General features: G+C 53.0%; 93 protein-coding genes and 6 pseudogenes (2 of these 99 running past the window's edge). 69 read left to right on the top strand and 30 right to left on the bottom strand.

The genetic code is table 11. The features are described 5' to 3' along the window. Positions 1–174, bottom strand: partial view of a PA2817 family protein gene (locus KHO07_RS21360; protein ID WP_007972361.1) — the 5' end (the start) only. Its footprint begins 234 nt before the window's first position; 174 of the gene's 408 nt are visible here — the first part of the coding sequence; its start codon is at positions 172–174; the stop codon falls past the left edge of the window. Positions 175–257: 83 nt separating this feature from the next. Next, positions 258–2,705, bottom strand: a complete 2,448-nt coding sequence (locus tag KHO07_RS21355; protein ID WP_212625465.1) for an acyl-CoA dehydrogenase — start codon at positions 2,703–2,705, stop codon at positions 258–260. A gap of 248 nt (positions 2,706–2,953) precedes the next feature. Here KHO07_RS21355 and KHO07_RS21350 point away from each other — a divergent pair, with 248 nt between their 5' ends. The 4 genes from KHO07_RS21350 (at position 2,954) to KHO07_RS21335 (ending at position 6,121) form a co-directional block, all read left to right on the top strand. Beyond that, the gene (locus KHO07_RS21350) at positions 2,954–3,613 is read left to right on the top strand and encodes a transglutaminase family protein (protein WP_212625464.1); all 660 of its coding nucleotides are present in this window, start codon (positions 2,954–2,956) and stop codon (positions 3,611–3,613) included. A 43-nt stretch (positions 3,614–3,656) separates the two neighbouring features. Then, positions 3,657–4,280 (top strand): glutathione S-transferase, encoded by a 624-nt coding sequence (locus KHO07_RS21345; protein ID WP_150732319.1) that lies wholly within the window; start codon positions 3,657–3,659, stop codon positions 4,278–4,280. 132 nt (positions 4,281–4,412) lie between these two features. Continuing rightward, entirely contained in the window at positions 4,413–5,345 is a 933-nt protein-coding gene (locus KHO07_RS21340) for an ABC transporter ATP-binding protein (protein WP_150732320.1), read from the top strand. Beyond that, entirely contained in the window at positions 5,342–6,121 is a 780-nt protein-coding gene (locus KHO07_RS21335; protein WP_075947433.1) for an ABC transporter permease, read from the top strand. The genes KHO07_RS21340 and KHO07_RS21335 overlap by 4 nt, the downstream gene beginning before the upstream one ends. A 772-nt stretch (positions 6,122–6,893) precedes the next feature. On the opposite strand, the gene KHO07_RS21330 is transcribed toward KHO07_RS21335, so the two are convergent. Beyond that, complete coding sequence (locus KHO07_RS21330; protein ID WP_212625463.1) at positions 6,894–7,409, bottom strand: DUF2062 domain-containing protein; 516 nt, start codon at positions 7,407–7,409, stop codon at positions 6,894–6,896. Positions 7,410–7,545: 136 nt separating this feature from the next. Between KHO07_RS21330 and KHO07_RS21325 the strand changes: the two genes are divergently transcribed. The 13 genes and pseudogenes from KHO07_RS21325 (at position 7,546) to KHO07_RS21265 (ending at position 20,374) form a co-directional block, all read left to right on the top strand. Next, positions 7,546–9,780, top strand: a complete 2,235-nt coding sequence (locus tag KHO07_RS21325) for a DNA internalization-related competence protein ComEC/Rec2 (protein WP_212625462.1) — start codon at positions 7,546–7,548, stop codon at positions 9,778–9,780. Positions 9,781–9,878: 98 nt separating this feature from the next. Further along, positions 9,879–10,514 carry a MotA/TolQ/ExbB proton channel family protein gene (locus KHO07_RS21320; protein WP_162279041.1) on the top strand — a complete coding sequence of 212 codons (636 nt, stop codon included), beginning with the start codon at positions 9,879–9,881 and terminating at the stop codon, positions 10,512–10,514. After that, on the top strand, positions 10,511–10,939 hold the full coding sequence (locus KHO07_RS21315) for a biopolymer transporter ExbD (protein WP_212625461.1): 429 nt from the start codon (positions 10,511–10,513) through the stop codon (positions 10,937–10,939). Before KHO07_RS21320 ends, KHO07_RS21315 begins: the two co-directional genes overlap by 4 nt. Beyond that, positions 10,939–11,949, top strand: a complete 1,011-nt coding sequence (gene lpxK, locus KHO07_RS21310) for a tetraacyldisaccharide 4'-kinase (protein WP_150732323.1) — start codon at positions 10,939–10,941, stop codon at positions 11,947–11,949. The genes KHO07_RS21315 and lpxK overlap by 1 nt, the downstream gene beginning before the upstream one ends. Before the next feature lie 25 nt (positions 11,950–11,974). Next, positions 11,975–12,160 (top strand): Trm112 family protein, encoded by a 186-nt coding sequence (locus KHO07_RS21305; RefSeq protein ID WP_007945752.1) that lies wholly within the window; start codon positions 11,975–11,977, stop codon positions 12,158–12,160. Beyond that, positions 12,157–12,921 (top strand): 3-deoxy-manno-octulosonate cytidylyltransferase, encoded by a 765-nt coding sequence (kdsB, locus tag KHO07_RS21300; RefSeq protein ID WP_150732324.1) that lies wholly within the window; start codon positions 12,157–12,159, stop codon positions 12,919–12,921. Before KHO07_RS21305 ends, kdsB begins: the two co-directional genes overlap by 4 nt. Then, positions 12,921–13,385, top strand: a complete 465-nt coding sequence (locus tag KHO07_RS21295) for a low molecular weight protein-tyrosine-phosphatase (protein ID WP_150732325.1) — start codon at positions 12,921–12,923, stop codon at positions 13,383–13,385. Before kdsB ends, KHO07_RS21295 begins: the two co-directional genes overlap by 1 nt. Then, the gene (murB, locus tag KHO07_RS21290) at positions 13,382–14,401 is read left to right on the top strand and encodes a UDP-N-acetylmuramate dehydrogenase (protein WP_212625460.1); all 1,020 of its coding nucleotides are present in this window, start codon (positions 13,382–13,384) and stop codon (positions 14,399–14,401) included. Before KHO07_RS21295 ends, murB begins: the two co-directional genes overlap by 4 nt. A gap of 190 nt (positions 14,402–14,591) precedes the next feature. Further along, a pseudogene (locus tag KHO07_RS21285) lies at positions 14,592–15,842 on the top strand (IS3 family transposase). A gap of 176 nt (positions 15,843–16,018) precedes the next feature. Then, positions 16,019–16,489 (top strand): (2Fe-2S)-binding protein, encoded by a 471-nt coding sequence (locus KHO07_RS21280; protein ID WP_150732327.1) that lies wholly within the window; start codon positions 16,019–16,021, stop codon positions 16,487–16,489. Then, positions 16,486–18,804: a xanthine dehydrogenase family protein molybdopterin-binding subunit gene (locus tag KHO07_RS21275; protein ID WP_212625459.1), complete on the top strand. Its 2,319-nt coding sequence runs from the start codon at positions 16,486–16,488 to the stop codon at positions 18,802–18,804. Before KHO07_RS21280 ends, KHO07_RS21275 begins: the two co-directional genes overlap by 4 nt. Next, positions 18,804–19,787: an XdhC family protein gene (locus tag KHO07_RS21270; protein WP_212625458.1), complete on the top strand. Its 984-nt coding sequence runs from the start codon at positions 18,804–18,806 to the stop codon at positions 19,785–19,787. The genes KHO07_RS21275 and KHO07_RS21270 overlap by 1 nt, the downstream gene beginning before the upstream one ends. Beyond that, on the top strand, positions 19,784–20,374 hold the full coding sequence (locus KHO07_RS21265) for a nucleotidyltransferase family protein (protein ID WP_212625457.1): 591 nt from the start codon (positions 19,784–19,786) through the stop codon (positions 20,372–20,374). Before KHO07_RS21270 ends, KHO07_RS21265 begins: the two co-directional genes overlap by 4 nt. Before the next feature lie 91 nt (positions 20,375–20,465). On the opposite strand, the gene rne is transcribed toward KHO07_RS21265, so the two are convergent. After that, positions 20,466–23,672 (bottom strand): ribonuclease E, encoded by a 3,207-nt coding sequence (rne, locus tag KHO07_RS21260; protein ID WP_212625456.1) that lies wholly within the window; start codon positions 23,670–23,672, stop codon positions 20,466–20,468. A gap of 700 nt (positions 23,673–24,372) precedes the next feature. Here rne and rluC point away from each other — a divergent pair. The 3 genes from rluC to KHO07_RS21245 are packed head-to-tail and all read left to right on the top strand — an operon-like array spanning position 24,373 to position 26,998. Then, the gene (rluC, locus tag KHO07_RS21255; protein WP_150732332.1) at positions 24,373–25,335 is read left to right on the top strand and encodes a 23S rRNA pseudouridine(955/2504/2580) synthase RluC; all 963 of its coding nucleotides are present in this window, start codon (positions 24,373–24,375) and stop codon (positions 25,333–25,335) included. Further along, positions 25,322–25,984 (top strand): HAD-IA family hydrolase, encoded by a 663-nt coding sequence (locus tag KHO07_RS21250; protein WP_150732333.1) that lies wholly within the window; start codon positions 25,322–25,324, stop codon positions 25,982–25,984. The genes rluC and KHO07_RS21250 overlap by 14 nt, the downstream gene beginning before the upstream one ends. A gap of 24 nt (positions 25,985–26,008) precedes the next feature. After that, positions 26,009–26,998 (top strand): S49 family peptidase, encoded by a 990-nt coding sequence (locus KHO07_RS21245; RefSeq protein ID WP_150732334.1) that lies wholly within the window; start codon positions 26,009–26,011, stop codon positions 26,996–26,998. Positions 26,999–27,149: 151 nt separating this feature from the next. On the opposite strand, the gene KHO07_RS21240 is transcribed toward KHO07_RS21245, so the two are convergent. Next, positions 27,150–27,728 carry a nucleoside triphosphate pyrophosphatase gene (locus KHO07_RS21240; protein ID WP_212625455.1) on the bottom strand — a complete coding sequence of 193 codons (579 nt, stop codon included), beginning with the start codon at positions 27,726–27,728 and terminating at the stop codon, positions 27,150–27,152. A gap of 105 nt (positions 27,729–27,833) precedes the next feature. Between KHO07_RS21240 and KHO07_RS21235 the strand changes: the two genes are divergently transcribed. The 10 genes and pseudogenes from KHO07_RS21235 to tmk all read left to right on the top strand — a co-directional run. Continuing rightward, positions 27,834–28,361 carry a YceD family protein gene (locus tag KHO07_RS21235; RefSeq protein ID WP_007942001.1) on the top strand — a complete coding sequence of 176 codons (528 nt, stop codon included), beginning with the start codon at positions 27,834–27,836 and terminating at the stop codon, positions 28,359–28,361. A gap of 13 nt (positions 28,362–28,374) precedes the next feature. Continuing rightward, positions 28,375–28,557, top strand: a complete 183-nt coding sequence (gene rpmF, locus KHO07_RS21230; RefSeq protein ID WP_003179396.1) for a 50S ribosomal protein L32 — start codon at positions 28,375–28,377, stop codon at positions 28,555–28,557. A 4-nt stretch (positions 28,558–28,561) separates the two neighbouring features. Continuing rightward, positions 28,562–29,572, top strand: a complete 1,011-nt coding sequence (plsX, locus tag KHO07_RS21225) for a phosphate acyltransferase PlsX (protein ID WP_150732336.1) — start codon at positions 28,562–28,564, stop codon at positions 29,570–29,572. A gap of 127 nt (positions 29,573–29,699) precedes the next feature. After that, entirely contained in the window at positions 29,700–30,638 is a 939-nt protein-coding gene (gene fabD, locus KHO07_RS21220) for an ACP S-malonyltransferase (protein ID WP_212625454.1), read from the top strand. Between the two features lie 16 nt (positions 30,639–30,654). Then, on the top strand, positions 30,655–31,398 hold the full coding sequence (gene fabG, locus KHO07_RS21215) for a 3-oxoacyl-ACP reductase FabG (protein ID WP_007942004.1): 744 nt from the start codon (positions 30,655–30,657) through the stop codon (positions 31,396–31,398). A 191-nt stretch (positions 31,399–31,589) separates the two neighbouring features. Beyond that, a complete protein-coding gene (acpP, locus tag KHO07_RS21210) occupies positions 31,590–31,826 on the top strand; it encodes an acyl carrier protein (RefSeq protein ID WP_003175607.1) in 237 nt (78 codons plus the stop codon). A 108-nt stretch (positions 31,827–31,934) separates the two neighbouring features. Next, the gene (gene fabF, locus KHO07_RS21205; RefSeq protein ID WP_212625453.1) at positions 31,935–33,179 is read left to right on the top strand and encodes a beta-ketoacyl-ACP synthase II; all 1,245 of its coding nucleotides are present in this window, start codon (positions 31,935–31,937) and stop codon (positions 33,177–33,179) included. Next, the gene (gene pabC / locus KHO07_RS21200) at positions 33,179–33,994 is read left to right on the top strand and encodes an aminodeoxychorismate lyase (protein ID WP_150732339.1); all 816 of its coding nucleotides are present in this window, start codon (positions 33,179–33,181) and stop codon (positions 33,992–33,994) included. The genes fabF and pabC overlap by 1 nt, the downstream gene beginning before the upstream one ends. A gap of 3 nt (positions 33,995–33,997) precedes the next feature. Further along, positions 33,998–35,218 carry an endolytic transglycosylase MltG gene (gene mltG / locus KHO07_RS21195; protein WP_212625452.1) on the top strand — a complete coding sequence of 407 codons (1,221 nt, stop codon included), beginning with the start codon at positions 33,998–34,000 and terminating at the stop codon, positions 35,216–35,218. Positions 35,219–35,237: 19 nt separating this feature from the next. Continuing rightward, positions 35,238–35,534 (top strand): annotated as a pseudogene (gene tmk, locus KHO07_RS21190) (dTMP kinase); the annotation flags it as partial. Positions 35,535–36,419: 885 nt separating this feature from the next. On the opposite strand, the gene KHO07_RS21185 reads toward tmk, so the two are convergent. Then, the gene (locus tag KHO07_RS21185) at positions 36,420–36,887 is read right to left on the bottom strand and encodes a helix-turn-helix transcriptional regulator (protein WP_212625451.1); all 468 of its coding nucleotides are present in this window, start codon (positions 36,885–36,887) and stop codon (positions 36,420–36,422) included. Positions 36,888–37,229: 342 nt separating this feature from the next. Between KHO07_RS21185 and KHO07_RS21180 the strand changes: the two genes are divergently transcribed. From KHO07_RS21180 to KHO07_RS21160, 5 genes are all read left to right on the top strand, one after another. After that, the gene (locus KHO07_RS21180) at positions 37,230–37,484 is read left to right on the top strand and encodes a hypothetical protein (protein WP_212625450.1); all 255 of its coding nucleotides are present in this window, start codon (positions 37,230–37,232) and stop codon (positions 37,482–37,484) included. A 42-nt stretch (positions 37,485–37,526) separates the two neighbouring features. Then, a complete protein-coding gene (locus tag KHO07_RS21175) occupies positions 37,527–37,949 on the top strand; it encodes a hypothetical protein (RefSeq protein ID WP_053154046.1) in 423 nt (140 codons plus the stop codon). A gap of 106 nt (positions 37,950–38,055) precedes the next feature. Continuing rightward, positions 38,056–38,784, top strand: coding sequence for a metallophosphoesterase family protein (locus KHO07_RS21170; protein WP_212625449.1), 729 nt, complete (start codon positions 38,056–38,058; stop codon positions 38,782–38,784). Positions 38,785–38,892: 108 nt separating this feature from the next. Then, complete coding sequence (locus KHO07_RS21165; RefSeq protein WP_212625448.1) at positions 38,893–39,297, top strand: hypothetical protein; 405 nt, start codon at positions 38,893–38,895, stop codon at positions 39,295–39,297. Positions 39,298–39,346: 49 nt separating this feature from the next. Further along, positions 39,347–39,703, top strand: coding sequence for a hypothetical protein (locus tag KHO07_RS21160; protein WP_244858242.1), 357 nt, complete (start codon positions 39,347–39,349; stop codon positions 39,701–39,703). Positions 39,704–40,064: 361 nt separating this feature from the next. Here KHO07_RS21160 and KHO07_RS21155 read toward each other — a convergent pair whose 3' ends face one another. Beyond that, positions 40,065–40,364: a hypothetical protein gene (locus KHO07_RS21155; RefSeq protein ID WP_212625447.1), complete on the bottom strand. Its 300-nt coding sequence runs from the start codon at positions 40,362–40,364 to the stop codon at positions 40,065–40,067. Positions 40,365–40,631: 267 nt separating this feature from the next. Between KHO07_RS21155 and KHO07_RS21150 the strand changes: the two genes are divergently transcribed. Then, positions 40,632–40,862 carry a hypothetical protein gene (locus tag KHO07_RS21150; protein ID WP_244858241.1) on the top strand — a complete coding sequence of 77 codons (231 nt, stop codon included), beginning with the start codon at positions 40,632–40,634 and terminating at the stop codon, positions 40,860–40,862. A gap of 351 nt (positions 40,863–41,213) precedes the next feature. Here the strand turns inward: KHO07_RS21150 and KHO07_RS21145 are convergent. After that, positions 41,214–41,819: pseudogene (locus KHO07_RS21145) on the bottom strand (NAD(P)H-dependent oxidoreductase). 92 nt (positions 41,820–41,911) lie between these two features. Here KHO07_RS21145 and KHO07_RS21140 point away from each other — a divergent pair. The 5 genes from KHO07_RS21140 to KHO07_RS21115 all read left to right on the top strand — a co-directional run bounded on the left by KHO07_RS21140 (position 41,912) and on the right by KHO07_RS21115 (position 47,132). Next, positions 41,912–42,544, top strand: coding sequence for a TetR/AcrR family transcriptional regulator (locus tag KHO07_RS21140; protein WP_212625445.1), 633 nt, complete (start codon positions 41,912–41,914; stop codon positions 42,542–42,544). 688 nt (positions 42,545–43,232) lie between these two features. Continuing rightward, a complete protein-coding gene (locus KHO07_RS21130; RefSeq protein ID WP_212625444.1) occupies positions 43,233–43,598 on the top strand; it encodes a histone-like nucleoid-structuring protein, MvaT/MvaU family in 366 nt (121 codons plus the stop codon). A 690-nt stretch (positions 43,599–44,288) separates the two neighbouring features. Then, a complete protein-coding gene (locus KHO07_RS21125; protein WP_212625443.1) occupies positions 44,289–45,725 on the top strand; it encodes a catalase in 1,437 nt (478 codons plus the stop codon). Between the two features lie 376 nt (positions 45,726–46,101). After that, positions 46,102–46,365 (top strand): DUF2790 domain-containing protein, encoded by a 264-nt coding sequence (locus tag KHO07_RS21120; RefSeq protein ID WP_212625442.1) that lies wholly within the window; start codon positions 46,102–46,104, stop codon positions 46,363–46,365. A 518-nt stretch (positions 46,366–46,883) separates the two neighbouring features. Further along, positions 46,884–47,132 (top strand): hypothetical protein, encoded by a 249-nt coding sequence (locus KHO07_RS21115; RefSeq protein WP_212627672.1) that lies wholly within the window; start codon positions 46,884–46,886, stop codon positions 47,130–47,132. 1,803 nt (positions 47,133–48,935) lie between these two features. Here the strand turns inward: KHO07_RS21115 and KHO07_RS21110 are convergent. The 13 genes from KHO07_RS21110 to KHO07_RS21050 all read right to left on the bottom strand — a co-directional run bounded on the left by KHO07_RS21110 (position 48,936) and on the right by KHO07_RS21050 (position 68,447). Continuing rightward, on the bottom strand, positions 48,936–49,253 hold the full coding sequence (locus KHO07_RS21110; protein ID WP_212625441.1) for a DUF2790 domain-containing protein: 318 nt from the start codon (positions 49,251–49,253) through the stop codon (positions 48,936–48,938). A 497-nt stretch (positions 49,254–49,750) separates the two neighbouring features. Continuing rightward, complete coding sequence (cydB, locus tag KHO07_RS21105; protein WP_212625440.1) at positions 49,751–50,731, bottom strand: cytochrome d ubiquinol oxidase subunit II; 981 nt, start codon at positions 50,729–50,731, stop codon at positions 49,751–49,753. A gap of 19 nt (positions 50,732–50,750) precedes the next feature. Then, complete coding sequence (locus KHO07_RS21100) at positions 50,751–52,139, bottom strand: cytochrome ubiquinol oxidase subunit I (protein WP_212625439.1); 1,389 nt, start codon at positions 52,137–52,139, stop codon at positions 50,751–50,753. A gap of 34 nt (positions 52,140–52,173) precedes the next feature. After that, the gene (alsS, locus tag KHO07_RS21095) at positions 52,174–53,847 is read right to left on the bottom strand and encodes an acetolactate synthase AlsS (RefSeq protein ID WP_212625438.1); all 1,674 of its coding nucleotides are present in this window, start codon (positions 53,845–53,847) and stop codon (positions 52,174–52,176) included. A 10-nt stretch (positions 53,848–53,857) separates the two neighbouring features. Next, positions 53,858–54,691: an acetolactate decarboxylase gene (budA, locus tag KHO07_RS21090; protein ID WP_212625437.1), complete on the bottom strand. Its 834-nt coding sequence runs from the start codon at positions 54,689–54,691 to the stop codon at positions 53,858–53,860. A gap of 85 nt (positions 54,692–54,776) precedes the next feature. Beyond that, positions 54,777–56,573, bottom strand: a complete 1,797-nt coding sequence (gene dld, locus KHO07_RS21085; RefSeq protein WP_212625436.1) for a D-lactate dehydrogenase — start codon at positions 56,571–56,573, stop codon at positions 54,777–54,779. A 434-nt stretch (positions 56,574–57,007) separates the two neighbouring features. Next, entirely contained in the window at positions 57,008–57,805 is a 798-nt protein-coding gene (locus tag KHO07_RS29400) for a methyl-accepting chemotaxis protein (protein WP_212625435.1), read from the bottom strand. Positions 57,806–57,816: 11 nt separating this feature from the next. Next, positions 57,817–58,248 carry a hypothetical protein gene (locus KHO07_RS21075; protein WP_212625434.1) on the bottom strand — a complete coding sequence of 144 codons (432 nt, stop codon included), beginning with the start codon at positions 58,246–58,248 and terminating at the stop codon, positions 57,817–57,819. A 131-nt stretch (positions 58,249–58,379) separates the two neighbouring features. Further along, complete coding sequence (gene hmpA / locus KHO07_RS21070) at positions 58,380–59,573, bottom strand: NO-inducible flavohemoprotein (RefSeq protein ID WP_212625433.1); 1,194 nt, start codon at positions 59,571–59,573, stop codon at positions 58,380–58,382. Continuing rightward, on the bottom strand, positions 59,560–60,102 hold the full coding sequence (locus KHO07_RS21065) for a DNA starvation/stationary phase protection protein (protein WP_212625432.1): 543 nt from the start codon (positions 60,100–60,102) through the stop codon (positions 59,560–59,562). The genes hmpA and KHO07_RS21065 overlap by 14 nt, the downstream gene beginning before the upstream one ends. A 23-nt stretch (positions 60,103–60,125) precedes the next feature. Beyond that, positions 60,126–61,337: an HlyD family secretion protein gene (locus tag KHO07_RS21060; protein ID WP_212625431.1), complete on the bottom strand. Its 1,212-nt coding sequence runs from the start codon at positions 61,335–61,337 to the stop codon at positions 60,126–60,128. Beyond that, a complete protein-coding gene (locus tag KHO07_RS21055) occupies positions 61,334–62,971 on the bottom strand; it encodes an MFS transporter (protein WP_212625430.1) in 1,638 nt (545 codons plus the stop codon). Before KHO07_RS21055 ends, KHO07_RS21060 begins: the two co-directional genes overlap by 4 nt. 391 nt (positions 62,972–63,362) lie before the next feature. Further along, positions 63,363–68,447, bottom strand: coding sequence for an ATP-binding sensor histidine kinase (locus tag KHO07_RS21050; protein WP_212625429.1), 5,085 nt, complete (start codon positions 68,445–68,447; stop codon positions 63,363–63,365). 249 nt (positions 68,448–68,696) lie between these two features. Here KHO07_RS21050 and KHO07_RS21045 point away from each other — a divergent pair, with 249 nt between their 5' ends. After that, on the top strand, positions 68,697–69,716 hold the full coding sequence (locus KHO07_RS21045) for a response regulator (RefSeq protein ID WP_212625428.1): 1,020 nt from the start codon (positions 68,697–68,699) through the stop codon (positions 69,714–69,716). Between the two features lie 408 nt (positions 69,717–70,124). After that, the gene (locus KHO07_RS21040) at positions 70,125–70,943 is read left to right on the top strand and encodes an alpha/beta hydrolase (protein ID WP_212625427.1); all 819 of its coding nucleotides are present in this window, start codon (positions 70,125–70,127) and stop codon (positions 70,941–70,943) included. Positions 70,944–72,511: 1,568 nt separating this feature from the next. Here KHO07_RS21040 and KHO07_RS21035 read toward each other — a convergent pair. Both KHO07_RS21035 and KHO07_RS21030 read right to left on the bottom strand, forming a co-directional pair. Then, positions 72,512–73,036 (bottom strand): AraC family transcriptional regulator, encoded by a 525-nt coding sequence (locus KHO07_RS21035; RefSeq protein ID WP_244858240.1) that lies wholly within the window; start codon positions 73,034–73,036, stop codon positions 72,512–72,514. 144 nt (positions 73,037–73,180) lie between these two features. Continuing rightward, positions 73,181–73,534 (bottom strand): response regulator, encoded by a 354-nt coding sequence (locus tag KHO07_RS21030; RefSeq protein WP_244858239.1) that lies wholly within the window; start codon positions 73,532–73,534, stop codon positions 73,181–73,183. Between the two features lie 872 nt (positions 73,535–74,406). Between KHO07_RS21030 and KHO07_RS21025 the strand changes: the two genes are divergently transcribed. Together KHO07_RS21025 and KHO07_RS21020 are read left to right on the top strand one after the other, a co-directional pair. After that, a complete protein-coding gene (locus KHO07_RS21025; RefSeq protein WP_212625426.1) occupies positions 74,407–75,384 on the top strand; it encodes an MBL fold metallo-hydrolase in 978 nt (325 codons plus the stop codon). Positions 75,385–75,580: 196 nt separating this feature from the next. Then, on the top strand, positions 75,581–76,861 hold the full coding sequence (locus KHO07_RS21020; protein ID WP_212625425.1) for a chloride channel protein: 1,281 nt from the start codon (positions 75,581–75,583) through the stop codon (positions 76,859–76,861). Between the two features lie 1,146 nt (positions 76,862–78,007). Here KHO07_RS21020 and KHO07_RS29275 read toward each other — a convergent pair. After that, entirely contained in the window at positions 78,008–78,148 is a 141-nt protein-coding gene (locus KHO07_RS29275) for a hypothetical protein (protein ID WP_244858316.1), read from the bottom strand. Between the two features lie 557 nt (positions 78,149–78,705). Between KHO07_RS29275 and KHO07_RS21010 the strand changes: the two genes are divergently transcribed. The 7 genes from KHO07_RS21010 (at position 78,706) to KHO07_RS20980 (ending at position 87,378) form a co-directional block, all read left to right on the top strand. Next, the gene (locus KHO07_RS21010) at positions 78,706–79,608 is read left to right on the top strand and encodes a LysR family transcriptional regulator (protein ID WP_212625424.1); all 903 of its coding nucleotides are present in this window, start codon (positions 78,706–78,708) and stop codon (positions 79,606–79,608) included. 840 nt (positions 79,609–80,448) lie between these two features. Then, positions 80,449–81,174 carry a gluconate 2-dehydrogenase subunit 3 family protein gene (locus tag KHO07_RS21005; RefSeq protein WP_212625423.1) on the top strand — a complete coding sequence of 242 codons (726 nt, stop codon included), beginning with the start codon at positions 80,449–80,451 and terminating at the stop codon, positions 81,172–81,174. Positions 81,175–81,177: 3 nt separating this feature from the next. Beyond that, a complete protein-coding gene (locus KHO07_RS21000) occupies positions 81,178–82,950 on the top strand; it encodes a GMC family oxidoreductase (RefSeq protein ID WP_244858238.1) in 1,773 nt (590 codons plus the stop codon). Positions 82,951–82,963: 13 nt separating this feature from the next. Further along, positions 82,964–84,277, top strand: a complete 1,314-nt coding sequence (locus KHO07_RS20995) for a cytochrome c (protein ID WP_212625422.1) — start codon at positions 82,964–82,966, stop codon at positions 84,275–84,277. A gap of 183 nt (positions 84,278–84,460) precedes the next feature. Then, a complete protein-coding gene (locus tag KHO07_RS20990) occupies positions 84,461–85,324 on the top strand; it encodes an alpha/beta hydrolase (RefSeq protein ID WP_212625421.1) in 864 nt (287 codons plus the stop codon). 53 nt (positions 85,325–85,377) lie between these two features. Then, positions 85,378–86,223, top strand: a complete 846-nt coding sequence (locus KHO07_RS20985; RefSeq protein ID WP_212625420.1) for a fumarylacetoacetate hydrolase family protein — start codon at positions 85,378–85,380, stop codon at positions 86,221–86,223. A 222-nt stretch (positions 86,224–86,445) separates the two neighbouring features. Then, entirely contained in the window at positions 86,446–87,378 is a 933-nt protein-coding gene (locus KHO07_RS20980; protein ID WP_212625419.1) for an AEC family transporter, read from the top strand. 104 nt (positions 87,379–87,482) lie between these two features. On the opposite strand, the gene KHO07_RS20975 is transcribed toward KHO07_RS20980, so the two are convergent. Then, positions 87,483–88,007, bottom strand: a complete 525-nt coding sequence (locus KHO07_RS20975; RefSeq protein ID WP_212625418.1) for an AraC family transcriptional regulator — start codon at positions 88,005–88,007, stop codon at positions 87,483–87,485. 882 nt (positions 88,008–88,889) lie between these two features. Between KHO07_RS20975 and KHO07_RS20970 the strand changes: the two genes are divergently transcribed. From KHO07_RS20970 to KHO07_RS20955, 4 genes are all read left to right on the top strand, one after another. Further along, a complete protein-coding gene (locus KHO07_RS20970; RefSeq protein ID WP_212625417.1) occupies positions 88,890–89,975 on the top strand; it encodes a catalase family peroxidase in 1,086 nt (361 codons plus the stop codon). Then, positions 89,972–90,517, top strand: coding sequence for a cytochrome b (locus KHO07_RS20965; protein WP_212625416.1), 546 nt, complete (start codon positions 89,972–89,974; stop codon positions 90,515–90,517). The genes KHO07_RS20970 and KHO07_RS20965 overlap by 4 nt, the downstream gene beginning before the upstream one ends. Positions 90,518–91,170: 653 nt before the next feature. Further along, positions 91,171–93,369, top strand: coding sequence for a TonB-dependent siderophore receptor (locus KHO07_RS20960; protein ID WP_212625415.1), 2,199 nt, complete (start codon positions 91,171–91,173; stop codon positions 93,367–93,369). A gap of 384 nt (positions 93,370–93,753) precedes the next feature. Next, positions 93,754–98,865 carry an ATP-binding protein gene (locus KHO07_RS20955; RefSeq protein ID WP_244858315.1) on the top strand — a complete coding sequence of 1,704 codons (5,112 nt, stop codon included), beginning with the start codon at positions 93,754–93,756 and terminating at the stop codon, positions 98,863–98,865. A gap of 28 nt (positions 98,866–98,893) precedes the next feature. On the opposite strand, the gene KHO07_RS20950 is transcribed toward KHO07_RS20955, so the two are convergent. Beyond that, the gene (locus tag KHO07_RS20950; protein WP_212625413.1) at positions 98,894–99,070 is read right to left on the bottom strand and encodes a hypothetical protein; all 177 of its coding nucleotides are present in this window, start codon (positions 99,068–99,070) and stop codon (positions 98,894–98,896) included. Between the two features lie 218 nt (positions 99,071–99,288). Between KHO07_RS20950 and KHO07_RS20945 the strand changes: the two genes are divergently transcribed. The 4 genes from KHO07_RS20945 to KHO07_RS20930 all read left to right on the top strand — a co-directional run bounded on the left by KHO07_RS20945 (position 99,289) and on the right by KHO07_RS20930 (position 104,502). After that, complete coding sequence (locus KHO07_RS20945; protein ID WP_212625412.1) at positions 99,289–99,801, top strand: hypothetical protein; 513 nt, start codon at positions 99,289–99,291, stop codon at positions 99,799–99,801. A gap of 1,075 nt (positions 99,802–100,876) precedes the next feature. After that, positions 100,877–101,803 carry a LysR substrate-binding domain-containing protein gene (locus KHO07_RS20940; RefSeq protein ID WP_212625411.1) on the top strand — a complete coding sequence of 309 codons (927 nt, stop codon included), beginning with the start codon at positions 100,877–100,879 and terminating at the stop codon, positions 101,801–101,803. A gap of 387 nt (positions 101,804–102,190) precedes the next feature. Further along, a complete protein-coding gene (locus KHO07_RS20935; protein ID WP_212625410.1) occupies positions 102,191–103,084 on the top strand; it encodes a glyoxalase in 894 nt (297 codons plus the stop codon). Positions 103,085–103,095: 11 nt separating this feature from the next. Beyond that, complete coding sequence (locus KHO07_RS20930) at positions 103,096–104,502, top strand: alginate export family protein (RefSeq protein ID WP_212625409.1); 1,407 nt, start codon at positions 103,096–103,098, stop codon at positions 104,500–104,502. Between the two features lie 177 nt (positions 104,503–104,679). On the opposite strand, the gene KHO07_RS20925 is transcribed toward KHO07_RS20930, so the two are convergent. Together KHO07_RS20925 and KHO07_RS20920 are read right to left on the bottom strand one after the other, a co-directional pair. After that, entirely contained in the window at positions 104,680–105,174 is a 495-nt protein-coding gene (locus KHO07_RS20925; RefSeq protein WP_212625408.1) for a Rid family hydrolase, read from the bottom strand. Between the two features lie 253 nt (positions 105,175–105,427). Further along, positions 105,428–106,357: a DMT family transporter gene (locus KHO07_RS20920; protein WP_212625407.1), complete on the bottom strand. Its 930-nt coding sequence runs from the start codon at positions 106,355–106,357 to the stop codon at positions 105,428–105,430. 251 nt (positions 106,358–106,608) lie between these two features. Between KHO07_RS20920 and KHO07_RS20915 the strand changes: the two genes are divergently transcribed. From KHO07_RS20915 to KHO07_RS20875, 9 genes and pseudogenes are all read left to right on the top strand, one after another. Further along, entirely contained in the window at positions 106,609–107,466 is an 858-nt protein-coding gene (locus tag KHO07_RS20915; protein ID WP_212625406.1) for an AraC family transcriptional regulator, read from the top strand. Positions 107,467–107,754: 288 nt separating this feature from the next. Beyond that, positions 107,755–107,937, top strand: a pseudogene (locus KHO07_RS20910) (transposase); the annotation flags it as partial. A gap of 92 nt (positions 107,938–108,029) precedes the next feature. Then, complete coding sequence (locus KHO07_RS20905; RefSeq protein ID WP_212625405.1) at positions 108,030–108,350, top strand: transposase; 321 nt, start codon at positions 108,030–108,032, stop codon at positions 108,348–108,350. Then, positions 108,347–108,682 (top strand): IS66 family insertion sequence element accessory protein TnpB, encoded by a 336-nt coding sequence (gene tnpB / locus KHO07_RS29270; protein WP_047595464.1) that lies wholly within the window; start codon positions 108,347–108,349, stop codon positions 108,680–108,682. The genes KHO07_RS20905 and tnpB overlap by 4 nt, the downstream gene beginning before the upstream one ends. Before the next feature lie 63 nt (positions 108,683–108,745). Next, positions 108,746–110,281, top strand: coding sequence for an IS66 family transposase (locus KHO07_RS20895; RefSeq protein WP_212625403.1), 1,536 nt, complete (start codon positions 108,746–108,748; stop codon positions 110,279–110,281). 20 nt (positions 110,282–110,301) lie between these two features. Beyond that, a pseudogene (locus tag KHO07_RS20890) lies at positions 110,302–111,262 on the top strand (IS3 family transposase); the annotation flags it as partial. A gap of 730 nt (positions 111,263–111,992) precedes the next feature. Next, positions 111,993–112,376 (top strand): annotated as a pseudogene (locus tag KHO07_RS20885) (S24 family peptidase); the annotation flags it as partial. A gap of 366 nt (positions 112,377–112,742) precedes the next feature. Next, positions 112,743–112,991 carry a hypothetical protein gene (locus KHO07_RS20880; RefSeq protein ID WP_212625402.1) on the top strand — a complete coding sequence of 83 codons (249 nt, stop codon included), beginning with the start codon at positions 112,743–112,745 and terminating at the stop codon, positions 112,989–112,991. Positions 112,992–113,095: 104 nt separating this feature from the next. Beyond that, entirely contained in the window at positions 113,096–113,461 is a 366-nt protein-coding gene (locus KHO07_RS20875) for a histone-like nucleoid-structuring protein, MvaT/MvaU family (protein ID WP_212625401.1), read from the top strand. Positions 113,462–113,868: 407 nt separating this feature from the next. Here KHO07_RS20875 and KHO07_RS20870 read toward each other — a convergent pair whose 3' ends face one another. Together KHO07_RS20870 and KHO07_RS20865 are read right to left on the bottom strand one after the other, a co-directional pair. Then, positions 113,869–114,783: an SGNH/GDSL hydrolase family protein gene (locus KHO07_RS20870; RefSeq protein ID WP_212625400.1), complete on the bottom strand. Its 915-nt coding sequence runs from the start codon at positions 114,781–114,783 to the stop codon at positions 113,869–113,871. A 511-nt stretch (positions 114,784–115,294) separates the two neighbouring features. Next, positions 115,295–115,343 carry the 3' end of an Lrp/AsnC family transcriptional regulator gene (locus KHO07_RS20865; RefSeq protein ID WP_212625399.1) on the bottom strand. 449 nt of this gene lie beyond the right edge of the window, so 49 of the gene's 498 nt are visible here — the last part of the coding sequence; its start codon lies off the right edge, out of view; the stop codon is at positions 115,295–115,297.

The following is a 115,343-nucleotide window of genomic DNA, read 5'->3' as shown; positions in this document are numbered from 1 at the left end:
GCCCAGGTACTGGCTTTCGATCGGGTCGACCGGCAGCAGTGCAAGCAGTTCGTCGAAGCGCTCCAGGAACAAGGCATGGCTTTCGTCGGGAACCTGTTCGGCCTCACCTACGGCGACCAGGATGCTGCGCAGGTGGTCGAGCAATACGAGATGATCGGCAACGATGTTGGACACGAGATAAGTCCTCAAGAGCAAAACGGGCGCGGGAGTATAAAGCTCCTGCGCCCGTTTTTACATGGTGTACGGGGACGGTTTGATCAGCGGACCTTCCCCGGTGCTATCGCCAGCTCCTCTTTATCGAAGTCATCGACATCGATCACCTTGCGCCGTGCCGCCTCGGCTTCACGCAGGGTTTGCGCTTCCACCGGTTGCAATACGCCGGCCTCCAGCGCCGCATCGATCACGTGTTCGCCGGCGACCGGTTTGACCTGACCGCTCTTGAGCGCCATATGGAGTTTTTTCTGCAGGGTTTGTGCAGCGCCCGTCAGGTTGCTGGCGTGTTGCAGGGCGCCGACCGGATCTTCCTTCGATTGTGGGCGATAGCAGCCGAGGAGCACTTCCTCCAGCGCCGGATCACCCTTGGCCCGACCGATGATCGCAGCCACTTGTGCGCCCAGCTTGTCGGAAGGTCCTTTGTGGCGGCGACCGAACGGAAACACGATCACCCGCAGTAGACATGCCAGCACCTTGTTCGGGAAATTGTTGAGCAGTTCATCCATGGCCCGTTCGGCCTGGCCGAGGCTTTCCTCCATGGCCCAGGCAAACAGTGGCTCCATGTGTTCCGGCGCGTCCAGGTCGTTGTAGCGCTTGAGTGCGGCGCTGGCCAGGTACATGTTGCTGAGCACATCACCCAGTCGTGCCGACAGGCGTTCGCGACGTTTCAGTTCGCCGCCCAGCAGCATCATGCTCAGATCGGCAAGCAGCGCAAATGCGGCGGCCTGACGGTTGAGGGCGCGGAAATAACCCTGGCTGAGTTTGTCGCCCGGGGTATGTTCCAGGTGGCCAAACCCGAGGTTCAGCACCAGCGTGCTCGCGGCATTGCTGACGGCAAAGCCGATGTGCTTGAGCAGCAGGCCATCGAATTCGATCAGTGCCTGATCCTTGTCTTCCCGGGTGGCCAGCGCCATTTCCTTGAGGACGAAAGGATGGCAGCGAATCGCACCCTGGCCGAAGATCATCAGGTTGCGCGAAAGGATGTTGGCGCCTTCCACGGTAATGAAGATCGGTGCGCCACACCATTTGCGCGCGAGGTAGTTGTTCGGTCCTTGAATGATTGCCTTGCCGCCATGCACGTCCATGGCGTGGCTGATGCATTCGCGGCCCCGTTCGGTGAGGTGATACTTGAGGATCGCCGACAGCACCGAAGGTTTCTCGCCCAGATCCACCGCGTTGGCGGTCAGCATCCGCGCGGCATCCATCATCCAGGCGTTGCCGCCGATGCGGGCCATGGATTCCTGAATGCCTTCGAACGCGGCAATCGGCACGTTGAACTGTTCGCGAATCTGCGCGTACTGGCCCGTCACCAGACTGGTGAACTTGGCCATGCCGGTGCCAACGGCGGGCAGGGAAATCGAACGCCCGACCGACAGGCAATTCATCAGCATCATCCAGCCTTTGCCGAGCATTTCCTGGCCACCGATGAGGAACTCCAGCGGGATGAAAACGTCTTTGCCGGCGTTAGGGCCGTTCATGAACGCTGCGCCCAGTGGCAGATGACGACGGCCGATTTCCACGCCGGGAATATCGGTCGGAATCAGCGCGAGGCTGATACCCAGGTCTTCTTTATCGCCCAGCAGGTGGTCCGGGTCGTAAGCTTTGAATGCGAGGCCGAGGAGGGTGGCCACCGGTCCCAGGGTGATGTAGCGCTTTTCCCAGTTCAGGCGCAAGCCGAGGGTTTCCTGGCCTTCCCATTCACCTTTGCAGATCACCCCGGTGTCGGGCATGCCGCCGGCATCGGAGCCGGCCATGGGCCCGGTGAGGGCGAAGCACGGGATATCGTCGCCCCGCGCCAGTCGTGGCAGGTAGTGGTTGCGTTGTTCGTCGGTGCCGTAATGCAGCAGCAGTTCAGCCGGACCGAGGGAGTTGGGGACCATCACGGTGGAGGCGAGGTCGCCACTGTGGCTGGCCAGTTTCATTGCCACTTGGGAGTGGGCATACGCCGAGAAGCCCTTGCCACCAAATTCCTTGGGGATGATCAGGGCAAAGAAACCGTTTTCCTTGATGAACGCCCAGGCCTCGGCCGGCAGGTCCATGGTTTGACCAATCTGGTAGTCACTGACCATGGCGCAGAGTTCTTCGGTCGGGCCGTCGATGAAGGCCTGTTCCTCTTCGCTCAGCTGTACCTTGGGATACGACAGCAGTTTGTTCCAGTCCGGACGACCGCTGAACAGTTCGCCATCCCACCACACGGTCCCCGCTTCAATCGCATCGCGTTCGGTTTGCGACATGGGTGGCAGCGTTTTCTGGAACCAGTCGAACATCGGCGCGCTGAAGAATTTGCGGCGCAGGTCTGGCAGTAATAATGGTGCAGCCACCGCAGCGAGCAACACCCAGAAAATCAACAACAACCCACCCGGCGCGTGACTGAAGATGCCCATTGCCAGCAGATAGACAGCCACGATGCCCAAGGCAGGCAGCGGTGAAATGCGACGGTGGGCTAAATAAGCGATCCCGACAACCAGAACCAGTATCCACAACAGCAGCATATTTAATCCTCCGTGAAACCAGGGCGAGCCAACCCACAGAGCTTAGACGGCATCCGCAAAATGGGGTGGTCGGAGCGAGGTGATTGAAATCGTGGGAAATCCCGGATGATTTCTGTAGGTCCGGTTGGCAACAGGCCTGGGAAAACGTTCATTGGGCGGGCGACTAAGCGCCCATGTTTGGCCGAAACGTCGTTATCTCTGTGCTTAACCTCTCGTTAGACTCGAGGCTTCCCCAGGAGATTTCGCGCATGCACGAGTATCTGAGCCCCGGCCGCTTCATCGATAGTGACCATCCCGACGTGGTGGAGTTCGCCGAAAAACACCGTGGCAGCAGCCGCGACCCGCGCGAGCAGGCGATCAGCCTTTATTACGCCGTGCGCGAGGCGGTGCGCTACAACCCGTACACCTTCAGTCGTGATCCGCTGACCTTATGCGGCAGTTACGCACTGGCGGCCGGCGAGAGTTATTGCGTGCCCAAAGCCACGCTGCTGGCCGGCGCCGCGCGGCATTGCGGCATCCCGTCGCGGATCGGCCTGGCGGATGTGCGCAATCATTTGTCGACGCCGCGCCTGCTCGAATTGCTTAAGAGCGACATGTTCGCCATGCACGGTTACACCGAGTTCTACCTGCAGGATCGCTGGGTCAAGGCGACCCCCGCGTTCAACCAGAAACTTTGCGAGTTGTTCAATGTGGCGCCGCTGGAATTCGACGGCATCAACGACAGCGTTTTCCACCCTTATAACCGCGATGGCGAGCAGCTGATGGAGTACCTCGTCGATCACGGCCAGTTTGCCGATGTGCCTGAGGCGTTCTTTTTCGATCACCTGGAAAAATGCTATCCGCATCTGTTCGGCGAGCAACTGCCGCCGTTGTTGGGTGACATGCAGACTGATTTGAGTCGCGCCTGATCCGGCGTATCCTGCCTGCGCATTCATCAATCGAGAGGCGGTCATGCTGAAGATCTGGGGTCGGAAAAATTCATCGAATGTCAGAAAACCATTGTGGGCCGCCGAGGAGTTGGGGCTGGCGTATGAGGCCATCGATGCGGGCGGGGCGTTTGGTGTTGTCGATACGCCCGAGTACCGCGCCATGAACCCCAATGGACGCGTGCCGGTGATCGAAGACGACGGTTTTGTGTTGTGGGAATCCAACGCCATCGTGCGTTATCTGTTGGCCAAACATGCGGCGGATACCGCGTGGTATCCAGCCGGTGTGCAAGCACGTGCCATCGCTGACAAATGGATGGACTGGACCACTTCCAGTTTCGCCGGCCCGTTCCGCACCGTGTTCTGGGGCGTGTTGCGCACCCCGGCAGATCAGCAGGACTGGCCTGCGATCAAGGCTGCAATCAAGGAATGCGAGGATTTGCTGGCAATGGCCGATCAAGCGCTGGCGACCACGCCTTACCTGTCCGGCGACGAAATCGGCATGGGCGACATTCCCCTCGGCAGTTTCATTTATGCCTGGTTCGAGATGCCGATCGAGCGCGCGCCACGGCCGCATCTGCAAGCCTGGTATGCACGGCTGAAACAGCGTCCGGCCTATCGCAAGGCCGTTATGACCGCGTTGACTTAATACCTACTATCGACACACTTGACTGTACTTGTGTGGCGGCGACAAGCACCATTGCGCTCATGCGCCGCGGTTGCATTGCTCGCCGCCCGCCCTTATTTATCTCTTTCCTCCCTTCTTGGTGCGTAATCCGATATGAGTTCCGCTCTGTCCATCCGGCAGCTAACCAAAACCTACGGCAACGGTTTCCAGGCCTTGAGTGGTATCGATCTGGATGTCGCCGAAGGTGACTTTTTCGCCTTGCTCGGCCCCAACGGCGCCGGTAAATCCACGACCATCGGTATTCTTTCGACCCTGGTGAACAAGACCAGCGGCTCGGTGAATATCTTCGGTCATGATCTGGACAAGAATCCTGCGCAGCTCAAGCGCTCCATCGGCGTGGTGCCCCAGGAATTCAACTTCAACCAGTTCGAAAAGACTTTCGACATCGTCGTGACCCAGGCCGGCTACTACGGCATTCCGTCGAAAGTCGCCAAGGAGCGTGCCGAGCAATACCTGACCCAGCTCGGTCTGTGGGACAAACGCGATGTGCCGTCGCGTTCGCTGTCCGGCGGCATGAAGCGTCGCTTGATGATCGCCCGTGCACTGGTTCACGAACCGCGCCTGTTGATTCTCGACGAACCGACTGCCGGCGTGGACATCGAACTGCGTCGCTCGATGTGGACCTTCCTCACTGAGCTGAACCAGAAAGGCATCACCATCATCCTCACCACGCACTACCTGGAAGAGGCTGAGCAGTTGTGCCGCAACATTGGCATCATCGACCACGGCACGATTGTCGAGAACACGAGCATGAAGCAGTTGCTCGGCCAGTTGCACGTCGAGACCTTCCTGCTGGATTTGAAGAACAGCCTGAGCGCGCCGCCGCAGTTGCTGGGTTATCCATCCCGTTTGCTCGACGACCACACGCTGGAGGTCCAGGTGGACAAGTCCATGGGGATCACGGCGCTGTTCACCCAGCTTGCCCAGCAGAACATCGAAGTGTTGAGCCTGCGCAATAAAACCAATCGCCTTGAGGAGTTGTTCGTGTCCCTGGTGGAGAAAAATCTGTCGAAGGTGGCAGTATGAGTTCCGAGCTGCGCCCCAACCTCGTTGCCCTCAATACCATCGTTTACCGTGAAATCCGGCGCTTCACCCGGATCTGGCCGCAGACCCTGCTACCGCCGGCGATCACCATGGTTCTGTATTTCGTGATCTTCGGTAACCTGATCGGCCGGCAAATCGGCGACATGGGCGGCTTCACTTACATGGAGTACATCGTGCCGGGGTTGATCATGATGTCGGTGATCACCAACTCCTACGGCAACGTGGTGTCGAGTTTCTTCGGCAGCAAATTCCAGCGCTCCATCGAAGAACTGATGGTCTCTCCGGTTTCGCCGCACACTATCCTGATCGGCTACACCCTGGGCGGCGTGCTGCGCGGGTTGATGGTCGGGATCATCGTGACGTTGTTGTCGCTGTTCTTCACCCACCTGCAGGTGCATCACCTGGGTGTGACCATTCTGGTGGTGGTGCTGACGGCGACGATCTTCTCGCTGCTGGGCTTCATCAACGCGGTGTTTGCGCGCAACTTCGATGACATCTCGATCATCCCTACGTTTGTGCTGACGCCGTTGACCTATCTCGGTGGGGTGTTTTATTCGATTACGTTGCTGCCGCCGTTTTGGCAGACCGTGTCGCTGGCCAACCCTGTGTTGCATATGGTCAATGCTTTCCGGTACGGGATCCTTGGGGTTTCGGATATTCGGATCAGTGTGGCGATTGCCTTTATGGTGGTGGCGACTGGGGTTTTGTATGTTGGGTGCGCGCGGTTGTTGGTGAGTGGGCGGGGGATGCGGACCTGAGGTTGTTTTGGGTTTTGCGTGTATATCCGTTTCTGCGGTAACGGCGGCTTATGGTTTCGCCCTTACGGCGAGTCACTTTTTTTACAAGCGCCTAAAAAAAGTAACCAAAAAAACGCTCGCCCCTTACGTACGGCCCCTCGCTAAGGCTCGGTGTTCCTTCGTTCCGGCATTCATCCGGGGGCATCGCCTCCGGTTGGCTTCGCTTCAACCTCCTCTCGATGTGTGCGGCTTCGCCGCACGGCGCTGCGCGCGCCCCCCCGGATAAACGCCTCCACTCAGCCTGCCGAGGGGGCGGGTGGATCAAAAGGGCCGAGGCGGCCTACCGGCCGGCCTGTTTGTCTGGTTGGTTCGCATTCCAACCTGTAGGAGCCGGCTTGCTGGCGATGACGCGCTGCCAGCCAACCAATCTCTGCCAGATACCCCCAATCCCACTGTAGGAGCCGGCTTGCTGGCGATGACGCGCTGCCAGCCAACCAATCTCTATCAGATACCCTCCAATCCAACTGTGGGAGCCAGCTTGCTGGAGATAGCTGTATGTCAGTCTCGATGATGTTGACTGAGCGGTCGCTATCGCCAGCAAGCCGGCTCCTACAGGGGGAGATGCGCACGAACCAGATAAACAGGCCGGCCGGCATGCCGAGCCTAGGCGAGGCACCGAACGAAAGGGGCAGGAGCGTTTGGTTACTTTGCGCTTTTCAAAGTGACCCGCTGTAAGAGCGGAACCATAAGCAGCCGTTACCGAAGAAACGGATATGCACACGATCAAATCCAATCACATCCGACTCTGCTTACGCCGCCGCCACTGCCGCGCCACCCACCACCGCCAATACAGCATCACCAGACAATAAGCCAACGCCCCCAGCACCAACCCCGTCACCACCGACCCCAGCAAAAACGGTTGCCATAACGTCGAGAGCTCGCCGCTAATCCATTCCCAGGTCAACTCATCCGGTAAATGCCGTGCAGGAACGTCCAACAACCACGCCCCCGTCTGATAGGTGCAAAAGAACACCGCCGGCATGGTGATCGGATTGGTCAGCCAGACCAGGCTCACGGCAATCGGCATATTGCCGCGCACCACGATCGCAAGGAAGGCAGCCAGCAACATCTGCAACGGAATCGGCAGGAACGCCGCGAACAAGCCAACCGCCATGGCGCGTGCGACGGAATGGCGATTGAGGTGCCAGAGGTTCGGGTCATGCAGCAGCGTGCCGAGAAAGCGTAAGGATTTGTGTTCCCTGATGCTGGTCGGGTCTGGCATGTAACGTTTGAATAATCGCCGGGGCATAAGGCTTCTCGGTCGGTCAAGGCGGCAAGTATGTCTGGATTCTATGAAGCGCCCATTCAGACTTTGTGACAATTGATAACGACGAGCGTGCGCCCGGACGTCTATGCCTAAGGCCGGGACTCTCAAGGACGGGCTTATGCGCACAGGGATGATGGCGCTGGCGTTGGGTCTGCTGGCCCTGCGTTTTTTACCGGCATTGCCGCCGGTCGGGTTGTGGTTGTTGATGCCGGTTGCCGGTTTGATGTTGTTGCCGTTCAAGACGTATCCGGCGGCGTTTTTCCTGTTCGGTTTGAGTTGGGCCTGCGTGCAGGCCCAATGGGCACTGGACGATCGTTTGGCGCCGAGCCTGGACGGTGAAACCCGCTGGGTCGAAGGGCGGGTGACGGGGTTGCCCGAGAACGGCGAGGCGGTGGTTCGCTTTGAATTGGCGCAGGCTACGTCGCGACACGGGAAAGTGCCGACACTCATGCGCCTGGCCTGGTACGACGGCCCGCCGGTGAAAAGCGGCGAGCGCTGGCGATTGGCGGTCAAGCTGAAGCGGCCTGCCGGTTTGCTCAATCCGCAGGCCTTCGATTATCAGGCTTGGCTGTTGGCGCAGGGCATTGGTGCGACAGGTACGGTCAAGGACAGCGAGCGGCTGTCCGAGGCGCGATGGGCCTGGCGCGATGGCATCCGCCAGAGGCTGCTGGCAGTGGATGCCCAGGGCCGAACGGCTGCGCTGGCAGCGTTGGTGCTGGGGGATGGCGCCGGGCTCAGCCGTGAAGACTGGCAAGTGCTGCAAGACACCGGCACCGTCCACCTGTTGGTGATTTCCGGGCAACACATCGGTTTGCTGGCGGGCGTGGTGTACCTGCTGATCGCCGGTCTGGCCCGCTTTGGGCTGTGGCCGAACCGTCTGCCGTGGTTGCCCTGGGGCTGTGGCCTGGCATTCAGTGCCGCGCTCGGTTATGGCCTGTTGGCCGGATTTGATGTCCCGGTACGCCGTGCCTGTTTGATGATCGGCCTGGTGTTGTTGTGGCGCCTGCGTTTTCGTCACCTCGGCGCCTGGTGGCCGTTATTGCTGGCACTCAATGGCGTATTGCTGCTGGACCCGCTGGCCAGTTTGCAGCCGGGGTTCTGGTTGTCCTTCGCCGCGGTCGCGGTGTTGATTTTTACCTTTGGTGGTCGCCTGGGCCCTTGGCGCTGGTGGCAAACCTGGACCCGCGCCCAATGGTTGATCGCCATTGGCCTGTTGCCTTTGCTGTTGGTGCTGGGGTTGCCGATCAGTGTCAGCGGGCCGCTGGTCAACTTGCTGGCGGTACCCTGGATCAGTCTGGTGGTGCTGCCTCCGGCATTGCTCGGCACCGTGTTGTTGCCGCTGCCTTACGTGGGCGAGGGCCTGTTGTGGCTGGCGGGCGGTTTGATCGATGGCTTGTTCAAGGGACTGGCGTTGGTCGCTGGGCGGATTCCGGCGTGGGTGCCCATGGCGATCCCGTTCTGGGCCTGGTGCGTGGGGGCGATGGGCGCCTGTCTACTGTTACTGCCCCGGGGTGTACCCATGCGCCCGCTGGGGTGGCCGATGTTGCTGTTGCTGGTATTTCCCCCTCGCGCAGAACTGCCCGAAGGTATCGCCGACATCTGGCAACTGGATGTTGGCCAAGGCCTGGCGATTCTGGTGCGCACTCGCCATCACACGCTGCTGTATGACACCGGTCCGCGTTTCGGTGATTTCGACCTGGGAGAGCGGGTCGTACTGCCGTCATTGCGAAAACTGGGGGTGAAAGAACTCGACGTGATGCTGATCAGCCACGCTGACGCCGATCATGCCGGCGGTGCCCGGGCAGTGGCCAATGGGCTGCCGGTAAAGCGCGTGATCAGTGGTGATCCGCAGGCCCTGCCTGCCGCGCTGCAAGCCCAAGCCTGTGAAACCGACCGGCAATGGACCTGGGATGGCGTTCAGTTCCGGCTCTGGCAATGGTCGGCAGCCGGGGACAGCAATCAGAAGTCCTGTGTTTTACAGATCGAAGCCAATGCCGAACGCTTGCTGCTGACCGGTGATATCGATGCCACCGTCGAGCGATCATTGCTCGACAGTGCATTGGCCGTACCGACCGACTGGCTGCAGGCACCGCATCATGGCAGCCGCAGTTCGTCGTCCATAGCGCTGCTCAACGGCTTGCAGCCCAAAGCGGTGCTGATTTCCCGCGGGCACGGCAATTCATTCGGCCATCCGCATCCAACGGTCGTGGCGCGCTACCGCAAACGTGGCATTACGGTCTACGACAGCGCTGAGCAGGGCGCCATTCATCTGCAATTGGGGCGGTTCGAATCCCCACGCTCAATGCGTCTGGAGCGACGGTTCTGGCGCGATCCGCCTTCATTGAATCCATAACCGAGCGTTATTAAAGCCCGACCGGATGCGACATCACGGTCTTCGGTGCGTCCACCCCCTATGTTAGAGTGGCGCACTTTTTCGAGGGGACTGACACTGTGTGGGAATTGGTCAAATCCGGCGGCTGGATGATGCTGCCGATCATCCTGAGTTCCATCGCGGCAATGGCGATCGTTGCCGAGCGTCTCTGGACCCTGCGGGCCAGCCGCGTGACCCCGGAGCATTTGCTCGGGCAGGTCTGGGTCTGGATCAAGGACAAAAAACTCAATAAAGAAAAACTCAAGGAACTGCGCGCCAACTCGCCGCTGGGTGAGATCCTGGCCGCGGGGCTGGCCAACTCCAAACATGGTCGCGAGATCATGAAAGAGTGCATCGAAGAGGCCGCCGCCCGGGTCATCCACGAGCTGGAGCGCTACATCAATGCCCTCGGCACCATCGCCGCCATGGCGCCGTTGCTCGGCTTGCTGGGTACGGTGTTGGGCATGATCGATATTTTCAGCGCATTTACCGGCAGTGGCATGACCACCAACGCGTCGGTGCTGGCCGGTGGTATCTCCAAGGCCTTGATCACAACGGCGGCCGGTTTGATGGTCGGTATCCCGTCGGTGTTCTTCCATCGATTCCTGCAACGCCGGATCGATGAGCTGGTGGTGGGGATGGAGCAGGAAGCGATCAAGCTGGTCGAGGTAGTGCAGGGCGACCGCGATGTGGATCTGGCCGAGGGCAAAGCGTGAAATTCCGCCGCAAGCAACGGGAGAACGTGGACATCAACCTCGCGTCGCTGATTGACGTGGTGTTTATCCTGCTGCTGTTTTTCGTCGTGACGACGACGTTCACCCGTGAAACCCAGTTGCGCGTCGAGCTGCCCGAGGCCGTCAGCGGTTCGCCGGCAGAAGACCAGTCCAAGCAACTGGACATCGCCATCAGTGCTGACGGCGTGTTCTCGGTGAACAACCAGGTGCTGCCGAAAAACGACCTGGCCACCCTGATGGACGCCTTGCAGAAAGAGTCCAACGGCGATACCAGCCGACCACTGTCCATCAGTGCCGACGGTAAATCCCAGCATCAATCGGTGATCACGGCCATGGACGCCGCCGGCAAACTCGGCTTCAACCACTTGCGCATGACCACAGTCGAGGCGGCGCCGCCCGCGCCCTGATGGCCATGTCCGATCGCCTGCTTGCCGCGTGGTACCGAGGCCATCCGGCCCTGAAGCTGTTGCAGCCGCTGGAGTGGTTGTACCGGCGTGTGGTCAACAAAAAGCGCAAACGCTTTCTGGCGGGCGAGGGTGAAATCTACCAGCCGCCCGTGCCGCTGATCGTCGTCGGTAACATCACCGTCGGCGGCACCGGCAAGACGCCGTTGATTCTGTGGATGATCCAGCATTGCCAGCGCAGCGGTTTGCGGGTCGGCGTGGTCAGTCGTGGTTACGGCGCCAAACCGCCACAGTTACCATGGCGCGTCGAGGCGGAGCACAGCGCTGAAATTGCCGGTGACGAACCGTTGCTAATCGTGCAGCGCACCGGCGTGCCGCTGATGATCGACCCGAACCGCAGCGCCGCGGTCAAAGCCTTGCTGGCGAGCGAACCGCTGGACCTGATCCTCTCCGATGACGGCATGCAGCATTACCGTCTGGCCCGGGATCTGGAACTGGTGCTGATCGACGCTGCCCGAGGCCTGGGCAATCAACGATGCCTGCCCGCCGGGCCGTTGCGCGAACCGGTCGAGCGCCTGCAAAGCGTTGATGCAGTGCTTTATAACGGCGCCACGGCTGATCGTGACGGCGGTTTTGCCTTCCAGCTGCAACCGACAGCGCTGGTCAATCTGCAAAGCGGTGAGCATCGCCCCCTCGATCACTTTCCCGCAGGTCAGGCGCTGCACGCGGTGGCCGGGATCGGTAACCCACAGCGTTTCTTCAAGACCCTCGAAACGCTACACTGGCAGCCGGTGCCGCACGCGTTCGCCGACCACGCCGAATACAGTGTGCAGGCCTTGAATTTCACCCCGTCATTGCCGTTGGTGATGACCGAAAAGGACGCGGTGAAGTGCCGTGCCTTCGCCGCCGCCGACTGGTGGTACCTGGCGGTCGATGCTGTGCCGTCGCCGGCCTTCGTGGCCTGGTTCGATACACAGTTGATGCGCCTGTTGCCGGCTCGACTGTTGCCTTAAATCCGTTTTTATCCAGGGAATGCTCATGGACACCAAATTGCTCGACATCCTCGCTTGCCCGGTCTGCAAAGGCCCGCTCAAGCTCAGCGCCGACAAGACCGAGCTGATCAGCAAGGGCGCCGGCCTGGCGTACCCGATTCGCGATGGCATCCCGGTGATGCTCGAAACCGAGGCCCGCACCCTGACCACCGACGAGCGCCTGGATAAATGACCACAGCCTTTACCGTTGTCATTCCTTCGCGCTTCGCCTCCACCCGTTTGCCGGGCAAACCGCTGCTGTTGATCGCCGGCAAGCCGATGATCCAGCACGTCTGGGAACAGGCGAGCAAAAGCAGCGCCCAACGCGTAGTGGTCGCCACTGACGATGTACGCATTGTCGAGGCCTGCCAGGGCTTTGGCGCCGAAGTGGTGCTGACCCGTGAAGATCACAACTCCGGTACCGATCGCCTGGCGGAAGTCGCGACCAAACTGGGCCTGGCGCCCGACGCCATCGTGGTCAACGTCCAGGGTGACGAGCCGTTGATTCCGGCGAGCGTGATCGATCAAGTCGCCGCCAACCTGGCCGCCCACACCGAAGCGCGCATGGCCACCCTGGCCGAGCCGATCGAAGACGTGGAAACTTTGTTCAACCCCAACGTGGTCAAAGTCGTCAGCGACCTCAATGGCCTGGCGCTGACCTTCAGTCGCGCCACGCTGCCATGGGCGCGGGACTCGTTCGCCCAGAGCCGCGAGCAGTTGCCGGAAGGCGTGCCGTATCGCCGCCACATCGGCATCTACGCCTATCGCGCCGGTTTCCTGCATGACTTCGTCAGCTGGGGCCCGTGCTGGCTGGAAAACACCGAGTGCCTGGAACAGTTGCGTGCGCTGTGGCACGGCGTGCGGATTCACGTCGCCGATGCGCTGATCGCGCCGCCTCCGGGCGTCGATACCGTTGAAGACCTTGAGCGCGTTCGTCGCCTGCTGGAGGCCTGATGCGGGTTCTGTTTGTCTGCCTGGGCAACATCTGCCGTTCGCCCACGGCCGAAGGCGTGTTGCGCCACAAACTGCGTGAAGCAGGGTTGGCCAACCAGGTCGAAGTCGCCTCTGCCGGCACCGGTGACTGGCACGTCGGCAAGGCGCCGGACAAACGCAGTCAGGCGGCGGCGAAGCTGCGTGGCTACGACCTGTCGACCCAACGCGCCCAGCAAGTGACCCGCGCCGATTTCGCCACCTACGACCTGATCCTGGCGATGGACAACAGCAACCTGCGCAACCTCAAGGCTTTGCAACCGGCCCGGGGCAGGGCTGAGCTGGATTTGTTCCTGCGCCGTTATCAGTCGGAAATCGACGAAGTCCCGGACCCGTATTACGACGGCGACCAGGGCTTTGAGCAAGTGCTGGATCTGATCGAACGCGCCAGTGATTTGCTGGTGGTCGAACTGAAGGGGCGGTTATGAGTTTGCAGGTTCGGTCGCAGGTTTCGCTCAAGCCGTTCAACAGCTTTGGCGTGGATGTCCGGGCCCGGTTGTTCGCCGAAGCCCATAGCGACGCCGATGTACGGGAGGCCCTGGCCTACGGGCTGGAACATCAGGTGCCGGTGCTGGTGATCGGCGGCGGCAGCAATTTGCTGCTGACGGCGGACATCGAGTCATTGGTGCTGCGCATGGCCACTCGCGGGATTCGTGTGCTGAGCGATGACGGCAGCAAGGTGGTGATCGAGGCGGAGGCCGGTGAGCCCTGGCATCCGTTTGTGCAGCACACGTTGGCGCAGGGATTGTCGGGCCTGGAAAATCTCAGCCTGATTCCTGGCACCGTCGGTGCGGCACCGATGCAGAACATCGGCGCCTACGGGGTTGAGATCAAGGACGTGTTCGCCGGCCTGACCGCGCTCGATCGCCATAGCGGCGAACTGCGCGATTTCAGCCTGGAAGAATGCAACTTCGCCTACCGCGACAGCCTGTTCAAGCAGGAGCCGGGGCGCTGGTTGATCCTGCGCGTACGCTTCGCCTTGAACCGCGTCGCGCATTTGCATCTGGAATACGGCCCGGTGCGTCAGCGCCTGACCGAGCAAGGTGTCGAGCACCCGACCGCCACCGATGTCAGCCAGGCCATTTGCAGCATCCGCAACGAAAAGCTCCCGGACCCGGCGGTGCTCGGCAATGCCGGCAGTTTCTTCAAGAATCCTTTGGTGCCAGCGGCACTGGTCGCTCAGCTCAAGGGGCAATACCCGGACCTGGTCGCTTATGCACAACCCGATGGGCAGATGAAAATCGCCGCAGGCTGGCTGATCGAGCGCGCCGGCTGGAAAGGTTTCCGTGATGCCGATGCGGGCGTGCATAAATTGCAGGCGCTGGTACTGGTCAACTACGGCAGCGCCACTGGCCTGCAGTTGCTCGACCTGGCGCAACGTATCCAGAAGGACATTTCAGATCGTTTCCACGTCGAGCTGGAAATGGAGCCGAACCGGTATTAGTGCAACAGCGGCAAGCCACTGGCTACAAGCTACAATTACAGATCGCAGGCTATGGGCTGTTTCACTTTCACGGAAAGTTTTCAGCTTGAAGCTTGCAGCAAAAAAGCCCTGTCTCAGCAGGGCTTTTTTGTTAATGCTGTCCCGTCCTGAATAAGGTTTACACCTTCTGACTTCTTTTCAGGAAGGTGCAATGGATACGGGCACAAAGCGCAGTCAGCGTGATTACACACTGGCTTTTAAATTATCGGTTGTCGACCAGGTCGAAAAAGGCGAGTTGAGTTATAAAGAGGCTCAGCGGCGCTACGGGATTCAGGGTCGGTCGACGGTGTTGGTTTGGTTACGCAAACATGGTCGCCAGGACTGGAGCCAAGGCGCCTCCATTCGCTCCCAGAGGATCAGACCTATGGACGAGCCAACCTTGCCCCTGACTCCCGAGCAAAGAATCAAAGAACTCGAGGAACAACTGGCGCTGGCAACTCAGAAAGCCCAATTCTTTGAAGCCGTAGTCGATGTTCTGAAAAATGACTACGGCGTATCTGTCGTAAAAAAGCGACCCGGCAAGTCGTTGCGCAAACCCAAACCCTGAGTGTCAGCAGGGCTTGCCAATTTATGGGAATAAGCCGTCAGGCCTATTACAAACGCAACCGGGTCTACAGAGCTCGGGCCGACCAGGATCAGCAGCTCATAACGTTTGTAGAGAAGATCCGTGCTCGCCAACCGTGCATCGGCACTCGGAAGCTGCATTCGATGATGCATGAGCAGCGTGAGCAACAGGAGCTCCATGTTGGCCGGGATCGTTTGTTCGCGGTTTTGCGGGAAAGCCGCCAATTGGTCCGCAGAAAACGGGCGTACCACAAGACGACCGACAGCCATCATCGCTTCCGCCGACACCCCAATCTGCTCAAACCAAGCCCGGAACAAATAGTCGCTACCGGCCCAGAACAGGTCTGGGTTGCCGATATCACGTACCTGCCTACCCGTGATGGCGTTGCCTATTTGAGTTTAGTGACGGATGTCTTTTCGAGAAAAATAGTCGGTTATCACGTGCATGAAAGTCTGCACACCAACTCCGTGGTGCAAGCCTTTCGAATGGCTTTGAAGCGACGTCGAAGCGTTCAGAAACTCGTCCATCACTCGGATCGAGGCGCCCAGTACTGCTCGGCCCTTTATCAAGAAGTGCACGCAAAGCATGGCATCATTTGCTCGATGACCGACGGCTACGACTGCTACCAAAACGCCTTGGCAGAGCGGGTCAACGGTATCTTGAAAACAGAGTTCTTGATCCACCGACCTGCGGATTTTGCGCAGGCCACACAGATGGTGCGAGAGGCCGTCACGATCTACAACCAGGAGCGGCCGCACCTCTCTTTAAAATACAAAACGCCCGATGCGGTGCATCGGGCGTTAGGGTGAAACAGGTGTAAACCTATTTCAGGACTAGACATGCTGGGTTAACTTAGCCGGCTAACGATGCAAGCATTTGTTTCACCAAAGGCCCGGTGCAGACGTCTGCGTTCGCACAAGAGAGCCCATTAGCCTGAGTCGATCTGCGTGCCGAACCAAGATCCCACGGCAGATTGCTCGACCCCATAACTCAAGAAATATGCGGGCGTGCCCATGATTACCCTGAAACTCAACGGTCAAGACCATCAACTCGACGTCACCGAGGACATGCCGCTGCTCTGGGCGATCCGCGACGTTGCTGGCTATAACGGCACCAAATTCGGCTGCGGCATGGGCCTGTGCGGTGCTTGCACCATTCATATCGAAGGCGCGCCGGCGCGCAGTTGCATCACGCCGATCGGCTCGGTGATCGGTCAGAACGTCACCACTATCGACAACCTGCACGCCGACCCGGTGGGCAAAGTGGTTCAGCAAGCCTGGCTCGACTCCGCAGTGGCCCAATGCGGTTACTGCCAGGGCGGGCAAATCATGTCCGCCACCGCACTGCTCAAGATCCATCCGAACCCGAGCGACGAACAGATCGAAGAGGCGATGGTCGGCAATATCTGCCGCTGTGGCACTTATAACCGCATCAAGACCGCCATCCGCCAGGCATCCACTCACCTGAAGGAGGCCAAGGCATGAGCCAGCTACCGATGGATTTCGCCCTGAGCAACCTCAGTCGCCGTGGTTTCCTCAAAGGGGTGGGCGCTACCAGTGCCTTGGTGGTCGCCGCGAGTTGGGGCTGGCAGGACGTGTTTGCCGAAGAAGTGAAGAAGTTCGGCGCCGACGGCATGCCCAATGGTTGGGTGGATGATCCCAAGGTGTACGTGAGCATCGCCGGCGATGGCACCGTGACCGTGATGTGCAACCGTTCGGAAATGGGCCAGGGCGTGCGCACCAGTCTGACCATGGTGGTTGCCGACGAACTGGAAGCTGATTGGGCGCGGGTCAAAGTGCAGCAGGCACCGGGTGACGAAGTGCGCTTCGGCAACCAGGACACCGACGGTTCGCGCAGCATGCGTCACTGGTACGAGCCGATGCGCCGCTGTGGCGCCGCCGCGCGGACCATGCTGGAACAGGCCGCCGCCAATCAGTGGAAAGTACCGGTCGGCGAATGCCATGCGCAGCTGCATAAAGTCATTCACAAACCTTCCGGCCGTGAACTGGAATACGGCGCGCTGGCTGCCGCCGCCGGTGCCCTGGCCGTACCGGCGCGTGACAGCCTGAAGCTCAAGCAACCGTCTGAATTCCGCTACATCGGCAAAGAAGGCACCAAGGCCATCGACGGTGACGACATCGTCAACGGCCGTGCGGTCTACGGCGCCGATGTGCATTTCGACGGCATGCTGTACGCCACCATTGCCCGGCCTGCGGTGTATGGCGGCAAGGTCAAAACCTTCGATGCCAGCGCGGCGATGAAAGTGCCAGGCGTGGTCAAGGTGGTGCAAATTGAAAGCCGTCCGCTGCCATCGGAATTTCAACCGCTGGGCGGCATCGCCGTGGTGGCGAACAATACGTGGGCCGCGATCAAGGGCCGCGAAGCGCTGAAAATCGAGTGGGATGACGGTGCCAACGCCAGTTACGACTCGATCGCCTATCGCAAGGAACTGGAAGCCGCGTCCCTCAAGCCTGGCAAAGTCATCCGCAATACCGGCAACATCGACGAAGCCATGAGCGGCGCCGATAGCACGCTGGAGGCCTCCTACTATCTGCCGCACCTGTCGCAATCACCGATGGAGCCGATGGTCGCCATCGCCCGCTACAAGGATGGCGCGTGCGAAGCGTGGGGGCCGAGTCAGGCGCCGCAGGTCACCCGTGAACGGATCGGCGAGCGTCTTGGTCTGCCATTCGATAACGTCACCTTCAACGTGACCTTGCTCGGTGGCGGCTTCGGGCGCAAATCCAAGCCAGACTTCATTATCGAAGCGGCCATACTCGCCAAGGAATTTCCGGGCAAGGCCGTGCGCGTGCAGTGGACCCGTGAGGACGACATTCATTGTTCCTACTTCCACACCGTGTCGGCCGAATACCTGAAGGCCAGTCTGAACAAGGATGGCCTGCCGTCTGGCTGGTTGCACCGCACAGTGGCGCCGAGCATTACCGCGTTGTTCGCCCCGGGCATGAATCACGAGGCGGCTTTCGAGTTGGGCATGGGCTTCACCAACATGGCCTATGCCATCCCGAATGTGCGCCTGGAAAACCCCGAGGCGACGGTACACACCCGCGTGGGCTGGTATCGCTCGGTGTCGAACATCCCGCACGGCTTCGCGATCCAGAGCTTTATCGACGAACTGGCCCACAAGGCCGGGCAGGACCCGCTCAAGTATCAGATCAAATTGCTCGGGCCGGACCGGCAGATTGATCCTCGCACCCTGAGCGAAGAATGGAACTACGGCGAATCGCCCGAGCGCTATCCGATCGATACCGGTCGCCTGCGTACCGTGTTGGAGACCGCCGCCAAAGCCGCCGGATGGGGGCGTGAGTTGCCGAAGGGCCGAGGCCTGGGGCTGGCGGTGCATTACAGCTTCGTCACCTACGTGGCCGCGGTGATCGAGGTCGAAGTCAAAGACGATGGCACGCTGATCGTGCACAAGGCTGACATTGCCGTGGATTGCGGCCCGCAGATCAACCCCGAGCGGATTCGCGCGCAGTTCGAAGGCGCTTGCGTCATGGGCCTGGGCAATGCGGTGTTGGGCGAGATCAGCTTCAAGGACGGCAAGGTCCAGCAGGACAACTTCCACATGTACGAAGTGGCGCGCATGTCACTGGCCCCGAAGCAAGTCGCTGTGCACCTTGTCACGCCACCCGGCACCGTACCCTTGGGCGGTGTGGGTGAACCGGGTGTGCCGCCGATTGCCCCGGCGCTGTGTAATGCGATCTTCGCCGCCACTGGCAAACGCATTCGCAACCTGCCGGTTCGCTATCAGCTGCAAGACTGGCAGAAGGCGCCGGCCTGATGGACAGCGTCGATCTGAACGTCCTGCGCAGCGTGCTGGAATGGCGCCGCGCCGGTCAGCGGGTGGTGTTGTACAGCGTGGTTCAGACCTGGGGCACTGCGCCCCGGGCGCCTGGTGCCATGCTGGCGCTGCGCGAGGACGGTGTCGTGATCGGCTCGGTGTCCGGCGGTTGCGTCGAGGATGACCTGATTGCGCGGTTGCATGACGGTCGAATCCCGCCTGACGGGCCGCCGGTACAACTCATTACCTACGGCGTCACTCGTGAAGAAGCCGCGCGTTTCGGTTTGCCGTGCGGCGGCACCTTGCGTTTGACCGAGGAACGGGTCGGTGATGCGGATTGGGTCGAGCAATTGCTGACCCGCTGTGAAGCCCATGAAATCGTCGCGCGGGAACTTGATCTCGACACTGGCGAAGTGATCCTGAAGCCTGCCAGCAAGTCGGATGTGCTGACATTCGACGGGCAGGTATTGCGCGCAATCTATGGTCCGCGTTGGCGTTTGTTGCTGATCGGCGCGGGCCAGTTGTCCCGGTATGTCGCCGAGATGGCGCGGCTGCTGGATTTCGAAGTGCTGATCTGCGATCCGCGCACCGAGTTCGTCTACGGTTGGGAAGAGCAGCACGGCCGTTTTGTCTCGGGCATGCCCGACGATGCGGTGCTGAACATTCAGACCGACGAGCGCACTGCGATTGTCGCGTTGACCCACGACCCGCGCCTGGACGACATGGCGCTGCTCACCGCCCTGGATTCCAAAGCCTTCTACGTGGGCGCGCTGGGGTCGCGGGTCAACAGCCAGAAACGTCGCGAAAACCTGGCTCAACTAGGCTTGTCGCCACAGGCCATTGAGCGGCTGCACGGCCCGATCGGCTTGCACATTGGTAGCCACAGCCCGGCGGAAATCGCTTTGTCGCTGATGGCCGAGATTGTCGCGATCAAGAACGGCGTCGAGCTGAAACAGAAGAAGCCGTTGCGGGAGGGCGTATGAGTGAGTCCATCGGCGTCATCATTCTGGCGGCGGGGCAGGGCAGCCGTTTTCGGCAGGTCGCAGGCGAGGAAAAAGACAAGTTGCTGGCGGACTGCAAAGGGCGTGATGGCGCGGTCCGTTCGGTGATCGAGCAGGTGCTGGTGAATCTGCCGGCCACGCTGGATAAGCGTGTGTTGGTCACCACAGCTGAGCGGCCCCAAGTGATTCGTATGGCCAAGGCTTATGGCTGTGAAATCGTGCTGATCGAATCCGCGGGAATGGGTGACAGCATCGCCGCGGGAGTTAGTGCGTGTGCGCAACTCGATGGCTGGCTGATGGTGTTGGGGGATATGCCGTTCATCCTGCCTTCAAGTATTGAGCATGTCGTGGCGCAGATTGCTGATGGCTGCATCAGCGTGCCGGTGCAGGACGGCGAATACGGCCACCCGGTGGGATTCGGCCGCAGCTTTGGATCGGGGTTGATGGCGTTGTCGGGTGATCGCGGGGCCAAGCCGTTGTTTGCGCAGGGGCGTGTGGTTGAAGTGACGGTGGATGATCCGGGGGTGTTGTGGGATGTGGATGTGCCCGAAGCGCTGATCTTCAAATAAATATAGATCCTGTGGGAATGGGGTGAAGCTTACAGACATAAAAAAACCCCGCCTGGGTTCACCAGGCGGGGCTTTTTATTGACCGATGGAATCAGACGAGTGGTTTAGGCTCGTGTTCTTTTTCCTCGGCTTGTTCGTGTTGCTCTACCGCTTCCTGAACGGAGCGTGGCGCTTCCTCGATCACCGATTCAGCCTGCTCGGCGGCGACTTCGGCAACAGGGGCAGGCGCTGCCTCGACCACTTCAGCAACAGCGGTATCAGCCTGAGCAGCAGCGGCAGCCAATTCGGCTTCCTTCTGCAGGCGCTCTTCTTCACGCTTGCGACGACGCACTTCACGCGGGTCGTTTGGCGCGCGGCCGCTTGGTGTCAGGGCGCTGACCGGAGCGGCTGCAACGACAGGTGCTGGCGCTTCGGCAACAACCGGTGTTTCTACCACGGGTGCTGGCTCGGCAGCTGCAACAACCGGCTCGGAAACCACCGCTTCAGCTACTTCGGCTTGAGCAACCGGCGCTGGAGCAGGCGTTTCAGCAACGGCTGGCTCGGCTACCCAGTTGAACGCAGTTTGCTCTTCGCGAACTTCACGAACGGTTTCGGTCACGGTTTCAGCAACGGTTTCAACCACCGGTTCTGCAACCTCGGCAGGTGCTTGGGTAACAACAACCGGCTCGACAGCTGCTTCAACTACTGGCTGGGCTTCTGGCGCCAGGGCCACTTCGATTTCCGGCGAAGCGGTCACTTCTACCGGCGTGGTCGCTTCAACGACTGGCGCTTCAACCGGAGCAGTTTCCAGGGTGGCGGCAGTGGCGCGTTCGGCTTGCTCGTTGGCTTGTGCTTCGGCCGGAGCGCTGATCACGGTGCTGGCAACGGCTGCGGTTACCGCCAGGCCGGCGGCCAGGTCGGCAGTGCTTGGTGCTTCAGCGTTATCGCCGGCTTCGGACTCTTCCGAACCTTCGATCACGTTGCCGTTGGCATCACGTTGACGCTCGCGACGGTTGCTGCGGCGACGCTGGCCACGGGAGCGACGGCGTGGACGATCGCCTTCGGCGCCTTCCTGACCTTCTTCCTGCAGTTGCTCTTCGTTGGTCGGCAGCTCTTCTTCGGCTACAGCGGCAGCGGCCTGCTCGGCACGTGGCTGACGTTCTTCACGCGGTGGGCGTGGCGCGCGTTCTTCACGTGGCTGACGGGCCGGACGCTCTTCAGCATTGGCAGTTACAGCAGCAGCGGCAGCTGGAGCGGCATCCAGTGGCTCACGCAGTTCACGAACGCGTTCTTCACGCTCGCCACGTGGCTTGCGATCTTCGCGTGGAGCGCGCGGTGCACGTTCTTCACGCGGTGCGCGTGGAGCACGTTCTTCACGGGCTACGGCTGGCGTCTCTTCACGGGCTTCGCGTGGCTGACGCTCTTCGCGTGGTTCGCGTGGTGCGCGTTCTTCACGCGGTGCACGTTCCTCGCGCGGCTTGCGTTCTTCATCGCGGCGGCCGTTACGGTTGCGGCTCTGCTGACGACCGTTGCGACGCTCTTCATTGCGAGCTGGGCGCTCGGTGGCCGGCTTCTCAACTACTACGGGAGCCGCTGGCTCTTCCTTGGTAGCGAACAGGCTGACCAGCGACTTCACCAGGCCTTTGAACAGGCTTGGCTCTGGCGCGGCGGCGGGTGCGGCAACCGGGGCTGCCACTTCGGTCGGAACCGGAGCATTGGCGCGGGCTGGTGCAGTCTTGACCGCAGCTTCCTGGCGAACCAGGGTGCGGGTCGCGGCAGCTGGCTGAACTTCTTCAACTTCGGCGGCGGCAGCGGCGATTTCGTAGCTGGACTGGTTGGTCGCGGCTTCCGGGCTGTCGTCACGCAGACGTTGCACTTCGAAGTGCGGCGTTTCGAGGTGATCGTTCGGCAGAATGACGATGCGGGCACGGGTGCGCAGTTCGATCTTGGTGATCGAGTTGCGTTTTTCGTTGAGCAGGAACGCGGCCACCGGGATCGGCACTTGTGCGCGAACTTCGGCGGTGCGGTCTTTCAGGGCTTCTTCTTCGATCAGGCGCAGGATCGCCAGAGACAGCGATTCAACGTCACGGATGATGCCGGTGCCGTTGCAACGCGGGCAAACGATGCCGCTGCTTTCGCCCAGGGATGGACGCAGGCGCTGACGGGACATTTCCAGCAGGCCGAATCGCGAGATGCGACCGACTTGCACGCGAGCGCGGTCGGCTTCCAGGCATTCGCGGACTTTTTCTTCCACGGCGCGCTGGTTCTTGGCAGGGGTCATGTCGATGAAGTCGATGACGATCAGGCCGCCGATGTCGCGCAGGCGCAACTGACGGGCGATTTCTTCGGCGGCTTCAAGGTTGGTCTGCAGGGCGGTTTCTTCGATATCGCTGCCTTTGGTGGCGCGCGCCGAGTTGATGTCGATGGACACCAGGGCTTCGGTCGGATCGATAACGATGGAGCCGCCGGAAGGCAGTTCGACCACGCGCTGGAAGGCGGTTTCGATCTGGCTTTCGATCTGGAAACGGTTGAACAGCGGAACGCTGTCTTCGTACAGTTTGATCTTGCTGGCGTACTGCGGCATCACCTGGCGAATGAAGGTCAGGGCTTCGTCCTGGGCTTCAACGCTGTCGATCAGCACTTCGCCGATGTCCTGGCGCAGGTAATCGCGGATGGCGCGGATGATCACGTTGCTTTCCTGGTAGATCAGGAACGGCGCGGCGCGGTCAAGCGAGGCTTCTTTGATGGCGGTCCACAGTTGCAGCAGGTAGTCGAGGTCCCACTGCATTTCTTCGCTGCTGCGGCCCAGGCCGGCAGTGCGCACGATCAGACCCATGTCGGCCGGGGCAACCAGGCCGTTCAGCGCTTCACGCAGTTCGTTGCGCTCTTCGCCTTCGATGCGACGGGAGATACCGCCGGCACGCGGGTTGTTCGGCATCAGCACCAGGTAACGGCCGGCCAGGCTGATGAAGGTGGTCAGGGCTGCGCCCTTGTTGCCACGTTCTTCTTTTTCGACCTGAACGATGACTTCCTGGCCTTCGCTCAGGACGTCCTTGATGTTGACGCGACCTTCCGGGGCTTTCTTGAAGTATTCGCGGGAGATTTCTTTGAGGGGCAGGAAGCCGTGGCGCTCGGAGCCGAAATCGACAAAGGCAGCCTCAAGGCTTGGTTCGATGCGAGTAATCCGGCCTTTATAGATGTTGGCCTTCTTCTGCTCGCGTGCACCGGATTCGATGTCCAGGTCGTAGAGGCGTTGGCCATCTACCAGTGCAACACGCAACTCTTCGGGTTGAGTTGCGTTAATCAGCATTCTTTTCATGTAGTACCGTCGGTTTCCGGGCTGCCGGAAACGGCGTTCGGCACACACGACTTCTCACGGTCGGTGTCAGGTGCGTCGGGAGTGGTTGGCCATTCCCGTGTCCAGCGATGTCCGGCCAATGAGGGCCTGCATCGCGACGTACGCGTCCTGCTTGCTGTGGCTACTTAAGCACTCAGTCAGGAGGAGGAATCAACCGGCGGCTGTGGACGAGATGAAGCGTCTTGATAAAGCCTATTGCTACACAGTCCAGCGGTTGTGCATCTCCACCCTACACGTATCCCTGATAATTCGGGTGCTGCCGCGCGCAGAATCCGCAGCGGGTTGGCATTTACCGTGAGCTCCGAAAGGGGAGGTCACGCATCATGGCTAATTTAGGCGGTGTTTCCGAAGCGTTCGCTCGGGGTCATTCGCAGCTGACTGCACTTTGTGAACTGGCCGTGAATATGGCTCGCAAAACGAGTGAGAACTCTGCTTTACGGCGTGATTCAGGCCTCATGTCACCTGCGCTCGTTACACCTGCAAACTCCACCGTTACGTAGCGAAAGCCCCGTAGGACGGCCTCGCGTCCTGGTGAATTGCGTTGGTCAGGGCCGGTTTTTGACCGTTGGTCCGCTGTCCAGGCCGCTTTTGGCGGCGTTCGCGACTATAGCAGCAATGATTAAGTGCTTCAATTCCATAAAAAATTGTTATCATCCGCGCCATGACGACTACTGCCCCTTCGACCCCAGGCGTCCAACTGCTTGAGGTCTCGCCGGAATATGCCGGCCAACGTATTGATAACTTCCTTCTCGCTCGGCTCAAAGGCGTGCCCAAGACCTTGATTTATCGCATTTTGCGCAAAGGCGAAGTGCGGGTGAATAAAGGTCGGATCAAGCCCGAATACAAGCTGCAGGCGGGCGATATCGTGCGCGTGCCGCCGGTTCGCGTGCCTGAGCGCGACGAACCGGTGCCGCTGGCGCAAGGCCTGCTGCAGCGACTCGAGGCCTCGATTGTCTACGAAGACAAGGCGCTGCTCGTGATCAACAAGCCTTGTGGCATTGCCGTTCACGGCGGCAGCGGCTTGAATTACGGGGTCATCGAAGCCTTTCGTCAGTTGCGCCCCGATTGCAAGGAGCTCGAGCTGGTTCACCGCCTGGACCGTGACACCTCCGGCCTGCTGATGATCGCCAAGAAGCGCAGCATGCTGCGTCACTTGCACACGGCCTTGCGCGGTGATGGCGTCGACAAGCGCTATATGGCGCTGGTTCGCGGTAACTGGGCGTCTTCGATCAAGCAAGTCCGGGCCGCGCTCGGCAAGAGCAATCTGCGCTCCGGCGAGCGTATGGTCGAGGTCGACGAGGAGGAGGGCAAGGAGTCTGTGACCGTGTTCAAGGTCCTGCGTCGTTTCGGCGACTTTGCCACCCTGATCGAAGCCAAGCCGATCACTGGTCGCACCCACCAGATCCGCGTCCACACCTTGCACGCCGGGCACTGCATCGCCGGCGACACCAAGTACGGCGATGACGATTTCAGTAAGGAAATCCGTGATCTGGGCGGCAAGCGCCTGTTCCTGCACGCCTACATGCTGACCGTGCCGCTGCCCGATGGCGGTGAACTCAAGTTGCAGGCGCCGGTCGACGAGATGTGGGCCAAAACCGTGGAGCGCCTGAGTGCACCCATCTGATTACAAACTGCTGATTTTCGATTGGGATGGCACACTGGCCGATTCCATTGGTCGGATTGTCGAGGCGATGCATGTCGCCTCCGAACGATCCGGCTTTCAACTCTGCGATGACTTTGCCGTCAAGGGCATCATCGGGCTGGGGCTGCCGGAAGCGATCCGTACGCTGTACCCGCAAATCAGCGATGCCGAGTTGATCGCCTTTCGCGAGCACTACGCCGACCACTACATTGCCTCAGAGGCTGTGCCTTCTCCGTTGTTCGAGGGGGTGGTGGCGTCGATGGAAGCGTTTCGTGCCGAGGGTTATCACCTGGCAGTCGCAACGGGCAAGGCGCGCCGTGGGCTGGATCGGGTGCTGAAAGCGCACGGTTGGGCGGACTATTTCGATATCACCCGGGCCGCTGACGAAACTGCCAGCAAGCCCCACCCGTTGATGCTTGAACAGATCCTTGCGCATTGCGAGGTTCGCCCGGAGCAGGCGCTGATGGTCGGCGACTCGTCCTTCGATTTGCAGATGGCGCGCAACGCCGGCATGGATTCGGTGGCGGTCAGCTACGGCGCCCAGTCGATCGAGGCGTTGAAACTGTTTGAGCCACGCTTGGCGATTGATCACTTTTCAGAATTGCACGCCTGGCTGAGTCAGCGGGCTTAATACGTTTTTGCTGGGGTAGATGGCATGACCGACGAATGGAAAGCGCCCGCAAAGGCGAGTGCAGAGAGCGGTGACGAAAAGAGCTGGAAGCTGCTGGAAAAGACCTTGCTGGCAGGTGTGCAGGAGCAGCGTCGCTCCCGTCGCTGGGGGATTTTCTTCAAGTTGCTGACGTTCGTGTACCTGTTTGGCGCGCTGTTGCTGTTCTCGCCGCTGATGGACATGGAAAAAGCCGCTACCCGCAGCGGCAACTACACCGCGCTGATCGATATCACCGGCATGATCGCCGACAAGGAACCGGCCAGCGCCGACAATATCGTTGGCAGTCTGCGTGCCGCCTTCGAAGACAAGAAGGTCAAGGGTGTCATCCTGCGCATCAATAGTCCGGGTGGCAGTCCTGTGCAGTCAGGTTACGTTTATGACGAGATCCGTCGTCTGCGCGCTCTGCACCCCGATACCAAGTTGTACGCGGTGATTTCCGACCTCGGTGCCTCCGGCGCCTATTACATTGCCAGTGCCGCCGATCAGATCTACGCCGACAAGGCGAGTCTGGTGGGCTCCATCGGTGTGACGGCGGCCGGTTACGGTTTTGTCGGCACCATGGAGAAGCTGGGTGTCGAGCGTCGCACCTACACTTCGGGTGAGCACAAATCGTTCCTCGATCCGTTCCAGCCGCAAAAGCCTGAAGAGACTGCGTTCTGGCAGGGCGTGCTCGATACCACGCACAAGCAGTTCATCAACAGTGTCAAGCAGGGTCGTGGCGATCGCCTGAAGGATAAAGAGCATCCGGAGCTGTTTTCCGGGTTGGTCTGGTCTGGCGAGCAGGCGCTGCCGCTGGGGTTGGTGGATGGCCTGGGTAACGCCAGTTCGGTCGCGCGTGATGTGATTGGTGAAAAGGAACTGGTGGATTTCACGGTCCAGGAGTCGCCATTCGACCGCTTCTCGAAAAAACTCGGTGCCAGCGTGGCTGAGCATTTGGCGATGTGGATGGGGTTTAACGGTCCGTCGTTGCGCTGATTTCCGAAAGCACAGAAAAACCGGCCATTGCCGGTTTTTTTGTCGCCACGGGCCCCGTAAGGGCTGGCATGCCAGTAATGAAGTCCTGAAGCTCAAGGCAGGATTCAACATCGATCGCCAGCCAGCCAGCCAGCTCCTGCGGAGGGTGTGTTCAGGGGATTTGCACGCCCTCGGCCAGCAGCATGTCCACAAGGCGAATCAGCGGCAGGCCGACAAGGCTGGTGGCGTCAGGGCCTTCGGTGCTTCGAAACAGGCTTACACCCAAACCTTCGGCCTTGAAACTGCCTGCGCAGTCGTACGGCTGCTCGGTGTGCAGGTAGCGTTCGATGTGTGCGGCGTCGAGTGTGCGCATGTGTACGGTGAAGGGCACGCAGTCGACCTGGCAATGGCCCGTCTGGCTATTGAGCAGCGCCAGGCCGGTGAGGAAGGTCACGCTGGCACCGCTGGAGGCCAGCAGTTGTTCGCGGGCCTTTTCGAAGGTGTGGGGTTTGCCGATGATCCTGTCGCCGAGCACGGCGACCTGGTCGGAGCCGATGATCAAATGAGCGTCATGGCTGTGCGCCAGTGCGCGGGCTTTTTGCTCTGCAAGGCGTTTTACCAGATCAATGGCAGCCTCGCCCGGACGATGACTTTCGTCGATATCCGGTGAGCTGCAAGTGAATGGCAGCCGCAGGCGGGCCAGCAAATCCCGGCGATAGACCGAGCTGGAAGCGAGTAATAAAGGCAGCATGCGCATCTCCAAATGGCAGGTGCGAATTCTAGCGAGGCTTCCAAGTGACGGACAGGGCTGAATTTCCTTTGACATGGGCGGGTGCATCCCTATAATGCTGCGCCTATGTTGAATGACCCGATTCCACCTCACGTTGACCCGCGCAAATTGGCTGATCGTGGCACCACCCTTCAAGGTGAAATGCTGCTGGCCGATTTGGAGAGACTCTGCGACCCGCTTTCCGACAATGTCGGTACGGTGCAGGCTAAATTCGTTTTTGAACGAGATGAACGTAAATCTGTGGTAATCCACAGCTTTATCGACACTGAAGTCAAAATGGTTTGCCAGCGTTGTCTTGAGCTGGTCACCCTGCCGATCCATAGCGAATGCAGTTATGCTGTGGTGAAGGAGGGTGCGAATACCCAGTCGTTGCCGAAAGGTTATGACGTGCTGGAACTGGGCGAAGATCCATTGGATCTGCAGTCACTGATCGAGGAGGAGCTTCTGCTCGCCTTGCCCATTGTGCCTGCTCATCATCCGGAAGAATGCCAGCAGCCGGCGGGAGCAGATGAGCCCGAACCGAGCGAGGACGAGGTAACGCGGTCCAACCCGTTCAGTGTATTGGCGCAGTTAAAGCGTGACCCAAACGTTTAGGAGTTAATCAATTATGGCTGTTCAGCAGAACAAAAAATCCCGCTCTGCCCGTGACATGCGCCGTTCGCACGACGCTCTCGAGGCTAGCACCCTGTCTGTAGAAAAAACCACTGGTGAAGTTCACCTGCGTCACCACGTATCGCCAGAAGGCGTATACCGTGGCCGTAAAGTGATCGACAAGGGCGCTGACGAGTAATCACTTGTCCGCTCAAGTCATCGCGATTGACGCAATGGGCGGGGACTTCGGTCCCCGCAGCATTGTCCAGGCCAGCATCGCTTGCCTGTCTGCTACGCCCTCGCTGCACCTGACCCTCGTCGGTCAACCCTCCCTCCTTGAAGAATTGATCGCTGGCCAATCGGCTGTGGATCGCGCGCGCCTGTCGATTACTCCGGCGTCCGAAGTCATCACCATGGACGAAAAACCTGCCCAGGCCCTGCGTGGCAAGCCTGATTCGTCCATGCGCGTCGCGCTTGAGTTGTTGCGTGACGGCAAGGTCCAGGCGTGTGTCAGTGCCGGCAATACCGGGGCGTTGATGGCGTTGTCGCGGTTCGTGCTCAAGACGTTGCCGGGCATCGATCGTCCGGCCATGGTTGCGGCGATTCCGACGCAGAAGGGCTATTGCCAGTTGCTCGATCTGGGCGCCAATGTCGATTGCAGTGCTGAACACCTGTTGCAGTTTGCAGTGATGGGTTCGGTCGCGGCGGAAACCCTGGGTATCGTTCGTCCCCGGGTGGCCTTGTTGAACATCGGCACCGAGGACATCAAGGGCAATCAGCAGGTCAAGCTGGCTGCAACCTTGTTGCAAAGTGCGCGTGGTATCAACTACATCGGTTTTGTCGAAGGTGACGGTTTGTACCGCGGTGAGGCGGATGTCGTGGTGTGCGACGGTTTTGTCGGCAATATCCTGCTCAAGTCCAGCGAAGGGCTGGCGACCATGATTGCCGCGCGCATCGAGGCATTGTTCAAGAAAAGCCTGCCTTCGCGCATGGTGGGGGCGTTGGCGTTACCGCTGATGAAGCGTCTGCAAGCAGATCTGGCGCCAGCGCGACATAACGGCGCGAGCTTCCTCGGTTTGCAGGGCATTGTCGTGAAAAGCCACGGTTCCGCCGGGGTGCAGGGTTTTCAGAGTGCTATTTCCCGTGCCTTGATCGAAATTCAGGAAAATCTGCCAGAACGCATCCACGGTCGTCTGGAGGATTTGTTGCTTTAGGCGTTTTCGTCGGACAATGCTTAAATGTGACCGCTCAGTTCAATTGGCCATCCAACTGTCAGTTTCTTGCGTCCCCCCTAAGCGGGACGTCAATTCTCCGACGACAAGATCATTAGGGGCTTGTTACATGTCTTCTTCCCTCGCATTCGTCTTTCCGGGACAGGGTTCGCAGTCCCTCGGCATGTTGGCCGAGTTGGGCGCGCAACATCCGGTTGTCCTCGAAACATTCAAAGAAGCTTCCGATGCTCTGGGTTACGACCTGTGGGCACTGACCCAGCAAGGGCCGGAAGAGCAACTCAATCAAACCGATAAAACCCAGCCGGCCATTCTGACCGCTTCGATCGCCCTGTGGCGCTTGTGGCTGGCGGAAGGCGGCGCGCGCCCGGCTTATGTTGCCGGTCACAGCCTGGGTGAATACAGCGCACTGGTTGCTGCTGGCAGCCTGAGCCTCGGCGACGCGGTGAAGCTGGTCGAGCGTCGCGGTCAGCTGATGCAGGAAGCCGTTCCGGCCGGGCAGGGCGGCATGGCCGCGATCCTCGGTCTGGACGATGCCGATGTGCTGGCAGCCTGCGCCGAAGCGGCGCAAGGCGAAGTGGTAAGCGCGGTCAATTTCAACTCCCCTGGCCAGGTGGTTATCGCCGGTGCCAAGGCTGCGGTCGAACGTGCCATTGAAGGCTGCAAGGCGCGTGGCGCCAAGCGCGCCATGCCGTTGCCGGTCAGCGTGCCGTCGCACTGCGAGCTGATGCGTCCGGCAGCCGAGCGTTTCGCCGAGTCGATCGCCGCGATCGACTGGCAGGCGCCGCAGATTCCTGTCGTGCAGAACGTCAGTGCCGCAGTGCCTGCCGACCTGGAAACCCTCAAGCGCGATCTGCTTGAGCAGCTTTACAAGCCTGTACGCTGGGTCGAGTCGGTCCAGGCACTGGCAGCCAAGGGCGCGACCCATCTGGTCGAGTGCGGTCCTGGCAAAGTACTCGCCGGCCTGAACAAACGCTGCGCCGAAGGCGTATCGACTTCCAACCTCAATACCCCAGACGCTTTCGCTGCCGCCCGTGCAGCGCTGGCCTGAATCAGGAGAAACTTGCATGAGTCTGCAAGGTAAAGTTGCACTGGTCACCGGTGCAAGCCGTGGCATCGGCCAGGCTATCGCCCTGGAACTGGGTCGTCAGGGCGCCATTGTTGTTGGCACCGCGACCTCCGCTTCGGGTGCCGAGCGTATTGCCGCCACTCTGAAAGAAAACGGCATCCAGGGTACCGGCCTTGAGCTCAACGTGACCAGCGACGAGTCCGTGGCGGCTGTCCTGGCGAGCATCCAGGAGCAGTTTGGTGCGCCGGCGATCCTGGTCAACAATGCCGGTATCACCCGCGATAACCTGATGATGCGCATGAAAGACGACGAGTGGCATGACGTTGTCGATACCAACCTGAACAGTCTGTTCCGCCTGTCCAAGGGCGTTTTGCGCGGTATGACCAAAGCCCGTTGGGGACGAATTATCAGTATTGGCTCGGTTGTGGGTGCCATGGGCAACGCAGGCCAAGTAAACTACGCTGCCGCCAAGGCCGGTCTGGAAGGTTTCAGCCGTGCACTGGCGCGTGAAGTCGGTTCGCGTTCGATTACGGTAAACTCGGTGGCCCCAGGGTTCATCGATACCGATATGACCCGCGAACTGCCCGAGGCACAGCGTGAAGCCTTGCAGACGCAGATTCCGCTGGGTCGTCTGGGACAAGCTCAAGAGATCGCGTCTGTGGTCGCTTTTCTTGCCTCCGACGGTGCGGCTTACGTTACTGGGGCTACAATCCCGGTGAACGGCGGGATGTACATGAGTTAAATGTGACGGATTGCTTCAAAAAAATGTCATACGAGCTGTCTAAAATCCGTTATAAAGCTGCAATCTATTTATAGGCAGAGGGTCACCGGGTTTGAGGAGTGAAGCTTTCAGTTGAAAAGCTGAAAAGTCTTTCTATACACTTACCCACTGGCCAGCTGCCTGAATTTGTCCATTAGGAGTGAAAACAAGGTATGAGCACCATCGAAGAGCGCGTCAAGAAAATCGTTGCCGAGCAACTGGGCGTTAAAGAAGAAGAAGTGGTCAACACTGCTTCCTTCGTTGAAGACCTGGGTGCTGACTCCCTTGACACCGTTGAGCTGGTGATGGCTCTGGAAGAGGAATTCGAGACCGAAATCCCTGACGAAGAAGCTGAGAAGATCACTACTGTACAAGCTGCAATCGACTACGTTACTAGCCACCAGGCGTAATAGTTTGTAATCGTTGCTTGCTGTCATGGAAAAACCGCACTGCCATCATGGCGTGCGGTTTTTTCTTTAGGCCTGATGCAAAGTCGTCATTTGAAAAAGGAGAGTGCTGTGTCGCGTAGACGCGTCGTAGTCACCGGTATGGGTATGTTGTCGCCACTGGGCACGGATGTGCCAAGCAGCTGGCAGGGCATTCTGGCTGGCCGCAGTGGCATTGGTCTGATCGAACACACCGACCTTTCTGCCTATTCCACCCGTTTTGGCGGCTCGGTAAAGGGCTTCAATGTCGAGGAATACCTGTCACTCAAGGAAGCACGCAAGCTCGACCTGTTTATTCAGTACGGTCTGGCCGCAGGTTTTCAGGCAGTGCGCAATGCCGGTCTGGAAGTCACCGACGCCAACCGTGAGCGCATTGGCGTGGCGATGGGTTCGGGCATTGGCGGACTGACCAATATCGAAGAAACCAGCCGCACGCTGCACGAGACCGGTCCACGACGGATTTCTCCGTTTTTCGTACCTGGCTCGATCATCAATATGATTTCCGGTTTCCTGTCCATCCACCTGGGTGCACAGGGACCTAACTATGCCATCGCCACGGCGTGTACCACCGGTACCCACTGCATCGGCATGGCAGCCCGCAACATCATGTACGACGAAGCCGACGTGATGATCGCCGGCGGCGCCGAAATGGCCGCTTGTGGCCTCGGCATGGGTGGCTTCGGTGCCTCCCGCGCACTGTCGACCCGCAACGACGAGCCGACCCGCGCCAGCCGTCCATGGGACAAGGGCCGTGATGGCTTCGTTTTGTCCAACGGTGCCGGTGCGCTGGTTCTGGAAGAGCTGGAGCATGCCAAGGCCCGTGGTGCGACCATCTATGCCGAGCTGATCGGTTTCGGTACCAGCGGCGATGCTTACCACATGACCTCGCCACCTGCCGATGGCGCCGGGGCGGCCCGCTGCATCACCAATGCGCTGCGCGATGCCAAGGTCAATGGCGATCAAGTGCAGTACATCAATGCCCACGGTACGTCGACCCCTGCCGGCGACCTCGCGGAAGTCAACGCGATCAAGTCGGTGTTTGGCGAGCACGCGTACAACGTGGCTGTCAGCTCGACCAAGTCGATGACCGGTCACCTGCTCGGCGCAGCCGGTGCGGTTGAGGCGATCTTCAGCGTGCTGTCGATCAACAGCCAGGTGGCTCCACCGACCATCAACCTGGATGAGCCGGACGAAGGCTGCGATCTCGATTTCGTGCCGCACACTGCGCGCAACATGGAAATCGATGTGGTCCTGTCCAACTCCTTCGGTTTTGGCGGCACCAATGGCTCGCTGGTGTTCCGCCGGTTCGCAGGCTGATGGACACCTGGGTCGACGGTCAACCGGCTGACGCACTGTCGCTGAAAGATCGCGGCCTGGCGTACGGCGATGGTCTTTTCGAGACCATCGCGGTACGTAACGGCTCCCCGGTACTGCTGGATCGTCATCTGGGGCGTCTGGCCAAGGGCTGCCAGCGGCTGGCGATCAACCTCGATCATGAGGCAGTGGTCAGGGAGCTGGTGACCTGCGCCGGGGATTTGCAGGAAGGTGTGCTCAAACTGATCGTGACCCGTGGCGACAGCCTGCGCGGTTACGCATTTGATCCCTCGGTCCAGGCCCGTCGCATTTTGTCGGGTAATCCCCCGGCGACTTACCCGAAGACCCATAGAGAACAAGGCATTCGTCTGTTTCCCTGCGCCACGCGACTTTCCATTCAGCCTCTGCTCGCCGGTCTCAAACACTTGAACCGTCTCGAACAGGTGATGGCGCGCGCCGAATGGCAGGACTCCGAACATGCCGAAGGTCTGATGCTCGATCAGGACGGTCGAGTGATTGAAGGTGTGTTCAGCAACCTGTTCCTGGTGCGCGACGGCGTGCTGATCACCGCCGATCTCAAACGCTGCGGCGTAGAAGGCGTGATGCGTGCCGAATTATTGTTTCAAGCCGAGTCACTGGGCATCCCCACAGAAATCACCGATATCACGCTGGAGCAGCTGCAGCAGGCCGACGAGGTGTTTGTCTGCAACAGTGTCTATGGCGTTTGGCCGGTGCAAGCCTATGCCGCACTGAGCTGGCCGGTTGGGCCGCTCACCCGTAAACTCCAAACCATTGCCTGCGCGCTACTGGATGCTTGATACGTGAGACGTAAATTCTTGCTGCTGCTGGAAACCGGACTGGTTCTGGCGGGGCTGATGTTGGGCGCTTCTGCCTGGAAAATTCATTCGGCGCTGGTTCAGCCGCTGAACATTACTCAGGAAGAACTGTTGGAGGTGCCCAAAGGCACCACGCCGAACCGCACCCTCTTGCGAATGGAAGCCGACGGCGTCATCAAGGACGCATTCTGGCTACGCGTGTACTGGCGCTTCAACCTGCCCAAGCAGCCGTTGCACAGCGGCGAATACCGCATGACGCCCGGCATGACTGTCGAAGGCCTTATCGACCTGTGGAAGCGCGGGGAAATGGTCCAATACAGCCTGACCCTGGTTGAGGGCTGGAATTTCCATCAAGTCCGTGCGGCGCTGGCCAAAGAGGAAAAAATCGAGCAAACCCTCAACGGCCTGAGCGACAGCCAGGTCATGGACAAGCTCGGCCATACCGGAATTTTCCCGGAAGGGCGGTTCTTCCCCGACACCTACCGTTTCGTACGTGGCATGACCGACGTCGAGCTGCTGAAGACCGCCTATGACCGTCTCGACGAAGTCCTGGCCAAGGAATGGAATCAGCGCGCAACCGATTTGCCTTACAGCGGCCCGTATCAGGCCCTGATCATGGCCTCGTTGGTCGAGAAGGAAACCGGCGTGCCGCAGGAGCGCGGGCAGATTGCCGGCGTGTTCGTGCGGCGCATGGCCATCGGCATGATGCTGCAAACCGATCCGACCGTAATCTACGGGCTGGGCGACCGTTACAGCGGCAAGCTCACGCGCGCCCATCTCAAGGAAGCGACGCCTTACAACACCTACATGATTTCCGGTTTGCCGCCGACCCCGATTGCCATGGTCGGCCGCGAAGCGATCCACGCGGCGTTGAATCCGGTGGATGGCAGCAGCCTCTATTTCGTCGCTCGCGGTGATGGCAGTCATGTGTTTTCCGATGACCTGGATACCCATAACAACGCCGTGCGAGAGTATCAACTCAAGCGTCGCGCCGATTACCGCTCCAGCCCGGCACCAGTGACCGCGCCGGAATCGCCGGAGGCTCCGGTTGAGGAACCTCAGGCTGAGCCGGAGCAGGCGCCAATCCCGGCTGCATCACCTGACACCGCTCCCGAGACTTTACCGCAAGTACCGCCGCAAGCACCTGCGCCTGAACCTGCACCAACGCCCGCACCGGATGCAGCCGCGCCGCAAAACTCGCAATGACTCTGACTAAGGACTGCCTGTGACTGGCTTGTTTATTACGCTGGAAGGCCCGGAAGGCGCCGGCAAGAGCACCAATCGTGAATACCTGGCCGAGCGCCTGCGCGCCGCCGGTATCGAGGTCGTGCTGACCCGCGAGCCGGGCGGTACTCCGTTGGCCGAGCGTATCCGTGAAGTGCTGCTGGCGCCGGTCGATGAAGTGATGAATCCGGACACCGAATTGCTCTTGGTATTTGCGGCCCGTGCCCAGCATCTGGCCGAGGTGATTCGCCCGGCGCTGGCCCGTGGTGCAGTGGTCTTGTGTGATCGTTTCACGAACTTCTTATTTTCTGTTGGTAGTAAACGTAAACCAAAGACAGATTCTCGTTTCCACCCTCTTCAGAAAACGTTTCTTGCCTAGAAATCCCTATATACATGGGTTTCTGGTTTCAGAAGTCCGCTGCTTGATCCCATTATAGTAATGGTAATTTTCAAAAAGTAAACCCCCGTGCTCGCGCTCTGGTACGAAAAATCAAACGTAAACCCGAAACGCCCGTTTCTTCCGCTAGTGGCCCCCATGTCCTAGCCTCATGCGACTCGAAACCCAATAAATATGGGCTCATTCCACGTTTACGTTTTCATTTTATCGCGCCATCAACGACCGCCAAGCGCTTATCCGCTTTTTGCTCCAAGCCAATAGTCAACAACAGGCGATGGGCCCACCGTGCTCAGGACTGCCCACAAACCCCGCAGCGTGGATGCCGTGGGTAATGGCAACGCTGGAAATGGAAGCACCGGATTGCAAGCACTCCTGAACAACTTGGGCATCGAACGGTTTTGGGGTAAGAGCTTCGTTGGCGCATGGAAATCTTGGCGATCAGGGTGATCAGGGTGATCGCGCCCGCTTAAAAATACGCGGCCACCATCGCCCTTAATGCTGGAGCTCGGCAGGTCTGTTTGCCATCCGCTTACACAGTACCGGCATTCTTGGTATTGCCAGGCATACCCGGAGCCTTCATTTTCGGTCCTTTGTCTACAAACCGACTTCGAAGCTCCCCGCGCTATGTACAGAAATCGTTTTACTCGGTCGTGCCCGGTTCAATAAGTCTTTAGTGCGATCGCCATCCTGCATGTAATGCGGATTGAGGGCTCAGCGAAGAGGTCTAGTGGAGAGGAAGCATGCCTGAGAGGTGATTCATCAGATCGGTAATTTCGGCTTTTACCGTTAATGAGGAGCCTTGGCGAGATACCGTTGTACCGTTGACTTAGAAACGTCCAATTCTCGAGCTATCTCTGAATTAGATAGTCCTTTTTGCTTCAGTTGTGGAGCAAGTTTTAGTCTTTCACTTGCAGCGAGGTTGGAAGGTCGTCCATGTTTGCGTGGCATACCGCCGCTGGAGATCAACTCGATCACTCCAGTCTCTTTCAACGTCTCTAGCTTCCTCGAGATCCGCTCCAATGCGACATCTGTCGCCTCCTCAGAAAGCAAAGAAGTTGTTAGGAGCATTAGAACAGTGGGCTCAGCGTCCAGCATTTTTGACATTTTCAAAAGCATTTCGATCGAAACGTTCCCTTTGCCGCGCTCCACGCGGCTCAGGTAAGAGCGATCAATTAAAGGTAGATCGTCCTGGGACATTCCTGATTTCTGTCTCAAGGCCCGGACAACGGCCGCAAATGCTTCGCTGAGAGACATTTATGATCCTCTACAAAACAGAGGATAAAGCCACATTGCGTTGACCCATAACACGTCATATAATCCCTTTTGTGGGTCGATCGGTTTCGTCATTCATGAAAAGGCAATGCTCGAGGTAGTGTCGCTTCCGTGAGCTTTCCTAACGGTGATGCGCTTAAACATATGACATGTATTGACGGGAATGAAGCATGGGACTCGAAGAAATCCAAGCAGCCATCGAGCTCCTCTCTACCACTGGAGAGCCACGCTCTGGATCTGGAGAAAACCCAAGAAGCGCTAATTCATATCGCGCAAACCCGCTTCCCAAACAAAGGTTTTTGCATCGTCTAGCAGTGGACGATCGTGCGTGCGATAGCGAGCGATGCGGATCTCACAAAAATCAACGTACATGGCCACCTGTCGCTCTTCGTTTTCGCCGAAAAAGTCATCCTCGACAGCCGAGGACGCTTCGATTACGGAAATTGGGTGCGCAGCACCATGGCCATTTCATTCCAAGATGGCTTTCTCTTTGAAACCAAAAACACGGTGTACGTTTTGGCGGGAGACGGCGACGAAAGGTCAGCCAGTCTCGCGTCGATACTGTCTCTTTATCAGTGATGTCAGCTGCAACAGCGGCCTGTAGATCCACGGGAATGTGAAATGTTTAGAAGTCATGAAACTGTTGCCGAGGGCACTCCTAATATTTTTGGGGATGGGTATTCGAACTGGCGGATGTTTGAACGCCACTTGGCTCATCCTTGGTATCACGTCGTCCTTCAGGAGCGCTTGGAGGGCACGGTATGGTCAAGCACCATGATGATTAGTGACGTCGATATGCTCGAAGAAATACTTTCCAAACAAACCAGCGAGTTTGTCGTTACGGAAATTCAGGTCGTCACGCCTGGGTGGATGAACAAAGCCGGCAAATGGATTATGGAGGGGCTTTCGGGGTTGCTGGTCGGATATGACTCTAGTGGTGCTCGTGTTTGCCTTCATAACATTGGCGACGAAAAGGCTTATACGGATGCCCCAGGCTGTCTTGTTGACCCTCACTCTCTCAAAGGGCTTCGAGTGATTTTTTAATCCGAGTACGTAAATCGCAGCCTCTCCTGGCAAGGCGCGCCATGGTCGGAGGCCGCCTGCCACAGCTGTATGCAATGTACAACTAAAAAGAAAGTGGTCGTCTGCTATGAAAATTCAGATTTACTCAGATCTGCACCTCGGCTTCGCTCCATTCGATCCAGCCCCAAGCCACGCGGACGTAGTCATTCTCGCTGGCGATATTGATATCAAATCTCGCGGCGTGAACTGGGCAAACGACACATTCCAGTGCCCGGTAATTTACGTTTGCGGAAATCATGAGTACTACGGCGGCCACATTGATCACACGCTGCGAAAAATGAAAGAGGCGGCTGCTGCTCACGTGCACGTCCTCGAAAACGAAGTATTGATACTCAATCAGACGAGGTTTTTGGTCACGACTGCATGGACAGATTACTCGTCGACCGGAGATGTCGTTGCCGCGAAACGAGTCGCTTGGGACTGGATGAACGATTTCACCGTGATCAGAACCGATGAAAATTTCCGACGTTTACGTCCTGATGACTTGATCGCTAAATCACAGGCGGCGTACACCTGGCTTACTGAGGAATTGAGCAATCCCTTCGCCGGGAAAACTGTCGTCGTCACGCACCATGCCCCTACGTCGGAATACGTAAGTGGGGATTTTCCAGAACACCTCGTTGCTGCGTACGCAAACAATTGGCCGGAGCTTCTGGAGAAGGCCGATCTGTGGATTTATGGACATACCCACATCGCTGCGGATTTCGTTAAAGGAGGATGCCGCGTTGTGTCAAATCCTCGCGGATACCCGAGTGAAGACACCGGTTTCGATCAGGAGCTCCTGATCGACATTTGATGAACGGAATTCAGCGATGAACGTCAGCAATTTGGGTTTTTTCCTACGTTTTAGCGCTGGGATGAACCTATTAGCGATCAAAACCTAAATCGATCTCGAGAATTTCACATGGTCACATTAGAAGACATTTCCCAGCTTCTTTACGGAGCAGGACAGGAAGCACCTGGCTGGCAGGGCACCGAAGATGAGCTGATTGCATTGGCAGCAAAAACATTTCCCGGCAAAGCATTCTGTGTGGTGAAGCAGTGGATCCTGATCGACCTCACGGTTAACCCTGCTGAGAAAGAAAAGCTCTCCCGGCTCGGTCTACTTCCGGCGACGCTTTTCGCACACGAAATCGTACTGGACAGTAAAGGTCGCTTCCAACCTAGCATGTGGGTGCGCAGTAATTTCGGCGTGTCTTTCACTGAAGGCTGCATGTTTGAAACCAAAAATACTGTCTATCTTCTGCTTGGGCCAGGATTGAGCAAAGAGGCTAGCATTGGGGCTGCTTTTTCGATGAGGGCAGGGTAAGCGATGCTTGCCGACGGTTTATTCACGGTCGTTTTGGAGCTTGTGTTGGATGCCTGAAGTAATTGAGCTGGAATTTCATAGCAAAGATGTCAGCGAATTTCAGCTGAGCCGTTTGGTTCGAGCAAGCATTCGCAAATACACGGTGCCTGTCAAGGCATTTATCAGCGACGCTTTCATTGCAGATGACACATGCGTCGGGGTGTCATTCGATCACTCTGAGAAGGATGATGCCTACCACAGAGCTGATGGTTCTATCCTTCGCACAGGTAAAATTCAGTCGGCGAGGAAAGAAGGGCGATTTTGGTTGCTCGAGACTCAAGATGGTAATTACGTCATCGCTAGCTTCAGGCGAGACCTCGGAAGAGCTAGCTTTTTAAAGCTTCTCCAGTCCGCCGATAGATTCTAATCGGTAGTATGAAAGCCATCCTTTGATCACTTGGTAGGGCCGTGTCATATGCCAGATGAACGATGGTCAGTCGTTAGGGCAATAGCCCATTTTGACGAGTTGCTCGACCAGATGATCACGACTCGCAAACCAGTTTTCGTAGAGGGAGAACGCGGGACTGCGGTGCTTATTTCAATGGAGGAATGGCTGTCGATTCAGGACAAGCTCATTGCTCGAGCTCCGTTAGACCGATGAAAAGTCGCTTGCTAGCCCGCTTACGGTTTTCATTAGCAGCGCTCCGAGTGACCCGTGCGGAGCGCTTCAAACTGACTCTATCCTGTGACGCTGGTTTTATCATCGCACGGCTCACAGCGGCCTTGGCTTAGTAACCGTACTCGTTCAACAGTTTTTGCAAAAACTCACGCCGCCGTTGGACGGTGCTCAAAATGAGATAGTCGCGCTCGGTGTCTCTCGTCGACAAATGCCCAGCGTCCACAAGACCGTGGATATAGCCTTCGGCTTTGCCCCTAGCTTCGAGCAATGCCTCTTTCGATGTGCTTTTGTAGATGTCTCCAGCGATGAGCTCCCACCGCTTGTTCTGACGGTGCCCTACGGGGTCATCGGAAAATTTCGGAGCATTGATCAGATTGTTAAAATCGGCATGTGCGTTTGGTGTGTTCAAAGCAGATTCTCGGAACGTTGATAACTGAGCGGAGGTTATCATGCGCACACTAAATCGCTTGTTGTTGGCTGGTTTACGTAGGCGCTGGCGCGAAGGAGCGATTTCAATGATGGTGCCCGCTATCGGTGGCACCTTCGAACATTGCGGAGCGTTCAGGCAGTGCTATTCAGTGAGTACGTTCCTAGCCCGGAGTCCGATATGGGATACCTCAGCCTAGAGGACATCTACCCCGATGACGTAGAAAAATATGGCCATATGAGGGTAGGAATGACCGATCTCTACGTTAAAGACAATCACGCGGTTTATGGTGTGGTTACGCGTGGCGAATATCGCGAGCTGACCAGCAGTCTGCTGCGTGATGAAACGGTGCAAATGATCATCAGCGCTAAGCTCGCCGTATTGCCAGAGGACTACGACCCGTGGATTAGGCGGATCGAACGCAATCGCGCCTTACGCGCTAGGTACGGGGGAAAATTCGATCCCTGGGGGGACAACTGAAAGCGCCCACGTCTTGCTGTTAGGTTTACAGCAGGCCATTTCCCGATTGAACGTGTAGCGCAGTAAAGGCTAGGCGCTTAAGCGAAGAAACAATTGCATTACCACTTGGGAACTGCGCTCCGGCTCGCCGCTATTCTGATTAGCCAAATGCATCGTTTTGGCGACAATGCTTGCGGTGTTACCGGCATCGACCCATATACATGGATGGGCATGCTGCTGATTTTGATCGCGGGCTTAATGGTTTTTCAGGGTCAAAAGGAGGCTCGATAAACGATTTTTGGCCAGCCAAAAGGTTTCCCGCATAGCCGGTTCGGATCGAATCTGCATTTACATTCGAAAGAATTTCTCTACTCAGCCGCCTAGCGTGGACTTAACAAATAGTCTCCGCCCGAGAGCTCGTGCAGCGTTCAAATGCGTTGACGGATTAACCGTCTCCGAGTCGAGTAACAGTTCGGAGTTCACGACGCGGGCGCCACAATAATCGAAGATCCCATGGTCAATTTGCGTTTTCATGGCATGGGCATAGCCGTGCCGCTCTTAGGTTGCCCGATCGGCACCGCCGACACCGACGAGATGAACTTGCAGGTGATGAAGCTTCTTCACCAGCTTGGCGTCTGAACTGAAATCGAAAGCCCAACCATTGGAGAAGACACGATCAATCCATCCCTTCAAAAGCGCTGGCATTGACCACCAATAAACGGGGTAGACCAACACAAGGGCATCGGCTCGATCAATCCGTAACTGTTCGGCGACAACGTCGGCGGGAGGCAGGGCTTCTCTGTGGTGAACAGCAAGGTCTGCATCCGTAAATCGTGGATCAAAGCCTTGCGCAGAAAGGTCAGCGATTTCAGATGAGTTCCCAGAGTCCACTTCGGACAGGCCTCTGGAGATTTGTGCAGCCAGAGCATGGGTGAGTGATTCAGTATTGTGATGGGCAACAACGATGAGCGCATGCATATCGGAAGTCCTACTGTTGATTGAGCGTGAAGGGTGGAAGGTTATATACTCGTGGTAGGTTACTCTTGGTAAGTTACTTTTGGTATATAGACATGTCAAGCATCGAGAAAGCACGGGAAGATTTCGGTTCGCAGCCGCGCCGCCGTATGTCTCGGGAAGATAGAAAGCGTCAGTTACTGGATGTCGCTTGGCGGCTAGTGCGGGAGGAAGGGACTGAGGCTCTCACGCTCGGACGGCTTGCCAAGCAAGCGGGCGTGACAAAACCGGTGGTCTACGATCATTTCAAAACGCGTCCTGGGCTGCTCGCAGCGCTCTATCAAGAGTTCGATGCTCGCCAGACTAAACTCATGGATGCCGCGCTTCAGGCGAGCGAGCCCAACTTGCGGGACAGGGCGACCGTCATTGCATCATCTTACGTTGACTGTGTGCTTCTCCAAGGTAATGAAATTCCTGGCGTGATCGCGGCGTTGGCCAGCTCACCTGAGCTTGAGAATATCAAACGCGAATACGAAGCGATTTTCATGGACAAGTGCCGGATGGCGCTTTCTGCTTTCAAAAAAGACCGTGACATCTCGCACGCCGGTCTTCGGGCGATGCTTGGTGCAGCCGAAGCGCTTTCTCATGCCGCTGCAATCGGCGAAATCACATCCATACAAGCAAAAGATGAGCTCTTTGAATTGATTGTTGCGATGACTGAGAGACATACGCGCGGGCGTGAGCAATGATCGCCTCAGGCCGTAAAGAAAAACCTGGTTAAACCGGTGCCATTGGCGGCTTACATTTTTACCAAAAACACAGATTCGGCTATGACCATCATTGATGACATTCAGTCCGGCGACGCCCAATTGAACGGCGTAATGCCTAGCCCGATCTGACATTTCCCATTAGCAAATTATAAGTTTAGGTGGGTTACGTAAGAAATCGAAAATCTTCCCGGATGACGTTAATGCATACTGGGAAAATCAGATTTTTCACAACTATGTTGACTACGCTTTTTCAGTTGAGTTTGAGGGGGGAACCAATTGCTGAAGCTTGCTGCTACCAAGCGCTGCGCCATTATGTGTGCGGAAGCCGTTTGGTGGCTATGCCATCGTAGAATATTCGCGGACTACTTGGTGACCGAAGAACGGAGGTCTTCCAAATCATGGAAATTGGCAAGTTTACCAAACCGATGCTCAATCCCTGCGCCGCGCGTTCAGGCGTCAAGCTTACATATTCTGAAAAAAATTAATGTTAGAGTGAATCTGCGCAGTACATCGCGTTCGGTTATCCGTATGGAGAGCTGTCTTTCGGCGGGAACGTAGAGACTTCGAAAAATGGCTCAGCCATATTTTTTCGTTTCATTTTAACCCTCTTAGCGTAAATCTCTGATCTCGAATATACTCCTAGCGAATTGTCTAACTGAGGTCTGTCATGTCAAAACTCGCCGAATTCCGCCAACTAGAGAAACACCTCGCAGAGCAGCTCCAAGCGCTCGAAGCCCTGAAGGGCGATGCTGGCCTTAAGAAAGAAATCGAATTCGAAACCAAACTGCGTGATTTGCTCGCAAAATACGGCTACAGCTTGAAGGACGTGATCAACCTGCTTGATCCGCAAGTAGGGCGTCGCGTTCCAGCCGTCGAGACCAAAGCCGGCAGCCGAAAGCCGCGCCAGGTGAAGATCTACAAAAACCCTCACACCGGTGAAGTCGTTGAAACCAAGGGCGGCAATCACAAAACGCTGAAGGAATGGAAAGCTGAACACGGCTCAGCGACAGTGGAGTCGTGGTTGGCCAAGTAATCGTTACTGCAAAAAGGCCCTTCTGGGCCTTTTTTTGTACGCGTATTCCAACCAATTCCTGCTTTAGCTGTTTTTCCGGAAAAGCAGCCATGTAGCTTGAAAATACTATGAGGCAGATAGTTAGAGAACGGTCTCCGGTCAATGCGTTTGTTCTGGGGTAGTGCTGTGGTTACCGCTATTTTTATAACTCTGCGCGAGCACATCTGTACCATGCCCCATGCCCAGCAGCACTTTACCGAGTCTATTACAGAGCACGTCGATACTATATTCGCTCCTGCTGAGCTTCTATCGTACGTCTAAACGCAGCCCTAAATGGAAGCTTTACACTGCTGCCTCGCTGTATAGCGGCTTTAGACTCTATCAAAACAAGTAGGAGCACAGTTCAGAACTCTTGGTCGCTAGTCGAGCGACACTGCGGTTCGATGAAGGGCATATTCGTTGGCGGACGCTGGCCAGTGCATGCTGGCCGACGCCTCAGCATTTCATTCATTGGAACCACGTGAAAAGGGTTGTGCCACGTTGTTTGAACGTACGGTCGAAGCTCGCTTGAGCGTGTTGGGCCAGGGTTTAGGCACAGGATACCTGAACCTAATGAAGTCTTTGTCGGCTTAACAAAAAACAGTCAGTTTTTTTATATCCGAAGAGCCTCATTGTGCTGCCATAACAGAGCAAATAAACCGGAGCTTGAGCATGAACAAACTTACAACAGTGGCTGGTGCCCCCGTCGTTGATAACCAAAACTCGCAATCTGCAGGGCCACGTGGGCCGCTAATGTTGCAGGACGTATGGTTGTTGGAGAAACTGGCTCATTTTGATCGCGAAGTAATCCCCGAGCGACGTATGCACGCTAAAGGTTCTGGTGCCTTTGGTACCTTCACGGTTACTCACGACATCAGTCGCTATAGCAAGGCCAGGGTATTCTCAGAGGTCGGCAAGAAGACTGACATTTTTATGCGATTTTCAACTGTGGCCGGTGAGCGTGGCGCTGCTGACGCCGAGCGTGATATTCGAGGTTTCGCCGTAAAGTTTTATACGGAGCAGGGCAACTGGGACTTGGTTGGCAACAACACCCCCGTGTTCTTTCTGCGCGACCCATTGAAATTTCCTGATCTGAACCACGCCGTAAAGCGTGATCCTCGCACTAACCTGCGCAGCGCAGAGAACAATTGGGACTTCTGGACTTCGCTACCCGAAGCTTTGCACCAGGTCACCGTGGTAATGAGCGATCGCGGTCTACCCAAATCACACCGCCACATGCACGGTTTCGGTAGCCATACGTTCAGTTTCATTAGTCCTCAGAATGAGCGGTTCTGGATCAAATTCACCCTCAAGACCCAGCAAGGGATCGAGAATCTCACTGACCAAGAGGCCGCCGACTTAGTCGCCGGCGACCGCGAAACTCATCAACGTGACCTGTATGACAGCATCGAAAAAGGCGATTTTCCTAAGTGGAAGATGTTTGTTCAGATCATGCCCGAGCAAGACGCTAGCACCTATAGAATCCATCCCTTCGACTTGACCAAGGTCTGGCCACACGCCGATTATCCGTTGATCGAGGTCGGAGTGCTTGAACTGAACCGCAACCCGGAAAACTATTTCCACGATGTTGAACAAGCAGCGTTCAGTCCGGCCAACGTGGTTCCGGGCATCAGCTTCTCGCCAGACAGAATGCTGCAGGGACGCCTTTTTTCCTACGGAGATGCACAGCGTTATCGCCTAGGTGTCAATCATCACCAAATTCCAGTTAACGCCCCGAAATGCCCGGTCAATAGCTACCATCGAGACGGACAAATGCGCGTCAGCGGTAATGGTGGCGGCATGATCGGGTACGAGCCAAATACCAAAGGTGCGTGGGTAGAACAGCCAGACTTTTCCGAACCTTCATTGGCGTTGAACGGTGCAGCTGCTAACTGGAACTACCGCGAGGACGATGACGATTATTACTCTCAGCCGGGCGCTCTGTTTCGCTTAATGACACCTTCGCAACAGCGGGCGCTGTTTGACAACACGGCGCGCGCTATCAATGGGGCTTCGGCATTGGTGAAACAGCGTCATATCGATAATTGCACCAAGGCTGATCCGGAGTATGGCGCTGGCGTAGCAGCTGCAATCGAGCGGTTGGGCTAAGCAATAATAAAAGAGGCCTCCCCAGGCAACGCATTTCTTGCTTCGAGCCGTTAGTCGCTGAAAGTGCATCGCGCTTAAGGGGCGGCATTCGCATCCTTGGTTCGTTCGACGAGCTACTGCAACTGTGACCGTTGCACGTGTTTCCTCATCTGCGCGACAGCTGCATCAATGGGTGATTGTTATTGCCATTGACGTCTTTCAATCAGAAGGGACGGTCATATCACATGCTTGCACAGTCGACGGTTTAAGCCGTCGGCTGTCAAGCCGGCCGGCGATAGAGTTCTTAACGTTTCGTATGGTTTACCAAAAGCACCGATAGTTCTCTGGTTTTATTTGGATAGCCTGATTTGAATATTTTACTTAAGAGGTAATACTTATGAAGTTTTTAGCTGTGATTTTCGTTCTTTTTGGTTTGAATAATGTCGTGCTGGCAGAGGGGAGTGCGGCTAGTTTGGAGAAAAAAATACCTGTTGAGCAATATAACTATTCAGAGCACCTTGATGTTGCGAAAGTTATTTCCGAAACGGAGGCGCCTGATGTGTGCGGTGTTGTAACGAAACAAATGGTCTATGAGGACTCGCAAGGTAAGCGCCATATCTTGGAGTACGAGGTTGTTGGTAGCGGTTGCAGCGGGGGTTAATCAATCAAATAATTGGATTCATGAAGGGAAGGACTCTCGCGGTAACCTTCTGAAAGTCATAAAAGGAGAGCTTGGTCAAAAGGTAGACAGTCATTCGCACATAAATATATTACATCTGAGTCGCGGTAGTTTCATTTCGCCATGCGTGCTAATGGGCCGTTCTTGGACGCAAACGGATCAGATGGAATGTGCACCTACTAGGCGGAGTGAAACCGTTATTCTGATGGTTTGGATTTTCTAGGATATTTAGGCGCTATAGATCGGTGTGATTAGGAGTCGCTCATCCCCGTGCGAGGAATTAGAGTGTGTTGAAATCAGCTCTTGCACATTGAGTTCGGTTATGTTGCGTGAGAGTACAGATTTATGCAGCTGTGAGAAATTCCCTTATTTGTCAATTTTAACTACGCGTGTAGAAGTTGGTATTCTATTCACTCTGCAGTTGTGCCGAGTAAAGCTGCCGTGTGGCGCCTCTAGTGCGCATGCTCACCAGCACTAAAGACGATATAATCCCAGGGATAATGGCTATGATGAGTCGCACGCAGAACTTACGCAGAGACCTGGAAGGGCTCGCCGCTGAACTGAAATGGTCTGGAGTGGAATTAGTGAGGATTGCAGGCCGTTTGAAACAGGTTGGAAATGATCCTGATGCCCAGGCATTGTACCGGATGATCAATACATTCCAGCGAGAGGAGGAGCGCCTGAGCGTCATCGCAAAAGACGTAGCTGCGGGACGTATCATCGAACTCAGCGGTTCAATACCCGCTTGAGAATCGATCTCGCTTAGAGTGCTCAAAGCTCACCGGCGCAAAACTGTAAAGATAATGTAGGTTGCCGAGTGTGCTTCCCGGCCGGGCTGATTCAATCACTTACCAGCTATCCCTTTCGTCTGAAGCAAGCTCCTGCTCATCTAGCTGCCTACCAATGCCTCCCCTTGCATTCCGTGTCGCTGGGCAATTCATAAAATTTTCATTCGACGGCGATTGCTTATTATGATCCCGATACTTCCATCAAGTTTTCGAATCTATCCCTTTCTGTTGACTAAAACGAATGTTGCGATTCTCTTTTCTGGTAATGACTAGCACCTGTCACGTGGGATTAGAGCTGCCAACATCGTGCACAAGACGGCCATGGCACCGTCAGTGCTGAATTTATTTTTTCTATAATTACACTTCGACTACGATGGAGCGCATCGCTTCGCATTTTGAGGGGATGACGTGGATGCAAATGTCTTAGGCCTGACGACGGTGTTTGCTGGGAATCGACGGCCGATTACGCCAAAAGCAAACCTCGCCCCCTCTTTCAAAAAATGCTCCAGTGCTCTTTTCCTCGTCCGTATCCGCCGCGTTGACCTCCCTGCTGCCTGAGTTGATTGATTCGTTGGTTAGCAAAATATGCCAACCTTTACTGAGCATTTCTGCTAACGCCTCCGCAAGTTTTCGCTGGATAAAAAACCATCCGGGAAACTAGACGAGGTCATTACCGTTCGGAAAGCGTCAGCGCCGACGCCAAAAGAGTTGCCAACGTCATCAAGTTACTGCGGAAAGTCGCCAGGTTAGCAACTGGTCAGTCGGAGCGAGTCGAGCTGCATGATGCAGTCGAAGACGCGCCTGCGCTTTCAATGCCCGAAATGTCGAGACGAAGAATTCAGCTTCCAACCTCACTCAGTCGTGGTTGCTACCTCACCGCTCCCGCTGCCTATCTTCAGTTCGCTTTGTGTACATTAATTATCAGTACGCTGAAGCTCATTCCCCAAGAGCAGGCTCAAAGCGCCGTATTGCGACTTTAGGTTGCGGTGGTTGGGCGGCAAATTGAACTGTGTGCGGCAGCGAGCACTGCAAGTAGTACAGTTGCTGAGCGCCAACGAGCGGTATCGGGATTCGGCTCTAGTGACCGCTGGGGCCCTGGTATGGATTTCGCTATTTGTAAGCTGGTCATGTCCGCACTTGGTGGGAGTGTTGAACTGGAGCCGGCGTCATTCAAGGGCAGCCATTCCGTCTGCACTTTCCCGTGAATTCCGATTGAGTTGGAGCCCCAATCGTCCCACCCTGGCCAACCTCTTTTCCCAGAATTTTGTTCGGATCAGATTTACCGCACTTCGCTTTGGTTAACCAGGGGATGTGCTTTGTCAGGCCAGCAAGCGTTCAGTCGGTCTTAATCTCCCCAATCAGTTTAGCAAGGCTTCCCCGGTGGTCTGCGAGCATCGGAGTCAGGGTCGTTACGCCGCCTCTTACTTTTGATTGAGCACGGCTGTTTAAATGACGTTTCGGGAGCGGGCACGCCATGCGGGTTTGTTGACGGAGCTGAAGTATTTCTACCACGTTTTGGTGCCAGGGTCAGCGATTTACTCGGGCTCTGATATCCCAGCAAATCGAGGGGGAGGCGGGGGACAATCTTTATCGCTCTTGATAACCGTAAAGAATGGCCCCGATGTCGCGACATCGGGGCCATTGTAATGGCGAGCGCATACACCTCAAATTACTGATATGGTGGTTATTCAGGACGAGTAGATTGTCTAAAAGCGGGATCACCGGTCTGTCTGCAGCACCATTTAGTCGGCTTAGCCTTTATGTTCATCGTTCATGTTGAGGCAGAGTGTCATCAGCGTATTCGATCACTCGAACTTTGTGAATGTTCCCCTGACTGTCAGCATATTTCATAGTGACAGGTACGAGACCTTCATCTTTGCTGATATCTGTCATGGAAATTACCTTGGCTACATCTAGGTGCATACCGTATTTGTAGTCGACGATGGGAATGTCTTTGTCTTGTATAGGCTTCGCGCCCTGGCTGACCTTCAGATTTTGATTGGCAGGCTTCGCTCCCGTCGTGGTCGTAGCGCACCCTGAAAGTGCAGCGAGTACCGTGATAGCGCAAATCAGTTTTTGCATGTTCGTCTCCTTTTGAAGCGGTTGGTCTATGTACTTAAGATAGGAGCTGTAGCAGTTATATAGCGCTTTGCTACTACCGACCGCATTGTCGGGCTATCTCTGAGTGAGATTGAATGGCTTGACGTTAATGCTTGGTCGATGGTGAGAGTAAAGATTTTTTAAACAACGAATCTATGGGCGAAGGGTCATTAAAAAGAAGCACATGTATACAAAATTACGCACGCTATTGACCCTTGAGTGAGGCGATAGTGTTTTTTGCAGGTACCACGGTCGAGCCCTCTTTAGGCATCGATATATGCCCATCGACTGTGGCGAGCGCTACACAAGCTGCGCAAAGAATAGCGAGGCTATATGCAGTCAAGAACGTTAGCGAGCTTTTCATAACGTAATCCTCTGGCTCAGCAATAACTAGCGCGGATTACCCATTGCTAGTTATTGCTGGATAAATTGGCTTTGGGCATCTATTTTGTGGCGACGATGTTTGCTGCAGAGATGGATCAGTGGTGGTGAATAACGGACTTCCCTTTAAAGACCCAATAACTACATGCTGTATAGATAAGCATCAGAGGGAAGACAACAAGCCCGGCTCCCCAAAACATAAATCGCAGGCTGGATGTAGGCGAAGCTGCTTCCTGAAGGGTAATACTGAACGGGATCATGTAGGGCCAGAAGGAGATCGCAAACATCGCATAAGCACAAATGAAGAGCAGCACTGTGCCGTTGAACGGTGAGCGATCGTTGTCCCGCTTGCAGCCTGACAGAATGACCCAGTAGGCCGCTGCGGCAATTACAGGTACAACAAACAGAATAGGACGGTCAATCCATCGATCCATGATCCTCAAGTTGCTTATAAGTGCATGTGCAAAAAGTATAAATACTAGAATCAGAGTAATCCCAGCAAGGCGTGGGGCGAGTGAAAGTGCTTTTGAACGCGCTTTACCTACACATTTTCGTGCAACCCACCCTGCGCCTAATAACGTGTAACCGAAGCAAAGAGAGATTCCGCACAACACGGAAAAAGGACTAAGCCAAGTCATTGCATCGCCGGCGAATCGCCCGTTGACGACGGGTAAACCTTCCACTAGCGAACCCACCATTGCGCCTTGCATAAACGCAGCGCATAGCGATCCGAAGAACAAGCCGAGCGTCCATACCCAGCGCGAACGGTGTGCGTGAGATCTGAACTCAAAAGACACACCCCGGAAGATCAGTCCTACCAACATGAGCGAGACAGGTATGTAAAAAGCGGAAAGGGCGGCTGCGTATACAGGCGGAAATGCTCCCCAAAGGGTTACGCCGGCCACGACTAACCAGGTCTCGTTGCCGTCCCAAACAGGCGAAATAGATGAAAGCATTGACTGACGGTGGTCTTCATCTGAAGTGGTGCCAAATAGCATTCCAACACCCAAGTCGAATCCATCGAGAACTACGTACAGCAAGATACTGATGGCAAGAACTGCGGCCCAGTAAGTGATCATGGTGAGCTCCTCTCAGCCTTTAAACTGTAATGTTCACGTTACCCATACCGGCGCCGAGTGGTCGGTTTGGCATAGGGGGAGACGATTCATCGTCAACGCTCTTCGGGCCGATCCGCAGCAACTTGTGGATGTAGAATGTCCCGAAGCTGAAGATGATCGCGTAAGCCAGGCAAAAGATGATCAGCGACGTGCTCGCCGCTTCTACTGTAAGAGTCGGCGTAACCGAATTAGCGGTACGCATCAGTCCATAGACTGTCCATGGCTGCCTCCCAACCTCTGCCGTAAACCAGCCGGTGATAATGGCAATAAATGGCATTGGAAAGCCGAAGAACACAGCCCAAAGCATTAACCGATTTTCTGCCAACCGACCTTTACGCGCGAGGAAAGAGCCGACCCAGGCGATAAAAAGCATCAATAGACCCAGTACGACCATAAGCCGAAAAGTGAGGAACGACAGGAGAACTGGCGGGCGCCCATCTTTCGGAAAGTTGGTGAGACCAACCTCTTTTGAATCAGTTGTCATGGTGGCAATAAGGCTTCCAAGCACGGGGATGGAGATCTCGAAATTGTTTTTCTCCAAGTCTTCATCCGGCCATGCCCAAAGCACCTCGGAGGCGGGTTGCTCATCGTGCCAACGGCCTTCGATCGCTGCGAATTTTACGGGTTGATAATCGTGGACATAGTCACCGACGAGGTGGCCAAAAAGGAGTTGGATGGGCATCAAAATCGCAGCGAGATACAGACCCATGCGCAACATGACTTTAGCTTCCGGCATCGAGAATCGTCGAAGTGCATACCACGCGCCCGTAGCTGCCACGCAGAATGCCCCGGTCAGATAGGATGCGAAAAGCATGTGCGGGAAGCGAACCCAAACTACAGGGCTGAAGACAATAGCTGCCCAGTCCGTTGGAACGAACTGCCCATTAACCACTTCGTAGCCTACGGGATGCTGCATCCAGCTGTTGTTGACCATGATCCAGAACGCTGACAGCGTCGTTCCAAGGGCGACCATGCCCGTTGAAAACAGATAGAAGCCCGGCCTTACCCGAGATCGAGCAAACAGCAGCACGCCAAAGAAGGACGCTTCGAGCATGAACGCGGTGAATGTTTCATAGGCAAGTAGCGGCCCCTGGATGGGCCCTGATGCGCGAGAAAGTTCACTCCAGTTCGTACCAAATTGGAAGCCCAGAACGATGCCTGAAACAACGCCCATTCCGAACGCTACGGCAAATATCTTCAACCAGAAGTCGAAGACCCGTCGATACACCTCCTTACCGGTGTACTGATGAACGGCTTCGAGAACAGTCAGCCAGGCAGCGATACCAATCGTTAAAGATGGAAAAATTATGTGATACGAAACTGTGAACGCGAATTGAATCCGCGACAGTAATAGCGCCGTGAGTTCCATGGCACACCTCAGAAGCTAATCATTGGGAAAGACATCAGCAGCTAGCGTCGCCGCGAACCATTTCAAAAAGCTTGTGGTTGTCGCGATAGTCAACATGAACGCCGACAACGACCGGCCCGGGAATTTCCATAGCCTGGCGCATCACCGCACCGATCTCATCCGGATGGCGGATCATCAAGCCTGTAGCACCCATTGCCTGGGCATAAAGTACGACATCCACCGGCCCGAAATCGCAACCAGAGGAGCGGCCATATTTGGCTTTCTCTTGCACGGCAACCATGTCATAAGTCCCGTCGATCCAAACCATATGTACCAAGTTGGACTTGAGGCGCACCGCTGTTTCAAGCTCCATCGACGAGAAGAGAAAGCCTCCGTCCCCAGAAATAGAAAGTACTTTTTCAGAGGGACGCACAATTGATGCTGCAATTGCCCAAGGCAGCGCGACTCCGAGTGTCTGTTGGCCATTGGTAATCAAGACTTGTCGAGCGCGGAAGGTGTAGAGGTGGCGCGCGATCCACAGATGGAAAGAACCCATGTCCAAGCACAGCGTGGTGTCGTCTGTGAGTAGCTTCTGCAACTCGTAAACCAGACGCAGAGGATGGACGGGACTGCCGTGCATGTTTGCGGCCATCAGTTGAAGCTGAGCGCGATCGCTTTGGATGGAAATCAATACATTTGCGGACAAAGCATTACGGTCGTGACGAAGAATCTGTCCGGTCAAAACCGACAGCGTCCGAGCGATGTCACCCGTCAGCTCTACGCTCGGGCAATAGTGATTGTCGATGTCCGCCGGCAGGGCGTCGATATGGATAATCTCGCGTGTGTTCTTGCCGTTCCAATCCGACGGGCCGTATTCGACAGGGTCGTAACCTACAGTGATCACCAGATCCGCTGTGTCGAGTAAACGGTCGGCTGGTTGGTTTGCCAATTGACCAACTCGGCCACCAAAATTTTCGAACTGATGAGCACAGATAGCGCCTGCAGCTTGAAAGGTGCCAACCACGGGTAAGTTGCTTTGATCAATGAACTGCCTAAGTGCCTCGGCGTTTGCAGGTTTGCTAGCTGACAGACCCAATAGAACAATTGGGTTTTCTGCACGGTTGATCAACCGTGCAGCTTCGGCAATGGCGTCAGCATCTGCCAGACCTGGGCCGAAATGTGTCGGAGACTTGAGGACATTAAATGGGCACGGGGCTGCTTGTATGTCCTTAGGGAGGTTAATGAACGAGGCGCCGGGGCGTCCAGACTCCGCAGCCCTGAAGGCGTTCAAGAATACTTCGCCAATCGCTGATGGTGACTGCACAGTGGCACTGAATTTAGTGACCGGCTTGAGGATCGCAACTGCGTCCATTGTTTGATGTATCTGTTTCAATGTGTCGGACAGGCCGACAGCTCCTCCGATGGCGACTACTGGATCACCTTCAGAGTTAGCTGTAGCGAGACCTGTAACCAAGTTCGATACGCCAGGGCCTGACGTTGCAATCGCGACCCCTGCCTTGCCTGTCATGCGGCCGATACCACCGGCGATGAAAGCCGCGTTTTGCTCGTGGCGAGTGACGATCGTCTTGATGGGAGAGTCGAGCAGCGCGTCGAATACAGCATCGATCTTGGCTCCTGGAATGCCAAATACATGAGTAACGCCTTGTTCCTGGAGCATTTTGACAACGAGTTGCGCACCATTTTGAGTTGGGAATTGGTTATCGCTCATTTTAAATGTCCTAGTGTGATTTTTCGGCGTAAGCGAGCTCTGCACTGCTGTCCTTGGAGAGGTCAGCAGTCAGAAACTCTTGGGTCTCAGGGAGCGCCAGGTGAAAGTCATTCAACTCCTCCATCTGCAACCGCAGCGGGCCGAAGGAGGCGCAATCGAGCAAGTGCCCGCCGTGCTGACGGTCGGCTGACAGGAAATGGAAGTGGTGCCCAGGAACGCTGAAAGCGCTGGAGAAACTCGGCGACCAAATTCCTATGAGTGATCCTTCGATATTGCAGAAACGGAACTCTGTTTGAGATTTTGCAGCATCGGCCAGACGTGTACCTTTCGAAGGTGGATTCACAACTCGCGTATGAACTTGCGCAAAGTGACCATCGATACGGAATGCATAGAAGAGGTTTTCTGAGGGGCTATGCGCGTCGCACATTTCTTCTAGTTGGGAGAGACTTTGTACCTGACCGATGGTGAGGTCTTTCTGAGGTTTGAAGCGTGTCACGACGGCAAAGGGGGCGAGGGCGTCGTCAGGGGCAATGGTGACTTTTCCGTTGCCACGAATTTGATAAACCTTTCCTTCCATTACCGCCATTTCACCATCAAGGCTGGCAAAAGTGCCTAGGCCAAAGTCTCCATGCTGGAGGAGCGTATCTACCGCTACCATTCCGCTATATACTCCAGCGACAAGTGCCCCAGACGTGGAAACTTGAAAAAGTGTATGCAATGGCAATTCAAGATACTGAGCCAGTGCGTTATTGATTATTTGGTCAGTTGGCTCATTTTTTTGAGTCGCATGTTTATCCAGTGCTTTTTTTAAAGACACAGGGATATCGATTTCGAGCAAGGGCATATGGTTGATCCTCGATCGGCTGGCGGAACTGAAGTTCCGCCAACTATGTTCGATGGTACAAGTAGATGGTCGATATGGTCAGGAATCAGCTTGGATTAGCGGCTTTAAGCTGTTTAACGGTGCCCGCAGATTTGGCTGTCTGGCCGGAAGCATCTCTATAGAATGCCAATTTGGACGTGTGACCAATGCCAGGATTAAAGCAGTTGCAAGGATCCAGTGTTTGGTAGTGTTCTTTCAAAGCGGGTTTGGCGTAGTACAAGTGACCCACGTTGTGTTCGGCCGGATACTCAGCGCCGCGCTCATCAAGTAACTTCCACATCTGATGTTCCAGAGCCATCGGGTCATGGCCTTTCTGTATGATGTAGTCCTGATGGAAAACGTGGCAGAGGAAATGGCCGTAGTACAGCTTTAGCATAATTGGTTTCTCAATTTCCGCTGGAAGATGCTCGAACCAGTCACGCTCGTTACGGGGAAGTGCGATATCCAATGCCAGGATATTTTCCACTGTCTTTGTGTGAACTGCACGATATCGATTAGCTGCGCCAGCCGCTGCAAACCGATGTAAAAATGCCTTTTCGCCCTCTTCCTCGTTACATTCAAAATATCCACCGCTGCCATTGTTGAAGTAATTTTTCAGGAAGACGCGCGCTTCTTCTGCACCCTCTGCACTCACCTTTAGCAGCAGGTGATGCTCGTAAGATTGGTGATACTCCTTCAAGCGTTTCGGAAGATGGCTCGGAAACAGAGTGCTCGCAAATTGCATGACACGATCAGTGAAGTTCGAGGGTAAGAAAGGTAGTCTTGAGAAAAAGTTATCAAACTTGGCTTTGATAGCAAATAGACCTGGCAATCGAGAGGTGCCTAGGAAGTGGATCAGTAAGAAGGTATCCTTTCCGTACTTTTCAGCGACGGTGAAAGCATCCCGATGGAGATACTCGCCCGAGATGGGCAAGTGCTGGAAGTCAGCTAGAACAGCACGGCGAATATCGGTCAATTCATCAGTTTTGTTGGTTCCGATGTAAAATACTTTGGCGCCTTTTTCAGCAACGAAGGTATCCAGACGCACCGCGAAAACCATCACCTTACCGGCTGAGCCTGATGATTCGAAAAGCCGATTCGGATCTGCGTTAAACCGAGCAGGTGTAGACTCTTCAACTTGGCGAACATGTTCGACATAGTTATGGTCGTGGCACACGCTGTCATTGTGGATAATGTCGGCATCGCTGAATTTGCCTTCATCGAGGCGCGCTAGAAGCTCTTCCTCTGAGCAATCGAAATTTAGCCCAAGGTGATTTACCAGTTCGAGCGTTCCTTCATCGGTAACACGCGCATAGACGGTCATTTGGGTGTAAGCCGGGCCGCGTTGAACCAGAGATCCACCCGAGTTATTGCAGATACCACCAAAAACTGAAGCTCCGATGCAGCTTGACCCAATAACCGAGTGAGGTTCCCGACCCAAGGGCAAGAGAGCTTGTTCCAGTTGATCTAGTGTCGCACCAGGCAGGCAGATCACCTGAGTAGCATTTTCAATCAGGTAGATTTTTTTAATGCGTGTAGTGCTGATAATGACGATTTCCCGATCGTAGTCATCGCCATCAGGTGTAGAGCCGCCGGTCAGGCCAGTGTTTGAGGCTTGGCCAATAACGATAACGTCGGCTTCCATGCAAGCTTTTAAGGTTCTCCACTGTTCAACAAGACTCCCAGGACGTACCACCGCAAGAGCCTTGCCATTACCGAATCGGAAGCCGGTGCGAAATCGTTTTGTTTTGCTTTCATCAGTCAGCACGTGTTTCGAACCGCAGATCTTTGTCAATTTGTCCAAAAGATCGCGGTAAGTATCTGTACTGTTAGCACGTTTGGCTGACGCTAATACGGTAGTCATAAAGGCTCCTTGTGTCGATGAATGCTGGCCGGTCGAAGCTTGACTGCTGATAGGCACACCTAGGTCGCCCGGACAGGAATGCCAATTTCAACTTGTACGAGGAGTTTCTAGCTGTTGAGGCAAGCGAGATCTTGTACTGATGTGCGTTAACACGCTGTTCGCCCAACTTACTATCCACTTCGGCCAACATTTTGGGTACGTCGCTTAGACTAGGGAAGGAAAACTCCTCAATCTTGATACGATGTGCTCCACGAGATACATCGAAGTAAAAAAAGCATAGGGTCATGACCTAAAACTGAATAGCCACCAACAGAGGGAGCAACGTTTTGCTCGTTACCCAGAATCAGTTGATGACTCAGTCAGAATTTCGAAGCAGCGCTAGGCTGCATTTGTGAGGACAGTTGCTGCACTGCCTGGACGAGATTGTTGATTCCTCATTGAATATTCTGAAGTACGCCTTCAGCTTGATTGACGAGATTCACGCCACTATCCGCATGGGCCTTACTGGTTCGCATGAGATCGAATGCCTCAGTGACCAATGCTTGGTTTGCAGTGGCGACGTTCGTTATTTGTTTCGTTGAGTCGGTGGTCACCTGAGCTAGGCGTTTGATCTCATCAGCGACGACTGCAAAACCGCGACCGCTGGAGCCAGCTCGCGCCGCTTCAATCGCTGCGTTCAGCGCCAGTAAGTTTGTCTGCGAAGCTATTCCCGCTATGTTCTTTGTTATGTCTGCGATGACCTTGCTCTGATTGTTCAAAGCGTCGATTTTTTCATGCATCACCTTCATACCCTGAGCGATGTTGCTCATGAGATCCGCGGTTTGAGCAAGCACGGATGAACCTTGAGCGGCGGTATCTTCAGCTGAACATGATGTCTCCAATGCCATCAGGGCGGCTTGGCGAATAGTCTTTTCCTTACTCACCTCGCTCGTGGCAACCCATGCAAATTTCACGATACGAGCTAATGTTCCGTTCGCATCACGAATAGGGTCGTAACTCGCTTCCAACCAGACGACATTGCCTTGTTTATCGATCCGTTTGAATCGTTGTGCAATGAATCGTCCTGATCGCAAGGTTTCCCAAAACCGCTGGTAATCAGCGCTCGTGGTTTCAGTTGGGTCGCAAAACATCCTGTGATGCTGGCCCCGAATTTCGTTTTCCGTATAATCCATAGCCTCAAGAAACAGGGCGTTGACAGTCAATACATGGCCATTGATATCAAACTCAATCACTGCGGTAGATCTTAGTAATGCCTGTATATAACTAAAGGTTTTGGCGCGTTCTTCAATTTGATCAGTGATTTCTCTACCCACGAATACGTGATCGTTACCGCTTGGTCTGCCGGTGTGTCGATTAATGTTGCATGAATCCAGCGGCTATCTCCATGAGGTCGTGGAAGGGAAATCGTTGTTTGATAACCCTCTATTTTAAGGTGAGGTGTGGAGGCACTCGTTTCGCTCGCCGCTTGACGCGCCAGATTTAATATAGAGGGGGGATGGCCAGTGAGGTGAAATTCTACAAAGTCTTTGAACGCTTGGTTAGATTCTTTTATGCGGCCGGCATCATCCAGTATAGCCACCATATTTCTACACTCAAGAAAGGTGTTATATGTCTCAAGCTCCGCAACTTTATTCTTGAGAGAAATATTTTCTGTTTTTGCGGTATTCCTAAACATATTTATACCCGAATCTCTCGAATTTTTTTGCTCGGTCTTTATGGATCCTTTCATATAAACGGATCAGCAGTTCAGACTCAGAGAGCCCGTGAACAGTCCAGCTTTTTTGCCTGCCGCACGTTAATGCGCGTCTACGGATCGTTGCCTTCGATCGCTCTAGCAGGGCCGAAGAACTCGTAATGGATATCTGTGGGTGCAATTCCGATATCCAGCAAGATCTTGCGCATTGCGGACATAAAAAGCGGCGGCCCCAACAGATAAACCTTTGCAGCACGCAACGGTGCGAGCCAATCGGCAAGCTGTGGCCGCCCCAGATGGCCTACGAAGTCGCAGAATTGCCCTTCAGGCAACGGCTCGCTGTAGCAGACTCGGGTAGTCAGCAATGTTGAGCACAAAGCCGCATCCGCGATCTCTCTTGCGAAACCTTGCACCGAGGCGTTCCGCGCGCAATGAATGAATAGCACTTGTCGGTGTTGCTCCAAAGCACGACTCAGCATTGGCAAGGTAGGGGTAATGCCGACGCCCGCGCTCAGAAGGACTAAAGGACGAGCTTCTGCTGTAAGTACAAACTCTCCTGATGGAGGGAACAGCTGAACAACCTCTCCTAGCTTGAGCTCGTCATGCAGAAAGTTCGAAACCTTACCCTGTTTTTCTCGTTTAACGCTGATGCGGTACTCAATCCCATCGCTGAGCTTCGACAAGGAGTAATTGCGACGATGCTCTTCGCCGTTTATGAACAGCTTGATTCCGATGTATTGTCCAGGTTTGGCAACGATAATCGGATGAAAATCCACCGGCTTGAAATAAAATGAGGTGATCTCACTGCTTTCTGTCTCTCGACGAGAAAGGTAAAAGTCTCTGCCACTTGTCCAGCCCCCCGGCAGCGCTGCGTTGGCTTGGTACCGTTTACTTTCTGCGTCAATCAACATCTGAGCGAGTTGCCCGTAAGCCGCGCTCCAGGCTTTCAAGACCGCCGGCGTCGCGGTCTCTGCACCCAACACATCCTCGATAGCAGCAAGCAGGCATTCGCCAATAATGGGGTAGTGTTCAGCCTGAACTTGCAGCGCTACGTGTTTATTGATGATGCGGGTTACGAGCTCGCTTAGTTCGTCCAGGTGATCGATGTGTTTAGCGTACATGAGCACGCCGTTTGCCAACGCTCTAGGCTGGTCACCGGTAGCTTGATGCGCTTGGTTGAAGAGAGGGCGGACTTCAGCATGCTCAGCCAACAGTTTATTATAAAAATAAGTGATCAAAACTTCGCCACCTGTTTCAAGCAACGGAACGGTGGCCTTTACAATTTTTTTTTCATCAGGGGTGAGCATTGCTTTCACCTGCTGCAGTAATTTCTGCCAAAAACCAAGCGCGCTCTTCGGCCTGATCAACCCATTCTTCCAACAGGCTCGTGGTAGAAAGATCATTGGAGTCTGAAGTCAATGAGTGCAGTACTCTCATATACGCAGCCAAGCGTTCATTATCGTTACGCAACTCACTGGTCATGGTTGAGGCGTCTGTAGCGGTTCCATCGCTGCTCTGCAGACGTGAGAGGCTGACGATTTGCTCCACCGTCTTAATAGTCTGTTGTCCAATTTTGCGAGCCCGCTCGGCTACGGCGTCAGTCATCTCAAAAAGCTGAGTCGCTTGATCATCCAGCATCAGGTGATAGTCCCTGAAATGAGGGCCGCACATGTGCCAATGAAAACTTTTGGTCTTGATGTATAACGTAAAAATGTCGGATAGTAGTACGCTAAGTTGGGTGCCAATTTCAGGTTTGTTGTGAATGAATCCATCCTTTTTAAGTTGTGGGTTTGTTTCTAAAGGCAAAGAGGTACGAGTCGTTGGTTGATTGTGCATGACGATTACTCACTGGGTTTAAGTTAGGGTTGCTGTGAATTTACAATTGGTATATGTGCAGCAGACGCTGTAACGTCTCTATCGCGGTTTGTTCTTGAACTTGATCCTGCATCGATTACCGAGCGAGTATTAATTCTCACCACAACCGACATCCCCGGTCTAACATATTTGATGGCAGGCTGGTTATCATCGATTTTCAAACGAACTGAAATTCGTTTAGCAATTTTCACAAAATTGCCGGTGGCATTATCTGACTGTAATAATGCGAACTGCGATCCAGTCGCTGGTGAAATTTGCTCCACCCGCGCAGTAAGCTCTCTGTGATTGAATGCGTCGACCGTGAAAGTGGCAAGTTGACCTATACGTACATTAACCATCTGCGTTTCTTTCATATTCGCGATTACCCATCGATCTGACGGTACGAGGCTCATTAGTTGACTCCCTGAGTTTACCCATGCACCCAATCTCACGCCGATCTGCCCGAGTTCGCCGTCGCGAGGGGCTGTAATTCTGGTATTTGATAGGTTGACCTCGGCAAGCTTGACATTCGCAGTAGCAGTCTCAACGGCGGCGAGGACGCCGTTACGTTGGATAACAGCGGCTTTGAGCCTTTCCTCTGCAATACTGAGCGCGGCTTTGGTTTGCTCGTAAGTGCTTTGCGCTTGAGATTGCGCTGCTTGAGAGTCGTCAAAGTTCTGTTTTGAGATAGACCCGTCAACTATCAGTGCTTGGCTACGTTTCAAATCGGCATTGGCTTTATCAACCTGAACTTTGGCGTTTCTGACAGATGCGTAGTTTTGCTGTATTGTTGCTTTAGCAATCGCTTGGTCTTGGAGATTGTTTTCTAGTGATGCCCGCTGAGAATCCAGCTCCGCGTTGGCCCTATTCAATTGTTGGGCGTAGATGCGGTCGTCGAGTCGTACAAGCAAGTCTCCCTCTTTGACATATTGGAAATCCTGAACGGGAACCTCGAATACGTAACCCGAAAGCTCAGGGCTGATAGAAGTGACGTAACCTTGGATTTCTGCGTTTTCGGTACTTTCGATTGCAGAGGAAAAAGGCGGGAGTTCCCAAGCGTACAGGACTATCGAGATACCAATTAGCGCGACGATGGCGAACAACCCCGCTGATAATGCTTTGGCATGGGGTAATCTCTCCTCAATAACCTGCGGCGACGCTTGAGAGCGATCTCCATTCATCGCTGCAATTGCTGTAGTAGTCGTCTCGGTCGTCATTTTTTTAGCTTCATGAAGAGTGATTTCAAGTTGTTACCGGTCTGCACCTGTGCTCCTCGAATGGTTATCCAGGAAAGAGTTATAAGTGCTACTATCGCTATCAATGCGAAAGTGTCGTTATAAGCCATAATGTTGCTTTCCCGTGCTACAGCGTTAGCCAGTATTCGCATGCCTTCAATATGTTGCTCTAGGGATCCCGGCACATGTAATGATAAGATACTTTGAGAGTTCCTTAGGCGGTCTGCAACAAGCGGGTTTTGAAGTGATATTGCATCGGTCAGATAACTAGAGTGATATTTTTCCCTAAGCGTTTGCCAAGTTCCCAGTAGCGCAGCCCCAGTGAGGTTTCCTAGATTTTGAGTGATTCCGAACATCACGATAAAACTAATATAGTTTTGCGGGGCGTTGAGAACATTTTTTGTTCCCATTAAAAGTGCTGGCCCTAAGAAAAACATTGAGCCAAACGCAAGTAAAAATTGTGAGATGTACAGTTGTTCAGGACGTGTGATACTCGATGAGAACGTGTCCATTATGGAGCCGGTAGCCATTAGAGCGAGAGATATGGCCATGGGCTTAAAAAGGTGAGGTGGGTTGACTGTCAACGCGCTCACTACCCATCCGGTGATACTGCCAACTAGCATCACGTAGTAAAGTTGGTTCAATTGATCGCTGCTGAGATCCAGATACTGCATGAAACCAACCGCCCCGGTTGATTGCTCAGAGGTCACCATGCGAATGAGCAGAATAGCTAGTGCCAGACGAAATATTGGGCCGCTTCCCAACCAGCGCGTCATCAACATCGGATTGATGCGATTGTGTTCAATGCATAATCCAGTGGAAATCAGAGCGATAGAAGCTACAAGCGCCCAGCCGATCCACACTTCCTCAAGCCACCAGTCAACTCTACCGAGTGCGAGTACTGATACAAGAAGCGCGAATCCAGGGGCGAGCAACGAAAATGTGAGGAAGTCGAGCGGTTCGAAAGTTTTATATCTATCGCTAGGCGGCAGCCTTAATAGAAATACGCAACCTAAGGTAGTTAAGCACAGGCCCAGTTCGAAAAAATACAGGCCTTTCCACTCACCAATTTGTAAGAGTTCTTGTGAGAATACCCTGGCAAGTGGTAGTGCTAGTTGCGTTGAGCCGACACCGAGTACGAGCGCGCGGGGTCTCCATTTAAATGGAAACGCCTGAACCATGTAATACAAGCTCAAGCTTGTTAATGCCGCACCTACCATCCCATGCGCCGCGCGTACCGCGATGGCGGACTCAAGAGAATTGGCGAATAAGTGCGCGAATGCCACGAGGGCATATAGGCATAAAAAAACCTCGGTGAAGGCCTTCAAACCAAACCTTTGTCTAAACTTCACAACGAGAAGGTTAATCGTGATGTTGGTCATCACATAGGCTGCTGGCAGCCAAGCCATTTCGGCAGTTGTAGCCCCAAGCGTACCCTGCAGATAAGGTATGTTCACCGTAACCAGCGCATTCCCAAGACCACCAGTAATTCCCACGAGCATTCCTACTGCGCCGAAGGCGAAACGCTTACTGGTAGGATGTACTGGTGTGGACGGAGACCCTGGGAACGCAGGTCGTTCTCCGGGTGCCCAATCATGCGTCTCGTAGAGTTTCATAAGGTCGAAGAGGCGGTGAGTGACTTTTCAGGGGTCAAAGCTTCTTTCGTGCCCATGGCCAAATGCTGAAGGATGTCGTCGCTATGAGGGAGTTGCTGTAATAAATGTCGGTTTGAAAGCATGATCGTTGCCCTTAGATGTATCACGCTTTCAACGGCGTCAGATCGCACTACGATCACTAACAGTGACCAAGTCGCTGCCTTCGAGCCGCCGTTGATTTCGGATGGAAGGTGATTTCCGCCAAAGCTAACGATTGTCTTCATGCTTTTATTGGATAGTTGTGCTTGAGCACGTAAAGCTTAAAACGGGACGTCAGGACACGCTTGGCTCTAGATGCAAGAGCCAAGCGGGTAACTTTTCTACTGACAGGGTCAAAAGGAAAACGTCATTACTATTCTGTTAGTGAGCTCACACAGAAGGTGATTCCAATTCTGCATCCACCGTATTCGTTAGTGTCTATCGTGATAGTGCCTCCGTGTGCATCGATTACCGATCTGCAAATGGATAGACCCATTCCTAAGCCTGTGGACTTGGTTGTAAAAAATGGTTCGAATACGCTTTCTATGTTTGCCTTGTCAATGCCTGGGCCATTATCGTCGACTGAGATCTCCACATACTCGCTAAAGGAGCGTGTCGTAATCGCAATTTTTCTGTCCGTCCTCGTGTATCCTTTCAAGGCTTCATTTGCATTCATCACCAAGTTGTAAAATACTTGGCGTAATTGCAATGCGTCTGCCATTACAATACAGTCTGGTTGTAGGAAAAGGATGAGTTCAACATTATTGCTCAAAAGTTCGTTCGATGTTAAGCGTGAAACATCTCGAATTACCAAGCTCAAGTTTACGGGGCTCAAATCCGGTGATGCCTTTTTAGCAAGCGATCTGAGCCCTTGGACGATTTCAGCCGTTCTAGTGGCATCCAAGCTTATGTCTTCTAAACTGGCGATAGCATACTCCACATTCGGCGGATCCATCTTTAACCAATTCAGGCTAGCCTTGGCGTTATTTTCCATCGCGGATAAGGGTTGGCTAATTTCGTGAGCAATGGCGGCGGATAGCTCGCCCATCACGGCGGAGTTGGACGCTTTCGATAGTTCGCTTTTAGAATTCGCTAATTCTGCTTCAATGTTTGCACGTATATGGTTGACCTCTACCAGGCGTGCATACAACTTCGCGGTTTCTACAGATACAGCAGCTTGTGCTGTCAGTAACTCAAGTAAAGGCACTCGTTCTGGTGAAAAAACGCCAGCCAGGGATGCGTTTTCTAAATAAACCAATCCAGTGATTGTTCCTTGGCGCAGCAGAGGAAGGCAAATTACGGATCTGATTTGCCTTCCTTTCAGATCGGCTTTGAATCCGTCAGGACAGTCCGTCATTGCATCGTCGATGACAATCGTGCGCCGTTTTCTCATCGTCGCGTAGATTAGAGAGGCGGGCACTATGTCAGCAGTCATCCCACATTTTGCGTGTGAAATCAGCACGGAGCCGCCCTCAACTTTAGCGAGCGCTTCCACTGTGAGTGAGGAATCAGCAGTCAGTAACAGCGCGCCTTTGCTTGCTCCCGCGTAAATAATTAGATTTCGGATGAGCGTCTCAACCAGCCGATCCTGTAGGACTTCATCCGAGAGTGCCTGAGTAGCTTTTATACTGATTGATAAATCAAGGTTGGATTTATTGCCATTTTCCCGCTCGATTATCTCAGCTTCTGTGGAAAGGAAATGATGGCTTAACTCTATCAGCTGCGCTTTACCCTCCGCTCCCCAGATTCGATAGGCGTCACGAGCCGCCCGCCAGCGGTAATGCGCCCCGGAAATTAATCCATGCGCCTCGCACATACCTGCAAGGAACTCATGAGCTAATGCCTTCTCATGGATAAATCCGCCGGCACCAGCGTTAATGGCGGCTTGGTCAAAAAAACTTATCGCTAACAGGTCTTGTCCTTGTCGTAGAGCTAGCGAACCTTCTATCAACATATGTTTGTGCTTGAAGGTGGTGGGATTAATTTCACTCAGGTGCGCAAAACGAGCCCTTATTTCCTCCAGCTCTCTAACTATTTCGGGAGCAGGGGACGGATCAGTGCATTGAGCTAGGCAATACCAGAGTTGGTACTCGGTATGAGCAATGTGGCCTCTTAGGCCTCGGGCATTCAAAGCATTATCGCGATAGATTTTTCGCGCTTGCGCAGGATCACCAAACGCTAACGCGCACATTCCTTCATAAATGGCTGTCATCGCCGCAACTAGCCCCGAGGGCGCGCTTTGGGTACCAGGCAGCGCGCTGTCGAAACTTGCTCTTACGCTCGGGCTGGTGGCGCTGATACCCTTCATAAGTGTTTCGCAATAATAGGCCTGAGCCTGCAGAATTCTCTCGATATCTGAGAATCCGTACGAGCGAACAAAGGCGATCCCACGGTCGATTTCTTCAGCAGCTGCTGCGAGATTTCCTCCTCTAAACAGTAATCCACACGTTACATGTTTCCACGCGTAGCAGGACATACCAATGTCACCGCCAATGGCTCCTCTTTCTTGAGCCCGCCTCGCATGTCGTAAAGCATGGTCGATGGGGTGCGTCCAGCCAAACATCTGATCACAAGCTACCAGTGTGCTGGTCAAAGTAACGTCGTAACTATGCTCCTGAACGAGTTTAAGCGCTGTTGCTGCGAGTTCGGATCCGTAATCATACAATCCATAGTGCTCGCCTAGTTTCACTGCGTACCAGCTTAGGCCATGGCTTGCCTCTGGGGTAACGCCATGAAGTAGCGTTAGCTCTACCATTTTTGCGAGATGTGTGAAACTGATAAGGTTATCCACAAAAAAAGAGCAAATCAGATTGCTCAATAGTTTCATTGCAACGTTCACCCACTCGCTATGGCAGGTAGGGAGCCTTAAAAGGTCGTCAAGCTCATAATTCTTCAGTAGCCGATCGGTAATTTGAAATGCCTTGTGCATCTCATCGAGATCAGGATTCTGATGAAGGCTAATGCCACAATGCTCTAGGCCTTTGAGAGCGAACTTGATCGTGCTTTGATAATCTGATTGCAAAGTGCAGATAGAAGACTTTAAATGAAAGGATTTCGCTGTATCCAAAGGCCTTTGGGAACGCTGCAGGCAGACATCAATGTAGCCCTTTGCGTTATCTATGTTACCCAGTTGTAGTTCGCATTCGGCGGAAAGAAGATAAGTCTCTAGAGCGTGCGAGTAATTGTGCGTCCAACAGTGCGCGCATAGAAGATCTCGCGATTTGCATAAATATTGAGCTGCCTGCTCATAAGCTGCAGTCTGTGTCGCATTTTTGGCCGCAATAACGAGCGCTTCGCCAGGAATATGATCGCCTATTGAGACGTCTTGAGTTTCAATTTTCAAAAGTTGGTTGGCAATGGCGAACGCGTTACTCCTCTGATGAGGATTTTTATAATCAATCATTTTTTTTGCTATTTTTTTATGCAACTGGCTACGCAGATTTTCTGATAATTGATCGTAGGCTGCATCAAGAATCCTTTGATGTGGAAATGTATAACTTGATTTTACTATCTTCAATAAACCCATGCTCACCAAGGGTGAGGTCAGTGCTAGCATCTCAGCAACTTCTAGGTCGGCAATATGTGCAGCTAAAGCAATTTCACACGATGTACCCAAGCAGCTCAAAAGCTTAAGGATTTCTTTTTGGTCACTATATAACTTTTTGAACTTCCATAGCATAAGGTCGGCAACATTATCCGCATAACGGTATGCTGAAACCTCATCAAGCGACCAAAGCCATTTTTGCGTGCTTGAGTCGTATCTGAATATTTTTTCATCGATTAACGAGCGTATAACTTGGCGAACAAAAAAAGCATTGCCTAAAGTTTTTTCATGGATTAAGTTAGCTACTAATGTAACTTCACTTTCAGAGGTTTTTAGGCGTTTGGCTAATATGGTTGCCACGGAGCAAGCAGGAATTGGGCCGACTTCGATGCTTAGCGAGCACATTTTTTTGATGTTGTTGATGTATTTTATAAATTGCGTGCCGTTTTCTTGGATATCTGATCTGTAAGCTAAAATAAGAGAAATGTTACTTGGCTTTTGCTCAGCGAATGTAGATATAAGTTCTTTAGTCGATTCGTCAGCCCATTGCAGGTCGTCAAAAAATAGAATCAATGGCCGTTCCGGGGTTGCAAGAGCCGAAAATGCTTTAACGAGAATCGTGTTGTTTCTATGTATTGTAGCGAGAGAAGGCATGTCCTCTGGGCTCGCTGCGTCGCCAATAACGAATTTGAAGTCGGGAGATAGCGTAGTAAGCAGGTGTCCCTGATTAGAAATCGCGCCTAAAAGCTTCTGTCGGACTTCTAGCAAGTCTTCTGTCGGATACCCCAAGAGATCATTTGCGATGGATGTAAGCAGTTCACTAATAGTACTATATGGTATATTCTGTTTTAGCTGTTCCGCTTTGCCCGAAGCAGATTGCCCCCCCACCAATTCTGACAAGAATTTTTTGACGAAAGCCGTTTTGCCCGAACCTGTTGGCCCATTAACAAGCGCAATTTGAAAGATAGGCCGTTCAGATGCTTTTATGAACATGCCAGACAGCATTTCGATCTCGTAATCTCTGCCATATGTTTCGCATGATGATTCATCTAATATGGGTGGGTCGGATAAGCCGATCTGGAATAGGTTCTCTCCATTATCCTGGCATGGGTTCTCTGCAAGCCGAATCAAGTCATGTAAAAGTGACTCGGCGCTTTGGTAACGATTTCGTGGATCCTTTTCCAAAGATTTCATAATTATATTGCTTAGAGTATTTGGAATATCGTTTGAGACTGATGACGGGGCAGCGGGTGAAACTGCGAGATGAGCATGTCGCCATTCTTCTGGGCTTGACGCCGTGTGCGGTGTTTTGCCAGTTATCCATTCATAGAACACCAAACCCAAGGCATAGATGTCTGATCGAATATCTTTTCTGTCAGTTGTTCCATTCAATAGCTCTGGCGGAGTATTAAATGAAATTTGATATTGTGATTGGCTTTCGTCAACAGCCGTCAGCGGACATAACCAGTGTAACCGCGCTTTACCTCCGGTAAATACGATAGCGTTGGTGCCCAGATTGCCGTGAATGACTCCATGACTATGAGAATGGCAAACTGCTCTGGCTGCCGAAATGCATGTCTCAAGCGCATTCAACATTGAATCAAACTGTCTGAACTCTATGGGTAGGTTTGAGTGTTGTTCAAACACCAGAACCATTTGATCTGATGACCTGATTAATGTCGAAGGTACGACTGCCCAGGTCGACGAGAGCTTCATACTAAAATATCGTTCAAGTAAATTGCATGAATGTGCTGAGTCGAGCGAAGTGACTATGGCTTCCCAGTGCTCGTCTCCATCAACGAGTCGCACGCAGGAAAGCCCTTCCATTTTGTGTATCGGTTCCATCGCGCAGCGCGCTAACCATTTTTCGTCTAACTTTCCCACGGAACCTGCAAGGTTTAGCTTGGAAGGCATCAGAATCACTCCGTCGATACGTATCAACCCAGAAGGGTATGAAGCTGGGTAATCATGGTCATAGCTTACACGGAGGCATAATATTTCCGATGCAAAAAATGGGGTTGTGAGTATGAGTAATTCGCTTCTGGAGAAAATTGACGATGGGTTTTCAGGTTTGCCTCAGAAAGTTATCCGAATGGGTAATATGTTTCTTTATGTATCCGAGTTAGAGTCTACGTAACCGTGAACAGCAAAGTCGAGTGAACCATGGATGAGACAACCATGATCCGCATAGGAGACGCTGCCGTATGCACCGTCCGGCGTATTGTGTGCAGGAACGGCGAACCAATTCCGCTTAGTAGTCGCGCTTTTGACATCCTGGAAACGTTGTTGCGCGCGGGGGGCAGTACTGTCAGCAAAGAAACTCTCATCGCTTCCGCTTGGCCAAAAACTGTCGTGGAAGACAACAATTTGCAGGTGCACATCTGCATGATCCGGAAGGTGTTGGGCGGAAAGACATTCATTCAGACGGTGCACCGACAGGGGTACCGGATCTGCATTGGCGATCGCCCAACCGCCCCGTTGGAGGCAATGTCCAAATCGACAGTCGCTTCTCGCCTTGCGCCGATGCATGACGAAACCACCCCAACTGTGGAAGCTCAGTACGTTCTCATCATTGACGATGACGACCGTTTTCGAGCATCTATCGGGAGGTTGGTAGCTTCGGTAGGGCTTTCACATCTTTCATTCTCCTCTGCCGCAGAGTTTCTCGATACCCAAATCCCCGATGCGCCCGCGTGCCTGCTCCTAGATGTTTCTTTGCCGGGCGTGAATGGATTGGCGCTGCAAGAGATACTTAACCAGCGAGGCGAATGGTGGCCAATTATCTTCATGACGGGTTACGGTACGATTCCTATGACCGTTCAAGCCATGAAAGCAGGTGCGACCGAGTTTTTAACGAAGCCCTTCAGGCCTGACGCCCTTATAGAGATCGTAAGAGCATCGTTGGGGCTCGCTACTCAACAACACCGTAGGCAGCGTGTTCTGAACTCCATACATAAGCGCTATGCTTCTCTCACCGCACGTGAACAGGAAGTGATGAAGCTTTTGGTTGACGGCCAATCCAATAAGCTCATAGCAACGGGCTTGGGTACCACCGAAGTGACCATAAAAGTGCACAAGAGGCGGGTTTTGGAAAAAATGTCGGTAAAGTCGACGGTCGAGCTTGCGCAAGTTGTAGCTTCCATCGGAGCGGGTCGAAATATAGAAACGCCTGGTAGGGCATAGAATGTAGCTATGAATCGGTTCAGCAATCAGATCTTGCAACACCGTTAGATAGTCCTATATCCCATCCTTGAACAATGTTCTGTTGTTCAGGTCACCCGCATATGGGTCGTCACTTGTTGGCGGTAACTCAATATCCTGATGTTTTTTGTTTGCTTGCAAGCACGATTGTCCTATAGAACATTGCGCGTCAGCTTTACTCTTAAAATGAAACCTAGGAGTGCTACGTAATTATTCGTAATGCAAGTCCTACGTTTTTGCTATGAGCTATGGTGGCGCTGTATTCAGTCGTCCATGCCCCCCTAAATGCTTGGTTTGAAGCGACCCGGCGTAGGTTATTGACATGTGCAACGATTCTACAGTTCCAGAGTATCTCAACGATAAAGTTAGTTGAAATTTAGGAGATGTGAAATGTCGTATTTGGTTCTTAAAGATGGTACTGAGCTCTACTACAAAGACTGGGGTAAGGGTAAGCCGGTACTGTTCAGTCACGGCTGGCCGCTGAATGCTGATTCGTGGGAAAATCAGATGAATTACCTTAGTAGCCGTGGTTACAGAACCATTGCTTTCGATCGCCGCGGATTCGGTCGATCGAGCCAACCGTGGGAAGGTTACGATTATGATACTTTCGCAGATGACATTGCTCAGTTGATCGAGCATTTGGATCTGACCGAAATCACGTTGGTTGGGTTCTCAATGGGCGGCGGTGATGTATCTCGTTATATTGCTCGTCATGGTAGCGCTAAGGTTTCAAAGCTGGTTCTGCTCGGGGCGGTTACGCCGATTTTCGGGAAAGTTAACGGGTACGAGCAGGGCGTACCACTTGATGTTTTCAGCGGCATTCGAAATGGCTTACTCAAAGATCGCGCGCAATTCATTGCCGACTTCACGCCTGTTTTCTTTGGCACCAACCAAGGTCAAGTTGTGTCGCAAGGCGTATTTACCCAGACCCTCAATGTCGCTCTTTTGGGATCACTTAAAGGCACCGTTGATTGCGTGACGGCGTTTTCTGAGACTGACTTCCGTCCAGATATGGCCAAAATCGACGTTCCCACATTAGTCATTCACGGAAGCGGGGATCAAGTGGTTCCCTTTGAATCGACCGGAAAATACGCTGCGCAGCTAATCTCCGGCGCGGAACTGAAGGTATATGAAGGCGCTCCGCATGGGTTCACCGTCACTCATGGCGAACAGCTGAACGAAGACCTTATTTCGTTCATACAGCGTTAATTACTGTCACCTTCATCTATCATTCTTAAGTTGGCTTAGTGCTCGACGCAGATTGTGTCGGGCGCTGAGTTAAGTGCTCGTAATCCTCAGTGTCAGTTAAGTGGGCGATCAATTCGTTCGCTTCGCTGGATTTGATCGCGCAGATACATTTGCAGAAGGATCTATAGTGGCTGAGGTTATATTTTGATTCGAAAGGCGGCATAAGGAGTCAGGCAAATTTTTGACTAAGTTCTCTAGGTCTTTCATCGGATTGATACAGTATGAGCAGATTAGTAATGTAGCCAGCTACTAACATCTAGGTATCCCTGCTTCTGATCTAAATCAATTTCCTTTCGTTGGAAGCCCGGATTCCGATGGCTACCCGGCTATCTATCACGCTTTGGAACAGGGTGAGGTGTACCTCGTCTATTAATGAATGAAGCAAAAGGCTCAATCGATATTCGTCCGTGTATACATTAGGGCCTGGTTCAACAAGCTTTAAAGTCATTAAACTGAGGCTGTTCTTTGGCGCAACAGTTGTCAGCGCAATTTCGAGATATTGTTCTATATGCAGCTTTCGATAAATGGTTATTTAAGACTTAAATTCTCTTCATTGCTGACGCGACTAGATTTACGTAGTTGGAAAGCGTAGCAAGCTCCGTCAATCTGAGAGGGCTTTAGCAATATCAACTTTTCTCTATCTGACCACCCTTCATATGCGTCTGTGTTGAGCAGGGTGGATGATAATGGGGAAATCATTCTCTCCAGAATTTGAGGGAATAGAGATCTGGAGTCAGCCTCCGCCGGATGGTCAGTACTTTGCCTGGAATCGAAAACCGGTTGGGCAATTTCCCACACATCATGCTTTTCCTCATCGGTCTGCTGAGGATGGAACATGCTGTTTGCTTAGAATCGATCATCTCCTTCGAATTGCGATCTTGGAATAACGATTTCCAGATGGAAGGGTGATGTACACTTCTCTGGGAAAAATACCTTAAAAGTTTAGGCGACCCTATCCTATCTTGATCTACCGTTTCAGTTTTAATAACCTGAAAAACGGGTCGTTTGGTCACGCCTTCTTTTGGGTGTTTAATAGTGCCTCAGCAGCTAGTCGAGGAAGACTCAAAATGCTGCTTTTTAAACAAAGGTCTAGCAGCGAAACACTGGCCTGCGTCATTGCTGATTTTTACCGGCATGCTATTAACCCGCGAGCTGGAAAAAACCTGGCATTAGCCTTCTACCATCCAAGTTGACCATGTCAGTATGCGCGCAGCGGTAGCGCATTACTTCTTCATCGGAGCCTACGGCTATGAATCGACCATTGGAGATCGCTACGGCCGTTGCGTCATGCACCTCCCGATCCTTGGTGTGCACCCTGCCGTTGAAAAGTATCAGGTCTGCCTGATTAAGCATTTGAGTCTCCTAAGAGATGAAAGGGCCAGTGAGCTTCACAAAAAAATCATGAGATGGACTACCAGGAGTTAATAAATAAAACTACGATTCTGACGTTAAATTTTATTATGATATGGTCTGGGGTTCTCTTTTATTCCCAGTCAAGTCGCCACTGCTTCTTTCGTGTGAATTTGAGATCAGGCGGACTTCGCGATGTTTGACATCAGTCTTCGCCATGCGAAAGGGGTTTCGCCCGTAGATTTGCTAAATACGCGCGAAAAATGAGATTGATCGCAAAATCCGCAGTCCAATCCGATTTCTGCGATTGATTTACGAGTCTCCGTTAGGAGTTGTTTGGCCTTTTCTACTCTGGCTTTCAGCACCCAGCCCTGAGGTGAGTAACCTGTGTTTTTCTTGAACGCTCTAGAAAAGTGACTACGAGATAACCGGCACTCCTCAGCGACTTTGCTAATGGCAATTCCTTTATCGTTTGCAGATAACAGTTCTTTGGCTTTTCGCTCTTGCCATGGTGCAAGCTGTGCTGAACTGTCCGAACCTCGTAATGCCGCTGGGTATGTGGAGAGAAGATGAGCACACAACGCCAAGCAACCCTCGTAGGCTTCTATGGGGCGTCTTTTAGCTAATGCCATCTGCAATGTAGAGGCCAGGAGGATAGACTTTTGATCAACAGGAATTTCCGCAACGCTATGAGCCATGTTCATGGCAGGATCTCCTAGGGATTGGAGACTTAATTCTGCGTTCCAGGCTCGATTGGAGTCCTTTAGAAATTGTTAATCTTCAATTAAGAAATGGGTAGTTGCGTTGTCTATTCGTAAAGGAAAGGCTTTAAGTGTAGGCGCTTGCTGTCAGCCGATCAGACTGATGGATCGCAGCAGAGTATCGCTGGAGAAGGGCTTGCTTAGGCAGTCAATCGCGCCCTGATTTTTTGCGCGCTCCAGAATGGCATCGTTCCAGTAGGCAGACATGCAAACGATCGCGGGAGGCTTAAGGTTTTTGCTGAGCTCGAGTTGGACATCAATGCCTCTGAGTCCAGGCATGAACATGTCGAGCAATATGCAGTGAGCGGTATCTACCATATTCGACTGCAGGAGCGCTTCTCCGGATTCAAAGCCAACCGCAGCAAACCCCTCGGATCGTAATAAATTCACGAGGGATTTGCGAACGGATGGGTCGTCATCTACCACGCAAATAATCTTCATGGCTGATGATCACAACCCAGTAGGATAGGAGGATGGCTGCCCGGAAGGGTGTCATCCTCTGCCATATTTTTGCAACATAGCGTCATGAGCAGACTTCCTCAACTTTAATACGTGCCGCCCATAGGAGGCAGGATTCTAACACCGAATCAATCGCCACCGCTGTTTTATGGATGTTTTTATGCCCGCTAATGGATGCATGGCGGAGAATAGATTCAAGTCCAGCCACTGACGGGCGATACCTAAGAATAGTTCATTTTTTATTTTAAAGCGCACTAAAGGGAGCGTGTAACTTGATCGATTACGGGGTAAATAGTAATACTATTGTCCGCCTCGATTTGGGAAGTATTAAAGCTTTTTTCCTGCGGCTCGCCAAGATTTTTCCATTCACTGCTCGTCCTTGAATACAACCAACTCGTCCAAATAATCAGGTTCTGACCGTTGCTTTGTAGTGCCTCTGGCAATGATCTGCGTAGTGTCGGTGATAAACAACGGATTTCGCACATTTTGTCATTTCAAGTACCGGAACCGATAAATCTTCCTAATCCGATCTAATTCTAGATATTTTTTAGACGCCTGTACATTATCCTTAGGGGTAACAATCTTTATCCTAACGATCGCTCTATCTTCAATTATGATGGCGTTTCCTGTTCAAACCTTAAGGCTTTTCGTTATTTTGGCACACTCCAAAGCATGACAAGTGAATGACTGGCGATAAATTTTTGGCAGCATGCTAATCCAATGTGGCGCGGGTGCTTTGATTTATGTGCGCTTGTGTCAATTGTTTTACGCGCGCAGCTTTTGTAAGCACGAAAATGCAAGATCTGTGAATGAAATCTGAATAGGGTAGGGAAACCTTATTTCGGAGTAATTTCATGAAGCTCTTTTACATCTTAGCCACCGCGGCTTTTTTTTCAGCGGCTAATGTCAATGCGGCACTTCCCAAGCAGGTCGAACAACAGGTGCCAGGTTACTTTCGCCTTGCTGTCGGGGAGTATGAAATCACCGCATTGTTCGATGGATACAATGACCTCTCCCCTGACTTGTTGAAAGGCCTCTCTCAGCAAAAAATCAGGGCGTTGTTAGCTCGTAACGCCATCAACGGGGACAAAATTCCGACGACATTCAACGCGTTTCTGGTCAACACTGGCACGCATTTGGTTTTGATCGATAGCGGAGCAGGGCAGTGCGTTCCTGAAACGGCGGGGCAGTTGGTTTCAAATATTACAGCAGCAGGCTACCAGCCGGATCAAATTGATACCATTTTACTGACTCACCTACATCTCGATCATGTCTGTGGTTTGGTTGATTCGCAGGGAAAGGCTCTGTTCGAAAACGCGACAGTGTATGCGTCCAAAGCAGAAGCGGACTATTGGCTTGACCCATCGCACAAAGCCAGCGCACCTGAGCAGGCAAAAGAATATTTTGACATCGCCACTCACTCCTTGGCGCCTTATCGCGAAGCGGGGAAATTTCAGACCTTCGTTCCACCACAGTCTCCGCTTCCTGAAGTCCAAGTCTACAGCAGTGCTGGACACACACCTGGTAGCGCAATGTACCGTTTCGCCTCCAAGGGGCATGCGATTACGTTTATCGGTGACTTAATTCACAATGCTGCTGTGCAATTCGCACATCCCGAAGTTGCTATCCGCTTTGACAACAACCCCTCCGAAGCCATCCATGCTCGGGAAAGCGAATTCAGTAAGCTCGCAAAAGATGGTGAATGGCTTGCGGCCGCACATCTTCCGTTTCCAGGTGTCGGCCATGTGACCCAAGACGGAAAATCATTCACTTGGGTGCCGGCACTGTATGGGCCATACAAGCGTGCGGCACGAGTCCCTTATCTGAAATAGCCCTTCTGTCAACTCGTCCATTTCCATTTACCTCCTTGTGTCGGTGGACGAGTTGCCCGTGCTTAGCGGTATCACTGGGTCGAATCGACACCTTCTGTGGTAGGCCCTAGACGTACTTCACGCTATATGGATAGCCAGTCCGAGTGTCTCGATTCGCGTCCCGATGATGAGTGCTACCTCTTGCAAGAGACATTAAATGACAAAGTCTGAATCATTCATCGGTAATCGCAACGCCCAGAAATTGTGGTTCAAGATCGCATTTATCCTGATTCTCACAGGCATCGGGGCAGGCATGACTGGAATGTTGTTAGCCATGCTGCTGCGCGTAATCCAACACGTCGCTTACGGCTATGGCTTCGATGACACGATGGAGAGCTTCCTCCTAGGGGCTACCAATGCTTCTGATAGGCGACGAATTTTGGTACTTGCAGCGTGTGGTTCGGTTGCCGGCATTGGATGGTGGGCGGTGCATCGATTCGGCAAGCCCATCGTCAGTGTCAAGAAAGCGATAGTGTTGGACGCACCCGAGATGCCCTTTGGATCGACACTGGTGCATGCACTGCTTCAAATTGTCACCGTAGGTATGGGGTCGCCGCTTGGAAGGGAAGTCGCTCCGAGAGAGGTGGGGGCATTGATAGCGAGTGAGATCTGCAAGCGTGCCGATATAGCACCTTCTATGCGTCAGGTAATCATCGCTTGCGGAGCCGGCGCGGGACTTGCGGCTGTTTACAATGTGCCTATTGGTGGTGCGGTATTTGTCCTGGAGGTTTTGCTAATCACATTTAGCTGGCATGTTGCACTCATGGCTTTGACAGCTTCCGTTATTGGAGCTGGCATCGCCTGGATAGGTTTGGGAGCTCAGGAACAATACACGATTCCACATTTTTCACTGAGTACCAATCTCATCGTATTTGCGATTCTTTGTGGCCCATTATTCGGTGTTGCTGGCTATGGTTTTGTTCGTCTGACTGGTCGCGCACGTGCTAATGCTGTGCGAGGCATGAAGCTTGTCCTTTTTTGTTTTGTGAATTTCGCTTTCATTGGATGCCTCGCGGTTTGGATACCCCAGATCCTCGGCAATGGGAAGGGCCCTGCTGAGCTGGGTTTCGAAGGAGAGGTGGGATTGGGGGTAGCGGCAGTTTTGTTGGTTGCAAAAGTTTTCATCACTACCACCACCCTCCGTTCTGGGGCTGAAGGTGGTTTGCTCACACCAAGCCTAGCTATTGGGGCCTTGCTTGCAACGCTGATCGGGTATGGCTGGAATTCTCTCTGGCCAGGCGCACCCTTGGGGGCGATCGCTATTATCGGCGCAACAGCTTTTCTGGCGTCTTCCATGAGCATGCCATTATCAGCGATCATTCTAGTTGCAGAATTCACTAGGATCGACCACGATTTTTTAGTACCTGTAATGCTTGCTGTTGCTGGCTCCGTCGGCGCAAGTCGACTGTGTACGGCAAAATTTCAGGCACTACATTGAATAGCGAACGCCGCTTAGGTTGCGAACTCCAAAATCCCAGATCAGATGCCTAAGGAGCTCGAGGTCGTTTAGTGCGCGTGAGACAGCTATAGAGTGACTGGGCGGCTCACCGGTAAATCAGAAGTTTACCCCGGACAAGGTGAGCGCTGCATGTTCTCAAATAACCAAGCTTTCAAAGTTATGCATTTTTTATCTTGCCTCACGAATTCTACAAAAAGTGATCACCCATTTCCCTTCCGCTGTGCCAGAGATGCTCTGCAAACGCTAGTTGTGGTCGCTCCCAATGGCCTAATGTCCTATCAATGTCGCTAGGGAAATGGCTCAGAGCTGAGCACAATGTCAGTGCGTCAGAGGCGGCTTTGGAGGTGCTTGCAAATGTGTGAGGGTGCGCATTGGCAGCGGCATCACCCAGTAATAAAACGCGCTGATGGATCATGCGATCAACCCGCAAGTCACGAATAGCTTGTACATAGGGTTCACGGGTTGCATGGACAACTGCACGGAACTGGGGTGGAAGCAACATATTGGCGCATCGCCGAATGTTGTCTTTCCAAAAGTTAGCGAGCCGTCCAGCAGGGACAGAGTAGCCTCGGCACTTTCCATTGGTATCTCGCATGATGCCTCCAGGAGGTCAAGAGGAGCGGGTCGATACCATGCCCAGCTGTAGAGCCTGCGTCCGCGTCGCAGATCATTACCTTCACCGGGAATGAGGTATCCGAGAAAATGTGAGCTTTGATTAGTGGCCATACAGAAATTTTCTATCAGATCCTTGCGAACCTCCTTTGGAATGTCATTCTCAGGAATCACTCCGTGCCAAGTTACGTACCCAGCATAAGTCGGCTCTCTTTCTGGCCAGAGTAGCCTGCGCACGGTCGACTCGAAGCCATCTGCACCTAAGAGTAAGCTTGCCTCGGCGTGTAATCCACTTGAGAAAATCGCTTGAACCGTTCCCGATGCACTTTGATTAACTTTTGTCAGGGTCTGACCACGATGGTAATGCTCAGAACCGAATTTGTTCCTTAAGGTTGTGTAGATCATCGGCCAAGAGGTTTGAACCTGAGAGGCAAACATTTGGTTGCGGATCGATCCATCTGGGCGTAAAGAAATTCGAAACTCTGATTTATACCTAGCTGACTCGATGGCGTTTCACAGCCGATTTCTCGAAGTGCTTTTAACAACTGAGGTTGTAAAATTATGCCGCTTCCACGTCCCCCACATTTTATGTGTGGATCGTTCGAATATATCAATCTCCCATCCTGCTGAGCGCAGAAGATTACCGGCAAGCAACCCCGCCAGAGAACCCCCTACGATAATTGCTCGGCGTGCATTTTTATATGTACTCAATCTGCTACCTCATATTTGATCTAAAGCTTCGAGCATTGTTGGTGAGCATCTAATGTTTTTGTGGCTGGCAATCAACGCGTACGACCGCAGTTGAAAGGACAGGTGTAGACTGTTAATAGTTGTAGTGTGCAAAATTTGCATGCCTTGCAAGTCGCCCTTGTCCCACACTCGACGCATTTTGTGCGTGAATAGAAAAATTCTTGAACAGATGTGCACAAAAGCGGGTGTGTTTTTTTGCATGTTAAAGGCTAGTTTGCGATATCGAAAAAAAAGGCATGTCATTTTCTCGAAACAACAAGTGACGATATGAAAGCTAGTTTGATTGAACTAGGTTTTTGCAAAGTTTGGTGAGTGTGCAAGCACGAATATACAAGAAATATAAACTATGTCTATATATATTCAAGTGTCCAAATCAGTCGGAAAGTGGTTAATAAGTCTGTAATTGAATTCCTTAGTACTACTGTTATCGACAATTCCATTAGGTTTAGTGTGAGGGTGTCATGGATAAACTCATGGCAATGAGAACTTTTCTTGCAACAGCTGAGCAAGGAAGTTTTACGGCCGCAGGCCGTTTGTTGGGAGTTTCATCGTCTACGGTCATTAGAGACGTCTCTGCTTTGGAGGCAAGCCTAGGGGCAGCGCTACTTGACCGTTCAACTCGATGCGTAGCATTGACACAAGTGGGTGCCAAGTATCGTGATTGCATAAAGAAAATTGTATCAGCTATCGATATGGCTGACTTTGAGGTTGTCCGTGGGACGTTGTCTTGTAACAGGCGTTTTAGAGTTAACGTGCCGATTCATCTCGGGCGAAAACTTATACTCCCGCATATTCAAAAATTTATGGAGCGGAATAAAGATATCAGTTTATGTATGGTCAGTGACGATGGTGTGGTTGATGTACGGGATAATACTGTGGATCTAAGGGTTTTTGTTGGGCAGTGCACTTCGACAGTAGGTTTAATAACTCGCACGTTGGGATATTTTGAATATTGTCTCGTAGCAAGCCCTGGTTATCTGGCGCGACATGGAAGACTTGAGCATCCGGAGCAGCTTGCTGGGCATGCATGTTTAACAGAGGGAGAGAATGGGCATGCTCGCTGGTTGTTAAGCGGTGATAGCAGTGTGAGCGTGCATGGTGTATTCAGTAGCAACGATCCCGAAATTCTTCGCAAAGCTGCTATTTCTGGAGTCGGCGTGGCATTCCTGCCAAGTTGGCTTGTGCATGAAGATGTGTGGGCTAATCGGTTGATATCAATTTTACCATTGTTCACTTCGCGGGTGCCGAACGGAGGATCCATCAATATTGAGTATCCTCTCAAATATCGACGCTCGCTTCATGTCAGGGAGTTCATCAAACTCATGCAGGAGGCTTTGGACGTGAGTTGTGTGTACACTCGTTAATTCGTAACTCGAAAATTTCGCGAATAGCATTTTTCGCAGAAAGCACAACTGCGGTGCAAAATAAAAGCATCCTGGCGAATGACAATTACTTTCTTTTCTGGTGGCGGCTGTACGCCTTACCAAGGTAATGCCTACAACTCAAATTAAAATTAGACGAAAAAAAGGCCGGGAGGAGCCGGCCATAAAGGGAGGATGTATAGATGAAACAGTGAATCAAGCCATCTGCTGGGTCTAGAGTGAAAGTAGTCACTTGTTTGACTCAGACCCCTTTATTAAACAGCATCGGATCTCTGATCTCTTGTATGCATGTGCGGCTAATTTATACATCCATGCGGTGCCGCCATGCCTGGATAAACCTGCGATCGTCTACCCATAGAAGAGTGATCGATGGATCGGTAGTCGTCCGTTGATGGATGAAAGGTGCGCCGCTAAGAAGGACGAGAGCCCGCCATTTTATTAATTCTCTTCCGGAAAATTTTGCGTATTTTATGCTTTGCCAAAAAACTAGCAAAGCCAGATGGAGCAATTTCATTCTAATGGCATAGGTTTCTGGCTGCTGTTCGATATAAACCTTTTGGCTTCGACTAGCTCGATTTTTGAAAGGATGTGCGAGGCACATTTGTTCAAGAAACAGTACTAAATCTCGTATAAAGTTTGTTCATCAAAGCGCTGATGTCGTGTGCTAGTTGCATATGGGAAAGCAGTGCCTGTCAATTGAACGTTCGAATGGGTGAGTGTTAATAACGTGCGTCTTCTCACTCTGGTGTGGATATTTGGATTGCGTCGATTCGTGAATGCCAAAGGTTCCAGCTCTGCTTTTTCATTTCAGGGGTTAATTTGATGTCGGAAAATTCGTCCAGGCGTCACTTTTTGAAAGCGAGTCTAACGTTAATCCCGGCTGTCACTATGGTGTCGGGTTCTGTATTTGCTAGCACTCATGACGAAGAGAAAGTTTCGGCTGATCGCCTATTGACGGCCGGCTCAAAGCGATATGCCCCGCGATTTTTCAGTGAGTCAGAATGGGTATTCATCAACGCCGCAACGATGCAGCTAATCCCAGAAGATGACTTAGGCCCAGGCGCCATCGCATGTGGCGTCCCAGAGTTTATCGACCGGCAGATGGAAACACCCTATGCGTTCGGGGCCCTATGGTACATGGAGGGGCCTTTCTACCCGGATCAGGCGCCAGAATTCGGTCATCAGCAAAAATTGACACCTCGTGACATCTATCGTTTTGGTATCGAAGCCTGTGAAAGCTGGTGTTTGCAAGCGAAAGGGCAAAACTTCAGCAGTCTGTCAAACGATGAGCAAATTAAAGTGCTAATGAATTTGGAGTCTGATGCTGTTGCAATGAAAGAAATGAAAAGCTCTCTTTTCTTCAGCCAGCTGTTGAAAAACTCCAAAGAGGGGTATTTCGCGGATCCTAGGTACGGGGGGAATCGGCAATTGGCCGGCTGGAAAATGATCGGTTTCCCAGGCGCGCGTGCTGATTTTATGGACTGGGTCGATCATCCGAACGAACGATATCCACTCGGCGCCGTGTCAATTGAAGGCGAGAGGAGTTGAACTGTGGCTAGCCAAAATTTACCTGTTGATGTCGTAATTGTCGGGTTCGGATGGACAGGTGCCATCACAGCTATGGAATTAGCCGACTCAGGTTTACAGATTCTCGCGCTGGAGCGTGGAGAGATGCAAGATACCTCCACGACTGCAAATTACCCGAACATCATCGATGAGCTGGCCTACAGCACCCGGGGAAAGCTTCTGCAGGATTTGTCCAAGGAGACAGTGACTATTCGCCATTCGAGCAAGGATGTCGCTGTGCCTTATAGACAGCATGGTGCTTTTCTTCTTGGTAACGGTGTGGGCGGTGCCGGATTTCATTGGAACGGAATGTCCTGGAGGGCTTTCGCTTCAGATCTGAGGCTAAAGAGTCACTATCAGGAGCGTTATGGCGCTGGCTTCCTTTCGAAGGAAATGACCATTCAGGACTACCCCTTGACCTATGAGGAACTTGAACCCTACTTCGCGCAGTGGGAGGACGTGGCCGCAGTTTCAGGGAAGGCGGGGAATCTAAGAAATCAGATAGTTCCTGGTGGAAATCGCTGGGAGGCCCCGCGTAGTTCGGACTATCCATTGCCGGCGCTTAAGTCTGTTTATGGTGCGCAGGTGTTTGGTAGCGCTGCCAACCAATTAGGCTATGCATCCTTTCCAGTCCCTGCTGCGAATGCATCGGCTCCCTACACCAATCAATATGGGGTGCGATTAGGCCCCTGTAATTTCTGCGGTTTCTGTGAGGGGTATGGTTGCTACATGTACTCCAAAGCTTCACCCCAAACCTCGATCTTGCCAGCACTCAAAAGTAAAGAGAATTTCACTCTCAAACCAAGATCGCATGTGCTTAGGATTGAGACCGATTCAACAGGAAAGATTGCTACGGGGGTCACTTACGTCGACACCCAAGGTCAGGAAATATTCCAGCCCGCCAAAATTGTCATCCTCTGTGCATTCCAAATGCATAATGTCCGGTTGCTTCTGCTTTCAAAAATTGGAAAACCATACGAACCCGATTCAGGTTTGGGTGTAGTGGGTAAAAACTACGCATATCACATGAACAGCAACGTCAACGTGCTGCTACCAAAAGGCACGCAGCTGAATCCTTACGTGGGTGCAGGAGCAGCTGGAACCGCAATTGACGACTTCAACGGAGATAACTTTGACCATGGGCCGCTAGGTTTCATCGGTGGCGCCAGTGTCTACCACCTTCGTACAGGGGGGCGCCCGATCGGACAAAGCAAGCCGCTACCGGGAGGGCCAAACTGGGGGGCAGGCTGGAAGTCAAGCGTCCAGGAGGACTACCAACGCACACTTCCTATCTACGCTCAAGGTACGGTCATGGCCTACCGTGATACGTACCTAAGCTTGGATCCGACCTACAAGGATTCTCATGGTCAACCCTTGCTGCGCATGACTTTCGATTGGCATGAGAATGAATTCGCAATGATTAAGCATGCAATCGAAGGCGCGACTGAAATAGGAAAATCAATCGGCGGCAGTGTCCAAGTCAATTTACGCAAGTCAGGTACTCACTTTGATACTCGTGCTTATCAAAGTACGCACACGACTGGCGGTGCCATCATGGGCGACTCACCAGCAAACAGTGTGGTGAATCGGTATCTGCAGAGTTGGGATGTTCCAAACGTTTTTGTTATGGGGGCCTGCGTATTTCCACAAAACATTGGCTACAACCCTACTGGGTTGGTGGCTGCTCTGACCTACTGGTCTGTTGACCACATCAAGAAAATATACCTTAAAAACCCAGGCCCTATGGTTCAGGCGTAAGGGAGTCGGCACCATGGCTAAAACACTAGCAGCAGCGCTTTGCATCACTGCGACCTTAACGGCGTGGGGAGCAGAGAATGACCAGGCTTCGATCGCCAAAGGTGAGTACCTTTCTCGTGCCGGGGATTGTGTGGCCTGCCACACGGCAAAGGGGGGGAAGCCGTTTGCTGGGGGCTTGCCGATGGAAACACCGATAGGAACGATTTTTTCGACCAATATAACGCCGGACTCTAATAGCGGAATCGGTAATTATTCTTTCGAAGACTTCGACAATGCGGTGCGTAGAGGCATTCGAAAGGATGGCTCCACTCTTTATCCCGCCATGCCTTACCCCTCCTACGCACGCGTCAGCGGTGATGACATGCGGGCGTTGTACGCATATTTCAATTCCGGGGTGCCTCCCGTCGACCAAATCAATAAGGACTCCGAGATCCCGTGGCCTATGTCCATGCGATGGCCATTGGCTGGGTGGCGGTTAATGTTTGCCCCAGAACCAAACCCGGAAGCTAAAGCTTCGGGCGAGCGTGGGGCTTATTTGGTAGAGGGGTTAGGGCATTGCGGGGCGTGCCATACGCCCCGGGCGTTAACCCTTCAAGAAAAGGCTCTTAACGACCATGTCGGGAACGATTTCCTTTCCGGTGGAGCGCCTATCGAGGGCTGGGTGCCCAAGGATTTAAGGGGGAGCAAAACCACAGGCCTGGGGCAGTGGACTGAAGTGGATATCGTGCAATTCCTCAAGACGGGTCGTAACGATCGTACAGCCGTGTTTGGGGGCATGAGCGAGGTGGTAGACCATAGTCTTCAACATTTATCCCAGGATGATCTCGGGGCAATAGCCCGATATTTGAAAACCTTGTCTTCTCGAAATCCAGAAATAGCAGTACGAGGCGACGATGATGCCGCACAAAGGTTGCACCGTTTGAAAATCGAGAGCTTGGGTGCCAGGATCTATGCCGACAATTGCATGGCTTGTCATAGAAGTGATGGTTTGGGATATAGCCAAACTTTTCCAGGCCTCGCTAACAATTCCGTTCTCTCTGATTCTTTGGCCGACTCAGTAATCCGCATTGTTTTGACAGGTTACACAACGCCAGCAACCAAGGAGGCAGTTACACAATACACCATGCCAGCATTTGGGTGGCGCTTATCCGACGAAGAGGTTGCCCAGGTTACAACATTTATCCGCCAGTCTTGGGGGAATGTCGGACATCAAGTTACAGCAGATGATGTAGCCAAAATCCGTAAAGGTATTTCTGATCAGGAACTGCTTGGGGCTGCTGGCCCGCTATTAGAAAGTGATTCGAACCGAAAGCCAGTTGATAAGTGATATCAGGTCTTAAAATTCATTATTAAATAAAACCCAGCGTGGTCACTCGAAGGCTTATTAGCTTGAATTTATGTTGTTTGTCTTCCGAGGTTGATAACTCGCGGAGTCATTTGGCTGTTAATACCGTCGGCTTACACAGTCAGCTTAATGTTTTTATACATGTGAACCATCTGAGGGATAGTTATGACTGCTACGCGAAGCTACACAATTGAGGCTAATGGTATTCGTCAGCATGTTGTAGAGGCGGGAAAAGGAGCGCCTGTGATCTTGCTTCATGGGTTTCCGGAGACTGGTTATGCTTGGCGATATCAGATACCAGTATTAGCAGAAAAATACCGTGTCATTGTGCCGGATTTGCGTGGCTATGGTGAGACCGACAAACCAGCCAGTGGCTACGACAAGCGCAATATGGCCTTGGATGTTCGCGAGCTTATGCGCAAATTGGACATCCATAAAGTAGCCTTGGTTGGCCACGATCGCGGTGCAAGGGTCGCCACCAGGTTTGCTAAAGACCACCCGGATCTGATTGATCGTTTAGTTGTGATGGATAATGTTCCAACTCGCATCGTTGCTCGCGACCTCAACGCAAAGATCGCAAAGGCGTACTGGTTCTTCCTGTTTCATCTGGTTCCTGACCTACCAGAGGCGCTAATCGCAGGGCGTGAGCACCTTTGGCTCCGACATTTCTTTTCTGATTGGTGCTACGACCCGATGGCCATTTCAGGCGAGTCTTTTGATACTTATGTCAAAGCGTATCAGGCCCCGGGAGCTGTGCGTGGTGCGATGGCCGATTATCGGGCCAACTCAGTCGATATCGCTCAAGATCTTGAAGATGGGCATGTGAAGATTGAGTGTCCCACTATGTCCCTTTGGGGTGCAGATTTTTACGCCGTCGGGAAGCTATTTGATATGCCCAAGATATGGTCGGAAATGGCCTCCAATCTCGAAACCTATGCGATTGAGCAATGTGGTCATTTGCCTCAGGAAGAACAACCAGAGATCGTTAATAAGCTGCTTTTGAATTTTCTCGAAGGTTGGAAGGGTTAGATTTTTTCGAATACTAATTCATAGTTTAATATTTTTCTGGAAAGGGATATTTTATGAAGCTGGTAAGATTTGGAGCAAAGGGGGAAGAACGCCCCGCCATTCTCGGCGCTGACGGTTTTCTGCGTGATTTGTCCGAACACGTTACAGATATTGACGCCTCCACACTGTCCGCAGACAAGCTAGCCAAAATTGCGGCGTTGAATGTGGAGGAACTCCCAGTTGTGCAGGACGATTCAGTTCGGCTTGGGCCACCTGTTAAAATCGGCAAGATCATTTGTATTGGTCTTAATTACACTGACCATGCTGCGGAAGTAAAGCTCCCATTACCTACCGAGCCTACAATATTCATGAAAGGCTGTCATCCAACGGGGGCATTCGATTCAGTCACTTTACCTAAGGGCTCTGAAAAAGGTGACTGGGAGGTAGAGCTTGGTATCGTTATCGGCAAACGTGGCTTGTACATAGACACATCAAATGCTCTTGAGCACGTCGCCGGGTATTGCGTTGTAAATGATTTGTCCGAGCGATCATATCAAATGGATCGCGGTGGGCAGTGGACGAAAGGAAAAAGCTTTCCGGGATTTGCACCTGTAGGCCCATGGTTGGTCACAGCGGATGAAGTCCCTGATTCCAGTTCGCTTTCAATCTGGCTTGCTGTCAACGGGCACAGATATCAGGACGGAAATACTCGAAATCTGGTATTTGACGTGCCAGCGGTAGTTAGTTACGTCTCAAATTTCTACCAGCTTGAGGCAGGTGATTTGATCATCACTGGTACTCCTGCCGGGGTAGGTCTAGGTCAAAACCCCCCCGTGTTTCTGAAGCCTGGAGATGTCGTTACCGCAGGGATTGAAGGGTTAGGAAGTCAGCGTCTAGAAATTCGAGGATGGAAGGAGTGATCAGCCAAACTCCTCTATGAATACGAGTTGATGGGCTGTTCCAACTGGGTGCAGGCGGGCCAATTTAGAACCGTTTTACGGATACCGGCCCGCTGCTGCTCGATCGCAAACTTACCTCCCAAAAAACCCTACAGGCACCTCTGGGCAGAGTGTTGATCGTTCTGTTGAACGAAGCGTATTTCTGTGTAGTTGCCACTGCCTGCCGTTCACTGGCGAAAAAATATGAATGTGCTTTTCTCTGTAGTACTGCCCATCTTTGCGTTAGTGGGCGCGGGCTGGGCTGCGCGACGTTATGGTTTTTTAGGGCCATCTGGCGCGCGTGAATTAAACCACTTTGTTATTTATCTAGGAATGCCGGCATTACTGTTTCAGATTATGGCCAACGCTAGCTGGCATGATCTAAACCAGCCAGGTTTCACCATGGCATTTGCGCTTGGATGTGCTGTCACCTTCGCACTCACCGTGATTATCAGATACCTCAAAACCAAGCAATTGGCAGATGCAAGCCTAGATGGACTGAATGGTGGCTACGCCAACGTCGGTTTTATCGGGTTTCCGCTTTGCATGGCGGCTTTCGGCGCACAGAGCCTGCCATTGGTAACAATCACAGCCATCTTGACTGTAAGTATTCTGTTCGGCATTGCGGTGCTACTGGTGGAAATTGGCTTGCAGCCAAAGGGGAACCTGTTCGGAATAATGGGTAAGGTTATGTTATCCCTAGCCAAAAACCCTATGTTGCTGGGCCCTGTTTTAGGTGTGCTGTACGCTGAGTTTGCACCGCCCCTGGCAGAAGGCCCCAATCGATTTCTTAGCTTGCTCGCCGGTGCCGCGAGCCCTTGTGCACTGGTTTCCCTCGGAGCGTTCATCGGGGACGCGAAAGGACGGTTTGATTGGTCGCATCTCTCATTCCTGGTAGCGTTCAAACTTGCACTGCAGCCAGCAATCACTTGGTTCGCCGCCCTTTATATTTTCCACTTGTCCCATGAGCTCACAGCAATCGCCGTGGTTGTGTCGGCACTGCCAACAGGTACCGGGCCCTACATTTTGGCTAATCTTTATAATCGCGATGCGGATACAACAGCGGGCAGCATTCTCATCTCCACGATGCTCTCAATCGTGACGATCGCGGTGCTAGTCTCACTGTTTAAAACTTAATAGCTGATTCAATTTATCATTCGCCGCAGCTAGCTGCGGCGTCCGTTTAATTGACTGAACCTTATAGGAAAAGTGGATGGGCGGTAAATAACCTTTTTTTCAACTCAGTTAGCCGAGAACTTTTCCCGCCAAGCTTTCGGAGAGATACCGGAAGCTTCTTTGAAAACACGAGAAAAATGTGATTGGTCGGAGAACCCACATTCGAGGCTAATCTCGGCAATATTTTTTTTGGTTTTAACAAGCAGCTCTTGCGATTTTTGCAATCTGATGCGGCTAAACCATTCTTTTGGTGACATTCCTGTGTTGCATTTGAATGCTCGGGAAAAATAGCTGCGCGAGAGGGCGCAGGCATCAGCGATTTTATTTATGGATATATTTTCGGAGATTCCAGAGTTCATCAGCTCCTTGGCCCTATCTTCCTTCCACAAAGGTAACCGCTGGTTTGTCTCCTTTGAGCCTTCTTGCGGTGATTCCAAGCATAGCGTGATTAGTCCGACTTTCAGCTGCTCTTCAAGGACTTTCTCATATCCAGCCGGCGCGTTGACTGACAGAGCACAGCTCACGGTTTTTATGAGTTTGAAAGTTTCGAGCCTGATTGCAATCTCGCGAGATTTGCTTAATGCCGTCATGTTAAGGAATCCATGGAATCTCAGCGCCACGTTAGGTGGAAGTATCTCCAAATCAAGCTATAGCCTTCGCGCTCTTAGGCCGAGGTGTTCGCCTGGACTGTAGGGGGCGGATGCTATTTGCTTGGAAGAAGCCGTCCCGCCGTGCGTATCAATGTTTTCATATAGTACGTTGGGGAGATTGAAGTCACATGCTGAACATTTTCATGACAGTGATGCATAAGTGCATCTTTCCTCTGCGACGTTTTTGTCTCAAGACCCGCCATTAGACGGCTGACACGATTCTTCGAGGGGCGGGGTCAGCGTACAGGTGGGGCAGGTCGTCAGCAGGCAGGTGAGGAGGCAGAGCTGACCTATGCCACCACGTCCAATGCTTCACCGTGTTTTAGCCAACTGCTAAGCGTAATCGTGCTACTACCCCCGCAGTAACACAATGCTCATTCAAGGTGCGGGAAACTGGAGTGCGTATTCGTCTGACCCTAGCGTATTGCTGTTGCCATGCTCACCGACGGTGCGCTATGTCTGAGTAACGTACCCTTCAGGAGTGATAGAAATTTTGATCGTTTCGCTAGATTGGCCTTGGTCAAACAAAAAAACTTTTGAAAATCCCACCTTTCATCAAGCGCACAAGCATCCAATATTTCCATTAAGTGGCTGTCTACCATTTCTACGAAGTAGGTTAAACGATGGCTGTACCTCTATCTAACACAGTGCGGATAAATTTTGCTTATAAACGTGCAAGGTGTTTGGTAATAGTTAATAAATTTCAGCTGGAAAGTCCATGCTGTATGACTTTGAGTAAACCCTTGATTCCTAAATCATCGGTCACTGTAATCAAACCTTTGAACTTAAAATGCTTGCCATTGCCCGGCTTGGAGCTTTTTTATGTACGAAAACGATATCCCCCAATTAAAAAAGTCTCCATTGAGCAAGGCCGCGATGGCAGTACGTTTCGTCGCTATCGGCGCAATATTAGTTATCTCACTTAGTGCGATGGGCTACGTCAATGGTTTGTTTGACGCGAAACGCCTGACGCCTGAGAGGGTTGTTAATGCGCTTGAGCGTAACGCTGGTTTACATCCCGGATACCGGCGCAACCATCCTAAAGGTGTATGCGTTGTGGGCTATTTTGAAAGCAATGGATTAGTCGCCACGCTGTCTAAAGCCCAAGTGTTTAGGCCTGGCCGCATCCCCATTATTGGGAGGTTGGCGTTACCAACGGGCGATCCTTTTTCCCCTGACAATGCTATCCCTGTTCGCAGTTTTGCAATCCAATTTACTCAACCGGATGGGCAGCAGTGGCGCACAGGTATGAACAGCATGCCGGTGTTCCCGGTTGGTACGCCTCAAGCCTTTGTTGATTTGCTTATTGCGACCTCACCCGATCCCAAGACAGGAAAGGTCGACCCATCCAAACCTGCCGCTTTTTTTGCCGCTCATCCCGAGGCGCAACCATTCCTCGCGTGGGTTCAAAACGCCAAACCCTCTGCGAGTTACGTGACACAAGCGTACAACAGTCTAAACGCTTTCTTTTTGGTAGATGCGCAAGGACACAAGCAAGCAGTTCGCTGGACGCTTGTGCCGCAGTCCTCCGTGGCGGGTGAGGCTCCCACCCAAGTGGATTATCTGGAGCAAGATTTAAATGAGGAACTGAAGAGCGGCCCTAAGCGCTGGAGTTTGGTTTTCACGCTGGCTAACCCCGGAGACCCTGCGAATGATGCTTCCAAGCAATGGCAGGGTGATCATCAGACTCTTGATGCAGGAACGCTTGTGATCGATCGCGACATGCCACAAATCGAGGGCGATTGCCGTGATATCAACTTCGACCCTTTGATGCTACCTGAAGGGATTGAAGGATCAGATGATCCGCTGCTGGCTGCCCGCTCAGCCGCCTATGCAAGATCTTATTTGCGCAGAACCAGCGAGGTTAGCGCATTACAAGTGCCACAAGCCCAGGAGCACCAGCAATGACCACACCGTCACATCATTTCGCTCGGCTAACTCGTTTTTTGCACTGGCTGATGGCTTTTATGGTCATCTCGATGTTGTTTATTGGAGCTGGGATTACCGCATCCGTTTCAGAGCGTCATGAGTGGTTGCTTGACCTGCATAAACCTTTGGGAATTGCAATCTTGGCATTGGTCATTGTGCGAATTATCGGGCGTTTGTCGTCGAGAACGCCGCCACTACCGCTTGATCTGCCTGAGTGGCAAGTGGCTGCGGCCAAGCTATCGCATTTCCTTCTGTATGGCCTGATGCTGGTCATGCCTCTGCTAGGTTGGGCGATGATTTCGGCGGCGGGTGACCCGGTTATGCTTTCCGACGCGGTGCGTTTACCTTCCTTGATCTCGCACAATGCTGAAACTTACGCGCAATTGCGTCGAGCTCACGGTTATCTCGCTTACCTTTTCTTCCTGACAATACTGGCGCACCTAGGGGCAGCTCTCTTTCATGCTTGGATTAGAAGAGACGCCGTGTTCGCGAGCATGGCACGGGGCACGCCCAAGCGTTAATTTCTTCGCAATCACTGGCACCTTAGAGCCAACGCTGATCCAAAATGTACCGCTGGTTTCGGTACGCGGATGCCTAACAGGATCTGGAACAGCGGTTCTCTACTCGGGGAGCCGCCAGTTATCGTCTCTACCTCATGACGTACCTGAAATTTAGAGTCATCTCCTGAGACAGCCCCGATTTGTCTCAGCCAAAATCGAAAACGTCTTCTGTGTCGGGTATCGGGAAATGGCGTCGCTCCACTGAGATCCCTTCGACATCCTGTCGAATTATCAGCCTGTCTGAATACATTTTGACAGTTGTTCAGCACATTGAGTTAGAGCCAATACTCGGAGCAAATTGTTCAGCCCGGGCCGAACTTTAATCTGCTGCCCATTAAGGATAGGGCGGAGATACCGCAGGAGGGAAACGATGATCGCGTTGATTTTACGGCATGCCCAGATCTGGGTAGTGATACTAGGGTTAATGGTGCTTATTGCGATCCTGTTGTTCGATTAGACCCCCGTGTCTGCTGGGAGCTCAGGCGCAAAACCTTAAAAATCCTTAAAGCTTGCCCTCGTCTATGGCAATTCGATGATGGCATAGCGATAATGTTCCTGCGAATCATTAGCATTAATGCTGTCGACCTTCCGTTTCCTCGCAGGTAACTCACTACATGTTATTTTCATTTCCGTCGCGGCCCACCTTGCTCGCTCTTTGCTGCTCCGCCAGTTGTTTCGCCCAGGCCGCAGAGCCGATTGAGTTAGGAGTAACCGACGTTACTGCCGATTCGGTCAATGCCAATTCCAATACGTTACCCGCAGCATACGCTGGTGGCCAGGTAGCGAGGGGAGGGCAGATGGGGGTGTTGGGAATTCAGGACAACATGGACGTCCCGTTTGTGATGACAAGTTACACCTCAAAGTTGATTGAGGATCAACAAGCTGAAGATTTGGGGGATGTACTCCTCAATGACGCGTCGGTGCGCCAATCTTACGGGTTCGGTAACCAATCCCAAGTGTTCGTGATTCGTGGATTGCCTCTGAACAGCGACGACATCTCGTACAACGGTCTTTACGGTGTGCTGCCTCGTCAAATTTTGTCTACGGATGCTATCGACCGTGTCGAGGTATTCAAAGGCTCCAACGCTTTCATTAATGGTGTAAGTCCCACAGGCTCAGGACTTGGTGGCGGAGTAAATCTGCAGCCCAAGCGAGCGGAGGATATTCCTACCCGTCGGTATACACAGGACATCAGTACAGATGGCCGCATTGGTGAACATCTAGACCTCGGACAGCGCTTCGGGGAAGACAATCGTTTCGGCGCTAGAGTGAACCTAAGTCAGCGTGAGGGAGAAACAGCGATTGATGATGAGGATCAGCGCACGAAATTATTCGTCGCGGGTCTGGATTATCAAGGAGAGGACTTCCGGCTTTCCACTGATTTCGGTTATCAGAAGCAGCGCATCAATGGGCTGCGTAATTCAGTCAATATCGGAAACGCCTCTCGCATTCCTACTGCCCCGCATGCCGGCCATAATTATGGTCAAGACTGGACTTACTCCGAAACCGAAGACACTTTCGGTATGGTTCGTACCGATTGGGATTTGAATGAAAACTGGACTGCATACCTTGCCGGTGGAGCTAAGCACACCCGTGAGACGGGTGTCTACGCTACTCCCACGCTGGTGGGAAACAACGGCGTATCTACGATTGGTGGGTCAGAAATTCCGCACAACGAAGACAACACTACCTTCGCTGCAGGGCTAAACGGGCGTGTTAACACAGGCCCGATTTCACACCAGATCGCCGTTGGCGGATCGACTATATGGACGGAACAGGAAAACGCTTACACTTTCTATCGTTCCGTCAGTGGCAACAGCAATATCTATAATACACCGGGGCTTCCTAAACCGACGTCGGTGTCCAGCACCGGCGGCAAGATGGGTGATCCAGGAGTGACGGGCAAGACTCGCAACCGCAGCCTCGCGATCTCCGATACGCTTGGCTTGTTCGATGACACATTGCTCCTGACGTACGGTGTACGCCGTCAGCAACTGCGTGTTGAAAACTACAAGTACGACGGGAGCACTTCAGGTGGTGTAGCTAATCCAGCAAACGATGGCAGCCGCAGTGCTCTATACGATGAGTCCATTACTACGCCTGTTTACGGGATAGTGTACAAGCCTGTTGAAAGCGTTTCGCTCTACGCAAACAGGATTGAAGGTCTCGCAAAAGGGCCTGTTGCATCGGGTACAGGCATCACGAACGTGGGGGAAGCCTTTCCACCGGGCCGCACTAAGCAGCTGGAAGCAGGCATCAAGTTGGACATGCAAACGTACGGGGCCAGCTTGGGCGTGTTTCGCATAGAAAAACCTTCAGATGGCTACGTTGACAATCAGCAAAGGCTTTACGTGCGCGATGGGGAGCAGGTCAACAAAGGATTGGAGATAACTGTCTTCGGTGAGCCGATGGAGGGGCTGCGGTTGATGGTCGGTGGTACTCGAATGACGTCGGAATTAAAGAAAACTGCCGGAGGAATTAATGACGGCAATCACGCCATTGGAGTCCCCACCTTTCAGCTCAATGCCAGCGTGGATTGGGATGTTCCAGGTATCGAGGGAGCTGCTCTGAGCGCACGGATGTTACGCACCGGAGGTCAGTACGCCGATCAGGCTAATAATCTAAGCTTGCCTACATGGAACCGTTTCGACGCAGGGGCTCGCTACAAAATGAAGTTTGTCGAGAAGGATCTCACTTTGCGAGTCAATGTCGAAAACATTACGGATAAAAACTACTGGGCATCCGCAAATGGCGGGTATCTCTCCCAGGGAGATCCACGTTTGGTCAAATTCTCAGGCACTGTCGATTTCTGAACAGGCATTAGCGAAAAAACACTGTAAAACGTGCGGCGCGTTATTTGACGACTCGCATGTCCGGTATAGGAAATCTAATCATAAGCCGTCTTTCTTGGCGGCTTTTTTAACGTCAAAAATCCTGCGCGCATTAGCATAGCATCGTGGCAGCTCCTTCCATCAGCTTTTTTGCGTGGAGGACGGTCTTTGGTGAACATACGCCTAGCACAATCAATCAAAAAATTACGCCGACTTTACAAGAACAACGCAACCCTTGTAGTTAAACTAATGCACCTACAACGTCAATCGAGGGAGGAGGGCGGGCCCTTCAAATTTCTTGGGGTACTATCCAGCGCGGTAGTAGTATCTGCCGATGATCGACGATCCGGAGAGTAAGTGTCCGCCATGTTTCAAGATAACCATTCACCAGTCAAGCAAGGTTTTTGGGAGAACGTAGAGTGGTTAGATCACTGCGCGTTGACGCTGCTGCGGCATGAGGAGTATCTGACTTACCTACGTATTCGCGACTTGCGTACAGATGCTGAATGGGATGCTGCGCGGGCTTCCTCATCTTGCCCCATCGCTTGCCAGCAATTGGAGCGTGACTTCCGCATACCGCTGGATGCCGAGTGGGCCGTTCAGCCCCTCGCCTTTATACGTTCGGTTGAAGGCCCGATGGTCATCTATCCCCGCAGCACCAATCTGCAAGAAAGCACTCCAGTTGGGGGATTTACGTTATCCAAATTTCTGGAAATTGCGATCGCAGTGGCGCACTCACTCGCTCGCTCGCATTCGGCCGGGGTGGTACATGGTTGTTTGACCCCTATGCACATCGCTGTAACCGACTCAGGTGTCAGGCTGAATTTTTTCAAATCTAGAGATGGCAAAAAACCTTCCACGGGGTCGTTTTCCGAAACTCAATGGCCTTACATCGCTCCGGAACAAATGCGTGACGATTTGAAAGTGAATGGAGCACGCTCTGATGTCTATTCACTGGGTGTAGTTCTTTATGAAGTCTTGACCAGACGCCTCCCTTTTCAAGCAATGACACTTGTGCAATGGCTTCATCTACACGCTGCTGTACAACCGATAAATCCATCAGAGATTGATTCAGAAATTCCCGAAATTATCAGTAGGATTATTCTGAAATGCCTCGCCAAGGAACCTGATGACCGATACCAGTCTGTTGAAGCATTAGTGGCAGACTTGGCCCATAGCGGCGATCAGTTGGCCGAGGGTGGACGGATAAGTTCGTTCGACCTTGGGCTGTTAGACAAGCCTCTCGAATGGTCAATGTCCTCTGGGCTGATAGGTCGGGAAGCAGAGGAATGTAGGCTGACGCAATCTTATCAGCAGGTTGCATCAAGCGGTCATTCTGCAGTGACCGTTCTCTCGGGGGTGGCGGGAGAGGGCAAGTCGAGCCTGGTCAGGCATTGGATTGCTGACGTCATGCCTGAATATTGGGCAAGCGGCAGAAGTAAATTATTACAACGTGAAATTCCTTACGCACCATTTCGGACGGTGCTTTCCAGCTTGGCGAAATTACTGACCGCGCAGAGCTTTGCAGAGCTTGAGCGATTAAAGGTGCTGTTGACCAGCAAATTGGGCAATCGAGGTCAACTGATCGTCGATCTCTGCCCTTGCTTCTCGGATGTTCTGGGCCCTCTCGTGGTACAACCGACAGTGCCGGCCGTCCACGCTGTCGTTCGAGCTAATCAAACGTTGCTCGATACCTTCGAGGTATTTGGCAGCCATAAGAAACCGTTGGTACTGTTCATCGACGATCTTCAATGGGCGGACGAATCGACACTCTCACTGCTTCACGCGTTTATAGAAAACCCACCTAAAAATGTTTATCTGATCGTTGCTCATCGCACTGCGGCCTCATCCAAATGTGATGATTTGAACCGTTTTCTTGAAAAAATTGATCTCGCTCAGGCGTTAAACACCGAGACCATTGCTCTCAAACCTTTTTCTGTCGAAACCGTCGCTCAATTCTTATCCAGCAAGCTGAACATGACTATTGCGGAGCTGGACGAAGTCGCTCTCCTCGTACATCTCAAGACGGCAGGTAATCCTTTCTTTATCGTCCAGATTTTGCGCGCACTTATAGACGATAAATTATTGATTTTTGAGAACAAGCATCGCCGCTGGGCCTGGCTGCCAGAAGAAATAGCACGCCACCGCTACGCGGACAACGTTGCTGATTTGATGGTGAATCGCTTAAGCCGCTTACCGATTGATGAATTGGGCTTGATGCGACTTGCCAGCTGCGTGGGGGTGAAAGTTCAAGAGGGTTTTCTAAGTGAGCTTAGTGAACTTGAAGATTTCGAGTTTACCAAGGCGATGAAGTCTCTTATTGAGGCTGGTTTTTTGATGCATGAAAACCAATTTCTGAATTTTCCTCATGATCGCATCCACGAAGCCGCTTACAGCCTTACTGATTTCGACGTTCGTCCGAGTGTCCATGGCCACATAGCCCAAGCCATGATCCGTCAGCATGGCAATGGAGGTGACTTCTCCGTATTCGAAATCGCAAATCACATTCGATGGAGCGCGATAGCCGAATATCCAAATGAAGTGAGTGAGAAACTCATTTCTATTTTGATGGAGGCTGCCACACTCGCCCGGAATGCGGGCGCCGTGCGGCAAGCATGTGACTACCTTACAAGCGCGACCGCGGTGTTGACGTGTCAGCCAGATGGGGGGGGCTTTGCGTTTTCGGTAAAGTGGCTAGCAACGGAGTGCTATTTATCGCTCGCTGAATTGGACAAGGCGGAAAGTTTAATTGGTCAATGCTTTGCCGAGGCGAGAAGTGATGAGGATAGGGCCAGTACTTACCGATTGCTGGCAACGCTCAAAACTTTGCGCTCAGATCATGAGGGCGCCATCTGCGCTGCACTTACAGGCCTTGATTTGGTTGGCAGTGCTCTTAAACGCAAGCCTGATGACCATGATTTGGATGAGATTTATGACAGCATCCGCTCTTTGATTGGCAGCCGATCGATCACTGATCTCCATGCGCTGCCTCGGATGACTGATCCAAGAGTAGAAGTCACAATGGAGTTGCTGACCACTCTGCTTTCATCATTCTTCACTCACGATGGACTAGGATTCCTGCATTTAGCAAAAATGGTAGAGCTGACTTTGATCCATGGAACCTCCTCCTCAAGTTGCTACGGCCTGGCGTGGTTCGGAGTGAGAATCGCCTCTCGATATGAAGAATACGAGTATGGGCACGCGTTTGTGCAACTTGCACTAGATATAGGAGAGCAGAGGGGGTATGAGGCTGGACGTCCCTCTTCGCTCCTAGCGCTGGATCAGGTTAGCCCTTGGACGCTACCGCTTGATTTTGCCAAGGAGCAGGCAATGAAAGCTTTCGAGATAGGGAGTCAGGGCGGTGACGTAGTAATGGCATGTTACGCGGTAGCGCACATCGCGGCCGACATGCTCGTTATGGGAGAAACGCTACCTATAGTTCTAGATGAGCTGGAACGCGGCATGCGCTTCGTTCGTAAATTCGACTATTTCGACGTGGAGCGGATCACTGAAGCGCAGAGGAAATTCGTCACCGATTTGCAACACGGTGCTAAAGCACTGGTGAGTCCGGATTTCGAGCAAAAAACAGAGTATCCGTTCGATGGTCAGGAGGTTTCTCCACCTACTAGGTTCTGGACGGTACTATATGCTGGCATGTCTGCTTGTATAATGGGCGACGCAGAATCTGCAATTCGCCATTTCGAAGCTGGTGCAGCTACGTTGTGGTCGGTATCCGCTCATATCAACCTGTCCAACTACTACTTGTATTATAGTCTGGCACTCGGACACCAGCACGCGCCTGGGACTGCAGAATCCAAGCTGGTGCTTCTTGCTCAGCATCGTCGACACATCGCTCTTTGGACAAAATTGAATCCGTCGACATTCCGTCATAAATTGCTGCTGATTGACGGAGTTATTGCCCGCCTTGAAGGGCAAGATGTCGTGGCTATCCGAAATTTTGACCATGCAGGAATTGCAGCAGCAGCTACGGGAGCGGTTCATGAACAGGCAATTGCCCATGAGCAGCTTGCTCAAACATGCATATGCACAGGACTCATATCGGGCACAAATTTACACCTGCGAATTGCGCGCGACTGCTATCGACTGTGGGGAGCAGGCGCAAAAGTTGAGCGAATGGAGCAGGAACACTCTTTCCTCACGATTGATCCCATAGTCGAAAGGTACAGCGTGACATTGCTCCAAGAGCAACTCGACATGGAAGCGGGCATTGGCGTTGCGAAAGCTGTGTCCGAAGAAGTACATTTGGATCGTCTGATTGAAACGTTTATGAAGCAGATGATGCTTTACTCCGGGGCAGACAGCGGCGTGCTGGTTGGGGTGGATGGCGCTAATTTCAACATTGCCGTATCAGCCAGTGTGAAAGATGATGTAGTCGTTTCAACTCTGGAGCCTTTGACAACTGATTTCGAAAACCTTCCCTTATCGGTGTTGTACGCTACCGCCCGTACAGCCAAACCGTTGGTCATTGACGATGCGATGCGGCAGTGTCCGATCGCTCATCGAGCTGATCTTTCTAATCGTCACATCAAGTCGATGCTTTGCTTGCCATTGGTCAAACAGGGGAACGTATTAGCCCTGTTGTACCTTGAAAACAAACATACCTCTCGGCTATTCGATCATAAAAAATTGACGATGCTTGAATTGTTAGCATCTCAAGCCGCAATGTCTTTGTACACTGCACGTATTTACGCTCATGCGCTTGAGGAGAGCCGGTTGCGCGCCAAAACAGAGCTAGAGCTAAGCGCATCTCAGGCAGAACTCGCGCGGAGTACGCACTCAGCCGTACTTGGAGAGCTCGCGGCGTCAATTGCGCATGAAATTAGCCAGCCGCTTTTAAGTATCATGACTAATTCTGCTGCAAGCTTGAGTTGGCTCAATCGCGAAGATCCCGACTTAGAGGAGGTAAGGACAGGTCTGCATGATATCTGTGTCGATGTCCAGCGTGCGACCGATATTGTTCGGGCTTTAAGATCACTGGCGACGCAAACCCCTATGCAAATTTTACCAATATCGGTAGATGACATCATCCGGGATGTAATGCGGCTACTGCTGCCTAAGATCTCTTCAGCAGCAGTGCGGGTGCATATTGAGCTTTCAGCGCCACAGCCAGTTCCTGGTGATTCGGTGCAGATTCAGCAACTACTGTTTAACCTGATCACAAATGCTCTAGACGCCATGTACCATCAACGCGCCGAGGGGCGAGTGCTGACTGTGCGTACCTACTGTGACGAAAGATGGTTGCATACGAGCATCGAGGACAATGGCCCTGGGATACCTGAGGAAAATGTGGAAAAAGTCTTCAATCCTTTTTTCACTACAAAAGGTAGTGGCATGGGAATGGGGCTTTCCATCTGTAGATCCATTCTCGATGCACATTCCGGCCGGCTTACCATCGACACCACTTTCACCGCCGGATGCAGAATGCTTTTCAAGATTCCGCTCGGGCCAGTCGTGTAACCGAGCGCGTTGGCGGAACGGTAGAGGCTCAAAGTAATGAAGCAACGGCTGCTTCAGGTTTGGAAGCGGTCTTGCTTTCTTGATTATATTCTTTCTTCTCTCTTACTCTGTCTATTTCTATTGTCGGCAGCAGCCCATTTTTTGTACGCGGGTCTTCAAAAAAATGCGCACTTGGCATCAATATTTCAAATTCAGGATTGACCATCCTACTTCCGATAGCCTGTCGATGGAAAGTCTGCGGGCTGACTAATTCTTGTTGTGATAATTGAGTCCACTATCACCTGTGCGAGCAGTGTGCACCGCTGGTTCTGGATCAAATCCACAAGGCATCTCTTCGGTAGGGCATTCGTTTAGAAATAACCGCCCAAGCCACCAAAGTTGCTTTGGGACAAGGATTTTTTTCTGAATTATTTGGGGTCACCGATGGATGAAATGCTCACTGCAGTGTTCGGCGCTCGATTAAAGAAATACCACTACCTCGTTAAACTCCATTTATGGATGTGCGTAGCGCTGATATTGGTAGTTGTATGTTTGCTGGGTACTCATGGATTGCGGGGAGGAACTGGAGCTCCTTCTTCGCACCTGCATATTTTCGAAGCTAGTCAGAGTGATCTCTCGAAGAATGCCGGATTAACCTCTATGACATGCGTTTACTCTCGTTTCATCACACCACTTCTTGATGCCTCTACGATCCCGGTAGTAATGCCTACTGCCGTACTCCCTGAAAACGTCCAGTTCAGGAGCGAAGTGAGCCGAAAACATCTTGAGGATAACAAGTTCTACCTGGGATTATTGCATGGCTCGTACCCACCTCAAGATGGGGGTGATGATGGGTTTGACCGTTTGGAAACCTTGGATTCCACTCACCCAAGCGAAACTTACAGTATTAATGCACAAATCTATCCGATCACGCCGCACCGTACATTCATGTTTTGAAGATATCGCTTTTGTATCCCCGCAATGTGTTCGATGCCGATAGTGGGACTTTTGATTATCGTCACCCTATCGCATGACTGCGTGGGTGCGCGGTCATTTGCATAACCGAATCACTCTCGTTGCGCCAATCCACTCTTACCCCTCACTTCGCAATTTTCGGAGCCCGCATGATGGTAAAGAGTTTTGTATGCAACGGGCGTCCAAATCGCGTGGTTTTTGATGTGGGATCCGTCCAAGGGCTTGAAGAAGTTGCGCGATTAAGCTCATCTCGCCTGTTGATTGCATTCACGCCGCAGCAGTGAGGAATGGCAAAGAGGGCCGCACTGATGTCGGGTTAACAGGTTGTTGGTATTTTTGATAAGGCAGCGACCGAGACGGAACCGGCGATGTCATTGACGACGCAAGAGGGCGTTTGCTCAATGATTACTGCTTGCTTCAGCTCAAGAATGATCCTACTCAACTTGAAGCTCGCACCAGTTGCCTATACGGGGCCTGGCTTTGCAGAGCAGTTTTGGGGAGCGTCACGATGGCTCGTCATCACAAGCTACGTCAGATCCTGAGGATTGCTTCCCCATTTAATTGGCTATAACGAGGTCGCTGTCTCTGAGTAGAGAGAGCGAATCAGCAGCACGCTGGAGAAGGATCCAAATCAGCTCAGTCCCGTTAGTCAAATTCACACGGGCGGTTGATGCCCTTGTTGCTTGAAGGATCTTAATAAATCTCAGTCGGATCCTGGCTCTTGCGGCGAGCTTTCGAAGGGGCTCCGCCTGCTTCAGTTGATATCCACTGCAAGTAGTTGGTTTGGGTAGAGGCTAATCATGCATGCTGCCGCCGTATCTGGGAGGCTAAGCGCACACGATGGGTTGGATTGCTTCGCATTGGTCGCAATGGCGGAGAGCGCTTTCGCCAAACCCGAGTGACTGCCGGTCTGCTTGCGCCCAACTTTATCAATACGAATTTCCCTACTATCACAGACGCTTAGAAAGCGCATTCGTCCAATGCAGCCGGTGTTCTCACGTTTATATCTAGGTTAGTTCGCCGCCTAAGGCGGCAAATTTTTCACCGGAGCCGACTCATGAATCGCAACGACCTTCGCCGTATCGACTTGAGCTTGTTGGTTATTTTTGAAGCTCTGATGTTCGAAAGAAACCTCACCCGCGTAGCCGAAAAGTTATTTTTGGGTCAGCCAGCAATTAGCTCGGCATTGGGGCGGCTGCGAGATCTGTTCGACGATCCACTGCTGTTGCGTAACGGGCGGATGATGGAACCTACAGCCCGTGCCATGCACATCCTTCAAGAGTTAAAACCTGCCTTGGATACTATTTCCAGCGCAGTCAGTCGAGCGAAGGAATTTGATCCGGCTACGAGCTGCGACGTCTTTCGATTGGGCTTGTCGGATGATGCCGAGTTTGGGCTGTTTCCGCCGTTACTTAATCATCTGCGCGACGTGGCTCCGGGCATCATCGTTGTTGTGCGTCGTGCCAACTATCTCTTGATGCCGTCACTCCTGGGATCCGGCGAAATCTCAGTTGGGATCAGCTACACGACCGATCTCCCTGCAAATGCAAAGCGCAGAAAGCTTCGCGACATTGAGACTAAAGTTTTACGCGGCGACAACCGCCCGGGGGGGTTAACCCTAGATGAATACTGTGCCCGCCCCCACGCTATGGTGTCTTTTTCAGGAAGCTTGAGTGGAAATATTGACAACGATTTATCAAGGATTGGCCGCACGCGAAAAGTAGTCATGGCAGTGCCGCAATTCAGCAGCTTAAGATCCTTGTTGGCGGGTACGGAATTAATTGCCACCATTCCGGATTACGCCGCCTGTGCCTTGGTTCAGGGGTGCAGCTTACGTGCAGAGCAACCGCCATTCGAGATCGATCCTGCCGAGCTTTCTATGGTTTGGAGTGCTGTTTACGACAATGACCCAGCGGAAAGATGGTTGCGCTCTCAAATTGTCAAGTTCATGTCCGAGGAGAGCTGTCCAAATCCCTATAACTAATTCTCCTACTTGACGCGATAGTAAAGCGATAGCTTTTAATAATGAGTGATATTTGCCTACTTCTGGTGCTTGGTAGAAGTTTCGAAAATCCACCTTTAGGAGAATAAAAGATAAAGTGTTTGTTTGTTTGTTTGGATGGATGGTAGGCGTAATTCAATAGCTATTGGCTTTCGGTGGGTGTTTTCGAATAGAGCATTAGATGCACGTGCTTTTTTTGTTTCACTTTTAAGTGTGGTAAAAATTTTAAGCGTAATGATTATTTTCTATTTTGAGAATGCTTCGCCGCACAATCATCCAATAAATCTGCTCGAACGCTTCCTAAGCTTTAGCAGGAGTCCTATGACTCTATGAAGTCATATCCTACTCTACGCGAAGGAAGATATTTACATGAAACTCTGTGCGCAATTAACACTAGCGTTAATCTGGGGGGCAACGGTATCGGGAGCGGCGCAGGCAGATATCTCGTCGAACCTTGCAGTTGGGGCTCAATACGATACGAGCCACGTTTACGTCGCCCCCGTCGATGTCGACAGCTTCGTAAAAAGCTTTACAGCCACCTTCGGTGGACAGAGTACACCACAGGTAGTGGTGAATGTGCTGCCCGTTCCTAGCAGCACAAGCTCGCAGCTAATTCAAACACCCGTCGGCACTGTCTCGTTGTTCGGTTTCAAAACGCCTATACCATTTCCATTCGGCTCTGAGCGCAATGGCTATTTGGTCAAAGATATGGACATAGCCATTGCTGAAGCAAAAAAGTACGGTGCAGATGTAATCGTGCACAATTTTCCTGATCCAATAGGGCGAGACGCTGTCATACAGTGGCCAGGCGGCATCAACATGCAGCTCTACTGGCACACCAAAAGCCCGAGTTATGCGACATTCCAAACCACGCCGGAAAACCGAGTTTACCTTTCGGAGGTTCGCGCAGACGCCTTCATCAAAGCTTTTACAGGTTTTTCCGCCGGTACAGTCGTTGCTGATGAGAAACATCTGAACGGCGGAGTAGTAGGTGAGCCATCAAAAACTATTCGCAGGGTAAAAATCGAATCTGCATTCGGAAAAATGGTTGTATTCGTCACGGACGGACACTTGCCTTACCCATATGGTCGCGAAACCACAGGGTATGAAGTTAGCGATCTGAGCAGCACCCTCAGTAAGGCTAAAGATTCAGGTGCCGAACTGCTGGTAGAACCGAAAGACGAGCCAGGCCGTAAATCTGCAATGGTTTCATTTCCGGGTGGCTACGTCGCTGAAATTCACCAGCAGGTTGCCGCAAAATAAATGGTGCACATATGAACAGCCAAACGCCTTCACATCAGTATGTATGGGCACTGGCTTTGCTGTGGCCGCTGGGGCTCTCCAGCGGGTACGCTGCCGACCAGGTAGAGCGACCGGCGTTGAAGACAAATCGTTGGCAAGAGGACTGGTCAGTCCTTCAGAACCCTTCGCTGAGAACAGAGCCGCTGGATGACCTCAAATATATCCCTTTGTCAGCTGATGATCCTCAGCGATATATCTCACTAGGAGCAACCCTGCGTGAGCGCTTCGAACTCAACGATGCCAATGGATTTGGTGTTGGCAACCTCTCACGCGATTCTTGGTTGATTCAGCGTTTTCAAGTTCATGCAGACGTTCACCTCAATGAGCACTGGCGGGTGTTCACGGAATTGGAGGATGCGCGAGCTTTTGATAAAACTAGCGTCGGTGGAGCCGACCAGAACCATTTGGATTTACGACTTGCATTTGCTGAGTACATTGATCACAGGGCGAATTATACCTTCAAGACTCGCGTGGGCCGACAGGATTTCGCTTTTGATCTACAGCGGTTCATATCGTCCCGCGATGGCCCGAATATCAGGCAGTCATTCGATGCTGTTTGGGCTGACTGGGAAACCGGAACTTGGCGTGTGATCGGCCTCGCCAGCCATCCCGTTCAATACCTTGATAATCGAAAATTTGATGACAAATCAAACTCCGATTTGGGGTTTCACATGCTTCGAGTAGAGCGTCTTGTAAGCGGCAAAAACGAACTCTCTGGCTACTACGCACTTTTCCAAAAGCGAGAGGCCAACTATCTCGATGCTCAAGGGGATGAAACACGCCATATTTACGACGTCCGCGTAGCCGGTTCCAGTAGCGGCTATGACTGGGATGTTGAAGCTATGGCCCAGAACGGTTCGGTGGGCTCAAAGGACATACGGGCATGGGGCGGAGGGAGCAGGGTGGGATATACGTGGCAACACATCCAATGGACGCCGCGCGTTGGGCTACAACTCGATGCGGCATCAGGTGATGCCCGTAGAGGCGATGGTAAGCTGGGTACGTTCAACCCGCTTTTTCCAAACGGCTATTACTTTTCCTTGGCGGGCTACACTGGGTACAGCAACCTGATCCACGTTAAACCTTCCCTTACGGTAAAACCGATATCGGGCCTATCGATTCAAACCGCAGTCGGACTTCTATGGCGCCAGACGACGGAAGACGCGGTTTATACGCAGCCTAATTTACCAGTCGCAGGAACAGCAGGCCAAGGCGGTCGCTGGACGGGGTATTATGATCAGCTACGGATGGACTACGCGTTGACTCGAAACCTGTCGGGTGCGATAGAGGCCGTTCACTACGAAGTTGGCGAAGCACTGAGGAACGCAGGTGGGGATAACAGCAATTACTTAGGGGTCGAACTTAAATTCCTATGGTGAACCTGCATAGGCAACCTGTGCGTCGTTATAGGATGGGGCGACGCAACGAGGACATACGATTGCTGAGGGTTGAGAGGAGGCTGGTTTGGCCTCCCGTGATCAAACGCCTACGGATGCAGTTTTATGTAGAATTGGTTCATGGGTTTGGCAGTGAGGCCAAGCGCAGCCTCGTGAAACTCATCGCCGTACAGCGGTGACTTCTATTTCTACCAAGTAGCTAGGCTTAGCCAGGGCTTGAACTTGAAAAGTTGATCTGGCTGGTAATGCGCCGCCATTTTTGTTTTTAGCAAAAAATTTCCCATAACCACGCATAAATCCATCAAAATCCATTTTATTATCAAGCTTCGTATCGCCCACTAGGAATACTTGCATCTTCACTACATCATCAAGGTGCAGGCCTAGCTCCAAGAGCTTGTCTTCCACTTGTTGTAAAACATCAGTTGTCTGCGCTTCAGTTATTGAACCCGTCTTGGTTGCCACATTATCTCTTGGCACCATTCCACTCAGAAATACAAGACCTTCTATTTTTTTCAGCTCTACCGCTGCCGCAATTGGAAAGTCTGAAGCTTTCAAAGGATAACGTACGACGTCGCCGGTGTCAGCGTTAGCGGTATTAAATGCCAATAACAATCCCGAAAAAGCGCCAAGCCTAATTACCGTTTTTGTTAACATTTTCTACCTCGTTGTTAATTATTCAAACTGAGATCATTAGGGTTATCAACTATAGGTGCGTCAAGATAGACGCTTAATTCCCTATAAATCCCACTGTTGATATTGATTGTTTAGAATTATTGATCGCTCACTAATCGAATCCGTGTCGCGCTGCCTTGGCCCCGCAACCGAAAGCGCCTCCCCACGCTCACCATCGCATGAGGGAGCAGAGGCGGATTGACGGCTGCAGTTTCAGCGACTCGACCGTCTACACCTAATTTTTCAGCATGGAGGAGGATGCTTCGCGGGATTTCAATGCTAACCGTATGCCCACGAGAATCACTGCCATGCCGGCAGCATGGTATAGATGAAGCGATTCGCCCAAAAAGACAACTGCGAGAACTGCTCCGAATAACGGTATGAGGTGGATGCAGAGTGAAGCCTGGGCCGCTCCAAAGTGTGATACGGCCAGGGTGAACAGGATATAACCGAGTACTGAAGGAAATATGCCGAGATAAAGCAGTGCTAACGCTCCTTTTGTACTTAAATATGTCGTGGCTCCATGCGAGTACTCAATCAACCACAGTGGAGCAAGGAATATAAAGGCAGCGGCGATTTGGGCTGCCATCAAGCCAGTCCTGTTTACTTCGGGAGGAACGTTCCTTGACCAAAGTGTATAGAGGGCAAATGAAAGCATGGCGCTGAATACGATTAGGTCTCCCTTGGAAAAAGCTAAATTTTTGAGTGCCTCCCAGTCTCCGTGTGTGATGATTACGAGCACACCAATGCACGATATAAAAAGCCCCATGTTCTGGATGCCATGCAGGCGCTGTCCGAAAAATAAAGAGCCCAAGATGGCGATCAAAACGGGCACGCAGGAATTTAATAGCAGAGCGTTAGCTGCCGAGGTATCGTGAAGGCCTATATAAGCCAGGCAAGTGAACCCTACGACACCTGTTAGTGAAAGGCGCACAATCAGCCATGGATGCTTTTTGTAGTATGGCAGGTCGCGTCGCAAATATTTCCACGCGAATGGTAGGATAATGATCATTGCGATTATCCAGCGCCATAGTGATAACGTCATGGGAGGGATGCTATCCCTAATCGCTCTACCAACAATAAAGTTGCCGGCCCAGAAAAGAGGCGGGAAGATAAGCAGTAATAAGTAAGGCGATATGATTTTTTGGCTTTTAGTCGTAAGCAATGTTTTTCCCCCTTCCTGTCTGCAGACGTTCTGCTAAAGGTTCCAGCCAGCGGAGTGCGAAAAACGAGCTGTCTCAAGCACCTCCCCCACGACCAAATGCAGGAGCTCAGGCACCGTCTTGTGAGTACCTTCACGTTACGGGTAGTCGTTTTGGCAGTCTTGAACAATCCTGCATAAACCTTTAATTTCCTGCACCGAACTGGCTGTGTCCATACTAATGGGACTTAGATCAAACCAAGGGGGCGCTGACAATGCATGACGATTTCGCTCTCGCTGATCGCAAAAATTCCGTTAGCGTTTGGACGATGAAAGATCTGTACGACGCGGAACTGCTCAAAGGTGCCTATTTCGACCACCGCTACCCTTGGCACGCGCACGCTGAATTCAGCTTGGGGGTTGTACTGGCTGGAGGGGTGAGTTTGCAGACGCGCCGGTCAGAAAGTGTTGCAACTAGGGGCAGTTTTGTATTCATCAATGCAGAGGAAATGCATAGAGGGCATCCCCAAGCGCAAGGCTGGCGGTGTCGAACCCTACACATCGATCCCGAAGTGTTGCGCCGCGTTAATTACGAGATCTTCGGCCGCCACCATTTGCCCTGGTTCGCGAGTCCCGTCATCGAAGACCGTGTACTGACGTCTAGCTTGCTGCGTCTACACCAGCTTTCCGAAGCGACATGCTCATCGCTGGAGAGACAGTCTTGGATCACTTCGATTATTGCGCGCCTTTTGACACATCATGGGCACGGATTAGATTTGCTGAACGTATGCAGGGAGCCCATCGCTGTCGAGCGCGCACGGGCTTTCTTGGACGCAAATCTTTCAGATAAAGTAACCCTCGACCAGCTTGCGCTTGTTGCCCAGATACCCGCATTTCGCCTGTTAAGAGCTTTCAGGCAGGCCTTCGGGGTAACGCCACATGAGTATCAGCTTCAGGCGCGTGTAAGGAGTGCGCATACGCTTTTAAAAATCGGGGTCAGCCTGGCCGATGCAGCAGTTACATCTGGCTTTTCCGATCAGCCTCACTTTACCCGGGTGTATAAGAAAATCATGGGAGCGACGCCAGGCCAATTTGGGCGCGAGGAACGCAATGGAAAGGGCGGTTATCCTTGAAATTATGGTAAGCGCATGAAGACATCTGTGTTGTCTAGGTGCTCAATCGCTAGGTCTCCCTCATGGCTACTGATACTGTGGACGCGAAAGTCTCCGTTGTGATGAGCCGGCAAGCCGTTCCCGCCTGTAGAGTCTCCGTGGCACCTCTTACAGATCTGGATAATCATCAAGCTTAAGGCTGGGAGCGCCTCCGTCTGAATCGCCCCGGGTTTCGTAGACACCTCCATGCCTTAAAATGAGGCCAATCAGGAGGTGCCATGAGCAACCCGCTTTCCCGAAGGATTCAAAATCCAAGCGGTCAATCAAGTGACCGAAAAGAAGCTTCCCGTCGCTGACGTAGCGGCCCGTCTTGGTGTGTCGACGCATAGCCTCTATGCGTGGATAAAGCGCTACAGCAAACCTCAAGAAGAACGGCAGCAAGACGATGACCAGCACGCTGAACTACGTCGACTGCGAGCGGAACGTAAGCGTCCGGCGAACTCACCTTCCGAACTCCAGCTTTAAGGGCGATGGTGTCCGCGTATTTTTAAGCGGACGCGATTACCCTTATCGCCAGGATTTCCATGCGCCAACGAAGCTCTTATCCGAAACCATTCAAAGCCCAGGTCGTTCAGGAATGCCTGCAACCTGGAGCAACTGTGTCCAGTGTCGCCATCAGCCACGGCATCAATGCCAACGTCATCCGTAAATGGATGCCGCTCTATCGAGACCCGTCCGTAGCAGATTCACTACCGGCATTCGTCCCGCTAAAAGCCGCACCTAAACGGCCAACCGAAGCATCAGTGACTATCGAGTTGCCCCTGGCTGGGCAAGTGATCACGGTGAAATGGCCAATCTCAGATCCCGAGGGCTGCGCGCAATTTATCCGGGCTGTCGCTCAATGATCCGCATCGATGCGATCTGGCTGGCCACCGAGCCGATGGACATGCGCGCCGGTACCGAAACCGCATTAGCCCGGGTGATCGCGGTGTTTGGTGCGGCGAAGCCGCACTGCGCTTATCTGTTCGCCAATCGCCGGGCTAACCGAATGAAAGTGTTGGTGCACGACGGCGTGGGAGTCTGGCTTGCAGCGCGACGACTGAATCAAGGCAAGTTCCACTGGCCCGGAATTCGCCATGGCAGCGAGGTCGAACTCGACAGCGAACAACTCCAGGCCTTGGTGCTGGGCCTGCCGTGGCAGCGTGTCGGTGCAGGCGGTGTGATTAGCATGCTGTAAACGCCGGCCATTTGGCCGGTCTACATGTCGTCGCCCCGTGCCTGCTCTGGCACAATCGGCGGCATGACTTCCTCACCCAACCTCGACCAGATGACCCCGGAACAGCTTCGTGCCTTGGCGGCACAGGCGTTGCAGTTGCAGTCCCAGGTCGAGGCGATGAACAGGAAGATCCAGAACGATCAAACCGTCATTGAGCAGCTCACTTACGAAATTGCCCTTCTCAAACGGCACAAGTTTGCCAAGCGCAGCGAGCAAATCAGCCCGGCGCAAAGCAGCTTGCTGGATGACCTGCTCGACACAGACCTTGAAGCTATCGAGGCCGAGCTGAAACAGCTCCTCCCAACTGCGCCACAGGCCGAACCACGGCAATCCCCCAAACGTGCGCCGTTGCCGCCGCAGTTTCCACGCACGGTGATTCGTCACGAACCAGAAAACACCCAGTGCGCCTGCGGCTGCCAACTTCAACGCATCGGCGAAGACGTCAGCGAGAAGCTGGATTACACACCGGGCGTGTTTACCGTCGAGCAACATGTGCGTGGCAAATGGGCCTGCCGTCAGTGCGAAACACTGATCCAGGCGCCGGTACCGGCGCAAGTGATCGACAAAGGTATCCCGACCGCAGGCTTGCTGGCCCAGGTCATGGTGGCCAAGTTTGCCGATCACTTGCCGTTGTACCGGCAGGAGAAAATCTTTGGCCGCGCCGGGCTAGAAATTGCTCGCTCGACCTTGGCCCAGTGGGTAGGACAAACCGGCGTGCGGCTCCAGCCGCTGGTCGATGCACTGCGTGAAGCAGTGCTGAGCCAGGGCGTGATCCACGCCGATGAAACACCCGTGAACATGCTTGCGCCAGGCGAGAGGAAAACGCATCGAGCCTACGTGTGGGCCTACAGTACTACGCCGTTTTCGACGCTCAACGCAGTGGTGTATGACTTCAGCCCAAGCCGTGCGGGCGAACATGCACGCAACTTCCTGGGTGATTGGAACGGCAAACTGGTCTGCGACGACTTCGCTGGATACAAGGCCGGTTTCGAGCAAGGCATCACTGAAATCGGCTGTATGGCTCACGCCCGCCGCAAGTTTTTCGATCTGCACGTGGCGAACAAAAGTCAGCTGGCCGAACAAGCGCTGCACTCGATTAGCGGCTTGTACGAGATCGAACGCCAAGCGCGGGACATGAGTGATGAAGATCGCTGGCGAATACGTCAGGGAATGGCGGTACCGATCATCAAAACACTGCATGACTGGATGTTGGCCCAGCGCGACCTGGTGCCCAACGGATCAGCCACAGCTAAAGCCGTCGATTACAGCCTGAAACGCTGGGTAGCGCTGACGCGCTACCTGGACGATGGGGCTGTGCCCATCGACAACAACCAGGTTGAGAACCAGATACGGCCATGGGCACTCGGACGCTCGAACTGGTTGTTTGCCGGGTCGCTGCGCAGTGGCAAACGGGCGGCTGCAATCATGAGCCTGATCCAATCAGCGCGCATGAATGGGCATGATCCGTATGCCTATCTCAAAGATGTGCTGACGCGGTTGCCGACGCAGCGGGCCAGTGAGATCGGGCAATTGCTGCCGCATCAGTGGGTGCCGGCCTGACTTACGCAAGGTGAGTTCGCCGGACGCTTACAGCGGAACTCAAGCGGGTCACTGAAGAGCGAGACATCTTAAAAAAGGCCGCCGCGTATTTTGCCAAGGAGTGCGGCTGAAGTACGCCTTTATCAAGCAGCGCGCGGGCGACTATTCCATTCGACGGCTTTGCCTGACGCTGAAAGTCCATCCCAGTGGTTATTACGCCTGGTTGTCTGAGCCGCAATCTGCACGCGCTAAAGATGATCAGCGATTGCTGGTTTTGATTAAGCATTCATGGCTGGAGAGTGGCGGAGTGTATGGCTATCGCAAATCCGTGATGATCTTCGCGAGGTCGGTGAAGATTGTGGTCGGCATCGTGTGGCGAGGCTAATGTGTCTTGAGGGGCTGCGCTCTCAGACAGGGTATCGACGACGCCCTGGAAAGTACGGAGGTAAGCCAGCAGTCGCCTCACCCAATTTACTGAAGCGCCAGTTCGATGTCGTAGAACCGAACAAAGTGTGGGTCACCGACATCACCTACATTCGCACGTACGAAGGCTGGCTGTATTTGGCTGTGGCGCTGGATCTGTTTTCTCGTCAGGTCGTTGGTTGGTCAATGAAGTCGCAGATGACCAGTGATCTGGCCATTGATGCGTTGTTGATGGCGGTTTGGAGGCGTAAGCCGAAACAGGAGGTGATGGTTCACTCCGACCAAGGTAGCCAGTACAGCAGCACCGATTGGCGCAGTTTTTTGAAGGCGAATAATTTGGTTGCCAGCATGAGTCGCCGAGGCAACTGTCATGACAACGCCGTAGCCGAGAGCTTTTTCCAGCTTCTAAAGCGGGAGCGTATCAAGCGGAGAATCTACACCACGCGGCAGGATGCTCGTAGCGATGTGTTCGACTACATCGAGATGTTCTACAACGCAAAACGCCGTCATGGTTTCAACAATCAGCTGTCACCGGTAGAGTTTGAAAAGCGTTACGCAATGAGCTTGCAAGGTGTCTAGAGAATCCGGGGCGATTCAAGTTGTGTATTATTCCTACTCCCGCTTGGTATCTAGGGCCACTGTTCCCAAGATAGAAACCAGGTCTCCGGGCATCACTGCGTAGAGGCGAGTGAAATGCCGTGTCTGCTCAGTAGCTACTCCGCAATGCGTTCACCAAATGCATCGGATGCTCGGCATACAATGTAGAGCAAACAGCCTCTGCCTCTGGCATAGCTTTGAAGACACCATGCTTACTGGCTGAGCCGCCCTCTACAAGATCAACGACCCTGTATCGCTTGCTGCCATCCTCCAGCGTGGTGGTTTCAATCACTCTGAATCTTCCGTGCATGGTTGCTTTCCGTGCATGACATTGGTGTCTAGGCGCTTGCGCGAAGAAGCGACTGCATCACGGCTGAATTGGTAGCAGGCGCACTGTTAGATCTGTGGATGGGCCGGGGTGGCTGCATTGACGTAGGGTGCATTCGCCGGACGCTTTCGTTAAACGGGTGTAAATGGGTTTGTAATTGGGCGTTGAGACTCTGAAGCTCGTTTCAGATCAATTCCTCGATTTGGAGCAGGTGAGCCTTAGCTTGCCGGTAAGCTGCTCTCGCCTGGGGAGGATTTGATTCCCACGGCAGGCTCTAAGAGGATGAGGGCGATACCCCCTGTCGCGTTTGGTAGGTTTCCGTTTGACCGCAAACACCGTTCGGCGGCTTACTGTGCGAACATACAGTATTCGGCGATTTGTATCATGGTCACCATCCTAGGGCCGCTATCCAGCAGCGGCGTTCAGCTTCCGTTTTATTCCTACCGCGTTCCTGCTGGCTTTCCGTCGCCAGCGGCGGATCACCTTGAACAAAAGGTTTCATTGGACGAGCTTTTGGATCTGCGAGCACCCCATACGTACCTGGTGCGTATCGAAGGCGACAGCATGATCGGTGCCGGAATTTTTCCGGGTGACCTGGCCATTGTGGACAGATCCCAAGAAGCGGAGTCAGGGCATATCGTCATTGCGGCAGTAGATTGCGAGCCCGTCTGTAAGCGGCTGGTCAAGGAGTGCGGGCAGATCATTCTGAAGTCTGAGAACCCAAAATATCCTTCGCGGTACATGATGGACGGAGAAGAACTGCAGGTCAATCAGGTGAATGCGGAAGCTCTCGAACAGGTAGAGCTGCCTGATCTGCCACACCATGCGTTGCTAGATGCGCGAATGCTTGCAGAGCTTTTCAGAATCTTGGCCTCCCGGCTTGTTTTGTCACCATAGAGGCGCATCACGACGCACGCCGATTAGCTTTGGTCGGTGTGCTGCAGGTGAGTCCAGTTTCACCAACCGTGTGGAAGCGGCAAAACTGTATTATTCCGAATTATGGCTCAGCCATAATTATTGCTGAGCCATAATTTTCACTTTCAAAAACTCTGTTCGATCGGAGCAACACTTTGGCATCAGAGCAGACGGAACCTGCCGCAGTTGATGCAACGTCGAACCTCATAAGGTTGAGTCATGAATGATCCCCGTATCCACATAATCGCTTCAAAGAACCGCGTTCAGAGCGACACCGCGCCGGTGCTGACTGAACTGATCGAAGATCATCTCTCCGTATCCCGAACTCTCGAACTTCTGGCGGCTGACATTAACGCGTTCCCGGAGCGAATGCTGCCGGTGGATACGCGTCTCTTCGATCGCATCACTTCGCTAATCGGTCAGGTAGATGTTGACTTCAATACGCCGCTCTTGGCGGAGGACGAATAAGCAGGGGAGCGAAACTAGACTCGCGTACACGGGGCTCCCTGACTCTAAATTCAAATTGTGATTTTTGGTGTATTGTTAGGTGACTAACTACCTAGAGAACGACCATGTCCAAGCTCGCAGAATTCCGCCAACTCGAAAAACACCTCGCCGAGCAGCTAGAAGCTCTTGAGGCGCTGAAAGGCGATGCTGGCCTCAAGAAAGAAATCGAATTTGAAACCAAGCTGCGCGCTCTGCTTGCCGAGTACGGCTACAGCCTGCCGAACGTGATCAACCTGCTTGATCCGAAGTCTGGTCGACGCGCACCAGCCGCCGAGACCAAGACCAGCACTCGTAAACCACGCCAAGTGAAGATCTACAAAAATCCTCACACCGGCGAAGTCGTCGAAACTAAAGGCGGCAACCACAAGACACTGAAAGAATGGAAAGCAGAACACGGCTCCGCGACGGTTGAGTCTTGGCTGACCAAGTGAGTTTGGTGAGTTTGGTTTGAGTACAAAAGGCCCGAGAGGGCCTTTTTTGCAGTCCATGTTTTATTCAGAGACGGTGTTTACCTGGTCACCAATAAGTTGAGCCGTAACCGTCCGGGCAAGACGCCTTCCCTGACTCCGTCACTTGAGGCGATGGTGTCCACCTAAATTTAAGTGGACACCATTTTTAGTCTTTTTAAGCGACGGCCATGCCACAAAAGCGCCGCTCCTATTCCAAATTCTTTAAAGCCCAAGTCATTGCCGAATGTGCCAGCCAAGCGCCTCGATTGCCAATATCGCATTGACCCACAAGTGATAGATAGCCTTAGACTGACTGTCTATCCCGGCCTTGGTAATGATTTTCACGCGCAGCCCTGAGCCCCTTTGCCGGCTACGACCTGATAGAGACCTCAGCGACTAGCTTTTAACGTTTCAAGCATCGCCTCGGCGGCCAGGGTGTGGACTTTGCGAGTGGGGTGCCATTCGTCCCAGTAGTAATGGGAATCTGGATTTTCACAGACGGGCTTAACGTCCGGATAGGTGGCTTGGCACGGGGTATCCAGATCCTTCAAGCCCGCAACATCGGGGGCCGCGCGAAGCTTGTTGCTGAAGGCCAGGTGGTCAAAGTAATCAATACTGATGTGATGGGCTTTAGCCAGTGTTGTTAGCACGGCTGGCAGTTTTTTTTCGAGTCTCTGCTGGTATTCTGTTGCATTCCTGATTTGATTGCCCTGCACCACAGCCGGCACATGACTCAAATCGGTAGTCCCCACGACCATCACGTGCTTCGCGCCAGCAGCAATCAGGGTCTCGGTAGCCTTCTGTATGTTCGCCACGCTGTTCTGGCTTAGCACGTCAATCGATTCTGGGTGGGAGAAGTCGGCCCATTCAAAAAAGTCATTGGCTGAGATGAAAATGAAATAGAGCGAATTCGGATCCGCTTTGTGTGTTTTAGCGGCTTTCAGATGATCGGCGATTTGGCCGAAAACCCCAGTATTTCGAGATGACTCCATCCAGGCATAGTAGTTGCCATTGCCGCTCTTGGCACCGCCAATCCCGTAGTCGGTCAAGGGGGTTTTCAAGGCGTGAGCCAAGTTCTCGACGGCGGTGGGGCCATTGCTCCAGCGCCCCTGCCAATACAACGAACCGGGTAGCTCCTGTGCATCTTTGACCTTCTGCGTGGCCAATGTTCTAGTGAAGGTTTGACCCGCGCCATTGTCAGAGTAGCTGTCACCGAAAGCATAGAGATGATCGTAGCTGGGGGAGCCAAAGGCTGTTGATGCAGTCAGTGTCAATAGAGCGGCCAAGCAAGCACGTCGAGTCATTGAAAGTCTCCCAGGTTGTCACCTCAGACTACCGGCGGCGACATTTTACTTTGTCACGGTTGCGACCTATGTTTAACCAGGTGCGCAAAGACTGTCCTGTTAGCGACTGGTGGTAGCGAGTAGATGACTTTGCCTTACGGATACGGAGGTGCAAGTGCTGTCATTGATCAAAACGAACATCCTTACCTGGAGGGGATCAGATCATCAGTCCGGTGGCATCGGTAACCTAGAGATATTTGACCGACAGGCGACTATTACTTGCTCCTCTGCACGTCGCATGCGGAGACAATGAAAAATCTGAAGTATGGCAATAGAAGCTTTCAATCCTCTTCTTTTTAGCAAGTGAGTGATCACGACTGCCCGATTGCTTGTTGCTCCGAAGGGCTATTTTCGACACATAGCCGACGTTGACCCATTTACACCGTGCGAATTCACACAGAAAAAGGGCCGGTCGAGGACGAGTGTACGTACCCATGTATGCGCTCCTTTAATTAACAGCTCTATCCTTGACTTATAATTTCTTCAGAAGCCCGCCATCCATCAGAATAGGCACTTCGGCA

This window comes from Pseudomonas sp. PP3, assembly GCF_905336995.1.
Taxonomy (GTDB): domain Bacteria; phylum Pseudomonadota; class Gammaproteobacteria; order Pseudomonadales; family Pseudomonadaceae; genus Aquipseudomonas; species Aquipseudomonas reinekei.
This window is presented reverse-complemented; position numbering and strand designations above follow the sequence as displayed.

Coding starts and splice junctions, on each gene's coding strand:
- KHO07_RS21050 (WP_212625429.1), bottom strand. CDS start 68,447: ATGCCTTCCAAGCTAAACCTTGCAGGTTCCGTGGGAAAGTTAGACGAA.
- KHO07_RS21350 (WP_212625464.1), top strand. CDS start 2,954: ATGCACGAGTATCTGAGCCCCGGCCGCTTCATCGATAGTGACCATCCC.
- KHO07_RS21270 (WP_212625458.1), top strand. CDS start 18,804: ATGGACAGCGTCGATCTGAACGTCCTGCGCAGCGTGCTGGAATGGCGC.
- KHO07_RS20985 (WP_212625420.1), top strand. CDS start 85,378: ATGAAGCTGGTAAGATTTGGAGCAAAGGGGGAAGAACGCCCCGCCATT.
- KHO07_RS21345 (WP_150732319.1), top strand. CDS start 3,657: ATGCTGAAGATCTGGGGTCGGAAAAATTCATCGAATGTCAGAAAACCA.
- lpxK (WP_150732323.1), top strand. CDS start 10,939: ATGGCCATGTCCGATCGCCTGCTTGCCGCGTGGTACCGAGGCCATCCG.
- KHO07_RS21245 (WP_150732334.1), top strand. CDS start 26,009: ATGACCGACGAATGGAAAGCGCCCGCAAAGGCGAGTGCAGAGAGCGGT.
- KHO07_RS21295 (WP_150732325.1), top strand. CDS start 12,921: ATGCGGGTTCTGTTTGTCTGCCTGGGCAACATCTGCCGTTCGCCCACG.
- KHO07_RS21325 (WP_212625462.1), top strand. CDS start 7,546: ATGCGCACAGGGATGATGGCGCTGGCGTTGGGTCTGCTGGCCCTGCGT.
- KHO07_RS20905 (WP_212625405.1), top strand. CDS start 108,030: ATGCGCCAACGAAGCTCTTATCCGAAACCATTCAAAGCCCAGGTCGTT.
- KHO07_RS21030 (WP_244858239.1), bottom strand. CDS start 73,534: ATGAAGATTATTTGCGTGGTAGATGACGACCCATCCGTTCGCAAATCC.
- rpmF (WP_003179396.1), top strand. CDS start 28,375: ATGGCTGTTCAGCAGAACAAAAAATCCCGCTCTGCCCGTGACATGCGC.
- KHO07_RS21040 (WP_212625427.1), top strand. CDS start 70,125: ATGTCGTATTTGGTTCTTAAAGATGGTACTGAGCTCTACTACAAAGAC.
- KHO07_RS21035 (WP_244858240.1), bottom strand. CDS start 73,036: ATGAACATGGCTCATAGCGTTGCGGAAATTCCTGTTGATCAAAAGTCT.
- KHO07_RS20930 (WP_212625409.1), top strand. CDS start 103,096: ATGAACAGCCAAACGCCTTCACATCAGTATGTATGGGCACTGGCTTTG.
- KHO07_RS20875 (WP_212625401.1), top strand. CDS start 113,096: ATGTCCAAGCTCGCAGAATTCCGCCAACTCGAAAAACACCTCGCCGAG.
- KHO07_RS21060 (WP_212625431.1), bottom strand. CDS start 61,337: ATGACGACCGAGACGACTACTACAGCAATTGCAGCGATGAATGGAGAT.
- rne (WP_212625456.1), bottom strand. CDS start 23,672: ATGAAAAGAATGCTGATTAACGCAACTCAACCCGAAGAGTTGCGTGTT.
- KHO07_RS21240 (WP_212625455.1), bottom strand. CDS start 27,728: ATGCTGCCTTTATTACTCGCTTCCAGCTCGGTCTATCGCCGGGATTTG.
- KHO07_RS21140 (WP_212625445.1), top strand. CDS start 41,912: ATGTCAAGCATCGAGAAAGCACGGGAAGATTTCGGTTCGCAGCCGCGC.
- rluC (WP_150732332.1), top strand. CDS start 24,373: ATGACGACTACTGCCCCTTCGACCCCAGGCGTCCAACTGCTTGAGGTC.
- KHO07_RS20990 (WP_212625421.1), top strand. CDS start 84,461: ATGACTGCTACGCGAAGCTACACAATTGAGGCTAATGGTATTCGTCAG.
- KHO07_RS21305 (WP_007945752.1), top strand. CDS start 11,975: ATGGACACCAAATTGCTCGACATCCTCGCTTGCCCGGTCTGCAAAGGC.
- pabC (WP_150732339.1), top strand. CDS start 33,179: ATGGACACCTGGGTCGACGGTCAACCGGCTGACGCACTGTCGCTGAAA.
- KHO07_RS21275 (WP_212625459.1), top strand. CDS start 16,486: ATGAGCCAGCTACCGATGGATTTCGCCCTGAGCAACCTCAGTCGCCGT.
- KHO07_RS20980 (WP_212625419.1), top strand. CDS start 86,446: ATGAATGTGCTTTTCTCTGTAGTACTGCCCATCTTTGCGTTAGTGGGC.
- KHO07_RS20975 (WP_212625418.1), bottom strand. CDS start 88,007: ATGACGGCATTAAGCAAATCTCGCGAGATTGCAATCAGGCTCGAAACT.
- acpP (WP_003175607.1), top strand. CDS start 31,590: ATGAGCACCATCGAAGAGCGCGTCAAGAAAATCGTTGCCGAGCAACTG.
- KHO07_RS20945 (WP_212625412.1), top strand. CDS start 99,289: ATGGATGAAATGCTCACTGCAGTGTTCGGCGCTCGATTAAAGAAATAC.
- KHO07_RS21150 (WP_244858241.1), top strand. CDS start 40,632: ATGACCGATCTCTACGTTAAAGACAATCACGCGGTTTATGGTGTGGTT.
- KHO07_RS21235 (WP_007942001.1), top strand. CDS start 27,834: ATGTTGAATGACCCGATTCCACCTCACGTTGACCCGCGCAAATTGGCT.
- budA (WP_212625437.1), bottom strand. CDS start 54,691: ATGCCCTTGCTCGAAATCGATATCCCTGTGTCTTTAAAAAAAGCACTG.
- KHO07_RS21065 (WP_212625432.1), bottom strand. CDS start 60,102: ATGCACAATCAACCAACGACTCGTACCTCTTTGCCTTTAGAAACAAAC.
- KHO07_RS20940 (WP_212625411.1), top strand. CDS start 100,877: ATGAATCGCAACGACCTTCGCCGTATCGACTTGAGCTTGTTGGTTATT.
- tnpB (WP_047595464.1), top strand. CDS start 108,347: ATGATCCGCATCGATGCGATCTGGCTGGCCACCGAGCCGATGGACATG.
- KHO07_RS21185 (WP_212625451.1), bottom strand. CDS start 36,887: ATGTCTCTCAGCGAAGCATTTGCGGCCGTTGTCCGGGCCTTGAGACAG.
- KHO07_RS20880 (WP_212625402.1), top strand. CDS start 112,743: ATGAATGATCCCCGTATCCACATAATCGCTTCAAAGAACCGCGTTCAG.
- kdsB (WP_150732324.1), top strand. CDS start 12,157: ATGACCACAGCCTTTACCGTTGTCATTCCTTCGCGCTTCGCCTCCACC.
- KHO07_RS21170 (WP_212625449.1), top strand. CDS start 38,056: ATGAAAATTCAGATTTACTCAGATCTGCACCTCGGCTTCGCTCCATTC.
- fabG (WP_007942004.1), top strand. CDS start 30,655: ATGAGTCTGCAAGGTAAAGTTGCACTGGTCACCGGTGCAAGCCGTGGC.
- KHO07_RS20870 (WP_212625400.1), bottom strand. CDS start 114,783: ATGACTCGACGTGCTTGCTTGGCCGCTCTATTGACACTGACTGCATCA.
- KHO07_RS20935 (WP_212625410.1), top strand. CDS start 102,191: ATGAAACTCTGTGCGCAATTAACACTAGCGTTAATCTGGGGGGCAACG.
- hmpA (WP_212625433.1), bottom strand. CDS start 59,573: ATGCTCACCCCTGATGAAAAAAAAATTGTAAAGGCCACCGTTCCGTTG.
- dld (WP_212625436.1), bottom strand. CDS start 56,573: ATGACTACCGTATTAGCGTCAGCCAAACGTGCTAACAGTACAGATACT.
- KHO07_RS20970 (WP_212625417.1), top strand. CDS start 88,890: ATGTACGAAAACGATATCCCCCAATTAAAAAAGTCTCCATTGAGCAAG.
- murB (WP_212625460.1), top strand. CDS start 13,382: ATGAGTTTGCAGGTTCGGTCGCAGGTTTCGCTCAAGCCGTTCAACAGC.
- KHO07_RS21335 (WP_075947433.1), top strand. CDS start 5,342: ATGAGTTCCGAGCTGCGCCCCAACCTCGTTGCCCTCAATACCATCGTT.
- KHO07_RS21130 (WP_212625444.1), top strand. CDS start 43,233: ATGTCAAAACTCGCCGAATTCCGCCAACTAGAGAAACACCTCGCAGAG.
- KHO07_RS20955 (WP_244858315.1), top strand. CDS start 93,754: ATGTTTCAAGATAACCATTCACCAGTCAAGCAAGGTTTTTGGGAGAAC.
- KHO07_RS21045 (WP_212625428.1), top strand. CDS start 68,697: ATGGATGAGACAACCATGATCCGCATAGGAGACGCTGCCGTATGCACC.
- KHO07_RS21075 (WP_212625434.1), bottom strand. CDS start 58,248: ATGTTTAGGAATACCGCAAAAACAGAAAATATTTCTCTCAAGAATAAA.
- KHO07_RS21020 (WP_212625425.1), top strand. CDS start 75,581: ATGACAAAGTCTGAATCATTCATCGGTAATCGCAACGCCCAGAAATTG.
- KHO07_RS21120 (WP_212625442.1), top strand. CDS start 46,102: ATGAAGTTTTTAGCTGTGATTTTCGTTCTTTTTGGTTTGAATAATGTC.
- alsS (WP_212625438.1), bottom strand. CDS start 53,847: ATGAGCGATAACCAATTCCCAACTCAAAATGGTGCGCAACTCGTTGTC.
- KHO07_RS21265 (WP_212625457.1), top strand. CDS start 19,784: ATGAGTGAGTCCATCGGCGTCATCATTCTGGCGGCGGGGCAGGGCAGC.
- KHO07_RS20960 (WP_212625415.1), top strand. CDS start 91,171: ATGTTATTTTCATTTCCGTCGCGGCCCACCTTGCTCGCTCTTTGCTGC.
- KHO07_RS20895 (WP_212625403.1), top strand. CDS start 108,746: ATGACTTCCTCACCCAACCTCGACCAGATGACCCCGGAACAGCTTCGT.
- KHO07_RS21165 (WP_212625448.1), top strand. CDS start 38,893: ATGGTCACATTAGAAGACATTTCCCAGCTTCTTTACGGAGCAGGACAG.
- KHO07_RS21005 (WP_212625423.1), top strand. CDS start 80,449: ATGTCGGAAAATTCGTCCAGGCGTCACTTTTTGAAAGCGAGTCTAACG.
- KHO07_RS21110 (WP_212625441.1), bottom strand. CDS start 49,253: ATGCAAAAACTGATTTGCGCTATCACGGTACTCGCTGCACTTTCAGGG.
- KHO07_RS21010 (WP_212625424.1), top strand. CDS start 78,706: ATGGATAAACTCATGGCAATGAGAACTTTTCTTGCAACAGCTGAGCAA.
- KHO07_RS20915 (WP_212625406.1), top strand. CDS start 106,609: ATGCATGACGATTTCGCTCTCGCTGATCGCAAAAATTCCGTTAGCGTT.
- KHO07_RS21160 (WP_244858242.1), top strand. CDS start 39,347: ATGCCTGAAGTAATTGAGCTGGAATTTCATAGCAAAGATGTCAGCGAA.
- fabD (WP_212625454.1), top strand. CDS start 29,700: ATGTCTTCTTCCCTCGCATTCGTCTTTCCGGGACAGGGTTCGCAGTCC.
- KHO07_RS20950 (WP_212625413.1), bottom strand. CDS start 99,070: ATGGTCAATCCTGAATTTGAAATATTGATGCCAAGTGCGCATTTTTTT.
- KHO07_RS21355 (WP_212625465.1), bottom strand. CDS start 2,705: ATGCTGCTGTTGTGGATACTGGTTCTGGTTGTCGGGATCGCTTATTTA.
- KHO07_RS21115 (WP_212627672.1), top strand. CDS start 46,884: ATGGCTATGATGAGTCGCACGCAGAACTTACGCAGAGACCTGGAAGGG.
- cydB (WP_212625440.1), bottom strand. CDS start 50,731: ATGATCACTTACTGGGCCGCAGTTCTTGCCATCAGTATCTTGCTGTAC.
- KHO07_RS21175 (WP_053154046.1), top strand. CDS start 37,527: ATGTTTAGAAGTCATGAAACTGTTGCCGAGGGCACTCCTAATATTTTT.
- KHO07_RS21100 (WP_212625439.1), bottom strand. CDS start 52,139: ATGGAACTCACGGCGCTATTACTGTCGCGGATTCAATTCGCGTTCACA.
- KHO07_RS21340 (WP_150732320.1), top strand. CDS start 4,413: ATGAGTTCCGCTCTGTCCATCCGGCAGCTAACCAAAACCTACGGCAAC.
- KHO07_RS20925 (WP_212625408.1), bottom strand. CDS start 105,174: ATGTTAACAAAAACGGTAATTAGGCTTGGCGCTTTTTCGGGATTGTTA.
- KHO07_RS21125 (WP_212625443.1), top strand. CDS start 44,289: ATGAACAAACTTACAACAGTGGCTGGTGCCCCCGTCGTTGATAACCAA.
- KHO07_RS20995 (WP_212625422.1), top strand. CDS start 82,964: ATGGCTAAAACACTAGCAGCAGCGCTTTGCATCACTGCGACCTTAACG.
- KHO07_RS20965 (WP_212625416.1), top strand. CDS start 89,972: ATGACCACACCGTCACATCATTTCGCTCGGCTAACTCGTTTTTTGCAC.
- KHO07_RS21055 (WP_212625430.1), bottom strand. CDS start 62,971: ATGAAACTCTACGAGACGCATGATTGGGCACCCGGAGAACGACCTGCG.
- KHO07_RS21025 (WP_212625426.1), top strand. CDS start 74,407: ATGAAGCTCTTTTACATCTTAGCCACCGCGGCTTTTTTTTCAGCGGCT.
- KHO07_RS21280 (WP_150732327.1), top strand. CDS start 16,019: ATGATTACCCTGAAACTCAACGGTCAAGACCATCAACTCGACGTCACC.
- KHO07_RS21330 (WP_212625463.1), bottom strand. CDS start 7,409: ATGCCCCGGCGATTATTCAAACGTTACATGCCAGACCCGACCAGCATC.